Source organism: Kribbella orskensis (assembly GCF_004342085.1).
GTDB lineage: Bacteria > Actinomycetota > Actinomycetes > Propionibacteriales > Kribbellaceae > Kribbella > Kribbella orskensis.
In genome coordinates, this window is sequence record NZ_SLWM01000007.1 from 230,373 (window position 1) to 342,317 (window position 111,945).

109 protein-coding genes, 2 tRNA genes and 1 other RNA gene (1 of these 112 cut by a window edge) are annotated in these 111,945 nt (G+C 67.6%); 49 read left to right on the top strand and 63 right to left on the bottom strand.

Features of this window, described 5'->3' with window-relative positions; genetic code table 11:
- On the top strand, nt 1–241 hold the 3' end of the coding sequence (lon, locus tag EV644_RS21310) for an endopeptidase La (RefSeq protein ID WP_132190432.1). It extends 2,111 nt beyond the left edge of the window; only the last 241 of its 2,352 coding nucleotides appear in the window; its start codon lies off the left edge, out of view; it ends in the stop codon at nt 239–241.
- 164 nt (nt 242–405) lie between these two features.
- Nucleotides 406–2,799, top strand: coding sequence for a penicillin-binding protein (locus EV644_RS21315; protein WP_132190433.1), 2,394 nt, complete (start codon nt 406–408; stop codon nt 2,797–2,799).
- 59 nt (nt 2,800–2,858) lie between these two features.
- Here EV644_RS21315 and EV644_RS21320 read toward each other — a convergent pair whose 3' ends face one another.
- Entirely contained in the window at nt 2,859–3,326 is a 468-nt protein-coding gene (locus EV644_RS21320; RefSeq protein WP_132190434.1) for a GatB/YqeY domain-containing protein, read from the bottom strand.
- Between the two features lie 26 nt (nt 3,327–3,352).
- Between EV644_RS21320 and EV644_RS21325 the strand changes: the two genes are divergently transcribed.
- Both EV644_RS21325 and EV644_RS21330 read left to right on the top strand, forming a co-directional pair.
- The gene (locus tag EV644_RS21325; RefSeq protein ID WP_132190435.1) at nt 3,353–4,291 is read left to right on the top strand and encodes a metallophosphoesterase; all 939 of its coding nucleotides are present in this window, start codon (nt 3,353–3,355) and stop codon (nt 4,289–4,291) included.
- A 46-nt stretch (nt 4,292–4,337) separates the two neighbouring features.
- Nucleotides 4,338–4,414, top strand: a tRNA-Pro gene (locus EV644_RS21330).
- A gap of 50 nt (nt 4,415–4,464) precedes the next feature.
- On the opposite strand, the gene EV644_RS21335 is transcribed toward EV644_RS21330, so the two are convergent.
- Complete coding sequence (locus EV644_RS21335; protein WP_132190436.1) at nt 4,465–5,580, bottom strand: serine hydrolase domain-containing protein; 1,116 nt, start codon at nt 5,578–5,580, stop codon at nt 4,465–4,467.
- Between the two features lie 93 nt (nt 5,581–5,673).
- Here EV644_RS21335 and lipB point away from each other — a divergent pair, with 93 nt between their 5' ends.
- The 7 genes from lipB (at nt 5,674) to EV644_RS21370 (ending at nt 11,304) form a co-directional block, all read left to right on the top strand.
- Entirely contained in the window at nt 5,674–6,303 is a 630-nt protein-coding gene (lipB, locus tag EV644_RS21340) for a lipoyl(octanoyl) transferase LipB (protein WP_241998601.1), read from the top strand.
- A gap of 45 nt (nt 6,304–6,348) precedes the next feature.
- On the top strand, nt 6,349–6,864 hold the full coding sequence (locus EV644_RS21345) for a hypothetical protein (protein ID WP_241998572.1): 516 nt from the start codon (nt 6,349–6,351) through the stop codon (nt 6,862–6,864).
- On the top strand, nt 6,857–7,564 hold the full coding sequence (locus tag EV644_RS21350) for a carbohydrate-binding family 9-like protein (protein ID WP_132190438.1): 708 nt from the start codon (nt 6,857–6,859) through the stop codon (nt 7,562–7,564). Before EV644_RS21345 ends, EV644_RS21350 begins: the two co-directional genes overlap by 8 nt.
- 79 nt (nt 7,565–7,643) lie before the next feature.
- Nucleotides 7,644–8,750 carry a tetratricopeptide repeat protein gene (locus EV644_RS21355; RefSeq protein ID WP_132190439.1) on the top strand — a complete coding sequence of 369 codons (1,107 nt, stop codon included), beginning with the start codon at nt 7,644–7,646 and terminating at the stop codon, nt 8,748–8,750.
- Nucleotides 8,751–8,780: 30 nt separating this feature from the next.
- On the top strand, nt 8,781–9,569 hold the full coding sequence (locus tag EV644_RS21360) for a CoA transferase subunit A (RefSeq protein WP_132190440.1): 789 nt from the start codon (nt 8,781–8,783) through the stop codon (nt 9,567–9,569).
- Between the two features lies 1 nt (nt 9,570).
- Nucleotides 9,571–10,200: a CoA transferase subunit B gene (locus EV644_RS21365; protein ID WP_132190441.1), complete on the top strand. Its 630-nt coding sequence runs from the start codon at nt 9,571–9,573 to the stop codon at nt 10,198–10,200.
- A 219-nt stretch (nt 10,201–10,419) separates the two neighbouring features.
- Nucleotides 10,420–11,304 (top strand): carbohydrate kinase family protein, encoded by an 885-nt coding sequence (locus tag EV644_RS21370; RefSeq protein ID WP_132190442.1) that lies wholly within the window; start codon nt 10,420–10,422, stop codon nt 11,302–11,304.
- Nucleotides 11,305–11,307: 3 nt separating this feature from the next.
- Here the strand turns inward: EV644_RS21370 and EV644_RS21375 are convergent, their stop codons facing one another.
- On the bottom strand, nt 11,308–12,207 hold the full coding sequence (locus tag EV644_RS21375; RefSeq protein ID WP_132190443.1) for a LysR family transcriptional regulator: 900 nt from the start codon (nt 12,205–12,207) through the stop codon (nt 11,308–11,310).
- Nucleotides 12,208–12,293: 86 nt separating this feature from the next.
- On the opposite strand from EV644_RS21375, the gene EV644_RS21380 reads away from it, so the two are divergent.
- Nucleotides 12,294–13,133, top strand: coding sequence for an oxidoreductase (locus EV644_RS21380; protein ID WP_132190444.1), 840 nt, complete (start codon nt 12,294–12,296; stop codon nt 13,131–13,133).
- Nucleotides 13,134–13,140: 7 nt separating this feature from the next.
- Here the strand turns inward: EV644_RS21380 and EV644_RS21385 are convergent, their stop codons facing one another.
- A complete protein-coding gene (locus EV644_RS21385; RefSeq protein WP_132190445.1) occupies nt 13,141–13,824 on the bottom strand; it encodes an NUDIX hydrolase in 684 nt (227 codons plus the stop codon).
- Between the two features lie 120 nt (nt 13,825–13,944).
- Between EV644_RS21385 and EV644_RS21390 the strand changes: the two genes are divergently transcribed.
- Nucleotides 13,945–14,943 (top strand): SPFH domain-containing protein, encoded by a 999-nt coding sequence (locus EV644_RS21390; protein WP_132190446.1) that lies wholly within the window; start codon nt 13,945–13,947, stop codon nt 14,941–14,943.
- Nucleotides 14,940–15,815: an NAD(+)/NADH kinase gene (locus EV644_RS21395; RefSeq protein ID WP_132190447.1), complete on the top strand. Its 876-nt coding sequence runs from the start codon at nt 14,940–14,942 to the stop codon at nt 15,813–15,815. The genes EV644_RS21390 and EV644_RS21395 overlap by 4 nt, the downstream gene beginning before the upstream one ends.
- Before the next feature lie 13 nt (nt 15,816–15,828).
- Here the strand turns inward: EV644_RS21395 and EV644_RS21400 are convergent, their stop codons facing one another.
- From EV644_RS21400 to EV644_RS21470, 15 genes are all read right to left on the bottom strand, one after another.
- Nucleotides 15,829–16,740 (bottom strand): helix-turn-helix domain-containing protein, encoded by a 912-nt coding sequence (locus EV644_RS21400; RefSeq protein WP_132190448.1) that lies wholly within the window; start codon nt 16,738–16,740, stop codon nt 15,829–15,831.
- A gap of 301 nt (nt 16,741–17,041) precedes the next feature.
- On the bottom strand, nt 17,042–18,235 hold the full coding sequence (locus EV644_RS21405) for a glycosyltransferase (protein ID WP_132190449.1): 1,194 nt from the start codon (nt 18,233–18,235) through the stop codon (nt 17,042–17,044).
- Nucleotides 18,236–18,295: 60 nt separating this feature from the next.
- The gene (locus EV644_RS21410) at nt 18,296–20,896 is read right to left on the bottom strand and encodes a glycosyltransferase (RefSeq protein ID WP_132190450.1); all 2,601 of its coding nucleotides are present in this window, start codon (nt 20,894–20,896) and stop codon (nt 18,296–18,298) included.
- On the bottom strand, nt 20,893–22,194 hold the full coding sequence (locus EV644_RS21415; protein ID WP_132190451.1) for a nucleotide sugar dehydrogenase: 1,302 nt from the start codon (nt 22,192–22,194) through the stop codon (nt 20,893–20,895). Before EV644_RS21415 ends, EV644_RS21410 begins: the two co-directional genes overlap by 4 nt.
- Before the next feature lie 28 nt (nt 22,195–22,222).
- Nucleotides 22,223–23,410 carry an acyltransferase family protein gene (locus tag EV644_RS21420; protein ID WP_132190452.1) on the bottom strand — a complete coding sequence of 396 codons (1,188 nt, stop codon included), beginning with the start codon at nt 23,408–23,410 and terminating at the stop codon, nt 22,223–22,225.
- Nucleotides 23,411–23,414: 4 nt separating this feature from the next.
- Entirely contained in the window at nt 23,415–24,473 is a 1,059-nt protein-coding gene (gene wecB, locus EV644_RS21425) for a non-hydrolyzing UDP-N-acetylglucosamine 2-epimerase (RefSeq protein ID WP_132190453.1), read from the bottom strand.
- Nucleotides 24,470–25,507, bottom strand: a complete 1,038-nt coding sequence (locus EV644_RS21430) for a Gfo/Idh/MocA family protein (protein ID WP_132190454.1) — start codon at nt 25,505–25,507, stop codon at nt 24,470–24,472. The genes wecB and EV644_RS21430 overlap by 4 nt, the downstream gene beginning before the upstream one ends.
- Before the next feature lies 1 nt (nt 25,508).
- Nucleotides 25,509–26,600 (bottom strand): DegT/DnrJ/EryC1/StrS family aminotransferase, encoded by a 1,092-nt coding sequence (locus EV644_RS21435; protein ID WP_132190567.1) that lies wholly within the window; start codon nt 26,598–26,600, stop codon nt 25,509–25,511.
- Complete coding sequence (locus EV644_RS21440; RefSeq protein ID WP_132190455.1) at nt 26,597–27,208, bottom strand: acyltransferase; 612 nt, start codon at nt 27,206–27,208, stop codon at nt 26,597–26,599. Before EV644_RS21440 ends, EV644_RS21435 begins: the two co-directional genes overlap by 4 nt.
- Nucleotides 27,205–28,398 (bottom strand): glycosyltransferase, encoded by a 1,194-nt coding sequence (locus tag EV644_RS21445; RefSeq protein ID WP_132190456.1) that lies wholly within the window; start codon nt 28,396–28,398, stop codon nt 27,205–27,207. The genes EV644_RS21440 and EV644_RS21445 overlap by 4 nt, the downstream gene beginning before the upstream one ends.
- 29 nt (nt 28,399–28,427) lie before the next feature.
- Nucleotides 28,428–29,156 carry a hypothetical protein gene (locus EV644_RS21450; protein WP_132190457.1) on the bottom strand — a complete coding sequence of 243 codons (729 nt, stop codon included), beginning with the start codon at nt 29,154–29,156 and terminating at the stop codon, nt 28,428–28,430.
- A 1-nt stretch (nt 29,157) separates the two neighbouring features.
- Nucleotides 29,158–30,480, bottom strand: a complete 1,323-nt coding sequence (locus EV644_RS21455; protein ID WP_241998575.1) for a glycosyltransferase family protein — start codon at nt 30,478–30,480, stop codon at nt 29,158–29,160.
- Nucleotides 30,477–31,580 carry a glycosyltransferase gene (locus EV644_RS21460; protein ID WP_132190458.1) on the bottom strand — a complete coding sequence of 368 codons (1,104 nt, stop codon included), beginning with the start codon at nt 31,578–31,580 and terminating at the stop codon, nt 30,477–30,479. Before EV644_RS21460 ends, EV644_RS21455 begins: the two co-directional genes overlap by 4 nt.
- Before the next feature lie 2 nt (nt 31,581–31,582).
- Complete coding sequence (locus EV644_RS21465; RefSeq protein ID WP_241998577.1) at nt 31,583–32,401, bottom strand: ABC transporter ATP-binding protein; 819 nt, start codon at nt 32,399–32,401, stop codon at nt 31,583–31,585.
- Entirely contained in the window at nt 32,388–33,251 is an 864-nt protein-coding gene (locus EV644_RS21470; RefSeq protein WP_132190459.1) for an ABC transporter permease, read from the bottom strand. The genes EV644_RS21465 and EV644_RS21470 overlap by 14 nt, the downstream gene beginning before the upstream one ends.
- Nucleotides 33,252–34,349: 1,098 nt before the next feature.
- Between EV644_RS21470 and EV644_RS21475 the strand changes: the two genes are divergently transcribed.
- Nucleotides 34,350–35,342: a helix-turn-helix domain-containing protein gene (locus tag EV644_RS21475; RefSeq protein WP_132190460.1), complete on the top strand. Its 993-nt coding sequence runs from the start codon at nt 34,350–34,352 to the stop codon at nt 35,340–35,342.
- Nucleotides 35,343–35,403: 61 nt separating this feature from the next.
- On the opposite strand, the gene EV644_RS21480 is transcribed toward EV644_RS21475, so the two are convergent.
- Nucleotides 35,404–36,444, bottom strand: coding sequence for an aspartate-semialdehyde dehydrogenase (locus EV644_RS21480; RefSeq protein ID WP_369410510.1), 1,041 nt, complete (start codon nt 36,442–36,444; stop codon nt 35,404–35,406).
- 59 nt (nt 36,445–36,503) lie between these two features.
- Nucleotides 36,504–37,772, bottom strand: a complete 1,269-nt coding sequence (locus EV644_RS21485; protein WP_132190462.1) for an aspartate kinase — start codon at nt 37,770–37,772, stop codon at nt 36,504–36,506.
- A gap of 261 nt (nt 37,773–38,033) precedes the next feature.
- Here EV644_RS21485 and EV644_RS21490 point away from each other — a divergent pair, with 261 nt between their 5' ends.
- The 4 genes from EV644_RS21490 to EV644_RS21505 all read left to right on the top strand — a co-directional run bounded on the left by EV644_RS21490 (nt 38,034) and on the right by EV644_RS21505 (nt 39,972).
- Nucleotides 38,034–38,378 carry an ArsR/SmtB family transcription factor gene (locus EV644_RS21490; RefSeq protein ID WP_132190463.1) on the top strand — a complete coding sequence of 115 codons (345 nt, stop codon included), beginning with the start codon at nt 38,034–38,036 and terminating at the stop codon, nt 38,376–38,378.
- Nucleotides 38,371–38,889, top strand: coding sequence for an SRPBCC family protein (locus EV644_RS21495; RefSeq protein WP_158292896.1), 519 nt, complete (start codon nt 38,371–38,373; stop codon nt 38,887–38,889). Before EV644_RS21490 ends, EV644_RS21495 begins: the two co-directional genes overlap by 8 nt.
- A 75-nt stretch (nt 38,890–38,964) precedes the next feature.
- Nucleotides 38,965–39,510, top strand: a complete 546-nt coding sequence (locus EV644_RS21500) for a dihydrofolate reductase family protein (RefSeq protein ID WP_132190465.1) — start codon at nt 38,965–38,967, stop codon at nt 39,508–39,510.
- A 33-nt stretch (nt 39,511–39,543) separates the two neighbouring features.
- Complete coding sequence (locus EV644_RS21505; RefSeq protein ID WP_132190466.1) at nt 39,544–39,972, top strand: MerR family transcriptional regulator; 429 nt, start codon at nt 39,544–39,546, stop codon at nt 39,970–39,972.
- On the opposite strand, the gene EV644_RS21510 is transcribed toward EV644_RS21505, so the two are convergent.
- Nucleotides 39,973–41,193, bottom strand: coding sequence for an MFS transporter (locus EV644_RS21510; protein WP_241998579.1), 1,221 nt, complete (start codon nt 41,191–41,193; stop codon nt 39,973–39,975).
- Nucleotides 41,194–41,273: 80 nt separating this feature from the next.
- Here EV644_RS21510 and dinB point away from each other — a divergent pair, with 80 nt between their 5' ends.
- Nucleotides 41,274–42,473 (top strand): DNA polymerase IV, encoded by a 1,200-nt coding sequence (gene dinB, locus EV644_RS21515; RefSeq protein ID WP_132190468.1) that lies wholly within the window; start codon nt 41,274–41,276, stop codon nt 42,471–42,473.
- Here dinB and EV644_RS21520 read toward each other — a convergent pair.
- Nucleotides 42,448–43,074, bottom strand: a complete 627-nt coding sequence (locus EV644_RS21520) for a TetR/AcrR family transcriptional regulator (protein ID WP_132190469.1) — start codon at nt 43,072–43,074, stop codon at nt 42,448–42,450. The genes dinB and EV644_RS21520 overlap by 26 nt on opposite strands.
- A 74-nt stretch (nt 43,075–43,148) precedes the next feature.
- On the opposite strand from EV644_RS21520, the gene EV644_RS21525 reads away from it, so the two are divergent.
- From EV644_RS21525 to add, 4 genes are read left to right on the top strand one after another with little or no spacing between them, the layout of a single operon-like run.
- Nucleotides 43,149–43,532, top strand: coding sequence for a nuclear transport factor 2 family protein (locus tag EV644_RS21525; protein WP_132190470.1), 384 nt, complete (start codon nt 43,149–43,151; stop codon nt 43,530–43,532).
- A 1-nt stretch (nt 43,533) separates the two neighbouring features.
- Nucleotides 43,534–44,685: an MFS transporter gene (locus EV644_RS21530; protein WP_199239936.1), complete on the top strand. Its 1,152-nt coding sequence runs from the start codon at nt 43,534–43,536 to the stop codon at nt 44,683–44,685.
- Nucleotides 44,682–44,960 carry a hypothetical protein gene (locus EV644_RS45445; RefSeq protein WP_199239937.1) on the top strand — a complete coding sequence of 93 codons (279 nt, stop codon included), beginning with the start codon at nt 44,682–44,684 and terminating at the stop codon, nt 44,958–44,960. Before EV644_RS21530 ends, EV644_RS45445 begins: the two co-directional genes overlap by 4 nt.
- Before the next feature lie 9 nt (nt 44,961–44,969).
- Entirely contained in the window at nt 44,970–45,953 is a 984-nt protein-coding gene (add, locus tag EV644_RS21535) for an adenosine deaminase (RefSeq protein ID WP_132190471.1), read from the top strand.
- Here the strand turns inward: add and EV644_RS21540 are convergent.
- The 7 genes from EV644_RS21540 to rfbA all read right to left on the bottom strand — a co-directional run bounded on the left by EV644_RS21540 (nt 45,938) and on the right by rfbA (nt 53,165).
- Nucleotides 45,938–46,594 (bottom strand): hypothetical protein, encoded by a 657-nt coding sequence (locus tag EV644_RS21540; RefSeq protein WP_132190472.1) that lies wholly within the window; start codon nt 46,592–46,594, stop codon nt 45,938–45,940. The genes add and EV644_RS21540 overlap by 16 nt on opposite strands.
- A gap of 101 nt (nt 46,595–46,695) precedes the next feature.
- The gene (locus EV644_RS21545; protein WP_132190473.1) at nt 46,696–47,352 is read right to left on the bottom strand and encodes a DUF5063 domain-containing protein; all 657 of its coding nucleotides are present in this window, start codon (nt 47,350–47,352) and stop codon (nt 46,696–46,698) included.
- Nucleotides 47,345–47,944, bottom strand: coding sequence for a recombination mediator RecR (recR, locus tag EV644_RS21550; RefSeq protein ID WP_132190474.1), 600 nt, complete (start codon nt 47,942–47,944; stop codon nt 47,345–47,347). Before recR ends, EV644_RS21545 begins: the two co-directional genes overlap by 8 nt.
- A gap of 1 nt (nt 47,945) precedes the next feature.
- Nucleotides 47,946–48,392: a YbaB/EbfC family nucleoid-associated protein gene (locus EV644_RS21555; RefSeq protein ID WP_132190475.1), complete on the bottom strand. Its 447-nt coding sequence runs from the start codon at nt 48,390–48,392 to the stop codon at nt 47,946–47,948.
- 312 nt (nt 48,393–48,704) lie between these two features.
- Nucleotides 48,705–51,182: a DNA polymerase III subunit gamma and tau gene (locus EV644_RS21560; RefSeq protein ID WP_132190476.1), complete on the bottom strand. Its 2,478-nt coding sequence runs from the start codon at nt 51,180–51,182 to the stop codon at nt 48,705–48,707.
- 247 nt (nt 51,183–51,429) lie between these two features.
- Nucleotides 51,430–52,287, bottom strand: a complete 858-nt coding sequence (locus tag EV644_RS21570; protein ID WP_132190478.1) for a fructosamine kinase family protein — start codon at nt 52,285–52,287, stop codon at nt 51,430–51,432.
- A complete protein-coding gene (gene rfbA / locus EV644_RS21575) occupies nt 52,284–53,165 on the bottom strand; it encodes a glucose-1-phosphate thymidylyltransferase RfbA (protein ID WP_132190479.1) in 882 nt (293 codons plus the stop codon). Before rfbA ends, EV644_RS21570 begins: the two co-directional genes overlap by 4 nt.
- Nucleotides 53,166–53,202: 37 nt before the next feature.
- Between rfbA and EV644_RS21580 the strand changes: the two genes are divergently transcribed.
- Nucleotides 53,203–54,024 carry a nucleotidyltransferase domain-containing protein gene (locus EV644_RS21580; protein WP_158292897.1) on the top strand — a complete coding sequence of 274 codons (822 nt, stop codon included), beginning with the start codon at nt 53,203–53,205 and terminating at the stop codon, nt 54,022–54,024.
- On the opposite strand, the gene EV644_RS21585 is transcribed toward EV644_RS21580, so the two are convergent.
- Entirely contained in the window at nt 54,021–55,649 is a 1,629-nt protein-coding gene (locus tag EV644_RS21585) for a long-chain fatty acid--CoA ligase (RefSeq protein WP_241998581.1), read from the bottom strand. The two genes, EV644_RS21580 and EV644_RS21585, sit on opposite strands and share 4 nt — an antisense overlap.
- Before the next feature lie 92 nt (nt 55,650–55,741).
- Nucleotides 55,742–56,842, bottom strand: coding sequence for a Gfo/Idh/MocA family protein (locus tag EV644_RS21590; protein WP_132190481.1), 1,101 nt, complete (start codon nt 56,840–56,842; stop codon nt 55,742–55,744).
- Nucleotides 56,843–56,944: 102 nt separating this feature from the next.
- Here EV644_RS21590 and EV644_RS21595 point away from each other — a divergent pair, with 102 nt between their 5' ends.
- Genes EV644_RS21595 through EV644_RS21605 form a run of 3 tightly spaced genes read left to right on the top strand, consistent with a single transcriptional unit; the run spans nt 56,945 to nt 58,659 of the window.
- On the top strand, nt 56,945–57,808 hold the full coding sequence (locus EV644_RS21595; RefSeq protein WP_132190482.1) for an N-acyl homoserine lactonase family protein: 864 nt from the start codon (nt 56,945–56,947) through the stop codon (nt 57,806–57,808).
- On the top strand, nt 57,805–58,269 hold the full coding sequence (locus EV644_RS21600) for a MarR family winged helix-turn-helix transcriptional regulator (RefSeq protein ID WP_132190483.1): 465 nt from the start codon (nt 57,805–57,807) through the stop codon (nt 58,267–58,269). The genes EV644_RS21595 and EV644_RS21600 overlap by 4 nt, the downstream gene beginning before the upstream one ends.
- Before the next feature lie 6 nt (nt 58,270–58,275).
- The gene (locus tag EV644_RS21605) at nt 58,276–58,659 is read left to right on the top strand and encodes an SRPBCC family protein (protein WP_132190484.1); all 384 of its coding nucleotides are present in this window, start codon (nt 58,276–58,278) and stop codon (nt 58,657–58,659) included.
- On the opposite strand, the gene EV644_RS21610 is transcribed toward EV644_RS21605, so the two are convergent.
- Complete coding sequence (locus EV644_RS21610; protein ID WP_132190485.1) at nt 58,660–59,832, bottom strand: acyl-CoA dehydrogenase family protein; 1,173 nt, start codon at nt 59,830–59,832, stop codon at nt 58,660–58,662.
- A gap of 239 nt (nt 59,833–60,071) precedes the next feature.
- Between EV644_RS21610 and EV644_RS21615 the strand changes: the two genes are divergently transcribed.
- Nucleotides 60,072–60,500, top strand: a complete 429-nt coding sequence (locus EV644_RS21615; protein ID WP_132190486.1) for a hypothetical protein — start codon at nt 60,072–60,074, stop codon at nt 60,498–60,500.
- A 214-nt stretch (nt 60,501–60,714) separates the two neighbouring features.
- Here EV644_RS21615 and nadE read toward each other — a convergent pair whose 3' ends face one another.
- Nucleotides 60,715–61,533, bottom strand: a complete 819-nt coding sequence (nadE, locus tag EV644_RS21620; protein WP_132190487.1) for an NAD(+) synthase — start codon at nt 61,531–61,533, stop codon at nt 60,715–60,717.
- 76 nt (nt 61,534–61,609) lie between these two features.
- Nucleotides 61,610–61,706: signal recognition particle sRNA small type (gene ffs, locus EV644_RS21625), an RNA gene on the bottom strand.
- A gap of 119 nt (nt 61,707–61,825) precedes the next feature.
- Between ffs and EV644_RS21630 the strand changes: the two genes are divergently transcribed.
- The gene (locus tag EV644_RS21630; protein WP_132190488.1) at nt 61,826–62,644 is read left to right on the top strand and encodes a TIGR03620 family F420-dependent LLM class oxidoreductase; all 819 of its coding nucleotides are present in this window, start codon (nt 61,826–61,828) and stop codon (nt 62,642–62,644) included.
- Here EV644_RS21630 and EV644_RS21635 read toward each other — a convergent pair.
- Both EV644_RS21635 and EV644_RS21640 read right to left on the bottom strand, forming a co-directional pair.
- Nucleotides 62,641–63,609, bottom strand: coding sequence for a GNAT family N-acetyltransferase (locus EV644_RS21635; protein ID WP_132190489.1), 969 nt, complete (start codon nt 63,607–63,609; stop codon nt 62,641–62,643). The two genes, EV644_RS21630 and EV644_RS21635, sit on opposite strands and share 4 nt — an antisense overlap.
- Nucleotides 63,606–64,235 carry a CatB-related O-acetyltransferase gene (locus EV644_RS21640; RefSeq protein WP_132190490.1) on the bottom strand — a complete coding sequence of 210 codons (630 nt, stop codon included), beginning with the start codon at nt 64,233–64,235 and terminating at the stop codon, nt 63,606–63,608. The genes EV644_RS21635 and EV644_RS21640 overlap by 4 nt, the downstream gene beginning before the upstream one ends.
- A 122-nt stretch (nt 64,236–64,357) precedes the next feature.
- Between EV644_RS21640 and EV644_RS21645 the strand changes: the two genes are divergently transcribed.
- The 3 genes from EV644_RS21645 (at nt 64,358) to EV644_RS21655 (ending at nt 67,430) form a co-directional block, all read left to right on the top strand.
- Nucleotides 64,358–64,445 (top strand) — tRNA-Ser (locus EV644_RS21645).
- Between the two features lie 766 nt (nt 64,446–65,211).
- Complete coding sequence (locus EV644_RS21650) at nt 65,212–65,883, top strand: hypothetical protein (RefSeq protein ID WP_132190491.1); 672 nt, start codon at nt 65,212–65,214, stop codon at nt 65,881–65,883.
- Nucleotides 65,884–65,933: 50 nt separating this feature from the next.
- Nucleotides 65,934–67,430, top strand: coding sequence for a hypothetical protein (locus EV644_RS21655; protein ID WP_132190492.1), 1,497 nt, complete (start codon nt 65,934–65,936; stop codon nt 67,428–67,430).
- Nucleotides 67,431–67,490: 60 nt separating this feature from the next.
- Here EV644_RS21655 and EV644_RS21660 read toward each other — a convergent pair whose 3' ends face one another.
- Both EV644_RS21660 and EV644_RS45450 read right to left on the bottom strand, forming a co-directional pair.
- Nucleotides 67,491–68,279 (bottom strand): ISL3 family transposase, encoded by a 789-nt coding sequence (locus tag EV644_RS21660; protein WP_241998583.1) that lies wholly within the window; start codon nt 68,277–68,279, stop codon nt 67,491–67,493.
- 19 nt (nt 68,280–68,298) lie between these two features.
- The gene (locus EV644_RS45450; RefSeq protein ID WP_241998585.1) at nt 68,299–68,763 is read right to left on the bottom strand and encodes a helix-turn-helix domain-containing protein; all 465 of its coding nucleotides are present in this window, start codon (nt 68,761–68,763) and stop codon (nt 68,299–68,301) included.
- A 572-nt stretch (nt 68,764–69,335) separates the two neighbouring features.
- Here EV644_RS45450 and EV644_RS21665 point away from each other — a divergent pair.
- Together EV644_RS21665 and EV644_RS21670 are read left to right on the top strand one after the other, a co-directional pair.
- On the top strand, nt 69,336–69,665 hold the full coding sequence (locus tag EV644_RS21665; protein ID WP_132190493.1) for a hypothetical protein: 330 nt from the start codon (nt 69,336–69,338) through the stop codon (nt 69,663–69,665).
- On the top strand, nt 69,658–70,752 hold the full coding sequence (locus tag EV644_RS21670; protein WP_132190494.1) for an ImmA/IrrE family metallo-endopeptidase: 1,095 nt from the start codon (nt 69,658–69,660) through the stop codon (nt 70,750–70,752). Before EV644_RS21665 ends, EV644_RS21670 begins: the two co-directional genes overlap by 8 nt.
- Here EV644_RS21670 and EV644_RS21675 read toward each other — a convergent pair.
- The 4 genes from EV644_RS21675 to EV644_RS21690 all read right to left on the bottom strand — a co-directional run bounded on the left by EV644_RS21675 (nt 70,733) and on the right by EV644_RS21690 (nt 74,402).
- Complete coding sequence (locus EV644_RS21675) at nt 70,733–71,659, bottom strand: alpha-glutamyl/putrescinyl thymine pyrophosphorylase clade 3 protein (protein WP_132190495.1); 927 nt, start codon at nt 71,657–71,659, stop codon at nt 70,733–70,735. The two genes, EV644_RS21670 and EV644_RS21675, sit on opposite strands and share 20 nt — an antisense overlap.
- Nucleotides 71,656–72,444, bottom strand: coding sequence for a hypothetical protein (locus tag EV644_RS21680; RefSeq protein ID WP_132190496.1), 789 nt, complete (start codon nt 72,442–72,444; stop codon nt 71,656–71,658). Before EV644_RS21680 ends, EV644_RS21675 begins: the two co-directional genes overlap by 4 nt.
- 17 nt (nt 72,445–72,461) lie before the next feature.
- Nucleotides 72,462–73,421, bottom strand: a complete 960-nt coding sequence (locus EV644_RS21685; RefSeq protein WP_132190497.1) for a thymidylate synthase — start codon at nt 73,419–73,421, stop codon at nt 72,462–72,464.
- 660 nt (nt 73,422–74,081) lie between these two features.
- Nucleotides 74,082–74,402: a hypothetical protein gene (locus EV644_RS21690; protein ID WP_132190498.1), complete on the bottom strand. Its 321-nt coding sequence runs from the start codon at nt 74,400–74,402 to the stop codon at nt 74,082–74,084.
- 176 nt (nt 74,403–74,578) lie between these two features.
- Between EV644_RS21690 and EV644_RS47835 the strand changes: the two genes are divergently transcribed.
- Entirely contained in the window at nt 74,579–74,827 is a 249-nt protein-coding gene (locus tag EV644_RS47835) for an ATP-binding protein (RefSeq protein WP_132190499.1), read from the top strand.
- Entirely contained in the window at nt 74,803–77,568 is a 2,766-nt protein-coding gene (locus EV644_RS47545; RefSeq protein ID WP_305000081.1) for a helix-turn-helix transcriptional regulator, read from the top strand. The genes EV644_RS47835 and EV644_RS47545 overlap by 25 nt, the downstream gene beginning before the upstream one ends.
- Before the next feature lie 513 nt (nt 77,569–78,081).
- Here the strand turns inward: EV644_RS47545 and EV644_RS21705 are convergent.
- Complete coding sequence (locus tag EV644_RS21705) at nt 78,082–79,041, bottom strand: ArsR/SmtB family transcription factor (RefSeq protein WP_132190500.1); 960 nt, start codon at nt 79,039–79,041, stop codon at nt 78,082–78,084.
- 56 nt (nt 79,042–79,097) lie between these two features.
- On the opposite strand from EV644_RS21705, the gene EV644_RS21710 reads away from it, so the two are divergent.
- Nucleotides 79,098–80,354 carry an MFS transporter gene (locus tag EV644_RS21710; protein WP_132190501.1) on the top strand — a complete coding sequence of 419 codons (1,257 nt, stop codon included), beginning with the start codon at nt 79,098–79,100 and terminating at the stop codon, nt 80,352–80,354.
- Between the two features lie 755 nt (nt 80,355–81,109).
- Entirely contained in the window at nt 81,110–82,132 is a 1,023-nt protein-coding gene (locus EV644_RS21715) for a DUF4331 family protein (RefSeq protein WP_132190502.1), read from the top strand.
- A gap of 435 nt (nt 82,133–82,567) precedes the next feature.
- Here EV644_RS21715 and pspAB read toward each other — a convergent pair whose 3' ends face one another.
- Both pspAB and htpX read right to left on the bottom strand, forming a co-directional pair.
- Nucleotides 82,568–83,131, bottom strand: a complete 564-nt coding sequence (pspAB, locus tag EV644_RS21720; RefSeq protein WP_132190503.1) for a PspA-associated protein PspAB — start codon at nt 83,129–83,131, stop codon at nt 82,568–82,570.
- 2 nt (nt 83,132–83,133) lie between these two features.
- The gene (gene htpX / locus EV644_RS21725) at nt 83,134–84,030 is read right to left on the bottom strand and encodes a zinc metalloprotease HtpX (RefSeq protein WP_132190504.1); all 897 of its coding nucleotides are present in this window, start codon (nt 84,028–84,030) and stop codon (nt 83,134–83,136) included.
- 362 nt (nt 84,031–84,392) lie between these two features.
- Here htpX and EV644_RS21730 point away from each other — a divergent pair, with 362 nt between their 5' ends.
- Nucleotides 84,393–84,665: a GlsB/YeaQ/YmgE family stress response membrane protein gene (locus EV644_RS21730; RefSeq protein ID WP_132190505.1), complete on the top strand. Its 273-nt coding sequence runs from the start codon at nt 84,393–84,395 to the stop codon at nt 84,663–84,665.
- Nucleotides 84,666–84,740: 75 nt separating this feature from the next.
- Here EV644_RS21730 and EV644_RS21735 read toward each other — a convergent pair whose 3' ends face one another.
- Nucleotides 84,741–85,460: a class I SAM-dependent methyltransferase gene (locus tag EV644_RS21735; RefSeq protein ID WP_158293271.1), complete on the bottom strand. Its 720-nt coding sequence runs from the start codon at nt 85,458–85,460 to the stop codon at nt 84,741–84,743.
- Nucleotides 85,461–85,594: 134 nt separating this feature from the next.
- On the opposite strand from EV644_RS21735, the gene EV644_RS21740 reads away from it, so the two are divergent.
- Nucleotides 85,595–88,789, top strand: a complete 3,195-nt coding sequence (locus EV644_RS21740; protein ID WP_132190507.1) for an ATP-binding protein — start codon at nt 85,595–85,597, stop codon at nt 88,787–88,789.
- Nucleotides 88,790–88,896: 107 nt separating this feature from the next.
- A complete protein-coding gene (locus tag EV644_RS21745; RefSeq protein ID WP_132190508.1) occupies nt 88,897–90,315 on the top strand; it encodes an FAD-binding oxidoreductase in 1,419 nt (472 codons plus the stop codon).
- An 86-nt stretch (nt 90,316–90,401) separates the two neighbouring features.
- Here EV644_RS21745 and EV644_RS21750 read toward each other — a convergent pair whose 3' ends face one another.
- Nucleotides 90,402–91,583 carry an ROK family protein gene (locus EV644_RS21750; RefSeq protein WP_158292898.1) on the bottom strand — a complete coding sequence of 394 codons (1,182 nt, stop codon included), beginning with the start codon at nt 91,581–91,583 and terminating at the stop codon, nt 90,402–90,404.
- Between the two features lie 186 nt (nt 91,584–91,769).
- On the opposite strand from EV644_RS21750, the gene EV644_RS21755 reads away from it, so the two are divergent.
- From EV644_RS21755 to EV644_RS21765, 3 genes are read left to right on the top strand one after another with little or no spacing between them, the layout of a single operon-like run.
- Nucleotides 91,770–92,690, top strand: a complete 921-nt coding sequence (locus tag EV644_RS21755) for a carbohydrate ABC transporter permease (RefSeq protein WP_132190510.1) — start codon at nt 91,770–91,772, stop codon at nt 92,688–92,690.
- 10 nt (nt 92,691–92,700) lie between these two features.
- The gene (locus EV644_RS21760) at nt 92,701–93,657 is read left to right on the top strand and encodes a carbohydrate ABC transporter permease (RefSeq protein WP_158292899.1); all 957 of its coding nucleotides are present in this window, start codon (nt 92,701–92,703) and stop codon (nt 93,655–93,657) included.
- Between the two features lie 10 nt (nt 93,658–93,667).
- Nucleotides 93,668–95,050: an ABC transporter substrate-binding protein gene (locus EV644_RS21765; RefSeq protein WP_199239941.1), complete on the top strand. Its 1,383-nt coding sequence runs from the start codon at nt 93,668–93,670 to the stop codon at nt 95,048–95,050.
- A gap of 118 nt (nt 95,051–95,168) precedes the next feature.
- On the opposite strand, the gene EV644_RS21770 is transcribed toward EV644_RS21765, so the two are convergent.
- The 12 genes from EV644_RS21770 to EV644_RS21820 form a co-directional block, all read right to left on the bottom strand.
- Nucleotides 95,169–95,963: an MBL fold metallo-hydrolase gene (locus EV644_RS21770; RefSeq protein ID WP_132190511.1), complete on the bottom strand. Its 795-nt coding sequence runs from the start codon at nt 95,961–95,963 to the stop codon at nt 95,169–95,171.
- Nucleotides 95,964–96,026: 63 nt separating this feature from the next.
- Nucleotides 96,027–96,959, bottom strand: a complete 933-nt coding sequence (locus EV644_RS21775) for a nitroreductase/quinone reductase family protein (RefSeq protein WP_241998587.1) — start codon at nt 96,957–96,959, stop codon at nt 96,027–96,029.
- Between the two features lie 253 nt (nt 96,960–97,212).
- Complete coding sequence (locus EV644_RS21780; RefSeq protein ID WP_199239942.1) at nt 97,213–97,464, bottom strand: lysophospholipid acyltransferase family protein; 252 nt, start codon at nt 97,462–97,464, stop codon at nt 97,213–97,215.
- Nucleotides 97,465–97,583: 119 nt separating this feature from the next.
- Nucleotides 97,584–97,802: a hypothetical protein gene (locus tag EV644_RS21785; RefSeq protein WP_132190512.1), complete on the bottom strand. Its 219-nt coding sequence runs from the start codon at nt 97,800–97,802 to the stop codon at nt 97,584–97,586.
- Between the two features lie 453 nt (nt 97,803–98,255).
- Entirely contained in the window at nt 98,256–99,161 is a 906-nt protein-coding gene (locus EV644_RS21790; protein ID WP_241998590.1) for a carbohydrate ABC transporter permease, read from the bottom strand.
- Nucleotides 99,154–100,098 (bottom strand): carbohydrate ABC transporter permease, encoded by a 945-nt coding sequence (locus tag EV644_RS21795; RefSeq protein ID WP_132190513.1) that lies wholly within the window; start codon nt 100,096–100,098, stop codon nt 99,154–99,156. Before EV644_RS21795 ends, EV644_RS21790 begins: the two co-directional genes overlap by 8 nt.
- Nucleotides 100,095–101,375, bottom strand: coding sequence for an extracellular solute-binding protein (locus tag EV644_RS21800; RefSeq protein WP_132190514.1), 1,281 nt, complete (start codon nt 101,373–101,375; stop codon nt 100,095–100,097). Before EV644_RS21800 ends, EV644_RS21795 begins: the two co-directional genes overlap by 4 nt.
- 195 nt (nt 101,376–101,570) lie before the next feature.
- Nucleotides 101,571–101,819 carry a hypothetical protein gene (locus tag EV644_RS21805; RefSeq protein ID WP_132190515.1) on the bottom strand — a complete coding sequence of 83 codons (249 nt, stop codon included), beginning with the start codon at nt 101,817–101,819 and terminating at the stop codon, nt 101,571–101,573.
- 40 nt (nt 101,820–101,859) lie between these two features.
- Nucleotides 101,860–101,982: a hypothetical protein gene (locus tag EV644_RS47235; protein WP_255511340.1), complete on the bottom strand. Its 123-nt coding sequence runs from the start codon at nt 101,980–101,982 to the stop codon at nt 101,860–101,862.
- Nucleotides 101,983–102,016: 34 nt separating this feature from the next.
- Nucleotides 102,017–103,111, bottom strand: coding sequence for a hypothetical protein (locus EV644_RS21810; protein WP_132190516.1), 1,095 nt, complete (start codon nt 103,109–103,111; stop codon nt 102,017–102,019).
- A gap of 23 nt (nt 103,112–103,134) precedes the next feature.
- Nucleotides 103,135–103,548, bottom strand: coding sequence for a hypothetical protein (locus tag EV644_RS21815; RefSeq protein WP_132190517.1), 414 nt, complete (start codon nt 103,546–103,548; stop codon nt 103,135–103,137).
- 43 nt (nt 103,549–103,591) lie between these two features.
- Nucleotides 103,592–104,668, bottom strand: a complete 1,077-nt coding sequence (locus EV644_RS21820) for a LacI family DNA-binding transcriptional regulator (RefSeq protein ID WP_132190518.1) — start codon at nt 104,666–104,668, stop codon at nt 103,592–103,594.
- Between the two features lie 94 nt (nt 104,669–104,762).
- Here EV644_RS21820 and EV644_RS21825 point away from each other — a divergent pair, with 94 nt between their 5' ends.
- From EV644_RS21825 to EV644_RS21835, 3 genes are all read left to right on the top strand, one after another.
- On the top strand, nt 104,763–105,398 hold the full coding sequence (locus EV644_RS21825; protein ID WP_132190519.1) for a YesL family protein: 636 nt from the start codon (nt 104,763–104,765) through the stop codon (nt 105,396–105,398).
- Nucleotides 105,399–105,455: 57 nt separating this feature from the next.
- On the top strand, nt 105,456–106,952 hold the full coding sequence (locus EV644_RS21830) for a DHA2 family efflux MFS transporter permease subunit (protein ID WP_132190520.1): 1,497 nt from the start codon (nt 105,456–105,458) through the stop codon (nt 106,950–106,952).
- 173 nt (nt 106,953–107,125) lie between these two features.
- The gene (locus EV644_RS21835) at nt 107,126–109,645 is read left to right on the top strand and encodes a Tex family protein (RefSeq protein ID WP_241998605.1); all 2,520 of its coding nucleotides are present in this window, start codon (nt 107,126–107,128) and stop codon (nt 109,643–109,645) included.
- Between the two features lie 51 nt (nt 109,646–109,696).
- Here the strand turns inward: EV644_RS21835 and EV644_RS21840 are convergent, their stop codons facing one another.
- Entirely contained in the window at nt 109,697–109,912 is a 216-nt protein-coding gene (locus tag EV644_RS21840) for a heavy-metal-associated domain-containing protein (protein WP_132190522.1), read from the bottom strand.
- Nucleotides 109,909–110,301 carry a nuclear transport factor 2 family protein gene (locus EV644_RS21845; RefSeq protein ID WP_132190523.1) on the bottom strand — a complete coding sequence of 131 codons (393 nt, stop codon included), beginning with the start codon at nt 110,299–110,301 and terminating at the stop codon, nt 109,909–109,911. Before EV644_RS21845 ends, EV644_RS21840 begins: the two co-directional genes overlap by 4 nt.
- Nucleotides 110,302–110,361: 60 nt before the next feature.
- Here EV644_RS21845 and EV644_RS21850 point away from each other — a divergent pair, with 60 nt between their 5' ends.
- Entirely contained in the window at nt 110,362–110,928 is a 567-nt protein-coding gene (locus tag EV644_RS21850) for a TetR/AcrR family transcriptional regulator (RefSeq protein WP_132190524.1), read from the top strand.
- A 181-nt stretch (nt 110,929–111,109) separates the two neighbouring features.
- Here EV644_RS21850 and EV644_RS21855 read toward each other — a convergent pair whose 3' ends face one another.
- Complete coding sequence (locus tag EV644_RS21855; protein ID WP_132190525.1) at nt 111,110–111,886, bottom strand: GNAT family N-acetyltransferase; 777 nt, start codon at nt 111,884–111,886, stop codon at nt 111,110–111,112.
- Nucleotides 111,887–111,945 lie beyond the last annotated feature (59 nt).

A 111,945-nucleotide genomic window follows, 5' to 3' on the forward strand; every position in this document is an offset into this window, starting at 1 on the left:
CGGTGAGGTGTCGCTGACCGGACGGGTGCTGCCGATCGGTGGGGTGAAGCAGAAGCTGCTCGCCGCCCACCGGGCCGGCCTGACCACCATCCTGATCCCGGCCCGGAACGAGCCGGACCTGGAGGATGTGCCCGAGTCCGTACTGGCGGAGCTGACGGTTCACCCCGTGAGCGACGTCCGGCAGGTGCTCGACCTGGCCCTCGAACCGGCCCAGGTGGACGCCCGGCAGTTCGCCGCCTGAGGCGGTAACACGTAGTACCGGAAACGGCCGGATCACCCTCGTGGTGGTCCGGCCGTTCGGCATTCCGGCCCTGACTAGACGTCCGGAACTACGCTCCGGTTGACGTGACATAAAACACATTCGAGGAGTTGGCGTGGCTCTCTGATCACGTAGGCTCTTGTCCCATGCGCGCAAGGGATAAGGGCGATCGGGGCGTCGTCCAGTCAGTGGTCCTGTTCCTGGGGGTGAGCGTTCTCTCGGGCGCTCTGGCAGCCGGTCTGGCGATTCCGTTCGCCGGCCTGGCGGGCTTCAGCACCGAGAAGACGGCAGAGACGCTGCAGGATCTGCCACAGGAGCTGAAGACCGTCCCACTGGCCCGGAACAGCAAGATCGTCGCCGCCGACGGCTCGCTGGTCGCCAACCTCTACGAGCAGAACCGGGTGCCGGTCAAGCTCTCCCAGATCAACCCGATCATGCGCAAGGCGATCGTCGCGATCGAGGACGACCGGTTCTACGAGCACGGCGCGCTCGACGCCAAGGGCACGCTGCGAGCCCTGCTCCGCAACCAGACCGAGGGCGCGGTCCAGCAGGGCGGCTCCAGCATCACCCAGCAGTACGTGAAGCTGAGCCTGATCGAGAAGGCGAACGCCGCCAACGACCCCGAGGCAATCCAGGCCGCGACGGCGGAGACCTACCAGCGCAAGGTCGCCGAGCTCCGGTACGCAGTCGCGGTCGAGAAGGAGTTCTCCAAGGACGAGATCCTGGAGAAGTACCTGAACCTCGCGAACTTCGGCGACGGCACGTACGGCGTCGAGGCCGCGGCCCGGCACTACTTCTCCACCAGCGCGGCGAAGCTGACCCTGCCGCAGGCCGCGACGCTGGCCGGTCTGGTGAAGAACCCCACCGGCTACGACCCGACGAACAACAAGAAGCGGGCCAAGGACCGGCGCGACGTCGTCCTGCGGCGGATGCAGGAACTGAACGTCATCTCGGCCAAGCAGGCCGGCGACGCGATCAAGACGCCGGTCATCAACCCGGCCAAGATCCAGCCGGTCCCGAACGGCTGCGCCAACTCGAAGTACCCGTTCTACTGCGAGTACATCGTCTCCAAGCTGCTGGAGAACCCGGCCTTCGGCAAGACGACCAAGGCCCGCGACCACTACATCAAGACCGCCGGCATCCTGGTCAAGACCTCCCTCGATCCGAGGATCCAGGCCGCCGCGCAGAAGTCGATCAACGAGCACTCGAAGCCGACCGACCAGGCGATCGCGGCGGTCACGATGATCGAGCCGGGCACGGGTGTCGTCAAGGCGATGGCGCAGAGCCGGCCGTACGGCGCCGGCAAGAACCACACCGCGTACAACTACAACGTCGAGAAGTCCTACGCGGGTGGCTACGGCGGGTTCCAGAACGGTTCGACGATGAAGGCGTTCACCATCGCCGCCGCGATCCAGCAGGGCTTCCCGCTCAACCACCGGATCCAGTCCCCGCCGACGATCGACCTCAGCGGCAAGAAGTTCAGCACCTGCACCGGCACCACGAAGGACGACGACTACCACCCGAGCAACTCGACCGATGCCCATGGCGACCTGACCATGGTCGACGCCGCGCGCGCATCGACCAACACCTACTTCCTGCAGCTCTCGCAGCAGGTGGGTCTGTGCCCGATCGCGACGGTGGCGGCCGCCCTGGGCATGCATGACGCGCAGACCGGGCAGCCGCTCAAGCAGGTCGTGTCCATGACGCTCGGCGTCGACACGGTGACCCCGCTGATGCTCGCCAACGCCTACGCGACGTTCGCTGCTCGCGGCCTGTACTGCACGCCGCTGCTGATCACCTCGGTGACCGGCTACAACGGCAATCCGATCAAGACGCCGCCGCCGAGCTGCAAGCAGGCGATTGATCCCGCGGTCGCGGATGGCGTGAATGCCGTGCTGCACCAGGTGATGGAGCCGGGCGGCACCGGTGGACGGCTGAAGTTCGGCCCCAGCGACCTGGCCGGCAAGACCGGAACGATCAACGCCAACCTGGCCGTCTGGTTCGCGGGTTACTCCTCGAAGATGGCCGCCGCCTCGGTGGTGGCGGACGCGCAGCCGCCGTACAAGAACCTGATCGGTCAGACGCTCGACGGCAAGAAGATGAGCGACGCCTCGGGTTCCGGCACCGCCGGACCGGTCTGGCAGACCGCGATGGAAGGCGCTCTGAAGGGTCTGCCGACGACCCGCTTCACCGCGCCGAGCGACAAGACCATGCGTGGCGACGTGAAGGATCTGCCGTTCGTCAACGGCAAGAGCCCGCAGGAGGCCGTCGGCATCCTGCAGCAGGCGGGCTTCCAGGCGGAGATCGCGCCGGGCCTGGTGGACTCGGAGGAAGCCGCGGGGACGGTCGCCTACACGAGCCCGCGCCAGCGTGACGGAGCTCCCGAGGGATCGAAGGTCCTGATCTACATCTCCAACGGGAGCAAGGGTGGTGGGCAGCCGCCCAACCCGCCGAACACACCTCCGACCATCGGCAACCCGCCGCCACAGTTCCCGAACTGTCCGCCGTGGCATCCGAAGTATCCGAAGTGCGGCAGGTAGCGAACTGAGAAGGGGCCTCGTCCGCGGACGAGGCCCCTCGCATTCAGCAGAGTTGGAGGTCAGGCGCCGAGCTGGCGCTTCACCTCGGCGGAGACGGTGCCGCCGTCGGCCTTGCCCTTGACCTTCGGCTGCAGGGCTCCCATCACCTTGCCGATGCCGCGCGGACCGAGCTCGGCGGCTCCGGTCGCGGCGATGGTCTCGGTGACGAGGGCCGCGATCTCCTCGGCGGTCAGCTGCTCCGGCAGGTACTCGGCGAGGATGTCCGCCTCCGCCTGCTCCTTGTCCGCCAGCTCTTCGCGGCCGGCCTCCCGGTACGCCGTGACGGACTCGCGGCGCTTCTTCGCCTCGGCCGTCAGCACGTCGAGGACCTCCGCGTCGGACAGCTCGCGGGCCTCCTTGCCGGCCACCTCCGCCTTCGTCACGGCCGTGAGCGCCATCCGCAGGGTCGACTTGCGGATCTCGTCGCGCGCCTTCAGGGCCGCGGTCATGTCGTCGTGCAGGCGCTGCTTCATCTCGGAGTTGGACATGCCCACGATTGTGGCAGGCTGGTGAAATGAGTTTCCGGGGGCTTGCCGCCACGACCTTGAAGACCGCTGCCGTCGTCACCGGCGTGGGCGCCGCCTGCGTCGCCTACGCGGCGGGCGTGGAGGTGCGCTGGTTCGCCCTGCGCAAGGTGACGGTGCCGGTGCTGCCGGTGGGCAGCACACCGGTCAAGGTGCTGCACCTGTCCGACCTGCACCTGATGCCCACCCAGGAGAAGAAGATCCGCTGGGTGCAGGAGCTCGCCGGGCTGGAGCCCGACCTGGTCGTGAACACCGGCGACAACCTCGCCCACCCCGACTCGGTGGCCCCGCTGCTGCGCGCGCACGGCGACCTGCTCGACCTGCCGGGCGTGTTCGTCTTCGGCTCCAACGACTACTGGAAGCCGCACTTCAAGAACCCGGGCAAGTACCTGCTGCCGGCCCACAAGCAGCGCCACAAGCCGCACGGCCCGGACCTCCCGTTCGAGGAGCTGCGCGCCGGCTTCACCCGGGCCGGCTGGCTCGACCTGAACAACGCGCGCTCGACCCTCAAGGTGAACGGCCTGCGCCTGGACTTCGCCGGCACCGACGACCCGCACATCAAGAGGGACCGGTACGACGAGATCGCGGGCGAGGCGGACCCGGCGGCGGACCTGTCGGTCGGAGTCACCCACGCGCCGTACCAGCGGGTGCTGAACGGCTTCACCGGCGACGGGTATCCGTTGATCCTTGCCGGGCACACCCATGGCGGACAGCTCGCCGTGCCGATCTACGGGGCGCTGGTGACGAACTGCGACCTGGACGCCTCCCGGGTGAAGGGACTGACCACCTGGGGCTACGAAGGACGCCAGTCCGCGTTGCACGTCTCGGCCGGGCTCGGCACCTCGCCGTACGCGCCGGTGCGGTTCGCGTGCAGGCCGGAAGCGACGTTGCTCACGCTCGTTCCGCGGGTCACCGGGGTCGATGGATAACCCGATTTCGTCCCAGCGGTGGGCGCATGTAAGCTAACGCCGAATTCGGGCTGTGGCGCAGCTTGGTAGCGCGCGTCGTTCGGGACGACGAGGTCGCAGGTTCAAATCCTGTCAGCCCGACCACCGATCAGGGCCGGTCACTTTCGAGTGACCGGCCCTGATTGTTTTCTGTCTCACACCACTGTCGCGAGTGGTCCCCAGAAGTAGCCGAAGTTCTCCGTCGGCCCGGCCATGAACCGCTGGCTCAGCACCACGCCGATCAGGTCGCGCGACGGATCGGTGTAGGCGCTCGTGCCGGCGCCACCGGTCCAGCCGTAGCGACCGACTGCGGTCCACGGTTCGGTCACGGCGGTGTCGACCGCGACGCCAAGCCCCCACGACCAGGTCGGCCCGGCCATCTCGGTCGTCCCGGCCCGCTGCTCGGCCGTCAACTGGTCCCGGGTCAACTCCTCGCGCGACTCCCGCGAGATCAACCGGTCGTCCGCGAGCGCGCTGAGGAAGGTCAGGTAGTCCTCGACCGTCGACACCAGCCCGCCGCCGAAGCTCTCCAACTGCGGCGGCTCGGCGAACCCCTCGTCGTACTCCTTGAACACCTCCACCCCGTCCGCCGTCGGCCGGTACGACGTGGGCAGGTCCGCCCCATCCGCCTGGAAACTCGTGGCCGTCAGCGCGAGTGGATCCGTCACCCGTTCCTGCAGTACTGCGTGCAGCGGGGCTCCGGCGACTCGGCCGATCAGCACGGACAGCACGTCGATCCCCGTGTGGTACATCCAGCGAGTCCCTGGCTGATAGGCGAGCGGTACCGCCGCAAGTCGGGCCATGTACTCGTCGGCGGAGAACGCCTGCGGCATCGGCCCGTTCCCGACGCCAGCGAACTCCTTGGCCACGGGGACCTCGGTGAAGAAGGCGCCCAGGCCGAGTGTCATCGTCAGCAGGTGCCGGACGGTGATCGGCCGGTCCGCCGGCACTGTCTGGTCCACCTCGGCGTCAGGTGACACGAGCACGCGCGGCTCGGCGATCTCCGGCAACCACTCGGCCACCGGGTCATCCAGGCCGAAGAGCCCGTCCTCCATCATCGACAGGGCAACGACGGCCCCGACGGGTTTGCTCAGCGAGGCGATCCGGAACCGCGTCCCGGTCCGCATCGGCTCACTCGAGCCGAAGGCGAGCGTCCCGGTCGCGAAGTACTCGGTCTCGCCCTTGTGCCGGACGCCGGCCACGATCCCGGGCGCCCAGCCAGCCGCGACCTGGTCCTCCAGCGAACTCCAGACCGGAGCGAACTTCGACATGCTTCCCCATCTCTTCGTCGAGTGCTGCCTTCGTCGAGTGCTGCCACCGTAGGACGCCATCAGGGCCGACCTAGGCTGGACGCCGTGAGCGTGATGAGGCGAGTGGATCTCGGCGAGGTGGACTACGAGGTCGCGGGCAAGGACATGAAGACCTGGGTCGAGGAGCGGATCGCGGGTGAGGCCGAGGACAGGTTGTTCCTGCTGAGCCATCCACCGGTGATCACCTACGGCCCCCGGACCTCGCTGGACGACCTGCCGGCCGAGACCGCGGCGATCCCGACGGTGGCCGTCGACCGGGGCGGCTTCGCGACGTACCACGGACCGGGACAACTGGTCGGCTATCTGGTGATCGACCTGAAGCAACGCGGTCCGGTGGACATCGTGCGCTGGGTGGAGAACGGGCTGATCGACGCGCTCGGGTCGCTCGGTTTCCCGCTGATTCGCCGGGACACCCCGAAGGGTGCGAGCAGCCTGGTCGGGGTGTGGACGGAGGACCGCCGCAAGCTCTGCTCGATCGGGATGCGGATCCGCCGCGGCGTCACCAGCCATGGCTTCTCGATCAACCTCGACCCCGACATGAACGTCTTTCACACGTTCACGACGTGTGGGCTGCACGACGTGACGATGGTCTCCCTGGCCGAACTGGCGGCCGAGCTCGACGTACCGGTGCCCACCGATGCCGTACTGCGTGATGCCGTGGCGGGGGCACTGGGCGCTTCCTGACGCACGGTGGCGCGGCGGGCGGTGGTTTGTCGGTAGCCTGCCGCAATGGGTGACGAGCGCATCGAGGCCGAGGAGCCGGAGGGCGAGGTCGGTCCGGGCATGCCCGATGACCTCGAGGAGCTGCTCGAACAGGCCGACGAGGAAGCCGCGGAAGGGGCCGACGAGGGGCGTTTCGACGCTCCGCCCTTGCCGCCGCTGCTGATCCTCGCGGTGGTCGGGCTGCTGGCCGGGTTCGTCACGGTGGCACTGGTCTGGCTGAGCGAGCGGGGCTGCGACCGGGTCCGGGACTCGCCGACCTGCGGCACGATGGGCTTCCCGATCCTGGTGCTGACCGTGGTCGTGACGATCGTGCTGGCCGCGGTCACGCTGACCCGGCTGGCGATGCCGCACCCGAAGCTGGTCGCCTTCCTCGGGGTCGCGTTCATGCTGCTGATCGTGCTGGCCTTCCTGTCGGACGACCTGTTCTCCACCTGGACCCTGCTGGTCGTCCCGGTGCTGACCGCCGTCACCTTCCTCGTCGCACACCTGATCGCCGGACGGTTGGAGCGAGCCGATGCCTGAACTCCCCCGCTACCAGTGCCACCGCGCCGGCACCACGCCGTCGCTCGACGGCACGCTGACGCACCCCGCCTGGGCCGATGCGCCCTGGACGACCGACTTCGTCGACATCCGCGGCGACCAGCCCGCGCCCCGGTACCGGACCCGCGCGAAGCTGCTGTACGACGACGATTACCTGTACGTCGGCGCGCAACTGGAGGAGCCGCACGTCTGGTCCACCATGGCCGAGCACAACACCATGCTGTTCGAGGAGAACAACTTCGAGCTGTTCCTCGACCCGGACGGCGACGGCCTGAACTACTACGAGTTCGAGATCAACCCGCTCGGCACGATCTGGGAACTCACCCTGCCCAAGCCGTACTCCGAGGGCGGCGTGGCGGTGGACCCGACGAACCTGCCGGGCCTGCGGACCGCAGTACAGGTGGACGGGACGCTGAACGACCCGACGGACACCGACAACGGGTGGTCGGTGGAGTTCGCGCTGCCGTGGACCGACCTCGCGACGTACAACCAGGGTCAGACGCCACCGCGCCCCGGTGACGAGTGGCGGATGAACCTGATGCGGATCGAGTGGGACCACGAGGTCGTGGACGGCGGGTACCGCAAGGGGAGCCGGCAGGACTTCTGGGTCTGGTCGCCGCAGTACGTGGTCGACATGCACAAGCCGGCCCAGTGGGGCGTGCTCGAGTTCACCGCGTCCTGATCGGCCGGCTCGAGGCGTTCGGCCGCTCAGAGTGACCCCCGCCCGGGCGGCGATCCGGGGCGAGGTGACAATGAGTCATATGGCCGAGGATCTTCGCGCCCGGCGCGCGGCGCACCTGCTGGACTTCGTGCACCGTGCCGACCGGCGCCTGCGCGGGCCGGACCAGTTGCGCTGGGCAACATTGCTGCGGGCCGAGACCGGCGGCCTGGACTCGGCGATCCGCTGGTCCGCCGAGCACGATCCCCCGCTCGGCCTGCGACTTGTCGCCGGACTGTCGACGTACTGGTGGATGCATGGTCTTCGCGGTGACGCCGCGAGGTCCGCGCGCTGCGTGCTGACTGCGCTCGGGCCGCAGGTGCCGGAGGGGCTCAGCGAGGAGTACCTGCTCGCAGTACTGTTGGCTGCCGGTCAGCAGGACGACTCCGGGTTCGATCTGGCTGAGCATGTCGAGCAGGCCGCGCTGGTCGTGCAGAGCCTGGACGAGCCGTTCACGCACCCGGTGACCTTGCTGCTGTGGTCGATCGTGTTCGGGCCGTTCGTCGCGCCGGGCCAGGTCGCTGACGTGCTCGCGCGGAACACGACCAGCCTCGACCCGTGGGCGCTGGCAGCTATCGAGCTTTGCGCCGGATACCCCCGGCTGACCGGCAGCGACCCTGACATGTCCGAGAAGGCCCTGCAGGAGGCTCTGGCGCAGTTCCGGCTGATTGGAGACCGATGGGGCGTCTCACTGGCCCTGAGCGCCCTTGCGGAGCTCGCGGCCTGGTCGGGGCAGTTGGGGCAGTGCCAGGAGCTCACCGGCCAGGCTCTGGCCGTCACGGAGGAGTTGGGAGCCGACGAGGACTCCTCGCTGCTGCTATGCCGTCGCGCCGACCTACACCTGCGCCTGGGTGAGCTGCTTGCTGCCCGCAGGGACTACCAGCGCGCACTGCAGCTCGGAAACGCGGCGGAGACGTGCGCGGCCGCCCGGATCGGCCTCGCCAGAGCAGCCCGGTACGGCGGGGATCTCCCGGCCGCCCGGGAGTTCGCGCTGGCGGCGCTGGACGGGTGTCCCGGCAGCGGTGAGCTGGCCCGGACCGAGGCCCTCGGCGAACTCGAGGCGATCGCCACGGCCGAAGGTGACCCTGTGGCACCGGCCACACCTGGCGGCTCTCGCCGGATAACCGGGCGCTGGTTAGAGTCGGGCTGACCCAGCCCAGAGGTGCAACGGAGCAGCCTGATGGACAAGACGTACGACTCGCCGCAGGCCGCGGTCGACGACATCGGCGACGGCGCGAGCCTCGCGGTCGGCGGCTTCGGGCTGTGCGGAAACCCGATGCAGCTGATCAGCGCGATCCACGACAAGGGAGTGAGCGGCCTCAGCGTCGTCTCGAACAACTGCGGCGTCGACGACTGGGGTCTCGGCATCCTGCTCGCGGACAAGCGGATCGCCAAGATGACCTCGTCGTACGTCGGGGAGAACAAGGAGTTCGCCCGGCAGTTCCTGACCGGCGAGCTGGAGGTCGAGCTGACCCCGCAGGGCACGCTGGCCGAGAAGCTGCGCGCGGGTGGCTGCGGAATCGCCGCCTTCTTCACGCTGGCGGGCGTCGGCACCCAGGTCGCGGACGGCGGGCTGCCGCAGAAGTACCACGAGGACGGCTCGGTCGCGAAGGCCTCGGAGCCGAAGGAGACCCGGGAGATCAACGGCACGACGTACGTGCTGGAGGAGTCGATCACCACCGACTTCGGCCTGGTGCACGCGCTGAAGGGCGACACCCACGGCAACCTCGTGTTCGACCGCAGCGCGCGGAACTTCAACCCGCTGGCCGCGATGGCCGGCCGGGTCACCATCGCGCAGGTCGAGGAGCTGGTCCAGCCTGGTGAGCTGAACCCCGACGAGATCCACCTGCCCGGCGTCTACGTCCAGCGTGTCGTTGCTGTCGGCAAGGATATCGAGAAGCGGATCGAGAAGCGCACGGTCCAACCCCGCGAAGCCTACGAGGCTGCTCGCGAGAAGCTGGAGGCCTGAGATGCCACTCACCCGTGAGCAGATGGCAGCCCGCGCCGCCGCGGAGCTCGAGGACGGCTCGTACGTGAACCTGGGTATCGGCCTGCCGACCCTGGTGCCGAACTACATCCCGGACGGCGTCACCGTCGTGCTGCAGAGCGAGAACGGCATCCTCGGCGTCGGGCCGTACCCGGTCGAGGGCGACGAGGACCCGGACCTGATCAACGCCGGCAAGGAGACCGTCACGACGTTGCCGGGCGCGTCCTTCTTCGACTCGTCGCTGTCCTTCGGGATGATCCGCGGCGGCGCCATCGACGCGGCCATCCTGGGCGCGATGCAGGTGTCGGCCACCGGCGACCTGTCGAACTGGATGATCCCCGGCAAGATGGTCAAGGGCATGGGCGGCGCGATGGACCTCGTGCACGGCGCGAAGAAGGTGATCGTGCTGATGGAGCACGTCGCCAAGGACGGCTCGCACAAGATCCTGCAGGAATGCGACCTGCCCTACACCGGCCGCGGCGTGGTCAACCGGATCATCACCGACCTCGCGGTCCTCGACGTGACCGACGACGGCCTGCGGCTCGTCGAGCTCGCCGACGGCGTCAGCTTCGACGAGCTCCAGGAGAAGACCGGAGCCCCGATCAAGCAGTGACCCGCGCATCGTCCGGGTGCTTCGGCGGGCTCCGTCGATCACCCGGACGGTCGCCTGACAGGCCACGCTTCCGGCCGCCCTTCCGGTGACGCCGCCGACCGCGAACAGTAGTCACGTCGTGACCATGTGTTGACTCTCCCGCCTGAGCTCTTCCGCGCGGTGCCCTCGAAGGCCACCCTTGACCCCTGTCGGTTGTCGGCCTCGGTGAGGATGGAATGCATGGACCTGGATGTCTTCGTGATCGGCGGCGTGGGAATCGACACCATCGTGCGAGTGCCGGGGCTGCCACTGCCCCCCGAGGAGACGGTCCACGTCCAGCCGGTTCGGTCCTACATCGGCCATACCGGCCACGGCGTCGTACTCGGCTGTCACCAGCTCGGCCTCGCCACTGGACTCGCCGATGTCATCGGTGATGATCCCGAGGGCGCGCGGATCCGCTCGGCGTACGCGGAACTCGGCCTGCCGCTGGCGTTCGCCATCCACCCGAGCGGCACCCGGCGATCGGTCAACCTGGTCGGCCCGGACGGCCGCCGCCTCTCCCTGTACGACGGCCGGCAGCCGTGGGGCCTCCGGGTTGACCCGAACCTCTGGCGCGGCAACGTCGCGCGGGCCCGGCACGTGCATGTGTCGATCATGGACTTCGCGCGCTGGGCTCTTCCGGACGTGCTGGCCGCCAACTGCACGGTGTCCACCGACCTGCACGACTGGGACGGCGAGAACGAGTACCACCGGGACTTCGCGCAGGCGGCGGACCTGGTCTTCGTCTCCACCAGCGCCCTGCGGGACAAGGCGATCGACTGGATCTTCGCGAGCGGCCGGGCCCAGGCGGTGGTCGCGATGGCCGGCTCCGAAGGCAGCTACCTGTACGTACGTGACGAGGAGCCGGTGCACGTTCGCGCAGTACACATCCCGGGCCGTCCGGTCGTCGACACGAACGGTGCCGGCGACGCCTACGTATCGGCCTTCCTCACCACCTGGCTGGACGGCAGGAGCTACCAGGAGGCGGCCGAGGCAGGCTCCATCGCCGGCGCCTGGGCCTGTGGCTCCCCCGGCACCCACACCGACCTGATCACCGCCGAACAGCTGATGCTGCTGCGCTTCTAGCTGTCAAAGGTGGGCCGGGTCGAGCGTATGGCTGACCTCTCGGACGATGACGGCGAATAGTTCCAGCGACTTCGACAGCGGCTCGTCGCGATGGGCGAGCATCACCGCCGCGTAGTCATCGGCCAGCGGTACGAAGACGACGCCCCCGTTGCGTAAACTCCTTGTGGACAAGGGCAATCGCGTGACGCCGAGGCCGGCGGCCACGAGCGCGAGCAGGTTCTGCGGACTGGTTCCTCGCTGGACGACGCGGGGAACGTAACCCGCCAGCGCGAAGGCCCGGTCGTACTCCCGGTGCCACGGCGGCCAGGAACTCCTGGCCGTCAACAACCAGGATTCGTCGGCCAGCTCGGCCAGGGCGATCTCGTCGCGACCGGCCAGCGGATGCCCTTCCGGCAGCACCGCCGCGACCGGCTCGTCCAGCAGATGCTCCGTCGCCAGGTCGTCGACCAGAGGTGGCCGCGTCAGGCCCGCGTCGAACTCGCCGTTCCGCAGACCGGCCACCAGCTTGGCGATCGACACCTCCTGCGCCTGCAGGTCGACAGTCGGATGCCGCTCGCGGAACGCCCGCACGACCGGCGGCATCAAGTAGTTCGCGACGGAGCTGAGGAAACCGACCCGGAGCGGGCCGATCTCACCCGACGCGGCCTGCCGGACCAGTGCGGTGACCCGATCCGCCTCGGCCAGGAGCTTGCGGGCTTCGGGCAGCAACACCCTGCCGACCACCGTCAGCCGGACCCCGCGAGACGTGCGCTCGACCAGCGCCGCGCCGTACTGGGCCTCCAACTGCCGCAACTGCTGGGACAGGGACTGCTGCGCGATGTGCAACCGCCCCGCCGCCCGGGTCAGGCTGCCCTCTTCGACGATCGCGACGAACGACCGCAACAGGCGGAGTTCGGGAGTCACGCCTCGATCCTGCCACAGTCTGTGGCTGTGACCGGCCAGCCGATTACTGTTTCCGCCCGACAGCCGGCCGATCCTACGGTCGAGCCATGTCATCAATCACTGAAGGCCGGGTCTGGCTGATCACCGGCTGCTCCTCCGGCTTCGGCCGCGCCATCGCCGACGCCGCGCTCGCTGCTGGCGACCGCGTGGTGGCCACCGCCCGCAACCCCCGAACCCTGGAAGAACTCGCCCGTACTGCGCCCGACCGCGTGCGCGTGGTCGGCCTGGACGTCACCCGGCAGGCCGACATCGACGCCGCCGTGGCGTCTACCCTCGACCGGTTCGGGCGGATCGACGTACTGGTGAACAACGCCGGCTACGGCTCGGTCGGCGCGGTGGAGGAGATTGTCGAGGCCGACCTGCGCGCCCTGATGGACACGATGTTCTTCGGAGCGGTCGCGCTCACCCAGGCGGTCCTCCCCGTACTGCGATCCCAGGGCAGCGGCACGATCGTCCAGCTCAGCTCGCAGGGTGGCCAGCTGTCACCACCCGGTTTCGGCGCCTACTGCTCGGCCAAGTTCGCGCTGGAAGCGATGACCGAGTCGCTGGCCGCCGAGATCACCCCGCTCGGCCTGCGGGCGTTGATCGTCGAGCCTGGCGCGTTCCGCACCGAGTTCGGCGGGAGTCGACTCCACCACTCGCCCGAGAACCCGGCGTACGCCGAGACGGTCGGACCGACGCGAGCCATGATCGACAGCGCCGACGGCACCCAGCCGGGCGATCCGGCCAAGGCCGCGGCGGCGATCCTCACCGCCCTCGACGCCGACAACCCGCCGCTCAGGCTGGCGCTCGGGAACGATGCCGTCGACAACATCCGCTTGAAGCACGCGCAACTTGCCGACGACCTGACCACCTGGGAGAAGCTCTCCCGCTCGACCGACCTCTGAGCCGGCGTCAGCCGCGGGTCAGAGGTGGATACAGGGTGGTGGCCGGCCCACGACGGAAGAGCTGCGCGGGCCTGCCGACGTCGCGGGTCGTGGTGGCGCCGAGGGGGATGACGAAGCCGTCGGTCTTGGTGGCCTTGCGGTGGAAGTTGCGCGGGTCGAGCGGGACGCCCCAGACGGCCTCGTAGATCCCGCGCAACTCCGAGATGGTGAACTCGTCGGCGCAGAACGCGGTGGCCAGGGAGGAGTACTCCAGCTTCGCCCGGGCTCTTTCGACCGCGTCAGTGAGGATCCGGTGATGGTCGAACGCGAGCCGCTTCGGGTCCTCCAGTGCATCGCCGACCGGCACCCACGAGGCCGACGCCGCATCCGTCCCGGCCACCGGCGCGGGGAGATCCGGGACGAGGGCCAGATAGGCGACGCTGATCACCCGGCCGCGCGGATCCCGGCCGGGTTCGCCGTACGTCGCGACCTGCTCGAGGTGGATCCGGTCGGAGAGCAGGCCGGTCTCCTCGCTCAGTTCGCGCCGGGCGGCGGCCTCCAGGTCCTCCTCGGGGCGGACGAATCCGCCCGGCAGCGCCCAGCGGCCCTTGTATGGGGCGATCCCGCGGCGGATCAGCAACACCTCCAGCGAGCCGTCGCGAACGGTCAGGATGGCCAGGTCGGCAGCCACGCCCAGCGGCACGAAGTCCATGGTAGGCCACTCTAATCGTCACCTTGACGAAAAGCGATGCAGGGTCTTATCGTCAAAGTGACGACAACGAGATCCAGAGCCGGCCGGGCGGATCCGGGCGGCGAGACAGGAGAACGACCGATGGCCGACATCACCCGGTTCCGCTTCATCAGCCACCTGCGGGCCAACCCCACCACCCACGTGCGGCACCTGCGCAACGGCAGGGTCGCGCACGACGGCGCCGGCCAGGCGTTCTGGTTCCGGGCGCTGAACTCGTCTCTGAGCGAGGTCCCGATCGACGACCGTGAGCAGCCGTTGCTGTTCCACGGACGGACGCTGGACTTCCAGGACGTCGTAGTGCAGGCGACCGTGACCTACCGGGTGACCGACCCGGCACTCGCCTCGACCCGGCTCGACTTCGGGATCGACCCGGACACCGGTCTGTGGCGAGCCACTCCGCTGGAGCAGCTCGGCGGTCTGCTGACCGAGCTCGCGCAGCAAACCGCGCTCGACCTGCTGGCCCGGATGAACCTCACCCAGGCACTCTCCGAGGGGATGGCTTCGCTCCGACTGGCGATGAGCACTGGGCTGCGCGAGGACCAGCGGCTCACCGGGCTCGGGATCGGCGTAGAGGACGTCCGCGTGGTCGCAGTACGGGCCGAGAGCGACGTGGAACGCGCACTGCAGACTCCCACCCGGGAGATGGTCCAGCAGGCCGCGGACAAGGCGACGTACGAGCGGCGGGCGATGGCCGTCGAGCGGGAGCGGTCGATCGCCGAGAACGAACTGCAGAACCAGATCGAGCTGGCTCGGCGGGAGGAGCAGCTGGTCACCCAGAAGGGGCAGAACGAGCGTCAGCGCGCGACCGAGGCCGCCGCTGCCGGGCGGATCGAGACCGAGGCTACCGCGGGTCGGCGACGGTCGCTGGCCGAGGCCGACGCCGACGCGAAGCGGGTGATCGGTTCCGCCGAGGCCGCGGCCGAGAAGGCGCTGCTGGAGGCCTACGCGGAACTGGACCAGGGGATGATCCTGGCGATGGCGATCAAGCAGGGCGCGCTGCCGGAGATCGGCACGCTCAACCTGACGCCCGACCTGATCACCCCGCTGCTGACCAAGCTGACGGCCGGGGACCGGGCATGAGCCTGCCACCCCGGGCGGTCGTCGTACACCGGGCGACGGAGCTCACCGAGCTCGTCGCCCGGCACGGCACCCGCCAGCAGGCCGGCTTCTTCCTGTCCAGCCGGGGGCGCGACCTGGCCGAGCTGGACGCGCGTCACCAGGCGCAGCAGGAGGCGCTGGCAACGGTGTCCGCGTCGATCCCGCTGGACTGGCGCCGAGCTGTTGCTGAGCGCAACGACCTCGACCGTTTCGTCTTCGGGCCCGAGGATCTGGTGATCGCGGTCGGGCAGGACGGGCTGGTCGCGAACGTGGCGAAGTACCTCGACGGACAGGCGGTGATCGGAGTCAACCCGGAGCCCGGGCGCAACCCCGGAGTACTGGTGCCGCACGAGCCGGCCGCAGTACCGGATCTGTTGCGGTCGAGCGCCGTCGAGGAGCGGACGATGGTTGCCGCGAGCACTGATGACGGGCAGACGTTGCTTGCTTTGAACGAGGTGTACGTCGGGCATCGGAGCCACCAGTCGGCGCGGTACCGGCTGGCGTCACCCGAAGGGCTCGAGGAGAGGCAGTCGTCGAGCGGTCTGCTGGTCGGCACCGGGACAGGTTCCACGGGGTGGTGCCGGTCGGCGTGGCAGGAGCGCGGGAGCAGACTGCGGTTGCCTTCGGCAACGGAGCAGGCGTTGTGCTGGTTCGTGCGGGAGGCGTGGCCGTCGCCGGCTACCGGCACGAGCTGCACGGAAGGCCTGCTGTCGTCGGAAGATCGGCTGACTGTGACCGCCGAGGCCGACCTGGTGGTCTTCGGCGACGGCATCGAGTCGGACACTCTGACGATCACCTGGGGCCAGGGCCTCGACATCGCCGTCGCAGAGACGCGACTCAGGTTGATGCGTTGAACCGAAGTGTGGGTCAGGGTGATGGGTTGAACCAGGCGAGTGGGTCGTCTTCGACGTCTGCTCCCAGGGCAGCGAGCGCGCCGACGGCGAGGGTGCGGCGGTAGGCGGCGTAGGTGAGGATGTGCGCGATCATGCCGGCGGCGGTGAAGACGTACGGCTCACCGCCGGTGACGTCGACGAACGTCTCGTCGAACCGATCCTCGGCATCGATCCGCCGCACCGTCGCGACGAACGCGGGCCCGACCCGTTCCAACTGCTCGCGCAGCTCCTCGAGGGTCCGCTCGCGCTCCTGGGTGACGTCGTACGGCTCGTTCGCCATCGCGCAGGTCCACATCTCCAACTGCCCGACCAGCCGAGCCAGCAGCGACCTGATCGTCGGATCGACATCGATGCTCAGCACCGACAGCTCGATCGGCTTGTCCAACTGAGCTTCCAGCACCGGGTCCCGCTGGGCCGCAGTGTCAAGCAACCGCCCGACCACGGCCACATGGTGCTCGATCAGACCGGGGACGAAGTTCATAGACCTCACCTGCCTCCGCGCGGGCAGCCGCAAGCCGCCGGGTGGATAGAAATGCACGTCATTAGGAGCCGCCAGCAAGAACCCGGCCGCCGACCCCCGCCACACCGCGGGCGCAGTACCGAACGCCCTCCCGAAAGCCCGCGTGAACGCCTCATGGGACGAGTAACCCGCCTCCACAGCCACATCCAGCACGCCGGCGCCGGTCGTCCTGAGCTTGAACGCGGCCCGCTCCAACAACACCCGCCGCCGAAGCCGATCCGGAGCCTCCCCCGCCGCCGCACCAACCACCCGATCAAACTGAGCCCGCGACAGATGCAACCTGGCGGCCAGTTGGTCCCCCGACACCCCCGGATCATCAAGGCAGCCCGCCAGCACCTCGACAAACCTCCCGAACGCATCCTCCATGCCCTGATAGTGCCCGCTTCACCTCCGCCGCGCTTGATCGATTTCCTCGCGAACCACTCCTCGCCTCGCGCGCCGCCGGCACGACGAACCATCCGTAGCCACCTGACCCCGTGCGCCTGTCAATTGCTGAGGACGAGCGAGCGGCGTACGGAAGGACAGGAAGTACTGTTCGGGAGTCGACTTCTTGTGAGGCTTCGGCCGCCTGGAGCAGTTCGTCCAAGCCTCGCGTTGACCTGCACCACAACGAGAAAGGCCCCGGCTCCCATGAGTTCTGGAGAGCCGGGGCCTGTCCCCTGGACGATCAGTTGGAAGCGTTCGCCGGTGGTTTTGCCAGCGCCACATAAGCGGTCACCAGCTGGTCCGCGTCGCGATCCCAGTTCAGCTCATCACCGGCCGCCCGTACTGCGCTCACGTATCCCGGGTAGTCCGCGATGACAGCACGAACCGCCGCCGCCAAGGACTCCGCGTTGCCCGGCTCGTACAAGGTGCCGAGGTGGTACTTCGTGATCACCGCCCGCAGCTCGGGCAGATCGGCGGCCACCACGGGGACACCCGCCCGGACGGCGTGGAAGAGCTTGTTCGGCAGAGCCAGCCGGTGGTTCTCGCACGTGTTGGTCAGGGTGACCAGGGAGATCCCGGACTCCTGCAGGACCCGGTCCACCTCGTCGATCGAGGTCTCCGGCACCTTCTCGACGCCACCTAGGTCGAGCCGGTAGTTCGGGTCGACAGATCCCATCAACAGAGTGCGGAACGGCGCCAGCAACCGAGCAGCCCCGACAACGGTCGGGAGATCACGCCCGGCCCCGACCCGTCCCGCGTAGAGCAGACCAGCCGGGGTGTCAGGCAGTTCGGCCGGAGCCGCGGCCCGCGGGAAGGTGTTCCGCACGACGCGGACGTCGGACAGCCCTCGCTCCCGCAGCCGCTGCGCGATCCCGTCGCTGACGGTGAAGACGACCACGGCCCGCTGGGCGAGCGCGGTCTCGAAGCGACGACCACGAATCCGCCAGAGCGGAGTCGGGCGACCTGGAAGGGCCCGGTCGAACCAGAGTTCGTGGCTGTCGTAGACGAGCTTCGCCGACCACTTCCCGGCGTACTCCGCGGCCAGCTCGAGGGTGTTGAAGTCGTGCGCGTGCACGACCTCGAACGGCTCGAACGTGGCCAGCTTCGCCGCGGCCGCGGTACGCCATTGCTTCTCGGTGCGCAGCCGGTGCTCGGGCAGCAGGAGCCACCTGACCATCCGCTGGCCGAGCACCTTGATCCCACGTTGTCCGTGTCCGACCACCGGCCCGGTCCCGCTGCCCCGGAGGCCGGCTGAACGCGAGACGGACTCGACGCTCGCGCCGGCTCCCAGCTCACCGTGATCGGCCAGGAAGGCGTCCGGCACATCGCGACCGACCACGTGAACCGTGTGGCCGGCCGCGGTCAGCGCCGCCGCTTCCCGCAGGATGCGCGAGTCCCCGGCGATAGGGGACTGCGCCAGCATCAGGATCCGCATCTCACCGTCCGCCGAGACTCATCGGCCAGCCAGCCTGCTTCATCGGCCACCCAGGCTGCTTCATCGGCCACCCAGGAAGGGCAGCAGCGCCTCGACCGACTTGCGGCCGTCGTGCACTTCCCGGATGTACCGCGGTCCGGCGTCGGCGAGCTTGCGGGCTTCCTCGCGCTCGTCGATCAGCCGCTCGATCACCTCGGCCAGGTCGTCCGGGTTCGCCTCCACGATCGGCAGCTCCGTCGGCAGCAGGTCCCGGACGTGGTCCGCGACGTGGCCGACCGTGACCCGGCCCGCCGCCATCGACTCGCACGCGAAGACGCCGTACGAACCGAGCAGCAGCTGGTCGACCACGATGTCGACGTCCTTGATCAGCTCGACCAGCTCCGAGTGCGGAACACCCTGGACCCGCTCGTACCTGATCACGCCCTTGGCATCCAGCGCGGTCAGCACCGGGTCGACGAACGCCGAACCCTTCAGCGCGCTCGCCGACGGCGCATGCAGTACCACCGGCACCTCCCGGTCCAGCACCGGCGCAGTCGACGCCAGCTGGTCCGGGTTCACCACGACCGGCAGCCACATGCTGTCCTCGACGTACTCGAGCAGGTCCGGCGTGGTGACGAACCGGCTGCCCTCGTAGCCGACCAGGTGCTGGCGGAGCAGATCGTTTGCCGCCTGCAGCCGGATGGTGAGCTCGTCGGTCCGGTCCGCGAACGGCGAGAACTGGTACTTCGCGCGGTGCCGGGCCGGGTCGCGCACCTCGGAGCCGTGGAAGATCAGGCCGTGCTTGATGTTGGACGCGTCGAGCATCGCCACGTCCTGCGCCCAGAGCTGGCCGGGCAACTGACCGAACATCGGCCGGCCTGCCTCGAACAGCACGTGGGTCACGTTCTGCAGCACCCAGGAGGTCGTCTCGAGCTGCCAGCGCAGATCGCTGCGGTACTGCTCGTACGTCCCGGTGCGGTGCACCTTGAAGTCGTACGTGCCGCTACCAGTGGTCAGCGACTCGGCCGCGACCCCCGGCACCTCGCGAGTCAGCGCGGTGGTCCACAGGTAGGCCTGCCCGGCGCTGTTCACCGGCCCGATCAGCAGCCGCCGTCCGACCGTGTCCGGCGTCGTGTCCGGAGTCGGCTCGAGGTCACGGCCCAGCAGGTCGGTGTAGAGCGTGCGCAGCTTGTCGGCCTGTCCACTCCACGCCGCCTCGCGCTGGAACACCGGGTCGGCAAGCCGTTCGCGGTACGTGTCGGGCCGGCTCAGCAGCAGCTTCGCCTGCTTGGCCAGGTCGCCACTGTTCCCGGCCTGGAAGACCTCGCCGATCCCGGTCCGGGTGACGAACTCCTTCATGCTGGCCATGTCGCTGACCAGCACCGGCAGACCGCCCAGGCTGTACTCGAACAGCTTGTTCGGCATCGCCATCTCGTGGTTGGGGGCGCGCAGCATCGGGATGAGGCCGGCGTCCGCCGTGGCGAGGAAGGCGCTCACGTTCTGCGGCGCGACCGGGTTCAGGTAGTGCACCCGGTCCTCGACCCCGAGCTCGGCGGCGAGGGTGCGCAGGGTGTCGACGACCGGCTGGATCGTCGACGGCACGCAGACCACGGCCAGGTGCACGCCCGGCATCTCCGGCAGCGCCCCGATCGCGGTCTCGATCCCCCGGACCGGGGTGATCCCGCCGCTGTAGACCAGCAGCGGCACGTCGGCGGGCAGCCGGACCTTGGCCCGGATGTCCCGCTCGATCTCGACCGACTCGGGGATGTCCGGCGTGTTGAGGATGACCTCGGGCTTGCGTGGCAGCTTGTGCTCGTTCTCCAGCCGGTCCGCGATCGCCGAGCTGACGGTGATCACCCGGTCGGCGGCACCGATGTACTCCCGCTCGTGGTTCGCCCAGGCGGCGATGTACTTGCGGGTGCGAGCGCCGTACCGGGCGATGCCGGGCACGTACTCGTGCGCGTCGTAGATCACCTTCAGGTCCTTGCCACGCAGCTTCGCGCGGCCGGCCGCGCGGGTGGCCACCCCGATCACGTGCATGTCGTGCGCGTGCACGACGTCCGGCTCGAGCCGGTCGACCAGATCGCCGAACGCGATCTCGAGGTCGATCGCCTCCGGGTGCACCCGGCGCCAGCGAGCCGGCCAGGTGATCCGGTGGTTCACGCCGTCGTAGGCGCGCCAGCCGAACCGGAACGGCTTGTCCAGCCCCAGGCCGACGCCCTTGCGGACCTTGATGCCCTGCTGTGCAGTCTGCCAACCGATCCGCCGCAGCAGCCGAGCGAAAACGCCGGCCTTGAACGCCAGGTCGCCGACCGCACCCGGCCGCTTGGCCTTCATCGCGTGACCGGAGTCGGACTTGAGCTCCCGCTGGCCGACCTGCACCCGCTGGCTCCGGGCCATCATGGCCTGGCGCGACGGGTAGCCGACCAGCGGCGGACGCCAGTTCCGCCGCCTGGCGCGGCTGAGGATCCTTTCCTCGCGCAGGGTGAACGGGACTGCCACCCGGACGACCATCGCGCCGTCGAGCATCTCCCGCGACCCCTCACCGGTCGAGAGACCGAGCACAGTCACCTGTACTCCGGCCTCGGTCAGTGCGGCAGCCTCTTTACGAACCCGGCTGTCGTTGGTGACCTCGTTCGCGACGAGCATCACCACCCGCAGATCTCCCGGGGACCTCGTCACAGGCGCACCGACCTTCCGATCACGATTCGGCGGACACCCGCCCAGCGAGCCGGGTCGGTGCTGTCGCGACCGTCGACGAGGACCTTGATGCCGGCCAGCTCGGCCGGGGTCAGCTCCTTGTACTCCGGGTGGTCGGCCTGCAGCACGGCGGCGTCGACCGCCTCACCCAGGTGGAACGGGGCGAAACCGAGGCGGTGCAGCTCCTCGTCGGTGTACATCGGGTCGTGCACGAACACCTCGGCGCCGCGCGCCTCGAGCGCCTCGACGGTCGGGAAGACGCCGGAGAACGCGGTCTCCTTCACGGCTCCACGGTAGGCCGCGCCGAGCACGACAACCCGCACGCCCGCCAGGTCGCCGTACGCGCCCTCGAGCAGACCGATGGTGTAGTCGGGCATCCCGAGGTTCGCCTCACGGGCGGCGCGGACGACGGTCGCCTCCGGGTCGGTCCACAGGTACAGCCGCGGGTAGACCGGGATGCAGTGGCCGCCGACGGCGATGCCGGGCCGGTGGATGTGGCTGTACGGCTGGGAGTTCGACGCCTCGATCACCTGGTGCACGTCGATGCCGTTCGCGCCGGCGAACCGGGCGAACTGGTTCGCCAGGCCGATGTTGACGTCGCGGTAGGTGGTCTCCGCCAGCTTGGCCAGCTCGGCCGCCTCGGCCGAACCCAGGTCCCAGACGCCGTTACCGCGCTCGAGGTCGGCGCGCTCGTCGAAGTCCAGCACGGCCTCGTAGAAGGAGATCGCCCGCTTGGCGCCCTCCTCGGACAGGCCGCCGACCAGCTTCGGGTACTTGCGCAGGTCCGCGAAGACGCGACCGGTGAGGACGCGCTCCGGCGAGAAGACCAGGTGGAAGTCCTGGCCCTCGACCAAGCCGGAGACCTCCTCGATCAGCGGCTTCCAGCGATTCCGGGTGGTGCCGACCGGCAGCGTGGTCTCGTAGCTGACCAGAGTGCCCGGGGTCAGGTTCTCGGCCAGCGAACGGGTGGCGTTCTCCATCCAGCCGAACTCCGGCTCGCCGGTCTGCTCGTCCACGAACAGCGGTACGACGATGACGACGGCGTCACTGCCCGGGATGGCGTCCGCGTAGTCGGTGGTCGCCCGCAGCCGGCCGTCGCCGACCGTCTCGGCCAGCAGCTCGGCCAGGTGGGCCTCACCCGGGAACGGCTCTTGTCCGGCGTTGACCTGGTCGACGGTGGCCTGGTTGATGTCGACGCCGACCACTTGGTGGCCCTTGGCCGCGAACTGGACCGCCAACGGCAGTCCGATCTTGCCTAAGGCAACTACTGCTACTCGCACGGGAACTCCACTAGGTATGAATCAGTCATCATCGGGGACCTCTGAGGCGCCGCTCCAGCGGGTGTTCGACGAACTTGTAGAGCAGCCACGAGGCGAACATCGAGAGCACGAGAACACCGGCGTACCAGGTCAGGTTCGACCAGCCGACCGGACCCGCGAGGCCGTGGAACTCACGGATCGCGTAGAGGATGGTCGCGTGCACGAGGTAGAAGGAGTAGGACCACTGACCGAGCGCGACCAGCGGGCGGCTGCGCAGCAACGACCTGCCGCCGCGCATGTCCCGGGACGCGACCGCGAGGATCATCAGGCCGTACAGGACGGTCAGGATCTCCTTCTGGGTCAGCGCCATGGTGGTGGCGAACGGGAACGTCCGGTGCTCACCGGAGTAGTACAGGGTGTAGATGCCGACGGCAAAGATCGCGAACGCCAGCCAGAACGGGAAGCGCGGCCGCCAGCCTGATCGCAGCGCGATGGCCAGGCCGATGCCGAAGATGAACGCGACCGAGTGCAGCACCGGCTGCGGCAGCACCGGCACGGTGTCCGGCCACTTGTACAGCGCCAGCCGGTAGGCGCCACCGAGCGCCACCACGACGACGCACATGACGAGGCCGCCGGCCGTCTTCAGCCGGACCGTGGCCCGCTGCATGAACGGGAAGTAGGCGTAGAAGAACGCCTCCACCGACAGCGTCCACGACGCCGGGTTGCCGGAGTACAGGATGGTCGGGTCGTTCGACCAGCCGTGCAGCAGCACCACCGAGAGCAGCAGGATGCCGACGTCGAAGGGCTTGATCCAGCTCATCGCCGGGTCCGGGTGGATCCGGTAGAAGACGAACACCGCCGCCAGCAGGGCGACGGCGTGCGCCGGCCAGATCCGGGCGAAGCGGCGCCGGTAGAAGGTCCGTACCTTCGTCCCGGGCTGCGCCGACCAGGTCAGCACGAAGCCGGAGAGGACGAAGAAGAAGGTCACGCCGGAGGTGCCGAACTTGAGGAACTTGTAGATCGGCAGCGGCGCCAGGTTCGTCATGTGGTGGGTGAACACGAAGAACGCCGCCCACCAGCGCAGGCCGGTGAGCGACTCGACCCTCGGCAACCGCTTCCGGGTGGCCGGCGGTGCGGCAGGATCCGCCGGCACCGGCGCCGGCGGCTCGTCATGAGCCAGCGGCGCGGGTGCGGCCCGGACCTGTCCCTCTTCCTGCTCCTCGGCGGCCTTCGTCATGTGGCTACCCCGCGAGGGCGGAGACGACGCGACCCGCCGCCTGGCCGTCGCCGTACGGCGCGGCCTGCTTGCTCGTCGGCACCGGCCGCACAGCCACCTCGGGCAGCTTGGTGAGGTCGGTGGTGAGGATGTTCCACCCGTCCTCGAGCGTCTCGGTCCATTCGGTCTCCGTGCGCAGCGTCGTACACGGGGTGCCGAGCAGGAAGGCCTCCTTCTGCAGGCCGCCCGAGTCCGTCACCACGCCGACCGAGCCGAGCACCGCCGCGACCATCTGCGGGTAGGCCAGCGGCTCGGCGGTGTGCAGCGAACCACCCGGACGCTCGAGCTTGATGCCGAACTCGGCACAACGCGCGACCAGCCGCGGGTGGGCCAGCAGCAGCACCGGGGTGTCGAGCGAGGCCAGCCCGTCGACGATCGCGGCCAACTGCTCCGGGTCGTCGGTGTTGTCGGCCCGGTGGATGGTGGAGACCAGGTACTCGCCACGCTTCAGGCCGTCGGGCAGGTCGAGCGGCTCGTCCTCGACCGCGTCGCGGACCCGGAAGCAGACATCGGTCATGACGTCGCCGACCAGCCGGGCGCGGTCCTTCAGGCCCTCGTTGGCCAGGTGGTCCATCGCGACCTGGGTCGGGGCCAGCAGCAGGTCCGCCGCGTGGTCGGTGAGCACCCGGTTGTGCTCCTCCGGCATCGACCGGTTGAAAGAGCGCAGGCCGGCCTCGAGGTGAGCCACCGGCAGGTGCATCTTCACCGCGGACAGAGTGCCGGCCAGGGTGGAGTTGGTGTCGCCGTAGACGAGCACCCAGTCCGGCCGGTGCTCGTCCAGCACCGCGTCCATCGCGGACAGCATCGCGCCGGTCTGGACACCGTGACTGCCCGATCCGACGCCCAGGTGGACGTCGGGAGCGGGGATCTTCAGATCGGCGAAGAAGACGTCGGACATCTTGGCGTCGTAGTGCTGACCCGTGTGCACGATGACGTGCTGATGCTCGGTGGCGGCGAACGCCTCCGACACCGGGGCGAGCTTCACGAACTGCGGGCGCGCCCCGACGACGCTCAGGACCTTCATGACTGCGCGGCTCCAGCACTCTCGAGCGTGCCGTCCAGAGCGTCGGTCAGCCGGACCGACCGGCCGTCCTCGGCCGCGGACCGGATGACGGCCTCGGCGACGACGACCGTGGCCAGACCCTGCTGCAGGGTGACGATGTCCGTCTCCTTGCCCAGGATCGCGTCGCGGAACGCCTCGTGCTCGGCCCGCAGCGGCTCGGGCTTGGCGATCGCGTAGCGGATCATGTCGCCCTCGCTGACACCACGGAAGTGCGCGACGTCGTCCCAGGCGGTCTGCACGGTGCCGTTGGCGTGGAACGACAGGTCGGCGAGCAGGGTGTCGGCGATGAAGGCGCCGCGCTCACCCGTGACGACGGTGAGGCGCTCCTTCATCGGGGACAGCCAGTTGACCAGGTGGCTGGACACGGTGCCGTCCCGCAGCATGCCGGTGACGGCGATCAGGTCCTCGTACTGCCGGCCGCTCTTGTGCGCGCTCTGCGCGGACACCGAGGCGAACGGCGACTGGGTCACCCAGGCGGTCAGGTCGATGTCGTGGGTGGCCAGGTCGAGCACCACGCCGACGTCGGCGATCCGCGCCGGGAACGGGCCCTGCCGGCGGGTGGTGATCTGGTAGATCTCGCCGAGCTCGCCGGCCTCCAGCCGCACCCGCAGCGCCTGCAGCGCCGGGTTGTAGCGCTCGATGTGGCCGACCGCGCCGATCACGCCGGCGGCCTCGAAGGCCTTGGCGATCTCCGCCGCCTCCGCCGAGGAGCCGGCCAGCGGCTTCTCGATCATCGCGTGCACGCCGGCTGCGGCGAGCGTCTTGGCGATCTCGGTGTGGCATTGCGTCGGCACCGCGACCATGCAGTAGTCGATGCCTGCCTCGATCAACTGCTCGACGTTCTCGTGCACCGGCAGGCCGGTGGCCACGCCGTGCTTGTCGCCACCCGGGTCCGCGACGGCGACCAGGTCGACGCCTTCGAGGGAACCGAGTACGCGGGCGTGGTGCTTGCCCATCATGCCCAGACCGATCAGTCCGGCTCGCAGGTTGGCCATCTCAGGCACCAGCCTTCGCGACGGTCGCGACCGCGGTCACGATGCGGTCGAGGTCTTCCTCGGACAACGAGGGGTGGACGGGCAGCGAGAGCACCTCGGCCGCGGCCTTCTCGGTCTCCGGCAGGTCCAGCTCGCGCTTGAACGAGGGCAGCCGATGGTTCGGGATCGGGTAGTAGACGCCGCAGCCGACGCCGTGCTCGTTGCGGAGCGCGTCGGCGAAGCCGTCGCGGTCCTCGGTCACCGTGATCGTGTACTGGTGGTAGACGTGCGTCGCCTCGGGCGCCACGGTCGGCACGGCCACGCCGCGCAGGTTCGCGTCCAGGAAGGTCGCGTTCTCCTGCCGCTGCTTGGTCCAGCCGGCCACCTTGGTCAGTTGCACCCGGCCGATGGCGGCGTGCAGGTCCGTCATCCGGTTGTTCACGCCGACGAGCTCGTTCTCGTACTGCTTGAGCATGCCCTGGTTGCGCAGCAGGCGCATCCGGCGCTCGATGTCGGCGTTCGCGACCGAGTTCATGCCGCCTTCCCCGGAGGTCATGTTCTTGGTCGGGTAGAGGCTGAACATGGCGAACTCGCCGAAGGTGCCGACCTGCTCGCCGTTCCAGGTCGCGCCGTGCGCCTGCGCGGCGTCCTCGAAGATCATCAGGCCGTGGTTGTCCGCGACGACCTGCAGCTCGGTCAGGTTCGCCGGGTGACCGAACAGGTGCACCGGCATGATCGCCTTGGTCTTCTCGGTCACGGCGGCCTCGACGGCGGCCGGGCTGAGGCAGAAGTAGGTCGGCTCGATGTCGGCGAAGACCGGGGTCGCGCCGGTGAGGGCGACGCTGTTGGCGGTCGCCGCGAAGGTGAAGGACGGGACGATCACCTCGTCACCGGGGCCGATGCCCGCGGCCAGCAGGCCGAGGTGCAGACCCGAGGTGCCCGAGTTGGTCGCGACGCAGGCTCGGCCGGAGACCAGCGCTGCGCCGAACTCCTGCTCGAACGAAGCGACCTCAGGACCCTGGGCGAGCATTCCGCTGCGCATCACACGGTCGACTGCCTCCCGCTCCTCCTGCCCGATGATCGGCTTCGCGGCCGGAATCGGCTGCACCATCAGTTCTCCTCCAGGCTTTCGTCGGCCGGCCGCAGCCGCCCATCGGTTTCGATGTACATCGCACCTGAGCTCGGGCACTTCCACTCGCCGTCCCCCACGTCCAGCAACGGGACACCCGCCTTGCCGACCCACTTGATCCGGCGGGCCGGGACCCCGGCGACGAGCGCGAAGTCTGGCACGTCCCTGGTGACCACCGCACCCGCGGCGACCGTGGCCCAGCGGCCGATGGTGACCGGGGCCACGCAGACCGAGCGGGCGCCGACCGCGCTGCCCTGCCGCAGCGTCACACCGACGGCCTCCCAGTCGGAGGCGCTCTTCAGGCTGCCGTCCGGGTTGATCGCGCGCGGGAACTGGTCGTTGGTCAGTACCACGGCCGGACCGATGAAGACGCCGTCCTCGAGCACGGCCGGCTCGTAGACCAGGGCGTCGTTCTGGATCTTGCAGTTGTTCCCGATCCGCACCCCGGTACCGACGTACGCGCCGCGGCCGACGATGCAGTTGGTCCCGAGCACCGCGTTCTCGCGGATCTGGGAGAGGTTCCAGACAGACGATCCGTCGCCGATGACCGCGGTCTCGTCGACGTCAGCCGAAGCTGCGATCCGGGACGTCACACGATCTCCCTCGAAGTCAGCCAATCAGTGAGTGCCTGGGCGGAGCGCCGCCCGTCGTGCAGTTCCGCCACGTAGCCGGGGCCGGCGGCGGCCAGCCCGGCGGCCGCGGCACGGTCGGAGAGCACGTCGGCGAGGACCGCGCCGAGCGAATCGGGATCCGCCTCGAGGATCGGCACCTCGCGCCCGGTCAGACTCCGCATCCGGTCGCGAACCACCGAACCGACGTACGAGACCACCAGCCGGCCCGCCGCGAGCGCCTCGCAGGCGGCCACGCCGTACAGGCCCATCTGCAGTTGGTCGATGACGATGTCGGCCTCGCCGATCACCGCGGGCATCTGCTCGTGGGCGACGCCGCTGACCCGGCGGTAGTCGACGAGGCCCCGGTCGGCCAGGCCGGTCAGCACCTCGTCGATCCGCGCGGTGCCCTTGAGTTGCGGGTTCGACGGCACGTGAACGACGATCGGGCGGTCGCCCGAGAACAAAGGACGAGCCGCCCGCTGCCATGGCTCCGGATCGATCGCCACCGGTAACCATTGGGCGGTCGGTACGTCGTCCAGCAGGTCGACCGTGGAGACGAACACCGGGACCCCCGCGTCCGCCACGATCGCGGCGAACCGGCTGGCCTGCGCCTCCAGCCGGTCGGTCAGGTCGTCACCGGGCTTGAACGGCGACCAGCGCTCGCGCTTCGCGTGCCTGCTGGGCAGCCGGATGTCGGAGCCGTGGAAGACGAGCCCGGTGTTGATCCCGGATTCCACCAGCCGGTTGACCTCGCCGGACGCGTCCGGGACGCCGCGCGCGCCGAACAGCGGGCGCAGCGACTCGATCAGGACATGCGTGTACGAGCCCAGGACGTGCTGCTCCTGGGTCCGCTGCCACCGCGGCTGCCCGAACCAGGACAGCGGTACGCCGTAGTCGTCGGCGAACTGGAACTGCCCCCGACGGTGCACCGAGAACGACACGGCGTTCACCCCGGGAAGAGTGCGGGCCGACCGGGCCCAGGCGTAACCCTGGCCGGCCGAGTTGGTCGGGCCGACGAACAGCCGGACCGGGTCGTTCGAAACCTGCGGGAAGGCAGGCAGTTGCGCGTAGGAGTAGCGCAGGCCCACCAGCCGTCGCCGGACCGCACCCGCGGTCCGGGCGAGCGGAGCCGGCAGGTGGTCGCGAAGGGAGCGGGGGGCGGTCACAGCCACCGCACCGCCCCGCGCTGACCTGACTTCACTCACCCGTTCCCCGCCCCGACGAGCCGGTCCAGCTCACGACGAGCCGCGGGCAGCCCGAGCACCACCGGGGTGTCGGTCCTGCGCTGGCCGAGCTGCCAGCCGGCCCAGATCGAGCCGGCGTCCAGCGCGATCACGAGATCGGCCTGCTCGACGACCTTCATCACGTCCGGCCGGCCCTGCACCCGGGTCCAGTAGTTCTTGGACAGCTCGTTGCCGCGCCGGTTGGCGGTCAGCTTGCGGATCGGCGCCGCCTTCTTGATCGACTTGGGCAGCACCTTGCCACCGGCCCGGCGCAGCTGGCGGTACCGCCAGTGCGCGGCCTTGACGACGTGCTTGGAACCGGTCGGCCGCGGCTTGGCCGATGCGGGCGCAGGCTTCGGCTCACTGGCCGCCTCGGTGTCGGCGACCGACTCCGCGGCTGCCTCGGTGTCGGTGGCAGCCTCCGGGGCGGGAGCCTTGGCGGCCTCGCTGACGTCGGCGGGAACGGCCTCGGCATCGGCGGCCGGGGTGGACACGCTGTCCGCCGGTACGGCCGGCGGCACGGTCTCGACCGGCATCTCGCCCGGGCCGATCAGCGTGAAGCCCTCGACCAGCCCGTCGACCGGACCGGCCGGCGGGACCCACGCCACCACGTCGAGGCCGACGTCCGGGCGGCCGCCCAGGTCGGCGCGGACGGTGTCGAAGTACGCTGGGGAAAGCTGGCGGGTGCTGAGCAGAACAACCTTCATCTCAGGCCACCGCCCCTACCAGCGCACCGAGCGCCTCGATCCGCGGATCCAGCTGCAGGTCGCGCCGGTAGCCGGCGCCGAACTCCCTGGCCTTCTCCCGGATGCCCTCGTCGGCGGTACGCGCGGAGCGGGCCGCCTCCACCAGTGCTTCGGCGATCGACTCGGGTTCCAGATGTTTCACCGGGAACCAGAGCGGATGCCCGCGCAGTACGTCGGACGCCGCGTTCACCGGGTCGTGCACCGAGACGATCGGCAACCCGGTGGCGAGGTACTCGAAGACCTTGCCGCTGGTGACGTAGCGGCCCTTGCCCAGCATCAGCAGCTGGACGTCGAACTCGTCGTATGCACGGGCGATCTCGGCCTTGCCGACCGGGCCCTCGTAGCTGACCCCGTCGTCGGCGGCGGCCTCGATGATCGCGAGCATGTCCGCGCGCGGCTGGGCGTAGTACCCGAGGTAGCCGTGGATCTTCGCCTTGGCGTCGCGCAGGTCCTCGGACTGCTCCTTGGCCAGCTGCCAGCCCTTGACGAAGTCGGCCAGCGGGACCTTCGGCGAGACGGTGCCGACATACCCGAAGACGAGCGGCTTGTCGGCGACCGGGCCACGGTCCTGGGTGTCCGGGACCAGGTCGGGGTCGAACCCGTTGGCCACCGTGTGCATCTTGGCGGCGTGCTCCGGGTAGAGCTTCTGGTGCCACTCGAGGATCGGGTCGTTGACGAACCAGACCTCCCGGGCGGACTGCACCAGCTTGCGCTCCCACCGGGCCGCGCGGCTGTTCGGCTCGTGCAGCCGGTCGCCGCTGAAGACGTCCAAAAGCCAGGCGTCGCGGTAGTCCATCACGTACTGCACCTTGAACTTCTGGTGCAGGTGATATGCCGCGGTGAAGGCCACGTGCGGGTTGGCCGTGGCGACCGTCAGGTCCACCTTGTCGGCCTGGTGGATCCGCTCGGCGGCCTTCTCGATCGTGCTGCGCCACGGCCCGTATCCCGTTTCCGGGAAGGGGATCTGGTCGCGCATGGTCCGCATCTTGGCCCACAGCTTGGGGTTCTTGGCCCGGGACCGGGACCAGCGGCGCAGGTCGGCTTCGAGGATCGGCCACTCGAACGGCACCCGGACGACATCCAGTTCGGGGTGGATCCGCTCCTCCAGCGTCAGGTCGGCGCCGGTGAAGCGGTGGAACGTCTCGCGGTCGGCGGTCAGCACGGTGACGCGCCAGCCTTGCTCGGCGAACCTGTTCGCGGTCGCCAGCGCGCGGTAGACACCGCCGCCTCGGCAGGGCGGATAACCCCATGCGACGTACAGCATGTGTGGGCGGGCGTCGGTCATGCACTTCCTCGCAGCAGGTCCTGGATTGCGTCGGCCAGTTCGTCGTACGGCGTGATCGTGGGCAGGTTGTCCATGGCCCACTGGAGCGCGCAGTGGCGCAGCTTCTCCGGCTCCCCTGGATCGTCGGACCAGCGGCGCAGCGTCTCGGCCGCCTCGGCGACGTTGTCGATCAGGACACCGCCACCGGACTCCTCGATGATCCTCGTCTGGCGGGGTAACCGGGTGGAGATCACCGGCAGCCCGCTGGCGAGGTACTCGTAGATCTTGGACGGCATCGCCTCGACGAACGCCGGGGTCTCGTGCAACAGCGCCATGCTGGCGCAGGATCCCGCGGCGATCTTCCAGGCGGCGGCCGGTGGCTGCCGTCCGTGCAGCCGGACCCGGCCGGCCAGGTCGGCTCGCTCGATCCGGCGCTCCAGCCGGTCCCGGTCGGCCGAAGCCACCGGGCCGACCAGATCCAGCGACCAGCCCGGGGCGGCCGCGATCGCCTCGACCATGTCGAACAGACCGCGGCTCTCGCGCAGGTCGCCCACGTATACGGCCCTAGGCTCACCGGAGGGGCCGCACTGGCCGGAGAGGGCCAGGAAGGCGCGGACCGGCAGGTTCGTGACCACCAGGCGCTTCTTCGCCTGGTGCGGCGCCAGGTAGGAGTCCGCGACCACGGTCAGGTCGGCACCGGCGGCCAGCCTGGAGCTGGCCAGCACCATCAGGCGGGCCGGCAGCCCGACCGGACCTCTGGCCCAGGCACGGTCGGCCAGCAGCCGGCCGTAGTCCTCGTGCACGTCCGCGACCATCTTGCGGCGGCGCAGCCTGGCGACGAGCCGGGTGATCGGGATCATGTCCGGATCGACGGTCATCACCACCTTGGCCCTCGTCCGCCAGGGCAGCACCGCCGTCTGGGCGAGTCGCCGCACCAGGCTGCCCCGGATCCGGGCGTGCACATCCGCCCCGGCGGGCCCGCCGGCCGGGTCGCCCAGACCCCAGAGCTCGACGTGCAGACCTCGCTGCTGCAGGGCTGCGGTGATCTTGTGCAGCCGGGCGTCAGCGACGTCGTGGCCGGTCGTGATGATGCCCACGTCCGGTGCCGGGGCGGATCGCATCGTCAGAGATCCTCGAGAGTGACCGAGTCCTGTTCCCCGACCTGGAGGAACTTGGTGTACGCCGCGATCACCTCGTTCGGCTCGCCGCGCATCATCACCTTGCCCTTGTGCAGCCAGATGCAGTCGTTGCACAGATCCTTGACGCTGCTCATCGCGTGGCTGACCAGGAACATGGTCCGGCTGTTGGTGACCAGTTCCTTCATCTTCGCGGCGGCCTTCTGCTTGAAGGACGCGTCACCGGCCGACAGGGCCTCGTCGATCAGCAGGATGTCGGGATCCATGTGCACGGCGACCGAGAAGGCGAGCCGGCTGAACATGCCGGACGAGTACGTCCGCATCGGCATGTCGATGAACTCCTCGAGCTCGGCGAAGGCGGCGATCTCCTCGTACCGGGCCTGGATCTCCTTGCGGCTCAGGCCCGCGGCCAGACCACCGAGCACGACGTTCTCGCGGCCGGACAGCGCCGCGTTGAAGCCGACTCCGAGCGACAGCAGGGTGCTGACCCGGCCGTGCACCTCGATCCGGCCCTCGGTCGGCGGCAGGATGCCGGCCAGCGCCCGCATCAGGGTCGACTTGCCGGCGCCGTTGGCGCCGATGATGCCGATGGTGGTGCCGTGGTTCACGTCGAACGAGACGTTCTGGACCGCCTTGACCTCGCGGACGGCGCGTTCACCGCGACCGAACCGGACCAGCGCGCTCTTGAAGGTGGGGACCCGCTCGAACGTGGTCCGGTACGTGATGGACACGTCCTGGACCTTGACCGCCGGGACCGGCCGGCTGTTCTCCATCGCCTTCTTCTCGGCGGCCTCAGAGACGGACAACGAACTCACGCTCCCTCGACATGAAGAACAACGCACCGACCAGGGCCGCGGCGGCCGCCCACAGAACCCCACCGATCCACATCTCGGGGTCCGGGATGGTGCCCCGCACCAGCAGGTCGGTCCAGCCTCCGATCAACGAGTACAACGGGTTGTAGACGATGAAGCGGCGGAACCGCTCCGGCGCGTCCTCGGCGAACCACAGCACCGGCGACAGGTAGAGCCAGATCCGGACGAAGTACGGCAGGAAGCTCGTGGTGTCGCGGAAGTAGACCTGGATGGCCGCGAAGATCATCCCCATCCCGGCCGCGAAGATCGTCAGCAGGACCAGGAAGCTCGGGGCCAGCAGCATCGCCCAGTGCAACGGCTGCCGCATCAGCAGGTGGATGGCCGCGTACACGATCAGAGTCGGCAGGAACCGGAAGAACGCGGTCCGCAGTGCCGACAGCGGCAGCAGCATCCGGGGGAACGACATGTTCATCAGCAACTTGCCGCCGCCCACCACGCTCGAGGCGGCCGTCGTCATCGCACCGGAGAAGTAGTAGAACGCGAAAAGGCCGCCACACATGTGGGCGAACCGGGCGGACCCGTCTCCCTTACCGCCGCCGGAGATGATCTCCACCAGGATGTAGTAGACGCCGGCCAGCATCAGCGGGTTCAGCACCAGCCAGACCTGGCCGAAGAAGGTGTTCGTGTTCGCCGCCCGGATCCCGGTCCGGGACATCTCGGCGGCGAACTCCCGCCGCTCCCACAGCGCCTTGAAGTAGGGGCGCAGGGGCGGCAGTCCCACCTTGTGTGGCTCGTACACATGCACCGACGGGTTGAACTCCTCGTCGACGCTGGTCGCGTTCATTCAGGCGACGCCTCTCTGGGGACGGTCGTAGTCATCGAAGATCGAACTGCAGAAATTCGCGCTTCGCCTGATCGGTCGACCGCCGTTCGATCGAGGATGTCCGGCGGCGGCCGCGGTCTCCGACGACGGGGCCACGCAAACCGGAAGCAGAGTAGCGGATTTGCGTCATTGCCGACGACACAGCGTTCCTCCTGGGTGAGCAGCGACGTACAGACAGCTACCAAACGTCGCGACCCGAGCGAAAGAGTCGCCCCCCTGCCGATCGTTGTCGCGAATATACATTTGACAAGCTTCGCGAGGCGAATCGCCATGCCGTAAGGCCCCGGCGGGTCGGCCGGGCCTCACTGTCGTCGCGCTGGGGGACGACGAGGGCGGTGGATCAGAAGGTGTTCCGGGTCACCCGGTACGTCGGAACGGGTGCTACGTAGCCGGTGGAACCCGTGCGAGGCAAGGCGGTCAGCGGTCGCTGAGAGGAGCCGGTCGTGGCACCACTTCCCGTGGACAGCCTCACCATCCACGGAATCTCACCTGTTCCCGCAGGGGTTCCACCGTCAACCCGGGGGCCCGGCCCACCTTGGGCGCAGGTGGTCCGGACACTCGCCGAGTGGGACGGCACGATGACCAGGGCGGCGGTCATCGCACCCAGGCCGAAGGCCCTGTGCTGGCTGGGCAGAACCCGACGCGCTGGGTGCTGCACGGGGGTCCCCCTCCTCATCGGCCTCACGATGGAGATGCACAGTTTGTACACCCTCCGGCACAGCCGGTGATGGCACGGGAGTGCGAGGGCACCGATGCGCCGGGATCGAGACCCAACCGAAACGGCGTTCGCTGACGGGAAAGCGAACTGGGGCCAGAATTGGAACAGCAGCCCGGCGGCGCTCAGGTGGTCCGTCGCCGGGCTGCTGGACCTCAATTCTCGCTCACAACTGCGCGGAAATGGTGGCCAGATGGTGACACGGCACAAGAATGCTGACAGGACAACAAATATTGCTCGGTGCACCCACCGGGATACGGACAGTGTCATCGGTGTTTCGCTGATGGATCTACGCTGGAGTGGCGGTAGCGCACAGTGACCGCGCGCGGGAGGAGGGGAGAGTCATGAGCTCGACCGACACGGAGCGTGCCGACCATTTGCGGGTGCTCGGTCTGACCGACGACGAGATCAAGGTGTACCAGCACCTGCTCCGGACCGGGCCGTCCTCGGTCACCGAGCTGGACGAGGCGGTGCCCGACCGGGACGCCGGCATCGACGACACGCTCGGCGGGTTGGTCCAGGCGGGTCTAGCGCGCCGCTCCGGTTCCGACCACTCCAGATTCCTGCCGGTGCCGCCCGACACCGGGCTGGAGGCGCTCACGCTGCGCCGCGAGTCCGAGCTGAAGCAGGCCCGGATCGAGGTGCTGAACGCGTACGACGAGTTCCGCCGCACCGTGCACAACGAGTCGACCACGCACCTGATCGAGGTGGTCACCGGCAGCGCGATCGTCGAGCGGATCCACCAGATCAAGGGCAGCGCCCAGCGGGAGATCCTGGCCATCGACTCCCCGCCGTACTACCTCGGCGCGGGCCCGAACCAGGAGGAGATCGAGCAACTCAAGCGCGGCGTCGCCTACCGGGTGGTGTATTCGCCGGAGTCCGTCGAGGTGCCGGGCTACCTGACCGAGAACATCCTTCCCTGTGTGGAGGCCGGCGAGCAGGCGCGGGTGCTGCCCGACGTACCGGCGAAGCTGACCATCATCGACTCCTCGATCGCCTTCGTCTCGATGTCGGTGCGCGACACCGATGTGAACCGCTCGCTGCTGATCATCCGGCCGAGCAGCCTGCTCACCGCCCTGATCGGGATGTTCGAGCTCTGCTGGCGCAACGCCCTGCCGCTGCACGCGTCCGTCGGCGCCGAGGACGACCGGCTGGAGCCGATCGAGCGGCGGCTGCTGGCGCTGCTGGCGACCGGTGCCGCCGACGACACGATCGCTCGCACGCTGGGCATCAGCCGCCGGACCTTCTTCCGCTACCTCGAGCGTCTGATGAACCGCACGGGCGCGAGCACCCGGTTCCAGCTGGCCCTGCACGCCGCCCGCGAGAGCTGGCTGTAGCTGTTGCAGACAGCAACAAGGGCTCCGGGCGAATCGCCCGGAGCCCTTGTTCTGTTGAGGTTCACTGCGCCGGGGTGAACTCCTTGGCGACGACCTCGGCGATCTGCGCGGTGTTCAGCGCCGCGCCCTTGCGCAGGTTGTCGCCGCAGACGAACAGCTCGAGCGCCTGCGGGTCGTCCAGCGACTTGCGGATCCGGCCGACCCAGGTCGGGTCGGTGCCGACGACGTCCGCCGGGGTCGGGAACTCCGCCTCGGCCGGGTTGTCGAAGACGAGCACGCCGGGCGCGTCCCGCAGTACCTCGCGGGCCTCGTCGACGTCGACCTCGCGGCCGAAGCGGGCGTGCACCGAGAGCGAGTGGGTGGTGATCACCGGGACGCGGACGCAGGTCGCGGAGACCTTCAGGTCCGGCAGGTTGAGGATCTTGCGGGACTCGTTGCGGACCTTCAGCTCCTCCGACGACCAGCCGTCGTCCTTGAGCGAACCGGCCCAGGGCACCACGTTCATCGCCAGCGGCGCCGGGAACGGGCCGAGCGCGTTGCCGATCACCCGGCGGACGTCGCCCGGCGTGGTGCCGAGCTCGCGGTTGCCGGCCACCTTCATCAGCTGGTCGTAGAGCGCGTCGATACCTTCCTGACCGGCCCCGGAGGCTGCCTGGTACGACGCGACCACGAGCTGCTCGAGCTCGTAGCGGTGGTGCAGCGCGCCCATCGCCACGATCATCGACAGCGTCGTGCAGTTGGGGTTCGAGATGATCCCCTTCGGCCGGTTGCGGGCGGCCTCGGCGTTCACCTCGGGCACCACCAGCGGCACGTCCGGGTCCATCCGGAAGGCGCCGGAGTTGTCCACCACGACGGCGCCCTTGGAGGCGGCGATCGGGGCCCAGTGCGCGGACACCTCGTCCGGCACGTCGAACATCGCCACGTCGATGCCGTCGAAGGCCTCCGCGCTGATCGCGACCACCTCGACCTCTTCGCCGCGAAGCTTGAGCCGCTTGCCTGCGGAGCGCTCGGACGCGATCAGCCGGATCTCTCCCCAGACGTTCTGCCGGGTGGACAGCAGGGTGAGCATCACCGTGCCGACGGCGCCTGTCGCGCCGACCACCGCCAGAGAGGGAAGGCCAGTCCGATCTTCGGTCTGATCAAGCGAAGCGCTCACAGGTGTCACCGTCCAGTTCCTCCGTACACGACAGCTTGGGTGTGCTCGTCGTCCAGGTCGAATGCAGTGTGCGCCGCGGTGACCGCCGCGTCCACCAGGTTCTCGTCGACGACCACCGAGATCCGGATCTCCGAGGTGGAGATCATCTCGATGTTCACGCCGGCATCGGCGAGCGCGGAGAAGAACTTCGCGGAAACGCCCGGGTGCGAGCGCATTCCGACACCCACCACCGACACCTTGCCGATCTGGTCGTCGTAGAGCAACTGCTCGTAGCCCACTTCGTCCTTCATCCGGGCCAGCGCGGACATCGCCCGGGCGCCGTCGGCGCGGGGCAGCGTGAAGGAGATGTCGGTGCGGTTGGTGGCGACCGCCGACACGTTCTGCACGATCATGTCGATGTTGGTCTCGGCACCGGCGACCGTCGTGAAGATCCGGGCGGCCTCACCGGGCTTGTCGGGTACGCCGACCACGGTGATCTTGGCCTCGTTGCGGTCTTGGACCACGCCGGAGATGATCGCCTGTTCCATCTGATTCAGTTCCTTCGCATCGACGACCCAGGTGCCTTCCTTCTGCGAGAAGGAGGAGCGCACATGGACGGGGACGTTGTAGCGCCGCGCGTACTCGACGCAGCGCAGGTGCAGCACCTTGGCACCGCAGGCGGCCATCTCGAGCATCTCCTCGTAGGAGATCTTCGGGATGTGCTTCGCGGCCGGCACGATCCGCGGGTCCGCGGTGAAGATGCCGTCCACGTCGGTATAGATCTCGCAGTAGTCCGCCTCCAGCGCGGCGGCCAGCGCGACCGCGGTGGTGTCGGAGGCGCCGCGGCCCATCGTGGTGATGTCCTTGGTGTCCTGGGCGACGCCCTGGAAACCGGCCACGATCGCGATGTGGCCCTCGCCCAGCGCCCCCTCGATCCGGCCCGGCGTGATGTCGATGATGCGCGCGTTCCCGTGCGCCGACGTGGTGATCACCCCGGCCTGCGAGCCGGTGAAGGAGCGGGCCTCGTAGCCCAGGTTCGCGATCGCCATCGCCAGCAGCGCGGCCGAGATCCGCTCACCCGAGGTGAGCAGCATGTCCAGCTCTCGCGGTGGTGGCAACGGGGAGACCTGCTGGGCCAGGTCCATCAGTTCGTCGGTGGTGTCGCCCATGGCGGAGATGACCACCACCACGTCGTTCCCGGCCTTCTTCGTCGCGACGATCCGTTGCGCCACCCGCTTGATGCCGTTGGCGTCAGCGACCGAAGAACCGCCGTACTTGTGCACGACGCGTCCCACAGCTGTGTCTCCTATAGCTTGAATCCCCAGCGGCAAACACTGGTTGCGGTACGCCGTGCGGCGTTGCACCAGGCGTGTTCGATCGCGGCCATTCTAGCTGTGAAAGCCAGCTTGTCTGCGGGCCGACCACCACCTGGTCGATCCGTTCGGCCCCGACCGGCGACGCCTGCAGGTTCCTTCGCCCGGGCTCGATCCGGCCGGAGACCTTCCGGCCGGGCAGACCACTTGCTTATATAAGTCATCACTGAAATACTCGGAGGCATGCACGCCTTCGACATTCTCGGCGACCCGGTCCGGCGCCGGATCCTGGAATTGCTCACCGACGGGGAGCTGCCGGCCGGCAGCATCGCGACCACCATCGGCGCCGAGTTCGGCATCAGCCAGCCGGCCGTCTCGCAGCACCTGCGGGTGCTCCGCGACAACGGCTTCGCCACCGTCACCGTCGACGGCACCCGCCGCCTCTACGCGGTCGACACCGGCCCGCTGCAGGAGATCGACGCCTGGCTGGACAAGTACCGCAAGTTCTGGACGAACCGCCTGGATGCCCTCGAGACCGAGATCCGCCGGGGCCGCCGCACCGCGAGGAAGGACACCCCCGATGCCTGACCTGCTCACCTTCTTCGGACCGACCGAGCGGACGATCACGCGCTCCGGCGAGCGACGTACGGTGACGATGCGACGCTCGTACGACGCGACGCCGGCGGAGCTCTGGTCCGCCTGGACAGAGCCCGAGCGGCTGGCCCGCTGGATCGGCGAGCTCGCCGGCGACCGGGTGGTCGGTGCGGAAGTCCGGCTCACGATGGGCCCCGAGGACACCGCGGTACTGCGGATCGAAACGTGCGAGGAACCCCATCGGCTGGCCGTGAGCTGGTCGTTCCCGGGCGAGGAGGATTCGCGCGTCGAGGTACTGCTCGACGCGCAGGGGGACGCGACAGCGCTCACCTTGCGGCACTCCCTGGTGACCGAGAAGACGGCGGTCGACTACGGGTGCGGGTGGGAGGACTTCCTCAACCGGCTGCACGAGTTCCTCGCGGGACGCGACCCGGCGGGCGTCGCATGGTCCGACGCCGAGGAGCAGCTCAAACCCCACTGGGAAGCGGCCGCGAAAAATCTTTGACGAAATGTCGATCGGGCCGCGGACCGGTCGACGCGTCGGTGAAAGCAACCAGCTGACACCGATGGGAGTACCACCATGAGGAAGATCACCGCAGGCCTGTTCATCTCGCTCGACGGCGTCATCGAGGCGCCGGAGACCTGGCACTTCCCGTACTTCAACGAAGAGATGGGAGGCGTCGTCGGCTCGCTGGCCGCCGCCGCGGACACCATGCTGCTGGGCCGGAACACCTGGCAGATGTTCTCCGGCTACTGGCCGAACGCGACCGACGACGTCGAGCTGGCGGGCCACATGAACGACACCCGCAAGCTGGTCATCTCCACCACGCTGACCGATGTCAGCGGGTGGCAGAACTCCGAGATCCTGGCGGGCGACCCGGCCGAGACGCTGGCCGCGATCAAGGAGACGGACGGCAAGGACCTCAGCGTGGTCGGCAGCGTGACGCTGGTCCGGTCCCTGCTCCGGGCGAAGCTGCTCGACGAGCTGCACCTGCTGGTCCACCCGATCGCGGTCGGGCACGGCGCCAAGCTGTTCGTCGAGGACGAGGAGCCGCTGCCGCTCGAGCTGATCTCCAGCACCGCCTTCAGCACCGGCGTACTGCACTCGGTGTACCGCGCGGCTTGACCTGGAGCCCACTCCAGGTTGCATGCTGCGGTGATGAGGCTTGTTGAGGATCTTGGTCAGGTTCAAGGTGTCACCATCGGCGAGGCCTCGCGGGTGTCGGGCCTGCCGGTGGAGACACTGCGGTACTACGACCGCGAGGGGTTCTTCGGGGACCTGCCGCGGGACACCGGCGGCCGGCGGCGGTTCACCGCTGACGCGCTCGGCCTGCTCGACGTCCTGCTGCGGCTCCGCCGGACCGGGATGCCCGTCGAGCAGGTGAAGGAGTTCGCCGAGCAGATCCGCGCCGGGGACAAGCAGCGCGCCGGCCGGCTCGCTCTGCTGCGGGCACACCGTGAACGGGTGGCGATGGACCTCGCGCAGCTCGAGGCCGATCTCGAGCTGATCGACTGGAAGATCGCCGCATACCAGGCCGCGGAGGACGGAAACGATCCGCCACCGCGGGATGCGGCGGTCAGGAACTGATCAGGTGGTGACAGCGAGGCTGGGGACTTCCTCCTCGGCCTCGTTCACTTCCGGCCGGTGCGGCGGCACGTGCAGGACCGCTAGCGTCGCGAGCAGGGCCAGGATCGAGGCCATCAGCCAGACGTAGCGGACACCGAAGGTCTCCACCACGAGCCCGGCCACGCTCGATCCGACCGCGCCGCCGATCATCGCGCCGCTGCCCATCCAGCCGAACACCTCGGTCCGCACCGAGTCAGGCGTCATAGCACCCAGCCGCTCGTAGAGCGCACCGACCGTCGGCGCCAGCGCACAGCCCGACAGCAGCAGGGCGATCGCCAGCGAAACGGGCGACCAGGTCGCGAACACGCAGACCAGCATGCCGATCGAGACCAGCAGGGCCCGCCGCCAGACGTACGAGTTGCGCCGCCCGGGCAGTGCGCCGACGACCACACCACCGATCAGGCTGCCGACGGCCCAGACAGTCTCGAGCACCCCCGCGATCAGCCGGTTGCCGTGGTCGTCCGCGAAGGCGACGATGCCGAGCGAGATGGACGCGAAGGCCGTCACGAAGAGGCCGAACGCGAGGATCAGCGGCAACCGGTACCGGTGCCAGAGCAACTGCGGCGCGGTCAGCCGGGCCCCGGCCGACTCGTCGTGCGGCAGCGCCGGCGGCTGGCGGAGTCCGAACCACCAGATCGAGACCGCAGCGGACGCCGCCGCTACCAGTACGCCGGCCCGCGGGCTGGCGAAGCTGACGATCACCGCGCCGAGCAACGGCCCGATCGAGAACAACACCTCCTGTGCCGTCGCATCCAGCGCATAGACCGCGCGCAGGCGGGATCCCTGCACCAGTCGCGGCCAGGAGGCCCGCAGTGTCGCCGTGACGGGCGAGACGACCGCTCCCGCCAGCGCGGACACCAGAGGCATCAAGCGGTACCAGTCGTCGGGCAGCAAGGCGAGCACGGCCATCGCCACGCCCCACGCCATTCCGGTGCCGATCACCACACGCCGGCCGCCGCGGCGGTCGGCCAGCCGCGACCAGATCGGTCCGCCCACGGCCATGCCGACCGAGTAGGCGCCGGCGACTACACCGGCCCAGCCGAAGTTGCCGGCCGCATCTTTCGCCAGGAAGGCGACCGGCACCAGGGCCGCCATCACCGGGAGCCGGGCGAGCAGCGCCGACGCCAGCAAGGCGAAGACCCCTCGGGTTTGCCAGAGCGCACGGTAAGCCGACAGGTCCATAAGCCGCATTCTGTCCTGTCGGACGACGGTCGCGCCTCGGGATTTCTCCCTATCCCTGCGACCCGAGAGTATGCGAACATATGTTCGTGTCGGGCGGCGAGGCGAACATCCTGCATGCCGATCTGGACGCGTTCTACGCGTCGGTCGAGCAGCGGGACGACCCACGCCTGCGCGGCCGGCCGGTGATCGTCGGCGCCGGGGTGGTGCTCGCCTGCAGCTACGAGGCGAAGGCCTACGGCGTCCGTACCGCGATGAACGGCGGCCAGGCGTTCCGGCGCTGCCCGCAGGCGATCGTCGTGCAACCCCGGATGTCGGCGTACTCCGAGGCCAGCAAGGCGGTCTTCAAGGTCTTCGAGAACACCACCCCGCTGGTGGAGGGGTTGTCGATCGACGAGGCGTTCCTCGACGTCGGCGGCCTGCGCAAGATCGCCGGTACGCCGGTCGAGATCGCCCGGCGCCTTCGTGCCGACGTACTGGCCCAGGTGGGTCTGCCGATCACGGTCGGGGTGGCCCGGACGAAGTTCCTCGCCAAGGTGGCCAGTGGAGTGGCCAAGCCGGACGGCCTGCTGGTGGTGCCGCCGGACAAGGAACTGGAGTTCCTGCACCCGTTGGCGGTCGAGCGGCTCTGGGGTGTCGGCGAGGTGACCGCTGAGAAGTTGCGCAACCGCGGGCTGACCAAGGTCGGGGATGTCGCGATCCTGCCGGAGGCCGCGCTGGTCGCGATGCTCGGCCGAGCCTCCGGGCGGCAGCTGCACGCGCTCGCGCACAACCGGGACCCACGGCCGATCGAGGTCGGCCGCCGGCGGGGCTCGATCGGCTCACAACGCGCGCTCGGGCGATCCCCCAAGTCGGCCGAGACCCTGGACGCGGTACTGGCGGGGTTGGTGGATCGGGTGACGCGACGGATGCGGTCGGCGGGGCGGGCCGGGCGGACGGTGACGCTTCGGCTGCGGTTCGACGACTTCAGCCGGGCGACCCGGTCCCATACGTTGCCTCAGGCAACTGGCCAGACCCGGGCGATCCTGATCACGGCCCGCGCACTGATGGCGGCGGCGCGCCCCTTGATCGAGAAACAGGGCATCACCATGGTCGGCATCTCGGTCGCCAACCTGGAGAACGAGGGCTCCGTCCAACTGGCCCTCCCGTTCGACAAGGCCGCGAACGACGAGCTCGACTCGGCCCTCGACCACGTCCGCGACAAGTTCGGCAGCAAGGCGGTCACCCGCGCCAACCTCCTCGGCCGGGACCAGGGCCTCACCGTTCCGATGCTCCCAGACTGACCCCGACGAGCTTCACCAGATACCGATCGACCTGCTCCTCCAGCGGCGGCCAGGGCAGGTCGGGCTGGTTGACCCTCATCGACACGGCGCCATGGACGGCCATCCGCAGGTCGAGCGAGACCGCCGCGGCATCGTCGGCCGGAGCAAGGCCGGCGTCCATACAACGCTGGACCGCTTCAGTCAGCTGCTTGCCGAGGGCGAGCTTGAACGACACGTCCGCCCGCTGATTGATCGTGCTCTCGTGCAGCACCTTGTAGAGGCCCGGGTGCCGGTGGGCCCAATTGCCGAGCACCAGCACGCGGGCACGCAGTACGGCCACTGGGTCGGATGCGGCATCCGCAGCCTGCTGGACCGACTCCATCAGGTCCCGATGCGAGGTCTCCAGCGCAGCGAGCACGAGGGCGTCACGGTCCGCGAAGTGGATGTAGACGGAAGTCGCCGCGATGCCGATCTCGCGGGCCACGGCTCGTAGCGACAGCGCCTGGTCGTCGGCCAGCTCGTCGAGCATGCGCACGGCGGCGGTGACGATCTCCTCCCGGAGCCGCTCCCCCTGGCCGCGCGGGTTGCGCCCGCGCGCGCCGTCCTTCGCCGTGGCCTCCATACCGGTGATTGTAGTCGGACAACCGTCGCGCTACAGTCGTAGCACTACAGGTGTTCAGTTAAGGAAAATCCGCCATGCCCCCGTCTCTGGAAGACAACAAAGCGACCGTCCTGGACTTTTATGAGGTCGGCCTCAACCAGCGGGACTTCGAGGCCGCCTCGAAGCTGATCGGTCCGCGCTACGTGCAGCACAATCCGTTGATCGCCGACGGCATCGAGGGTTTCCGGGACTTCCTCGGCTACCTGGCCACGGAGTTCCCGCAACTGCGGGCTGAGGTGAAGAGCGTCTTCGCCGACGGCGACTACGTCATCGGTCACGTGCACGGGATCCGGGTCCCCGGCCAGCGCGGTACCGCGATCGTCGACATCTTCCGCCTCGAGGACGGCAAGATCGTCGAGCACTGGGACGTGATGCAGCCGATCCCGGAGGACGCCGCGAACCAGAACGGGATGTTCTGAGGTGACTACGGTCAACCCCGCGCAGCGAACGTTGGTCGCTGATCCGCGCCGGTGGTGGGCGCTGGGCGCGGTGTCGACGGCGCAACTGATGATCGGCCTCGACCTGACGGTGATGAACATCGCGCTGCCGTCCGTGCAGACCTCCCTCGACCTGTCCGATCCAGGGCGCCAATGGGTTATCACCGCGTTCGCTCTGGGGTACGGCAGCTTGTTGCTCCTGGGTGGACGGCTGTCGAATCTGCTCGGCCGTCGGCGCAGCCTGCTGGTCGGGCTGACCGGGTTCGCGCTCGCTTCGGCGCTCGGTGGCGCTGCGACCGGACCGGCAATGCTGATCGGATCACGTGCACTGCAAGGGGTGTTCGCCGCCCTGCTGACTCCGTCGGTGCTGGCGACGCTCGCCGCCACCTTCCCGACTCCAACCGAACGCGGCAAGGCCTTCGGGATCTACGGGACGGCCATGGGGAGCTCCTCCGGCTTGGGCGTGGTGCTCGGCGGCATCCTCACGGCCTACCTCGACTGGCGCTGGTGCATGTACGTGAACCTGCCGATCGCGGTCGCCGCCGGATTCGGAGTGCTGTACGCGGTGCGGCCCGCGCCGCCCGCGAGCGGCGTACGGATCGACCTCGTCGGAGTACTGCTTGCCACGGGCGGACTGATGGCCTTGGTCTACGGCTTCGCCCAGGCCCAGACCGAGGGCTGGGGTGCGGCGATCACTGTCGGGTCGCTGGCAGTCGGTGTGCTCGCGTTGGGCGCCTTCGTCTGGGCACAGAGCCGGGTCTCGGCACCATTGCTGCCACTCCGAGTGGTACTCAGCCGCCGCCGGGCGGCGTCCTACCTCGCCGTACTCACGTTGGCTGTCGGTATGTTCGCGGCGTTGTTCTTCCTCACCTTCTACCTGCAGAACGTGCTCGGGTATTCGCCGATCCAAGCCGGGCTGGCGTTCCTCCCGCTCACCGCGGGCCTGATGATCGGCGTACGGATGGTGAGTCCGCTCCTCGCCGCGCGTCGGTGCGTTGGCTGCTCAGCCCGGGACTCCTCACGATCGCGGCCGGGCTGGGACTGCTCAGTCTGGTCAGGGTCGACAGCGGCTATTGGCTGCACGTCTCTCCGGTGTTCCTGTTGGTGGGTCTCGGCACCGGGTGGGTGCTGGTGACGGCCAACAGCACCGCCACGCTGGACGCCGGAGCCGACACCGCGGTGGCCGGCGCGATGGTGATGACCTCGCAGCAGATCGGCGCCTGCCTCGGCACCGCGTTGCTCAGCACGATCGCCGGTACTGCGGCCGCCGGCTTCCTCCGGGCGCACCCTGGATCGGGGGCTACGGCCACCGTTCATGGGTTCACGACAGCGAGTGCCGGAGCGGCCGGATTCCTTTGTATTGCAGCGCTTGCGGCCTTCCTGACGGTTGGGAGGCGGTCCGCCGGGTAGGGTGCTCGAGTGAGGGATCTGAGGTTGTTGCCGAAGGCCGAATTGCATGTTCATCTACCGGGCGCGATGCGGCAGTCGACGATGGCGGAGCTCGCCGTCCAGGAAGGGATCGACGCACCTGATCCGCGCGTTTTCGCGAGCTTCGACGACTTCCAGAAGTGCTTCCAGGCATCCTTCCAGTTGTGCACCGCGCGGCCGGAGAACATGCGCCGGTTGGTTCGTGAAGTGGTGGCGGACGCAGCCGCCGACGGTGTCGTCTGGGTGCAGCCGCACTTCGATCCGCATGTCTTCACGCCGCTCGGAACGCCTGATGAGGTGATGGAGCTCGTGCTGGACGAGGGATTCGCCGCCGGCCTCGAATACGGCGTGGGCTTCGGGTTGACGATGGCGGCCCAGCGGCATGCCGACGCGGAGGTCGCCGAGGATCTTGCGCGGTACGCGGCACGCTATGTCGGTCGTGGTGTTCACGCGCTCGGGTTGACCGGCAACGACACGGTCGCACCGGCCGACGTGTTCGCCAAGGCCTTTGCGATCGCGCGGGATGCGGGGTTGACCTGTGCACCTCACGCGGGCGAGTTGGCCGGTCCGGAGAGTGTGCGTGCTGCTGTGGAAGAGCTTGGCGCCACTCGCGTCGCGCACGGGGTTCGCGCGGCCGAAGATCCTTTGGTACTGGAGTTCTTGGCCTCGCGCGGAGTCTCGCTCGACGTGTGTTTGACCTCGAATTTGCTGCTCGGGGTGGTGCCTTCGATCGCCGAGCACCCGTTGCCGCGGTTGCTCGCGGCCGGCGTACGGTGCTCACTCGGGGCCGACGACCCGCTGATGTTCAGCGTCGGCCTGTACGACGAGTACGAGCTCGCGCGATCCGCTCTCGGGCTGTCCGACGAGGGATTGGCCGAGATCGCCCGCACCTCACTCGCCACCAGCGATGCGCCGGCTTCGTTGGTCGAGACGGGCCTCGCCGGGGTCGACGAGTGGATTCAGAGCCGCGGGTAGCCGATCTCGGCGATGTCGTCCTTCAGGTCCTTGAGCCGGACCTCCGGGTTCAGCGCGGTGACGATCTCCTCGGTGAGCGGCATCTGCGCGTAGACGTGATGGACGGCGTCGAGCTCCAGCGGGACCTCGTAGTAGTCCTCGGCAAACGACAGATAGGCCTCGGGCCGACCGTCGGCCAGCAGGCTGAACAGCCAGTCGGCGCCGTCCTCCTCAGCACCTTCGACCGGTCCGCACAGCCACCGATCGTCGGCCGGGGTCCGCCAGAAACACACGGTCACCGAACGGCGGCCGCGGGGATCCTGGAAGGCAGGTTCGTCCAGCGCCGGCGCCAGTTCATCCGGCACTCCGATGAAGAGGCCGGGCCAGCAGTCCCCGGCCGGCCGCACCCACGGTGACATCGGCGACTCGTGGTCGAAACCTTGCGCGATGGCACCGGCGGGCGAGAAGACGATCGAGTACTCGTCACCCGACCCGTTGCGCATCAGCGCGGTTTCCTCGGTCTCCGACCAGCGCGAATCGAAGCTGTAGAACCGGTACTCCGGCTCCGGGCTCAGCACCGCGTCGAGCATCGCGAGAGCCCGGCTGGTCCTGCGCACCTTGTCGATGTCAGGCAGCCGGCTGATCAGCTTGTAAACGGACACCCGGACATTCAAGCGCTTCCGGGGAATATCCGCGCAGTCGCCTGTGGATAATCGCGGCTCGCCGCGGTCCAGCGGGCCGCGGTTCGCTCGAAACGCGCTGGTCAGCGGCGCTGGACGGCTTCTTCGGCTACCTCGACGAGTTCGCGGTCGGTTGCCTCGGTCTCCGGGTCGTGGGCCGGCTCCAGCCGGTCGTGCGCGATCAGCGACTGAATCGCCCGCAGTACTGCGCTCGCGGCCGCGCCCCAGGTGGAGACGTAGGAGAACTGCCACCACCACAACGCCTCGACGACCCGGCCCTCCTCGTAGTGGGCGAGGCCGTGCACCAGATCGGTGGCGATCGCGGTGAGGTCGTCGGAGAGCCGGTTGACGGTGATCTCCGGCGGCGCGGCGTACGGGTCGAAGACCTCGGCGTACTCGTCGAGGCCCTCGAAGAGGATCGCGAGGCGGTCGCGCATCGCGTCGAGGTCCGGGTCCGGGCCCGCGTCGCTCTCGAACCGCTCCTCCGGGACGAAGTCCTCGAACGCGCCGAGCCGGCCGCCGGCGAGCAGCAACTGGCTCACCTCGAGCAGCAGGTACGGCAGCGAGGCGAGACCCTCGTCGATGCCGTCCTCGTCGGGCTGCGCGGCGATGTCGCGCACGGAGATCAGGAAGCTCTGGACCTGGTCGGCGATCTGCGCGGCGAAATCGAGCAGGTCCTCGCTGTCCGTCGCGAGCGCCCGGTCCGCGATGTCCACCGGACTATCGGTTGATTCAGTCATCGATCGATCGTCGCCCTTCAAACGCCCGTCCGAGTGTGACCTCGTCGGCGTACTCGAGATCACCGCCTACTGGAAGTCCACTAGCCAAACGGGTGACGCGCAACCCCATGGGCCGGAGCAACCGGCTCAGGTAGGTGGCTGTCGCCTCACCCTCCAGGTTCGGATCGGTGGCCAGAATGATCTCGGTCACCTCTCCGCTGGCGAGCCGCTGCATCAGTTCCCTGATCCGCAGCTCGTCCGGTCCGATCCCCTCGATCGGCGAGATCGCGCCGCCGAGGACGTGGTAGCGGCCGCGAAACTCGCGGGTCCGCTCGATCGCCACGACGTCCTTGGCCTCCTCGACCACGCAGATCAGCGCGAGGTCGCGACGCGGGTCGCGGCAGATCCGGCACTGCGTCTCCTCCGAGACGTTGCCGCAGATCTCACAGAACTTGACCCTCTCCTTCACCTGCACGAGCACGTGCGCGAGACGCCGTACGTCGGTCTCGTCGGCGGAGAGCAGGTGGAACGCGATGCGCTGTGCGGACTTCGGACCGACGCCGGGGAGCCGGCCGAGCTCGTCGATGAGGTCCTGGACGGCCCCTTCGTACACGTCAGCCTGGGTTCTGACCGGGCAGACCGGTCGTGCCACCGGGGTTCGTGAACCCGATCCCCGGACGGCCGCCGTCGGCCGCGTCGTCGTCAGCCGGGTCACCGAGGCCGGGCAGCCCGCCACCAAGACCGCCGGCCAGCGGGCCCATCGCCCGGGCCGCGACCTCCTTGGCGTTCTCCGAGGCGTCCCGGACCGCGGCGACGATCAGGTCGGCCAGAGTCTCGGTGTCGTCGGGGTCGATCGCCTGCGGGTGGATCGTCAGGCTGAGCAGCTCGCCCGTGCCGGACACCAGCGCGGTCACCATCCCACCACCCGCGGAGCCCTCGATCTCCTGGCTCTCCAGGTTGGCCTGGGCCTCCATCAACTGGTTCTGCATCTGCTGCGCCTGAGCCAGCAGGTCGGACATGTCGAAGCCACCAGCGCCCTGCGAACCGCCACCGTCGAACACCGCGATCTCCCGTCCGAACTGCTTCCCAGTTCCACTTGCTCCCCGAGCCTAGCCGGTCGCCCGGACAACCCCACTCGCCGGTCACCCAGACCGGGAAACCGATAAGTCTCCCAAGCCTGCTCCACAGGTTGTGGACACCTTTATCCACAGCCTGGGGATGACAGGTAGCGCGCCGTCGCCGCTCCCGCCTGCCGACTTTCCCCCGCTCGCCTCCACGCTGTGGATGAACACGGAGACCCTGTGAATTCAGCAGAAGTTCACACCGCGGCTCTCCCCAGGCGGCGTGGCACGACTCCACGGTGGCCCGAAGGGTCAGTTCGGCTCTTCGGTGATGATCTGGGCGCCGAGGGTTTCGCGGAGGAGGTCGGTGTGGCTGCGGGAGTCCTCTTCGAGGATCACGTCGTCCTCCCCGATGGCCTCGGCTTCCTCCTCGGGGGTGAGGGGAGCCTCCTCGACCTGGACCTGAGCGGCGCGCCGAGTCTGCTCGGCCGCAACGGCCGCCTCAGCTGCGCGACGCTTGCTGGCGGCTTGTTCCCGGCGGTCCGCAGAGAGCTGTTCCGGATTGGCCGCCGGCGCTTGCGGTCCCCCGGCCTGCTGATCCGACTGGAGTCCGGCCTGATCACCAACCGCCGGAGCATCCTGTACTGCGGCCGCCTGGGCGCCCGCCGCCGGCGACTGCACCGCGGTGGCAACCGCGCCACCATCGGCAACTCCCGCGGCGGGAGCGTCCGCAGTACCGGCTTGCGGATGGTTGCCAGCGGGACCTGCAGTTGACCCGTTGCTCGTGGGCGCATCCGTCCCGCCGGTGGGGGCCGTGCCGCCGGATCCACCGGCAGGCGGAGCGGCTGGGGACGCCGCATCCCAGGACGACGAAGGCGGAGAACTCGGCGGTGGCGGCGCCGCAGGCGGAGCCGCACCGGGATCACTGGACGGGTCGACAACAGCCTCGACCCGGCGGTTCAGGCCGATGGTGTCGATCATCGCCTGCCGGAGGATCTCGTCGCTGCCCGACCGCGCGAAGCTCTCGCGAGCTCCGGCGTTCACCAGGCCGAGCGTGAGGGTCTGCTCGTCGATCGCGATGACCTGCGCGTTCTGGCTCAGCATGATCCAGGCGAACCGCCGCTTGGCCTTGACCGCCTCGAGAATCTCGGGCCACAACCGCCGCACATCAGCCAACCCAACCGACCCCGAGGACGCAGGCGCAGCGCTGGGAGCAGACGGAGCGGGAGCGCTGGCGCCGGGTGCGCTCGGAGCTGGAGCGGTCGACCGCCCGGACGACTGTGCTGAGCTGGGTGCGGGTTCGTCTCCCCACGCCCCGGAGCGCGATCCTGAGTTGTCGACCGGCGCCTGGGCAGCGGGAGGCGCAGCCTGCGAGGCCGCCGCGCCCTGGGACCGACCCGCCGGCGCCTGCTGCCGGCCCGGGCCCTGAGTCTGGCTCGGTGCCTGCGGCTGGCTCTGTGACTGTGACTGGTCCGGCGTTTGTGCCCGCGCCGCCGGAGCCAGTGGCTGAGAAGGCGGGGACGTCTGCGCCTGGGGAGTTGCTTGCGGCTGAGGTGAAGGAACCGCCGGCGCAGTACCGGCTGGGGCACCGGTGATGGTCAAGCGGCGCTCCATCCGGTCCAGGCGGGCTTGGATGCCGTTGGTGGAGTCGTCAGCGCCTGGGAGAAGGACTTTGGCGCAGATCAGTTCCAGTTGGAGGCGTGGGGCGGTGGCTCCGCGCATCTCCAGGAGGCCGGCAGCGACGATGTCGGCGGCTCGGGTCAGTTCAGCGGGGCCGATACCGGCGGCCTGGGTCTGGAGGCGTTCGCCCTGGTCCTCGGCGGCCTCGATCAGCCCCGAGGCGACTGCGTTCGGCACGGCCGACAGGATCACCAGGTCGCGCAGCCGGCGGAGCAGGTCCTCGGCGAAGCGCTTCGGGTCCTGCCCGGTCTCGATGACCTTCTCGATCGTCTCGAAGACGGCCTTGCTGTCATGCGCGGCGAATCCGTCGACACAGGCGTCGAGCAGCGAGTCCGGCGTGAACCCGAGCAACTGCACGGCCAGCTGATACGTGACGCCGTCCGCGTCGGCGCCACCGATCAATTGGTCCAGCACACTCAGCGAGTCACGCACCGAACCGGCACCAGCGCGCACCACCAGCGGCAGCGCGGCCGGCGCGATCGTGACGCCCTCGGCCTCGCACAGGGTCGCCATGTAGTCGGCGAGCAGCTTCGGCGGCAACAGGCGGAACGGGTAGTGGTGGGTCCGGGACCGGATCGTCCCGATCACCTTGTCCGGCTCGGTCGTCGCGAAGATGAACTTCAGGTGCGGCGGCGGCTCCTCGACCAGCTTCAGCAGGGCGTTGAAGCCCTGCGTGGTGACCATGTGGGCCTCGTCGATGATGTAGATCTTGTAGCGGCTCTCGACCGGCGCGAAGAAGGCCCGCTCGCGCAGGTCGCGCGCGTCGTCGACACCACCGTGCGAGGCGGCGTCGATCTCGATCACGTCGATGGAGCCGGGGCCGCCGCGGGCCAGGTCGGTACAGGACTTGCAGACCCCGCACGGCTCGGCGATCGGGCCCTTCTCGCAGTTGATCGCGCGGGCCAGGATCCGGGCGCTGGTGGTCTTGCCGCAGCCGCGCGGGCCGGAGAACAGGTAGGCGTGGTTCACCCGGTTGTTGCTCAGCGCGTTCCGCAGCGGAACGGTGACATGGTCCTGCCCGATCACCTCGGAGAAGTTCTCCGGGCGATACCGGCGGTACAACGCTAGGGGTGCTTCCACGACGGCAACCCTAGCGCCGCCGCCCGACATTTCCTCCCGACGCCCTGATCCCCCGTACGGCGCCCCTGAACTTCGGACCGCTTCCGGGCATCGGCTCGGTGAAGGCGATGACGCTGCTGAGCCGGACACTGGCGCGGGCTACCTCTACGCTGTCGGCCACGTCAACGGCACAGCCACAGTGATCCAGAGCCTCGGCAAGACCCCCGGCACCTTCGCCGACCCCGACAACTTCCGCTGGACCAACCACAACGAGCCGCCCTTGTACGGCGAGTGATCCTCAGCTGAACCGCTTGACGACGTCACGGACCCGTACTGCGTAGTCCCCGGTCGGGCCGAAGTGGGCCAGGACACTGAGGAGTTCGCGAAGGTTCAGTAACTGGAGGCGGTGGCGCCAGCCGGGCTCCGGGGGCCGGATCTCGTGGTAGGCGGCGAAGAACGGTTCGGGGACGCCGCCGGTGCAGTAGGCCATGCTCAGATCGACCTCGGCCCAGGTCCAGCTCACGGCTGGGTCGATGAAGACCGGCTCACCCGTGGTGGTGCTGATGATGTTCGACTTCCACAGGTCACCATGGGTGAGCACGGCCGGCGCGGCGGGGACCAACTCGCCCAGCCGGCCGCAGATGCGTTCGAGTCCGACGAGGTCCTCGAGATCCAGCGTCTGCCGGACCTTCGGCTCGCGCAGATAGCGCAGGATGCGGTGGGTCGCGAAGAAGTGATGCCCGTCCTCGTGCCAAGGGTTCTCCTGGGGAAGCAGGCCCAGCCAGCCGTCGCGGTCCCAGCCGTGCAGCGGGGAGGTCTTACCGTGCAGCTCTGCCACCGCCCGCCCGGCCGCTTCCCAGAACTCAGTTGTGTCGGGCGTGCCGGAGGTGAGTGCCTCCAGCGTCAACGATTCGGCGCCGACCGCGACGACGGCCGGAGTACGCAGGCCGCCCAGGTCTCGCAGTACTCGCAGACCTGCGGCTTCGATGGCGTAAAGGTCGTCCGGCGCGCCGCGGGAAGACTTCACCACCACGGTCTGGCTGTCAGCCAGTGTCACCCGCCAAGCGGTGTTCGCGAACCCGCCTGTCAGCTGCTCCACCGAGCGAACCTCGACCCCGGCCGGCGCGAGGTCGTCACTCCAGCGCTCGTCCGTCATGGGGCTGAGCGGCGGCCTTCCTCCAGGACTGAGAGGAGGTAGTCGCCGTAGCCGGACTTGGTGTGGTTGTCGGCGCAGCGCTGGAGGCCGGCGTCGTCGATGAACCCCCGGCGCCAGGCGATCTCCTCAGGGCAGCTGATCTTCTGACCCTGTCGCGTCTCCACCGCGCGGACGAACTCGCCGGCCGCCATCAACGCGTCGAACGTCCCGGTGTCGAGCCACGCAGTACCGCGCGGCAGTACTTCGACCTGCAGCCTCTTCTGCTCCAGGTAACTCGCGTTGATCGCCGTGATCTCCAGCTCGCCCCGATCCGACGGCTTGATCTCCTTGGCGATCTCGACGACATCGCTGGAGTAGAAGTACAGCCCCGGTACTGCGTACCTGCTCTTCGGCCGTTCGGGTTTCTCCTCGATGCTCAGCGCCCGGCCGTCCTCGTCGAACTCGACCACGCCGTACGCCGACGGGTCCGCCACCCGGTACGCGAAGATCACCCCGCCGTCCACCTCGTTGAACCGCTGCAGGTGCAACCCCAGGCCGGGCCCGTAGAAGATGTTGTCGCCGAGCGCGAGCGCGACCGGCTCGGACCCGATGAACGACTCCCCGATCAGGAACGCCTGGGCGAGTCCCTCGGGCGCCGGCTGTTCGGCGTACGAGAGTTCCATCCCGAACTGCGAGCCGTCGCCGAGCAACCGCTGGAACTGCGCGGTGTCCTCCGGCCGGGTGATCACCAGCACCTCGCGGATGTTCGCCAGAATCAGCGTCGACAACGGGTAGTAGATCATCGGCTTGTCGTACACCGGCAGCAACTGCTTACTGAGCCCGATCGTCAACGGGTGCAGCCGCGTCCCGTCACCGCCGGCCAGGATGATCCCTCGCATTCCGGCCACACTACCGCCGCGTCCTACGCTGTCGCGGGTGACCATCCACCCGACCGGAGACGCCAGGCAGCGACTCGTCATCGAACGGGCTCGCACTGTATTACCTGAGGACGACCGCATCCTCGCCGTCTACCTGGCCGGCAGCTACGGCACCGGCGAGGCCGACGAGTTCAGCGACGTCGACGTGCACTGCGTCATCACCGACGACAGCGTGCCGTGGTTCGAGGAGCACTGGACCGAGGCGATGACCGCGATCGCCGGGCCGACCGTCCTCACCGACCGGATCCCCGGGCTGCTGGGTGGTCTCGGCATCACGCCGGACTGGCTGCACGTCGACCTTGTCCTGCACCCGAGCGCGGGTTTCGACCGATACCAGTACGACGGGATCCGGGTGCTCTTCGACCGCGACGGATCTCATTTCCCCGACGGCGACCAGCCGCGCGCAGGGGGTCGCCCGGGTACGCCGTACTGGCCGGAGCGGGAAGTCAGGTTGTTCTTCTACTTCCTGGGCAACCTGGTCACGGTGCTCGGCCGGGAAGAGCGGATCGTCGGGCACCAGGGAATCGGCGCTGTCCGCGACCAGCTCATCGCGCTGATGCTGGCCGAGCGCGGCGTACGCCGTACCGGTGGGGCCAAACGCCTGAACGCCCATCTCTGCGCCGAACAGCGCACCTGCCTGGAGGGGATCCCGTCAGCAGGCTGCGACCCGGCGGACATCATCGCGGCGAACCGATACCTCTGCCGCGAGTTCATCCGCCGGGGCAAAGCCCTCGCCGAGGTCACCGGCGAGCCGTGGCCGCAAGCCTTCGTCGACGCGACCCTCGCCCACCTCCACCGGCACTTCGGCGTCGCCTTCTAGCTCTCCAGGTGGTAGTCCGCGAAGCGGGTTCGGAGGTCTTTCTTCGAGAACTTGCCGACGCTTGTCTTCGGGACCTCGTCGATGAACTCGACCGCGTCCGGCAGCCACCACTTCGCCACCAGCGGCTCGAGGTAAGCCAGGATCTCCGCCGAGGTCGCGGTTTCGCCCTCCTGCAGTACTACGCACGCCAGCGGCCGCTCGTCCCACTTCGGATGCGGTACGCCGATGACGGCCGCCTCCTTGATCGCCGGGTGCGCCATCAGCAGGTTCTCCAGCTCCACCGAGCTGATCCACTCGCCACCGGACTTCACCAGGTCCTTCGTCCGGTCGACCAGCCGCACCGAGCCGAACGGGTCGATCGCCGCGACGTCGCCCGTCTTCATCCAGCCGTCCTCGGTGTTCAGCTCGACACCTTCGTCGGGCCGGTAGTACTCGGCCGCGATCCACGGACCTCGCACCTGCAGCTCACCCGTCGCCTCGTCATCCCACGGCAGCTGCGTGATCGACCCAGGCTCGACGATCCGTACTTCGACTCCCGGCAGCGGCTGTCCTTGCCGGGCACGGAACCGGGCCTTCTTGTCCTCTGACAGGTCGTCGTAGCGAGCCGGAACGTGCGCCGCGGTCGCGACCGGGCTCGTCTCGGTCATCCCCCACGCCTGCAGAATCGGCTTCCCGAGCTTCTCCCGGAACGCCTCCGACAGCGCCTGCGGTACTGCGGAACCGCCGCACGGGACTCGCCGCAGCTTCGGCAGCTCCACCCCGTCGAGCAGCGGCAGCAAGCCCTGCCAGATGGTCGGTACTCCCGCGGCCAGGGTCACCTCCTGCTCCTGCAGCAGCTTGAGGATTGCCTGCGGAGTCATGTCCGGCCCGGGGAACACCAGGTTGGCGCCGGCCATCGGAGCCGCGTGGGCGAGGCCCCAGGCGTTCGCGTGGAACATCGGCACCACCGGCATCACCGTGTCGGTCTCGGTCAGCCCGAGGCCGGCATTGGTGAGGACGCCGATCGAATGCAGCCAGGTCGACCGGTGCGAGTACACGACACCCTTGGGGTGGCCCGTCGTACCGCTCGTGTAGCACATCGCGGCGGCCTGGTTCTCGTCGTCGACGTGGAACTCGACCGGCTCGGCCGCCGCCAGCAGCTCCTCGTAGTCGTGGAACCGCGGGTCGTCCGGCACCTCCACGCCCGGCGCTCCGGCCGGCAGGTCGTCCATCACCACGACGTGGCGGACCAGGGGCAACTGGTCGAGCAGGGGGAGGAACAACCCGAGCAGCGACCGGTCGACGAAGACGACCTCGTCCTCGGCGTGGTTCGCGATGTAGACGACCTGGTCGGGGAACAGCCTGATGTTCAGCGTGTGCAGGACGCGCCCGGTGCACGGCGCCGCGAAGTACAGCTCGAGGTGCCGGCCGGAGTTCCAGGCGAACGTCCCGACACGCCCGTCCGCACTGATGCCGAGCGTGTCGAGCACTCCGCCCAGCCGCCTGGTCCGCGCCGCCCATTCGGCGTACGTCGTCGTAGTGGGCGCGGGTCCGCCGGTATGCACGGTCTTGTCCGGGAAGTGCTGCTCAGCCCGCCGGAAGATCGTGTCCAGCGACAACGGGAAGTCCTGCATCAGACCTTTCATGACAACACTCTGCCAGTCCTGGTGTCAGCTTGGCCATGACCGCTCCGGGACCCGACAACGCACTGTCGAGGAATTCCTCAGTCGGCCTGGAGTCAGTTCGACCAGGGCTCGGCGGCCGTGGTGACGGGCTGGCCGGTGCGGGCGGACTCCTCGATGGCCAGGGCGAGGAGATGGTCTTGGGAGGCCTCGGCGAGGGGGTACGGCGGCGGTCCGTCGCCGCGAGCGAAGGTTGTCATGCGGTCGAGCAGGGTCGCGATCGAAATGTCCTCGTCGGCCAGTCTCACGTCCGGGAAGGGGTTGCGGTAGAGCACCTGGCCGTCGAGCGACAGGTGGTCCAGGGCGAAGCCTTCGAGGTTGAGGTCGATGCCGGTCTGGCGGCGGACCAGCCGTGACTCCACCGCCGTGGTGGCGTCGACCAGGCGAATGAGGCGGTCGTCGACGAGTTCACCCCGGCTGCCGCGGATCACGATGCGGTTCTGGCGGAGCGGGTTGTGCCACTGGTTGTCGGTGAAGTCGTAGAGCGCCGTCCGGCCGTCGCCGAAGTCGATCGTCGCCAGCGTGGTGGTGGCGTCCTTCGGCTCGTCGTTGCCCGACCAGCCGTCGCGAACCATCGGGTCGGCCAGCGGCGCGACGAACTTGCGGGCGTTGACCGTCGCCGGCCCGCGCCCCCCGTCGAGCAGCCGGCGGACCACCGCCAGCGCGTGGTAAAGGTGCGTGGACGATATCTGGACCGAAGTGACCTGACCGAGCGCTCCCGAGTCGATCAGAGCCGCCTGCGCCGCATGTGACGGCAGGAACGGATTCTGCTCGGCCACCTGGACGAGCCCGGTCGCGCCGACGTCCGACCAGAGCCGGCGCAACCCGTCGAGATCCGGCGCGGGCGGAGTCTCGCTCAGCACCGGGATGCCGAGGGCAACGAGTTCCCTGGTCACGCGCGGAGCGACCTCCCACGGTACAGAGACGATTACGAAGTCCGGCTTGTCCACCGCCAACTCGCCGACGGAGCGGTAGGTGGGGACGCGCCACTCGCGTTCCACCTCTTGGCCGCGTTCCGCAGTACGGGTGACGACACCGCTGACCGTGAACCGGTCGGGCATCGCTTCGGCCAGGCGGTGGAAGAAGCCGGTGCGCCAGCCGCTCCCGACGATCCCGTACCGCCCCGGCCTGGCGTTGTCCTGTGGAAGTGTCGCCATGTCACCCCTTCATCGGTCCGGTCCCCGCCGGAGCATTCTCCCCCAGCAACCTCCGCTCAAAGATTAGTTGACACGACATACGTGTCGTGTAATCTATTACTCATGGACATCAGCAGAGTGAGTGCGCTCAGCACCGGCACCGTCCGGATCCGGCCCGAACATGTCGGCCCCACGGACAAGCATCTGTACGTCTGGCTCGCCACCTCGCGCAGCTGGACCCCGCCGCGACCGATCAACGTCTACGTCGTCGAGCACCGGGAGGGTCTGGTGCTGTTCGACACCGGCCAGGACCGCGCCTCGGTGACCGAGCCCGACTACTTCCCCGGTGGGCTGAACGGCCTGATCTACGACCGGCTCGCCACCTTCGAGATCGGACCCGAGCAGACGTTGACCCGCCTGCTAGCCGCCAACGGGTACGACTTCCGCGACGTGCACACCGCCGTCCTCTCGCACCTGCACCAGGACCACATCGGCGGTCTCCCCGAGCTCAGTCACGCCCGCATCGTGATCGCGGACGACGAGTGGAAGTCGATGCGCCGCCCACTCGCGGCCGCGCGCGGGTACCTGCGGCAGCACATCGATCGGCCTGATCTGCGCTGGGAGCGGATTCACCTCGAGCCGCTGGAAACCGGTCCGTTCACCACCGGCCACGACCTCTTCGGCGACGGCAGCCTGGTGCTGCTGCCGACTCCCGGACACACGCCGGGCTCGCTGTCGATGCTCGTACGCCGCCCCGGCGAACCGCCGCTGCTCATGGTCGGGGATCTCACGTACGACGCCGATCTCCTCGCGGCCGGGGAGGTCCCTGGAGTCGGTAAGAAATCGGACCTCCGGCTGTCCGTTGCCAAGGTCAACGAGTTGCGCGAGCAGCACCCCGGCCTGGTGGTCCTGGCTGCCCACGATCCCGCCGCAGCCGGGCGCCTCGAAGTACCGGCTGGTGGTTCGGCGCTGGGAGTGGGCTGGTGAAGGTCGCCGAGGAACTGCGCTACCTGATCCTGGCGATACAGCGCGAGGGGAACCGGCTACTGGCGGCGGAGCTCCGGCCGCTGGGCGTGACGCCGTCGCAGGCGGAGGTCCTGCGCGTACTGCGCGACCACGGGCCGCTCACGTTGAACGCCCTGGGCGGGCTGCTCGTCTGCGAGACGGGGAACAGCCCGAGCCGGCTGGTCGATCGTCTCGTCGCGCAGGGCCTCGTCCAGCGCGACACGGATCCGGACGACCGCCGCTACCTCGCGCTCAGCCTGACCACGGAAGGGAAGGCCCTCAGCAAGCGCATCGTCGCGGCTGAGGAGGTGCTGCACGACAGCATCGAACAACTCGTCGCCGGACAACCGGTGGACGAAACCATTACCACGCTGCGCGCGCTGGCCGGGGCCTTCCCTGCCGGAGAAGCCCTGGCCCGCCGCCGCGCCGCCGAGGAGGCCTGAAACCCCATGGAACAAGCAACTCTCACCATCTCCGGATCACCCGCCGACGTTCTGCTCGATCCCCTCGCGCTTCCCTTGTGGAATGAGGCCTTCCTGCACATCGACGGCCCGGCCGTCCCTGCCGTCGGCACCCGCTACACGCTCCGGGTCCGCCCCGGGCTCAGCGGCTGGCTCGAGTACACGGCGATCACCAGCGACCGCGTGGAGATAACCTGGCAGGTCCCGGGTTTCCACGAGCACGGTGTTTGGTTGATCGAGGACGGCCGAGTCACCCATTCGTTCGAGCACACCGGCCCGCTGGCCGCAGTACTGCGTTCTGCCTATCGCGGGATCGCCGCAGTACGACTGGAGCGGTTGCGTGAGCGGGTGCTCGGCCTCTCCACGCTGTAGTCACTGGAAATGGGCGCCGGGTTTGCGGTAGCCGCGGAGAAGGTCCCGGGAGATGATCAGGCGCTGCATCTCGTCGGTGCCCTCGAAGATGCGCCAGAGGCGGACCTCGCGGAACCAGCGTTCGATCGGGAGTTCCTTGGTGTAGCCCATGCCGCCGTGGATCTGCAGCACCCGGTCGGCGACGCGGTTCACCGCGTTCGTGCCGTAGAGCTTGGCGATCGCGCTGTCGTGCTGGGGATGCCGGCCCTGGTCGACGGTCCAGGCGGCGTACAGGACCAGCCAGCGGGCCGCCTCCAGCTCGACCTCGGAGTCGGCGATCATCCACTGGATCGCCTGGTTGTCGGCGATCGGGCTGCCGAAGGTCTGGCGGGTGTTGGCGTGCTCGATCGCCAACTGCAGAAGGCGTTCGCAGACGCCGATCCCGCGGGCCGGGATGATGAAGCGGCCCTTCATGATCCAGCGCATCGCCAGCTCGTACCCTTGGCCGATCTCGCCGAGCACATGATCCTGGGGGACCCGGACGTCGTCGAAGTTCAGCGTCGCCGGGACCGCCTGGCCCATCGTGACGATCTCGTCCGAGGTCCAGCCGCGGTCCCGGTCGACCAGGAACGCGGTGAAGCCGCCCTTCGAGCCCTTCTCCGCATCCGTCACCGCGATCACGATGGCGAAGTCGGCTTCGTTACCTCCCGTGATGAAGGTCTTCTCACCGCGGATCACCCAGTCGTCGCCGTCACGGCGCGCGGTGGTGCGGATCGCGCGGGTGTCGGAGCCGGCGCCGGGCTCGGTGATCGCGAAGCAGGACCGCCGCTCACCGGAGATGGTCGGCAGCAGGTACTCCTTGCGCTGCTCCTCGTTACTCTCGAAAAGGATGTTGTCGGCCTCGCCGCCGAACGAGAACGGCACGAAGCTCCGGGCCAGCTCGCTGGTGATCAGCGCCTGGTCGACCGACGACAGGCCCATCCCGCCGTACTCCTCGGGCGTGCTCAGCCCCCAGAAGCCGAACGACTTCGCCTTCTGCCGGAGCTCGTTCACGACGCCCGGCTCCAGCCCGGGCAACCCCTCCCGCTCCCGCCTGAGCACCTCGTTCTCCAGCGGCATCAGCTCCCTGCGCACGAACTCGCGCGTCGTCTCGCGAATCGCCCGCTGTTCCTCACTGAGCGAGAAGTCGACCATCAGCCCTCCATCGATCCGGTGTTCAACCACCGTAGGCCGATCTAGGCCGCAGCACATGCTGATGGAGATTTGCCGCACCCGCCCGCACATCGACCAACCCGGCGCGTAGGGGATCTACCTGGGCCCGAACCCGCAGGACCTGGTGCTGCTGACCGGCGAGCCGAGGCTCACCTTCGTGCCCGGCTGGATCAGCCGTTCCAGAAGTCCTGGAATACGCAGGTTCCGACTAACCTGACTGAATGGCCAACACCTCAGCCCTCCAGGAAGCATTCCACTGGGTACGGGGCGAGCTGACACGCATCCATGGGCAATCGTTCGACAAGCGAGAGGTCCGCCTCCGGACAGGCGCGAGTCACTCCTTCAACGCTGTGGCCGCCGACGGAAGCTTCGTCGCGACGGTGACGAACAGCACCGGACTGACATCCGGCGGCAAGCGACCCGTCGGCAAGATCCGAGGAGCGATTGCAGAGCTCTACTTCCTATCGCTCGTCGATGCCTCCGCTAGAGTTCTCATCGCGACCGATCCGAACTTCTTCGCCATCCTTCAAGCCGAGTTGGCGGGCGCGCTCGTCGAAGGAGTGCAGATTTCTCACCTTGCGCTGCCGGCCGATCTGGTCACCAGAGTCTCCGAAGTGACCGCGGCAGCGAGTACTGAGATGGGCAGGTAAGCGATATCGCTCGCGGCCCCGACCGCTCGACTGGTGCGAACGCACTTGGTCGCGGTGCTCTTCGTAACGTCGAAGTTGGCGCGGGTGATAGCCAAACGAGGGCGTTGACCCGGCCGCCACCACTCACCAAGGACGTGTGATGTCCGCCTGCGGGCTCGGCCGGAGCCTGCAGCCTTCGGCCACCGAGGGTTCGGTGAGTGGTGGAAGCCGCACCTCAGGGAGCGATGGGGACGGCGCGCTTGTGGATGGTGCGGCGGTGGAACGCGATGATCGTGTCGGCGGCCGTATCGTCGACAGGCTTGCCTTCGAGGAAGTCGTCGATCTGGTCGTAGGTGACGCCCAGCGCGACCTCGTCGGGGAGACCCGGGTTGTTGCTCTCCAGATCCGCCGTCGGGATCTTGCCGGTGATCTCGTCGACCGCGCCCAGGCGTGATCCGATCGCCCGGACCCGCCGCTTGGTCAGCCCGGCCAGCGGAGTCAGGTCGCACGCGCCGTCGCCGTACTTGGTGAAGAACCCCATCACCGCCTCCGCCGCGTGATCGGTGCCGACCACGAGCCCGCCACGCGCGCCGGCCACGACGTACTGCGCGATCATCCGCTGGCGCGCCTTGATGTTGCCGGTGTGGTAGTCCGCCCGGTCGCCGAGATCCGAGTGCTTGACCGACTCCACCATCGCGTCCGTGGCGGGTTTCACGTCGACCGTGAGCGTCTCGTCCGGGCGGATGAACTCGAGCGCCCGCTGGGCGTCCACCTCGTCGGCCTGGATGCCGTATGGGAGGCGCATCGCGACGAAGGTGGCATTCCCGCCGCTCGCGCGGACCCGCTCGACCGCGAGCTGGCAGAGGCGCCCCGCAGTACTGGAGTCGACGCCGCCGCTGATGCCCAGCACGTACGTCGAGGCGCCGGACAGGCGGAGCTGGTCCGTCAGGAAGTTGATGCGGCGCTCGATCTCGAGGTCCGGGTCGAACGACGGGGTCACGCCGAGCTCGGCGACTATCAGCTCCTGCAGGTACTGGCGGTCGAGCTCGCTCATCGGACTCCCTCGTCGGTGCGGACAGACGAGGCCAGCCTATTTCTCCGGATCCAGGAGCCGTCCGGGGGTCGCCGGACATAAGGATTCCCCGCGCACCCGGAAGAGCTCACTTACCCTTGCTGCCTTCCGGCCCTGGGGGAGTTGGGCGAGATACCGCCACGCGGGGAACCATCGAAGAGTGTACGGGATCGAGGGCCCCATCCAGCAAACCGGGTCAACCGGCCACGGCGAACCCCCGCCAGGCACCCCGCAGTGCCGGAATAGAGCAGCTCCACCGAGAGTTGGCGGTTGTATGGGAAACCTCGACTTCGGCCGGTTCGGGATCACCACCGGGTTGGACAGCAGCCCCGAGTCACTGGCGGCAGCGGCTGCCGCGGAGGAGCTCGGCTATCCAGCGATCTGGCTGTCCGGCGGCCCGTTGCCCGGACTGCAGACCATCGTCGACCTGATCCATGCGACCGAGACCATCAGGTTCGTCAGCGGCATCCTCGCCGTCGACAGATACAGTGCGACCGACGTCAGCACGACGTACCAGCAGCTAGAGGCTCAGGCGCCCGGACTCTTTACCGTCGGCCTCGGCGGCGCGCACGGCCCGCGACCACTCGGCATCCTGAACAACTATCTCGACCAGCTGACCGCAGTACCGATCGACCACCGTCTGCTGGCTGCGCTCGGCCCGCGGATGCTCGAGCTGGCACGCGACCGCACGGCCGGCGCATATCCCTTCCTCATCCGGTCCGAGTACACGACCGAGGCCCGCAAGACGCTCGGCCCGGACAAGCTGCTCGCGGTCTCCCACCTCGCGGTCGTAGAGACCGACGCCGACCGCGCCCGGGCGATCGCGAGGGGAACGATCAGTTTCTTCCCGCGGATCCCCAGCTACCTCGCCTCGCTGAAGCGGCAGGGATTCACCGACGAGGAGATCGCCGAACTGCCCGATCACGTGGTCGATTCGCTTGCCGCCTGGGGTACGCCGGCCGACATCGCCGCGAAGCTGACCGAACACCTCGACGCCGGCGCGAACCACGTCGCCATCAACGTGATCACCGGCGTCACCGGCCCCCAGCCGATCGACCAGTGGCGCGCGCTGGCGGACGCCGTACTCTCCTAGCCCCTGATCCTGTTGAGCAGCGCGGGGATCCAGTGATCGCCGTACCGCGCCCGCAGCTCCTCACGCTGCCAGTCCTCGCCCGTGATCTTCCCCCGGCACAGCGATGAACCGCAGTTGCACGCCATCTCGAAGTCGGTGCCGGTGCTCGTGCCGTAGTCGCTGGTGATCTCCTCGCCCGGTGCGATGTCCCGGCAAGCCTCGAGGGTGACGGCGTCGATCCACCAGAGGTTCGGATCACAGCTGTGGTTGCCATAGGCAATAGTCGGCCGCGGATCATTGGGAAGAACCAGATGCTCGTCGTCGGCCAGGGTGATCGTGTCCACCGGCGGATTCTCCAGCAGTTCCCGGAGTTCGGCCGTGCTCACCTTCCGCCCAGCCAGCCGGGAGACCACCTCGCCCTTGCTGATCGCCTTGGTGGCGAACAACCCCTGCCCGGCGATACCGGACCGCCGTACCTCGAGACCCGGATGCGACCAGGTGAGCTGCTTCTCGTACAGCCGCACCGTGCTCTCGAGCTTGTCGTAGGTGTACGGCTTCGCCTCGCCGGTCGGCTCGAACCCCTGCCTGCTCCAGAACCCCGCGGCCTGCTCGGCATTGGTATCCACCACCGCCAGCCTGAGCCTCCACCAGTCGCTCCCGAGGTACTCCTCGAGCAACCTGTACGCCGCCGCGCCCACTCCGCGGCCCTGGTGGTTCTTGTGGACCTCCAGCAGCCCGATGTACGCCGTACGGTCGTCCGGGTATCCGTTGAGCAGGTCGATCACCGCGACGAGTTGATCCCCTTCCCAAGCGCCGAGCACCACCTTCGCGTCCTCGGGCAGTCCCTCGGGCCGCATCATCAGGAGGCTCTGCGCATCTGCCGGGCCTGGCGGATAGCCCGTGATGCGTTCGGTGTAGCCCGGATCGGACTCGATCAACTCCTGGAGTTCGGCGACCTCTTCCGGCGTGATCTCCCGCAGCCTCACTCTGCCTCCTCCAATTCGGTGACACTGCCGGCCATGATTTTGCGGACGTTCCTGGTCACCTTCTCGGGCGCCCAGTCCCACCAGGCGACCGCGAGCAGCCGGGCGATCTCCTCGTCGCTGAAGCGTTTGCGGATCACCTTGGCGGGGTTGCCCCCGACGATCGCGTAGTCCGGTACCTCGTCGACCACCACCGCACCCGACGCCACGATCGCCCCGTGCCCGATCCGCACTCCCGGCATCACCATCGCGCCGTACCCGAACCAGACGTCGTTCCCCACCACGGTGTCCCCGCGCCCAGGCAGCCCGGTGATCAGGTCGAAGTGCTCCGCCCACGCACCACCCATGATCGGGAACGGGAACGTCGACGGCCCGTCCATCCGATGGTTGGCCCCGTTCATGATGAACGTCGTCCCCGTGCCCAGCGCGCAGTACTTCCCGATCCGAAGCTTCTCGGGCCCGTAGTGGTACAGCACGTTCTCCACGAACGCCTCCGGCGCCACGGGATCGTCGTAGTACGTGAACTCCCCCACCTCGACCAGCTCCGACTCGACCAGCGGCTTGAGCAACACCACCCGCTCAACCCCAGCCATCGGATACGTCTGCCCAGGATCCGGCCCACTCTCCATGCCCCGACCCTAAAACCCCGCCCGGCCCCTCTTCCTCCCCTTTACCACCCACCTCAGGCTCCGCGGCCCCTCCCAACCCCCGATTTCACCCCCCACCCCTGTCTCGCGTATCCTCTCGCCTTGGAGGATTCGCCTAGAGGCCTAGGGCGCACGCTTGGAAAGCGTGTTGGGGGCAACCCCTCACGAGTTCGAATCTCGTATCCTCCGCCACTCTCCGAGCGGCCGATCGACCGGTGTTTCCGCTGGTCAGAGCGCAGTATCGGCACTCAGAGGGAACGAAGTGGAACCGGCCCGGCCGCATCAGCGACCGGGCCGGTTCTGTCTGTGGTCTCAGTTCTGGTCTCATTCAAGGTTCGCCTGACTTCCATTCGCCCAACGGGGCTCAATCAGTGATCCTCCTGGAGCTGTTCGAACAGACACTCGGATGCACCGCCGACACTTGTCGCAGGTGATCGAGATTCCGTGGATGCGCTCTCCTCCCAATTCCGTCATCTCACTACGGCCATGGAGTTGACACGGTCGCAGGCTCGCACTCATCAGGGTGCCAGGCACACGAGGCACCTTGCGATGGACCGATGCTCCACACCAGGTGTCCCTATGGCGACTGCGACTCTCGCCGCTGAAAAATCTTCAACTCGCCAAGCGCCCCCGCTGTTCGGCAGATGGCGAGAGCGTTCGAATCGTCAGAGCCTCTAGCCAATTCACGATAGGGCGGTTCGTGATGACTTCGTCGCAGTCCTGAGCCAGCGGGCCGGCCAAAGCTTCACCGCGGTGCACTCACGTCGCTAGCCAACTGAACTCCACAACGACGACATCCAACATCGCAAGCCCCGCCTCCGGATCCGCGATTGGTCAAGCTCGCACATTGACAAGCTGCGCCAGCTCCCGCAAACTCGCCGAAGTAAGCACTGCTCATGGCCGGGGAAGCGCCGTGGCTAATCACAAAATTGCGTCAGGGTAGGTGGGGGCACCTCGAATGAATCTTGACGACACAATCAAATCCAGTGCTCGCGCCTCGGCGACAAGAAATCCGCCTGTCACAGCTGAATATATCGAAGATAATCTCTACGCGATTATCGCCATTTTCGGCACGCGAATTCGCGATTTCCAACCCGGCGGTCATGCGCGAGCGATCTCACTCGTTGCAGAACATCTAGCTGTAAGATACCGGCGCAGCTATGCGGCCACGAGGCCGCGTCGCGCCAATCAATCTGAAGACACTGACGCCTATTTCTATTTCCCTGCGGAAGTGGCTTTCTTGCTGCACATGATAGCGGAAGGCCACACTACCTCCATCGCACATCGCACGGCGGCACAATACCTCGACTGGGATCTAGAGCCGTTGGCCAGCGATACAGCGATCGCAACTGCACCACCGCAGTACATGACATCGAGGGCGGCCTTCGATCTAGTAATAGGGATGGCCGACGTAGAGCAGGCGATGCGGTTCCTCCTCCCCAGTGAAAAAGTACTACTGGAGGCCGCCTTGTATCACAGCATTTCTTCGGATCGGCCACCACCGCGACACCTTGTCGACGCTTTCAAGTCGGCATCAGTAAAGATCTGCTCAAGGCTTAATGGAAATTCGACGACAGAAAATGGCTCCGGCAACACAATACGTGCTCGGCGAGAGGTAGCATCATGGTAGATAATCGGAGTATCAACAGACTCCTCATGAGGATATCCCCCAGAGCGGAAATGGAATCATGGGACGACGCCGAGAAATCATTCGCCGAGCTAGAGAATTTCAGCGACGCACTTGAAATACCCAGTCATCAAATTATTCTGGGCAGGCGCGGCACAGGCAAAACTCATGCTTTGATGAATATGGCCAGCAAATTGAAGAGGGCTGGTGATCTGGTAATCTTCATTGACATGCGGCAACTAGGGTCGACCGGAGGCATATACGGCGACCCTCGACTGCCGATCTCCCGGCGAGGCACTCAGTTATTGGCGGACATCTTTGAACGCGTCAACGAAGTGCTGTGGCACGCGGCGGTCGAAGATCCTGATGATCGATTTGGCGGATTGCTCAACCTCCTGGATCCGCTGACAGACGCCGCAGCGTCAGTGGAAGTAATAGGAGATGTCGAACGCGAGGTCTCCAAAACGGTGGCCGATTCGGAAGACTCGACAAGCAACTTCGGAATCGAATTGCCGCGCCCAGCGGTAAAATTGCAGAAAACATCCACAAAGAAGCGGAGTCAAAGCGGAAGTTCAAAATCTATAGTTCGCGGCTCCGCCCGCCCACACATTGTATTTGGGTCTCTGGCGTCGGCGTGGGGCGCATTGGCCGCCGAGCTAGGGCCCCGCCGGGCCTGGATCATCATAGATGAATGGGCGACGGTTCCAGTCGATCTGCAGCCGATCTTGGCAGATCTACTTCGCCGCGCGATCTTCCCTCTGCGCAATGTCGTCGTGAAGATCGCTGCAACAGAGGCTGCGTCTGTTTTTGAGGAACGCTTCGAACAGGGAGGCTACCTCGGAATCGACTTAAGCGCCGATGTTTCCTCAGTACTCAACTTAGATGATCACCTGGCCTCCATGTTAAAAGGACAGGGTCGAACTGAAGGATTTATCGCAGAGATGATTCTGCGCCATATCGGCATTAGCGATCGAGCAGCCATTGATCAGAACTTTAACATGGCCGATGCAGCTAACCGTCTAAGAAATATTGCTTTCGCCGGCCAGGATTCGTTCGATGAATTCACGATATCTTTTGAGGGAGTGCCGCGGGATGCTCTGAATATTCTGTCGTCCGCCGCACTGCGCGCGGGCAGCTCTCCATTAGGAGTCAGGCACCTTCGCGGCGCCGCGCGCGACTACTACCTCACGAGCAAGACAGGCAAAAACTTGCCTTCGCCAAGCCGAAAGGTGCTTACCACAATACTCAACGAAGTGCTTGGCATGCGTCGTTCCCGGTTCTTTTACCTTCGACAAGACGGCGACGCCACCGATCCACGCATCATGGAGCTCTACGAACACCGGGTGCTGCATCGATTGGTTAAGGGCATTTCTGAATCGGAAAATCCAGGCATTCTATACGATGGGTTCGCCATCGACCACGGCTGCTATATCGCGGCCGTGGGCGACGAATTCATACACCTTCTTCGAGATCCCCTAGCAGGGGTGCCAAAAACAGCTGTAGATCTAACGGGGGACCTGAAGGTCCAGATTTTCCGCCTTCCGCGCTGACGTTAGAGGCTGGGACACCGTGACGGCAAAGGAACCGATGGGATATACGGCTCTTCGGAATCAGGCGAGGTTTGGGGTTCGCCGGTAGGGACGGGTTCCGTCTGCGGCGAGCAGGACGCGTAGTCGGTAGTTGGTGAAGTTGCGGAAGCCGTGGGCGAGTCGTCGGGTCTTCTCGATGACTCCGTTGATCGCCTCGGTGCCGCCGTTGTTGACCCCGCCGGTGTCGAAGTAGGCCAGGATCTGCTTGCGCCACTGGCGCAGAGTCCGTCCGAGCCGGGCCAGTTCGGGAATGGGGCAGGTGTGGAGGGTGTCGATGATCTGCTCGGCGAGCCGGCGTCCGGCCTCTGGGGTGCTGGCGTGGTAGATCGCTCGGAGCCGCTGGTAGACCTGCCATCCGAGGTGGACCTCGCCGTTCGGGTCACCGACCCGAAGGTGCCGATCGAGCCTAGCCTTCTGCTGGCCGGTGAGATGCTCGATTCCGGTCATCAGGGTCCGCCGGATCCGATACAGCGGGTCGTCCTTCAAGCCTCGTCGGCCCAGGGTCTCCTGTTGCACCCGGCGGCGGACATCATCGATCGCGGTCGAGCCGAGCTTCACAACATGGAACGCATCGAGCACGGCGACGGCGTCGGGCAGCTCGTCGCGGATCGCGTTGGCATAGCCGCGGAACGGGTCCAGGGCGGCGTGCTCGACGCTCACGGTGACCTCGAGCCCTTCGTTCTTGAGCCAGTCGGCGTAGACCGTGCCGGAGCGGCCCTCGACCGCGTCCAGCAGGCGGGCATGCAGGCAGCCGTTCTCGTCGCGGGTCAGGTCGACCATGATCGTGACCGCCTTGTTGCTGGCGCGCATCGAGGGACGCCAGATGTGCTCATCGACCCCCAGCGTCTTCACCCCCCTTCAGCCGTTCGGGTCTGCTGACCCGCCGGGTGGCCTCGGTCTTGATCGCCGCCCAGGCGGTGTGCCAGTCCACGCCTAGGTGCCGGGCGATCGCCGAGACGGTGGTGTCGTCGTGCCGCAACGCGTCCGTGGCCCACGCGATCGCCCGCGCCGTGAGCTTGGACCGCCTGGCGGCATAGGCGTGGTCTTCGGACCAGGTCGAGACCGGACAGGCCTGCTCGGCGCACCGCCAGATGCGCTTGCGCCACCGCACCAGCACCGGCCGCCCGAAACACGGCGCATCATGCAGCCGCACCACACGGCGGCCGTGCCCGACCGCCACCACCCCGCACGAGACGCAGCCCGCCAGCACCTGGTCGGTCTCCACCTCGAGCACCAGCGTGCCGTCGTCGCGGCGAGTCGCGGCGAGGACATGCACGCCCTCGACACCGAACACTTCATCGGTCCGGGCGCACCACAACGCACCGGACTCACACGTACAGTGAGACACGTCAGGGTCTTCTCTTGTCAGCTGCTTGGTCGCTGCTGATCGTGAAGGCCCTGACCCCTTCCCCGGCAACGCCACGCCGACAGTGACGAGCGACTCACCCACGCTCAACTCCGAAGAGCCCCAAATGTCGACCCGCAGATACCGCCAATTCGAACAGCAGAAGCTGAGATCCACGACATGAGCAACCAGAGGCAATACCAAGTACACGTGATCCGCGACGGCTTTGTCATCGACACCCACACAGCGCCGGCCGCGTTGGCTCAGCAGTACGCCAATGTCATGAGACTGCTCTACCCGAACGACCAGATCCGCTGCGACCGCGTCCCCGAGATGCAAACGCCCGCTGCTGCGATAGCCAGACCCCGCAATGACCCAGGGGCAATTGTGGCCCCAGACGGGCGGTCCTAGGACCAAATCGGTACGCTGACTCGCAGCCAGCTGGTGATCCCTGGAAAGGACGGGTGCGGACGGATGATCCGGGTGCGGTGGACAGATCCCCCTAAGCACATCGCCTAGCGATGGAGCTTGCATTCGAGACCCGTGCGCTCAGGACCCTCTGCGAAGAGGACGACGTCGCCGCAAAGAAGCTGCCAGGAGAGGTTGTCGATGCACTCAAACGGCGTCTGGCAGACCTCCATGCAGCAGACTCAGTGCTTGATCTGGTTGTTGGCCGACCTGATTTCGACCCCACGGCGCCCCTCGTACGGATGACGCTCGCAGCGAACTATGTGCTCACCTGTGCGGCGAATCACCGAATATGCCCCCTACAGGCCACCGGCGCAGTAGATTGGCAGCGAGTTCGCCGCCTGAAGATCCTCACGATCGAGAGGAGCGAGAGCGATGCCTAGCAACGCGACGTTCGCCCCGCGTTGGGCTTCCCCCCCAGGCGACACAATCCGAGAGGCTCTGGACGAGCGCGGCCTATCCCTGACCCAGTTTGCAGACATGATGGCGTGCTCACCGGAGCGTGCCTCCGGACTCCTGGACGGTGCTGAGCCGATCTCGCTCGAACTTGGCCGACGGCTTGCCGACACTATCGGGGCTACTACTCAGTTCTGGATGTCTCGTGATGCGCAGTACAGAGACGATCTGGATCGTGTCAACGCCGACCGCTGGGCGGAATCTTTGCCTACAGCAGAGATGCGAAAACTTGGCTGGCTGCCGAAGACCTCTGACTGGCATGAGCGCCTCGATGCTTGCTTGCAGTTCTTCGGTGTCCCCGATCTCCGCACCTGGGACGACACCTATGGGTCCCTGCTCGCAACCGCCAAATTCCGAACCTCACCAAAGATCCGAACGGACGAAGCAGCAGTTGCGGTTTGGCTTCGCCAAGGCGAGGTCGAAGCCCAGCACCTCAATGTTGGGCGGTGGAACCCAGCTAGGTTCCGAGACGTGCTGGCTGACGCCAAGAGTCTGACCAGAGAGAAGGATCCGGCCATCTTCCTGCCGGCACTCACGACGCTCTGCGCGAGCGCGGGCGTCGCGATTGTCGTCGTCCGCAGCCCTCAAGGTTGTCCAGCGAGTGGGGTGGCACGCCGCCTGGGGTCCGGCAACCCACTCCTCGTCCTAAGCGGTCGACACCGATCGGACGATCACCTCTGGTTCACCTTCTTCCACGAGGCAGCACACGCCCTCCTGCACGATCCTGGTCTGGTATTCGTCGATGAATTGGCGCCAGGGAGTCCGGCCGCTTCAGATGTTGAGCGCGAGGCTGACAAGTTCGCGGAAGATATTCTCTGCCCGCGATCTTTGCTTGAAATGCTGCCAAGTGGGCGTATAACCACAAGAGATGTTATCCGAGCAAGCAGAGCAGCTGGCGTAGCGCCGGGGATTGTAGTCGGGCAACTTCAGCACAATGGAATGCTTGGATACGATCAGCTTAACAGCCTAAAGCGACGATATCGGTGGAATGGGTCTAACCTCGAAATCGCCTAAACGTCGCCGGGCTCTTCTGCCAATTACATAGCGAGTCCTCCAGGACATCCGGGCCGACGTTGAGGTATTTCTCTAACTCCTCAATACCGTCCTGGCACTCTCGGCTACTTAGACGCTTCGAACGCCCGAGTAGCAACTGCGCCCCGTAAAGCGGGCCAGTAGCTCCTATGAGATAGGTGTGTGCTGGCACGATGTTGGCGAGTTCTAGCTTGCTGACCAAGGACAGATAGTCAAAGCGTGCGACACGTCCAAAGCGACTAACCTTCGCCATCGATTTGTAGAGAACATCGAATCCCGTTGTCGGATCCAACGCCTCCACAGCTCCGAAGAGGTCCGCATGGGAACCCGCGGCCACTACCCATTGAACATATGTAGACACCACCTCCCCAGTTCCAGAACGTGTCGAGCCGGTCAGACTCTCATACTTTCTATGGTTTCCGAATCCACGGGGAACTCCCGGCCGCTGTAGCTCCGCCTTATTGTCATCTAACCACCGCCGAAACTCGCCCGTATCGGCCACCACGCTCACCCAATCCCACCGCCCACCTTGACCGAGCTTTCCATACACTTCGCGGGCGTACCTCCACTCTGCCCGCAGATGCTTACCAAAGTGCACATACAAGAAGACCATCCAGCAGGCCTCCTCGAAATTGCCGCCGCGATCGTTCAGGATTGCCGCCTTGAGCGGGTCGAACGCATCACTGGCTGGATCCGCCCCGGCAGGTGAAAGCTCCAGCTGACGAACACGTTGAATGTATCTATTGCGTCGCTCGCTATCGATTATCTGCTCGACCAGAGCATCCCGAGTCGCGGGTGACTTTATCCCCGGAAGTGGATATCTCTCGTCCTCAAAGCGATCGAGGCACGCAAGGAGCCTATCCGCCTCCGCACGATCGGCGGGTCTCATAGTGTATCCAACTGTGCAGACTTGCCAGCCCATGCACCAATTCGGGATATGACATCTGATGTAACCCCAAAACTGCTCTGCAGGTTGTGGTTGTACCCAAGTACCCGCATTGGCTCCAGCAATCGGACACCACCGATGACCTCAACCGAGCCCATATAGGCGTACCCCGAGACGGCAGCCCCCCGACCACGCGGCAATGACCAGTCGTCCCTCCACTCAACCTCAAGGTTGCAACCAGTCATCAATTCGAAGTGTTTGATAACAGATCGGCCATTTAAGACAAGAACTTCGATATCTGAATTGCGCAGGAGTAGTCCCAGTGCGTCATGCGTTTCACTCAACAACAGTCGTTGCTCAGCAGGTGGAAGACTTCCCCATTTGTTGGATGTGGCATACGGAACGAGGTCAAGATGGCAGGCCGTCGGATGCGCGCCATAGAAAGTGGCGCCGCTCGGCTTCAGCACCTCTTCCAAGATTCTAAACCATCGATCATAGGGGTTGGTGCGGAAATAGCGACGGCATGCATTGACGATGTCACGGAGATGCATGCCGTTGACCTCCGCCCATCGCTCGCAGTCGAGCGATTTCAAGGTCGGCAGCCTTCTATCTGAATCGTTAAGCTCAAAGCCTCGCGAATCAACGAACTCTCGATTGCTGGGATTGATTCCTACGGTAGCAATTCTAGCCGTCTCAAGATCACCAAAGAAAGGAACCGGACAGCTCCATGGAATGACGCTTGTCCCGCCGACGCGCCCCGAATCCAAGCGATCGATAAACGTCGACATAGCCGAATACATCTTCTCTACCTCATTATGTTTCCAAGCTTATCTTGAACAAAGACATCGTAGATCGAGTTATCCATAGTCTCCCCGATAGCAGCAACATCACCAACTTTGCGCTGCTTAATTAAGGCATATATTGCTAGAAGTCGCGCCAAGTCAGCCCAGTACGTGGGTCCATCTAGCATCTCAGCAACCAGCCCATCGCCAGATCTGAGAAGTTCCTCTGTATGGATCAGCTTCTCGACGGCCGGCCATTGGTCCCCTTGAGGCATCTCAGGCATTTGCGACTGGGTCGACTGCCACCCCTCGGCAAGAAATGCTTTGGCGGCAGAGACATCCTTTTGATACAGATGGAGACTGCCCGTGAAATGCGTATAGGAGCCAACAGGCAACGATAACGACCGCGCAATGAGCTCTTGAAGCATCGTAAAACAGAACACATCGTGCGGAAGCCCGAGCCATGTGTCACTTGAACGCATATAAGTGATCAACTGCAATTTATTGCCCCTGATGAGAAATTGCATCGTGCAAGTGCACGGCACATCCTCATGATGCTCTGCGACATCCGAGTGATCGAACAACTGAATCACAGCGCGCCGGCTAGACGGCTTTTCTCGCAGGGTGTTCACGACATATTCGACCTGATTGACCCCATCGAAGGCGAATAGACGGGGGCCGTACCCTCCATGGATTACACCTTCTTCAGCAAACTTGGAGTAGGCGGAAATATAGTAGGCGATGTGATCTAGATCATTATGCCCGGACAGATACCAACATAATTCCCCAAGGGAACTAAATAGACGTCCCCGACCTTCGCTCCGACTAAGCCGGGCCAACGGATTATCGAGCGTTAGCGCAGCGCCACATACATCCAGCGCAGGACCTTTTGTGGGGTTCGTCAGTTCGCCATCGTTCAAGATTGTTTGAATTGCCTCGCGCAGAAGGTCGTCGAGAGTCCCAGCTCGAAGTACGAGAACCATGTCCTTCCTCCCATTCGGGTAGCGCGGATAATTGGCTTTGCTTATTTCCTTGAAGTCATGATATGCCTACTTACTCAGAAATGGGAGGAGCAACACAATCTGATATCGGCGTGTCGTGACTCCGGCGCCTCTCAGGGGCATTAGGTCATCTTTAGATGCTCAAGCCACCAGGAGGACGCTCGCATTGATGCACCGATGTTTCTTCGGCCTGTCGGACGGAACGGCCGGCCATATTTCATTTGTCAGAGGCGACTCGGCGAGGCACCAGTCGGCCAAGTGGTGGCTGAGCCTAGAAGGCTCGCCGCGCAGCGCGCGGCCCAACGACGCACCTGAGGCTGCCGAGGGCTGATGGCGAGCGGCGGTCTCAGTTGCGGTCTCATTCGTTGGCGTTCGCTGGCGTTCGCGAACCAGTTCGAGTCCCGCTGTACGGCTGGCGAAGCCTGTTGACCTACGGCGAACACCGCCGGGCGGAGTTGGAAAGCGTGTTGGGGGCAACCCCTCACGAGTTCGAATCTCGTATCCTCCGCCACTCCCCGGAGCAGAGAAGCCGCAGGTCAGAGCGTGTTTCGGCCCTCCGAGGGACGAACAGAAGGTGGGCCGGTCGCCAGCGCGACCGGCCTGACTTCGTCGAGGCCCACAGCAGGCCGCCGATGCAGGTGGCTAGGTGGCTGGCACCTGGCGACGCCGGTATAGCCACATCGCACCGAATGCGATGGCCGCGCCGCCGACCGCGGACGCGCCGGCCTGCAGAACCTCAACACCGTTGTCGTCTGGTGCGCTGCTGACCGTCGCAGCCTGGACCGGAGGCACCTCGTACCTCGGGTCGTAGTTCGGGTAGTTCGGCGGTTTCGGCTCGTGCGGCATGACCGTGGTGTTCCGAGGTACGTCGTTGGAAACCCGGGCCGGTGCTTCGGTCGCGGTCAGCCCGATGGTGCCAAGCGCGAGTGCCGATACGGCCAGAGTTGTGAGCGTTCGGTTCATGACTCCCCCTATGGGTCGTAGCGGCGGGATTGCCGCTCTGGCTTCAGATTCGCTCTGTGCCGCAACGGCCAAATCGGGCGCGAGTCCTTAGAAGCGGCGGGCGAACCCTTAGATTCGCGGCACGGCCGGCCCGCGGTGGTGCAGACATCTGATTCGTTTCGGCGGAGACTGCTGAAATGGGTGGGGTTGGAGGCTCGCCGCTGCCGGGTATCGCAGGCCGCGTCGAGGAGGGGAAGGTCCTCGCGGGGGCGATCAGCGCTGCCGTCGTGCGACGACCGTGTGCGGTGTTCGTGCACGGGGAGGCGGGCGTGGGTAAGACGCGGCTGGTACGCGCTGTGTGTGACAACGCGGCGGCAGGTGGCGCAGCGGTCCTGTGGGTTGTGGTATTCGATTTGGTGCGGTGGACGCGCCGTACGTCGCGCTGATCGCTGCGTTGGAGGGCTGGTTGGAGTCGGCGGAGCCATCGGAACGGGCCAGTGCGCTGGCGGCAGTTCCGGCCGCCGCCGAGCTTTTGCCCTCATTGGGCGGGCAGCCGATGCGAAGCACGGTCCGGCTGCTTCCAGTGATCGACGGACTGCTGCAGGCGCTGGTTTCGCAGCGGCCGGCCGTGCTGGTCGTGGATGACGTCCAGTGGGCCGACCTGGCCTCGCGGGACGCGATCACCTATCTGGTGGCCGGGTTCCGCAGCCAGAGGCTGGCCGTGCTGACGACGTACCGCGACGAGGAAATTGCGGCCGGGGATCCGCTGAATGTCTGGCTGGCCGACCTGAACCGGCTGCCCTCGGTGTCGTCGTTGCGTCTGGCCAGAATGGGCCGCGACGAGACCGAGCAGCAGTTGTCGCTGTTGCTCGGCGGTCAGGCCGATCCGGACCTCGTGTCCGCGGTGGTACAGCGCTCGGCCGGCAACCCCTATTTCACGGAACTGCTGGTCCATGGGCTGACGGCCGCGGACCAGAACCTGCCTGCCGATCTGCCCGCGGAGCTGACCGGCGCGCTGCTGGCCGCTTGGCACCGACTGGATGACCCGTCCCGCGAGGTGGTGAGACTGCTGGCGGTCTGCGGTCGCCCGGCCTCGGTGGACGATCTGCTCGAGGTGGCCGCGGCACGCGGCATCGACGCCGAGAAGGTGACCGTTGCGCTGGTCGAAGCAACGAAGAACGGGATCTGCGTGGCACAGGGTGCTGAGCTGTGCTGGTTCCGCCACCCGCTGCTCGCCGAGGTCCTGAACGCCACGTTCGTGCCGGGCGAGGCGGTGCCCATCCATGCCGCATGGGCCGCGGCGCTGGAGAGCCGAACCGGCACAGCCATCGATGAACTGCGCCGGGTCGGCGAGCTCGCGGGTCACTACGAGGGTGCCCACGAGCGAGCAGCGAGCCTGGAGGCGTCGCTGCGCGCTGCGGACCTCGCCAGACAGCTGAAAGCCCTGCCCGAGGAGGCGGTTCACCTGCGCCGAGCGGCGCACCTGTGGCCAACCGTCCATGCAGCCGATGGGCAACCGCCGGATGGTGAGCTCGATCTGCTCGAGCGCCTAGCCTCCGTGTCGGATCTGGTCGGAGACGGCGAGGAGACGCTCGCTGCCTGGAGCCGCTCGCTGCAGCTCGTCGACGAACGCCGAGATCCGCTTCGGGCCAGCCGGATCGTGCGAGAAGCGGCCTTCTCGGAGTTCTGGACGGGCCGGCGCAGCAGCCACCCGTTCGAGGCCCTCGAACATGCCGTCAGACTTTCCGCGCCATTCCCAGACAGCGCAGAGTATGCCGCCGCACTTGCTGAGCTCAGCGTTGCCCACAACTGGACTGCTGCGTCGTTCGAGTCTGCGCAGCCGTACGCCGACGAAGCCGCCCGCGCGGCCCATCGCTCAGGATCGCATGAGGCGTTGACACTGGCCTACCGCGCTCTGGCCGAGGCGTACGGCCAGGACGAGCGCGCTGATGCCGACTCCGCTGAAGCCCTTCGCCACGCACGGCTCACGGGCCACCCAGGCCGCATGCTGAACGCCCGGTGGGCCAGAACGGCCTACCTCGCCCCGCGACTCCGCGTTGCCGACATCGTGCAAGTGGATGTCGACGGGCTGCGCGAGACGCTCGACGAAGGGGCCACCAACGTGGCCGGCTTCCACGCCGGCAATCTCGCCCGGTTTCTCCTCATCCTCGGACGCCATACGGAGGCCGACCAAGCCGTCCGTACGGGACTGACTCTCGCCAGGGTCGCGACCATGCGTGCTGTCGTCCGGCTGGCCGCAGCCCTGCTGGCCGCACGCCGAGGTGACCTCGACCAGGCCCGCTTGCACGTACGGCGTCTCCATGAGCTGATACCGGACCTCGAGCACCGCTCGGGGTTGTGGGCGCCGCCGACCCTCGCGGAACACCTGCTCGCCGAGGACCGGCCGGATCAAGCCCTCGAGCTGCTCGCGGACACGATGGTCGTCCAGATCGTGCGCCCACGAGTTGCCGACGAGATGCTCATGTTGAGCGCACGCGCGGCCGCCGACCTCGCCGACCACGCGCGAGACCGCCGAGACCGTGACGGCGTCACTCGCGCCCGACGATCGCTCGACGACATCGTCGAGCGGCGCCGGCAGCTCCAACCGCCCCCGTTCGCACGTATCACGAACGATGATCTGATCACTCCGGCCGTCGAAGCGCTCCACGCGGCGGAGACCGCACGATGCCTGGCCCAGTCAGAGACCTCGACTCTCTGGGCGGAGGCGGCACATCGCTGTGCCGCTGCCGAGCTGCGCTGGGACGAGGCGATCGCCTCCCGCCGTTGGGCACAGGCCCTGCTCACTGAGGGCGCGAGCAAAGCCGCCGTCGCGGTGCCACTGCGATCGGCGTACCGCCTCGCCGACGAGATGTCTGCCGGCCCGCTCCGACACGAGGTGGAGAAACTGGCGACGGTTGCCAGGATCCCCCTCGCCGAGCCGCGCCCCTCGTCGGCCGACACGCTCGACGATGCCCCGGAAGCCTTCAGGTCCCTGACTCGACGGGAGCGCGAGGTCCTCGCCCATCTGGTCGCCGGCCGGTCGTACGCCGAGATCGCAGCTGCCTTGTTCATCAGCGAGAAGACCGTCAGCGCGCACATCTCGAACCTGCTTCGCAAGACCGGTACGTCGTCCAGACGCGATGTGGCCGCACTGGCCAGCAGACTCGGCTACCCGTCACCTCTCTGAGGCTGTCAGGACCCGAACGACCAACTGGCCGTCCTCGACGGTGTAGACGATCCGGTCAGCGGGTTAGGTCTTTCGCCCCTGAGTCCTGGGTTGCTGGCTCGGCTGGAGCAAGCGACGAGTCAGAACGCCGTACGCCGTCTCAGTTTCCGTCTCAGGGTCATCGTTCACGGCCGTCCAGTGAGTAAAACGGTGAGCTCGTGATGGAAGCCACGGTCAGGCGTGATTGCTCTTGGCGCATGTCGGCCGCTGAGTTCCGGAAGGAGAGTCAGTGACTCTGCGAGCGGCACCTGGCACTGTCACGGCGCATCTGGGTCGCCGAGAAGCGAACGGAGGACGGACTCCCCGCGAGTCCCGGTCTGGGTGGGAGAACAAGCAGACTCCTGTCCCCAGGCGCAGGTGGATCCAGGAGGCTTCAGCTGACCCGTCGTGCCGCTCAGCCGCGTCGGTCCGGCGGGCTCTCGCGGCGCGGGGTTCGAGTTGACGTCAGAACCCCAGGCGTGCCGAAAACATGATCTACGCCCCGCGGAGGACCCGGTCGCCGAGGTCCGAGCGGCGGTAGAGGATTGAGCGGCCGTGCCGAGCCGAGATGAGCAGGCCGGCCGCGCGCAGTGCGCGCAGGTGCTGGTTGACCGCGCTCGGCGTGACGTCGAGGCGCACGGCGAGCTCGGTCGACGACGTCGGCGTCTCGAGCAGCCTCAGCAGCTGGGCACGGACACGGCCGATCAGGCCCACCAGGGCGGTCGGCGGCGTAGTCGTCTTGGTCTCCCACAGCGTTCCCAGACCGCGTGCCGGGTACATGATGTGCGGCGGCTCCTCGGGAGAGATCGGCACCGATCCGCGCCGGCTGAAGAGCGAGGGAGTGAGCGTCAGGCCGCGACCGGCGGTCGAGGTGCGGTAGGAGTAGTCGCTGCGCAGACGTATCCGGAGGACGGTGTCGTCGAGGCGTACATGTGGGTCGATTCCTGCGAACATCGCCGCGAGACCGGCTTGCGCCGTGACCCGGCCGCGGTAGACGACGTCGGCCTCGAGCACTGTCCGCATACGCGCCCAGTACGGCTCGAAACAGGCCTCCCAGTAGTCCCGCAGCGCTGCCAGCACACGGTCGAGCACCTTGTCCGGCCGACCCCGAAGTACCGGCGGGAGCATGGCCGGATGGATCTCCGCCAGGTCCGCGCCTACGACGCCGGCCGGTGTGCCCGTGAGCGCCGCCAACTCGTCGTCGATCCTGCCGAGCGGTGTGTAAGGCCGCGGAGTGAGGAAGTCCGGCGTCCACAGCGACTCGTTCGTCAACGCGCCGAGCAGTTCCAGGTCGAGCCCGGCACGCGTCGGCCCGGTGGCCCGCAGCCAGGGCAGTTGAAGCGGGAATCGGCCGGGGTCGCGCAGGGTCCGCAGGGAGAGGACCAACTCGTTCAGCGGCGAGATCGCGAAACGCACTTCGCCGAGGTCGTTGCCCGCGAGCTCGTACTCGATCATGAAGCAATACGCTACATCGCTGGTACCGGAGGACCGCCGGATGCAACAACTGTCAGGTGCCTGAACTCCTCCGCGATCCCCTTGAGCGCGCACTCGCTTCCGCCGTAACGGCGATGTCGCTGTCCCGTGGAATGTTCTTCGCCGTCAGCGCCCTGTACTTCACCCGCGGAGTCGGCCTGTCTCCCGCCGTCGTCGGGATCGGTCTCACCCTCGCCGGAGGGGTCGGCGTCCTGGCGTCGTACGCCGGTGGGCGACTGAGCGACCGATGCGGTGCCGATCGGCTCCAGCAGTGGGCGCTGGCCGCGCACGGAGCCTCGCTGCTGGCGTACGCCCTCGCCGGCAACGTCGTCAGCTTCGTCCTGGTCGCGGCCTGCGTCTCCGCCTCCCGCGGCCTGCTGAGCACCGCCCAGATGACGATGCTCGCCCGTTGGTATGTCGGCCCGGAGCGGGTCGCTGTCCGGGCCCGGCTGCGGGTGGTGATGAACGTCCTCATCGGCGTCGGCACCCTGCTCGCGGGACTGGCTCTGATGGCCGACACCACCATGGCATACCGCCTGACGGTGGTACTCGTCGGCGCGATCACGATCCTCGGCACCGTCCCACTGATTGGCCTGCGCCGCAGGGTCGCCGGGCTGGCTGTACGGATGGACGCCTCCGGTAGCGCCGAGGCGTCACGCGGACGCTCCCCCCTACGGGATCGCACGTATGTCGCCTCGACAGTCCTCAACGCCGTACTCGCGATCCATTTCGGGCTGACAACGGTCGGGATACCGCTATGGGTTGCAGACCACACCGACGCCCCGACCATCGTTGTATCCGCGCTCCTGCTCGTCAACACCGCCTACGTAGCGCTCTTCCAGGTCCGTGCCTCCCGCGGCACACAGAACCTGCGCACCGCTGGGCGGTCAGTACGCCGAGCGGGCCTGCTCCTGCTGATCGCCTGCCTGCTCTTCGCCGTAGCAGGCCATCTCGGCGCCGCGGCAGCAGTCGCCGTCCTGTTCCTCGCCGCTCTCGCCTCCTCTGCAGCCGAGACGCAGGGCGAAGCAGGAGGCTGGGGCATGGCCTTCGAACTCGCCGACCCCACTCGCGCCGGCGCCTACCAAGGCCTCAGCCAAACCGGCAACGCACTCGCCCTGATGCTCGCCCCCGCCGTCGTCACCACAACCGCGATCGACCACGGCACACCAGGTTGGATCGCGCTCGGCACACTCTTCGCAGCCACCGGCACCGCAACGGCGGTCGTCGCGAACCACGCCGCCACACGCAGGGATCAGCGCAACACGCCCGTCGGCACCACTCCCGCCTCCACTTGATGCCAGTGACCCGATGATCAGCTGTGCCTGCGACGTACGGCGATCGAGCTCAGGACCACACCGACAGAACCCGGACAATCGCGGTCTTGGAAAGCGTGTTGGGGCAACCCCTCACGAGTTCGAATCTCGTATCCTCCGCCACTCCCGAGAGGCACGAAACCGCAGGTCGGAGCGTGGTCTCGACTCTCTGAGAGAAGTGACAAAGCCGGGGCGGCTCCCAGTCTGGGAGCCGCCCCGGAGTCGTTCCGTCTCCGTTGTTCCTACGCGGGACTAATGCGCCGCTGGGCCGTCGTCAGGGTCTCGGTCCTGTTGTCCGGGCTCATCGCTTCCGGGGACCGCCCACAGCAGGCCGCCAACTCGCTTTGCGATGTTCTGGCGAATCAGGATCGGTCATGTGCTGATAGCGAGCCGCCATCGACGACCAGCCCATGATCCCCAGCCGCACACTCCGGCACCCCGAGAGCCAGGCCCGCCCAGCGCACGCCGGGCCACACAACCGCGGGGCACACGGATCGAGGCGGCTCACACGGTCGCGCAGATCGGTAAGGCGCGCTGCCATCTCCTCGGCCGCCGATTGTCCAGCTCGCAGCCGCGCGTCTAGAGCGCTCGTGCGGTCGCGTCGCATGCAATCGGCTACGCCGACCCCAGGCCCGGCACCCGCTCGCACCGATCTGGCGGCTGCGATAAGGACGGAGCAGAGTAGGACTACCGGCGCTCAGCGGCGCACCTATGGTCCAAGTTAGGAGGAACTTAGCATGTCCCATCACCTCGACACCCCGCTCGCAAGCCAGACCGGCCAGCTCTACATCGATGACCTGTACGTCTTCCACGGCGAGGGCAACACGGTGTTCATCATGGACGTCAACTCCAACGTCAACGGCCTGCATTCCGAGCCTGGGTTCCATCCGGAGGCGCGCTATGAGTTCAAGGTGCACTTCGACGGAGCGGACTTCGAAGCCCTCACCTACCGGGTCTCGTTCGGTGAAGCCGACTCCGGCGGGCGGCAGGCCCTGCAGCTGCACGCGCTCACCGGCGACCAGGCGCGCGAGGACTCCGCAGACGGCGAACTCGTGCTGGAGGGCCGGACCGGCGAGGCGGCCAGCGGGGGCGGCACCCGGATCTGGGCCGGACGCATCGGCGACTCGTTCTACATCGACCTGTCGCTGCTCACCATTGTCAACGGGGCGGTTGCAAACGGGACCGCACCGGACCTGTCGGAATGGCGACCGGAGAACGCGAAGAACAGCTTCGCCGACACCCACGTCGACTCCATCGTCCTCGAAGTCTCCCACCAGCACCCGCAGCTGCGACCCGGCGCCCGCACCAGCGTGTGGTGCGCCACCAAACTTGCCACCGACGCGGGCGGCTGGCGGCAGATCAACCGCTTTGGGCATCCCATGATGTGGCCGATCTTCTGGCCCAACGACACCGACTTCTCCGACCCCGCCAACACCCGGCACCCGTCCGAAGACTTCAACGCCACGGGCCAGTACATCGGCGAGCAGGTCGCCGCCGTCGTGGCGGCCAGCGGGACCTCCGATGACCCCCAGGGCTACGGCCAGACCGTGGCCCGGCGGCTGTTCCCCGACGTCATGCCCTACCTGGTAGGCACGCCCGCGACCTACGGGTTCGCCGCCTTCAACGGCAGGACGCTGGCCGACAACGCGCCCGAGGCAATGCTGTCCCTCGTCACCAACACCGCCGTACCGTCGGGGCTGAAGCCGTCCGTATCCGAGCATCTACGGGGCAGCAACTTCCCTTACGTTCTTCCAGCGTGACCCACCGCGGATCTCGGACCCATAACGCCATCGCGCCCCTGTCGATGGCGATCGAGTACGGGAGCCCGAAGTCACACCTGCGGGTGGAGAACTGAGACAGATCTCTCACAGCCACCTCACAGACTGGAAGGACAGCGCCGGACTTAGGCGCACGGGATGGACATCCGGTGGACCCTGACCTGCGGCTGCGGACTCTACCTCGACAACGCGCCCAGCGATCACCGACCGCACGACGTCGATCAAGCACACGAGGTCATCCTCATCTCGGCCAAGTTCCCGCCAGTCCGCGCAGGCGGCCGGCCGCACTTCCAAACTGGCTATGAGTCCGATTGCGCCTGCGTGTTCGAGCAATCCACCATGCTGGAACACCACCGCACCAAGCGCCGTCTCCGTCTCAGTTGTTCCTACGTGGTGGCCGGAACCCGCGCGCGCCGGTCACAGGCCGGGCGCGCCGTACAGCGGGAACCAGCGGGTGAGGTCGGTCTCGATCCGCAGGTCACTTTCGAGGGCCGACCTGATCTGAAGTTCGATGGTGTTGTCGCGGCGGTTCGGGCCGGTGGGGGCGAAGGGGTACCAGGTGCCTTGCTTGTAGAGGTAGACGAGCCCGAGTGGGTGGGTGCCGTCGGTGAAGGCGACTAGCGTGCAGAGCAGCGCGGCCCCGAAGCCGGCGTCGACGAGGGCGCTGTTCACCCCGTGCAGATCGGTGGCCAGGCCTGCGAGGTCGTCGTCCGCGACCTGGCGGATCAGCCATGTGTAGCCATAGGCGTCGGTCTGGCTCGTGTACTTGCCGTCATCCAGGGCGAGCAGTCTGTCGACCTCCTCGCGCAGGGCGGCGAATCCGCCGCCCTCGGCGGCCTTGAAACACACCGAGCCGGTACCGGTCGGCCGGTACCCGGTGGAGGTCTGCAGGGTGATCGCGGCGGCCGGCAGTCCGAAGAGCTGGTCGAGATTCGGGGGGACGGGCTTGGTCCGGCCGAACAGGATGTCCAGGAGGCCCATCTCTACCCCTGCTCCCCGAGCTCCCGGGCGATGCCGGCCAGCTGGTCGAGACGCCGCTCCAGCGGCGGGTGCGTGGCGAACAGCGAGGAGAGGCTGAGGCCCGGCGCGAGCGCGGGGGCGAAGAAGAACGCGTTGAACGCCTCGGCCTGCCGCAGGTCGCGGGACGGGATACGGGCGATCTCGCCACTGACCTTGGTCAGCGCCGAGGCCAGCGCGGAGGGGTGGCCGGTCAGGATGGCCGCGGCGCGGTCCGCGGACAGTTCCCGGTAACGGGACAGCGCTCGGGTCAGGAAGAAGGAGAGCGCATAGACGACCGCGGACACGAGCACAACGGTCAGCGCCACCACCGTGGCGTTCTGGTCGCGGCTCCGACCGAAGCCGCCCCAGAGGCCGATGCGAGTGGTCAGCCCGGCGAGTACGCCGAGGAAGGAGGCGATGGTCATCACGGCAACATCGCGATGCGCGATATGGGACAGCTCATGCGCGAGCACGCCTTCGAGCTCGTTGGCGTCCAGCCGACGCAAGATCCCGGTGGTCACACACAACACCGCCTTGTTGGGGCTGCGCCCGGTGGCGAAGGCGTTGGGCATGTCGGCGTCGGCGATGGCCACCGTGGGTTTGGGCATGTCGGCCAGGGCGCACAGCCGGTCGATCACGCCGTGCAGCTCGGGGGCCTGCTCCGGGGTGACGATGTGGCCGTGCATCGCGTAAAGCGCGATCCGGTCGGAGAACCAGTACTGCGAGAACAGCAGCGCGCCGGCGATGACGACAGCCACCAACGCGCTCTTCGTCAGGACAATGAGCAAGGCGACGAAGACGACATAGAGCAGCCCGAGCAGGAAGGTAGTGGCCAGCATCCGGCCGGTCAGGCCACGGTCGGGCTTGAAGCGGGTTCTCATCGGCACACCCCGGGATCTACAGCTGCTTTCTGGTAGGCGTAGTCCAGCCTTCCACGCGGATCCAAGGCAATGTCGAGAACGTGCTCGCCTCTGCCTTGGCGGCGCGGTCTGCAGGTCAGCTCCGAGCTGCAGAGTGGCCAGAGCACCGGACTGCGGACGGTCCGCGCGTCCGGGACAACGGACAGCTTGTCCACGCGCCCGTCCACGAGCCCAGCCATTCAGTTCAGGGCTTCAACAGATCTCCCTGACAGCGACCGAGTAACCCGCGGACTACGGACCCGTTTGTCGGTTTCTCGGCTTGGGTACCTCGCTGTGCTGTGAGGCACAGCGCCGCACAGCTGAGGTACAAGGAAGACAGGCACATGGAGATCATCGGTGTAATCGTCGCGGGCATCATCATCGGACTGCTCGGCAAGTTCGTCGCTCCGGGCAACAAGGACAACATCCCGATCTGGCTCACGATCCTGTGCGGCATCGGCGGTGTGATCATCGGATGGTTCATCTACACCGCGTTCGGGGGCAACGGCAGCGCCGGTATCGACTGGGTGCGCTGGCTCGTCGCCATCCTGGTCGCGGCCGTTCTCGTCGTCGCCGCATCCACTCTGACCGGCAGGAACGCGTCCAGGCGGGTCTGAACACACGACGCGAAACACAAGCTGGGCCGGTCGCACAGGCGACCGGCCCAGCTTTCGTGCGGGGTCTCGCGAGACTCAGGCCTCGGCGTTGCGGGCCGCCAGGACGCGCATGGATCCGCTGGTGACCCGGATGCGACGCTCGCGGAGAAGCGAAAGGCGTTCGACCGGGGGCACCAAGCGGGACACGGGGTGGAGGAGTTCGCGGACTCGGGAGGTGACGAACGGGACGGCGTAGTACTGGTACGCCGGGTCGACGGCGCTGACCGTGAAGCCGGTGCGGGACAGCAGGTCGGTGATGGTTCGAGGGCCGTAGTAGCTGACGTGTTCGGGGATTTTGTAGGAGACCCAGCGGCGGCCGGAGACGCGCGCGAGGAGGCTCTTGATGTTCGGTGTGACCATCACGACAAGGCCGCCTGGGCGGAGGAATCGGGCCGCGGTGCGAAGGAAGGCGGCCGGGTCGGTGATGTGCTCGATCAAGTGCGAGGTGAAGATGACGTCGAAGGTCTGACCCTCGATCTCGGGCACTTCCTCGAGCAGCCCGTGGAACACGCGGCCGGGGTACAACTCGGCGGCTCGTTCGACGGCGGCGGGTGAGAGGTCGATCCCGTAGGCGTCGTAGCCGGCGTCGAGCGCGCACTTCAGGAAGTACCCGTACCCGCAGCCGACCTCGAGGATCCTGCCCTGCGGCACGAACTCGGCGATCCGCCGCACGTCCTCGCGGAACGTGGCCAGGTACTCGGTCTCCTGACTCTCGTACTGCGAGTAGCCGGAGCCCTCTCCGCTCTCTCGTCTCACCCCCGACGAGGGCGAAACCGCGACTGTAGTGCGCGCCATTATGCCCACCCCGGCGCCCCGCTCCGGACCACCTCTCGCCGAAAAGGTCCGCCCGAGGAGGGCGCGATGTGTCACCCTTCGACAGGGGGAGGTCGATGGTGCAGATTCTGCTACTCGGCGGGTTCGGCGTCGATCACGACGGCCGGCTCGTCGATGCCCGCGCGTGGCGACTGCGGAAGGCGCGCACGCTCGTCAAACTACTGGCACTGCAGCGTGACCAGCGGTTGCACCGCGACGTCCTCCTCGACGCGCTGTGGCCGGACCGTACTCCGATGTCGGCCGTCAACAATCTCCATCAGGCACTGCATGTCGCCCGCCGGGTGCTCGCCGACGACGGACCGACCAACGGGCTGCTGGAGCTGCGTGACGACGTCGTGGCGTTGTGCGCCGACGGTCCGGTCGATGTCGACGTACGGCACTTCGAGCAGTTGGCGGCGCAAGGCCGAGTCAGCGGTGACCTCGCCGATCTCCGTGCCGCGGTGGCTGCGTACACCGGCGACCTACTCCCCGAGGACCGCTTCGAGGACTGGGCCACCCAGCCGCGCGAGGAACTCCGCCACGCCTTCTGCGACCTCCTCGTCGACCTCGCCGACACAGCCACAACGGCCGATCCCAACGCCGGCAGCGAGATCGAAGCACTCGACGCACTGCAGCGCGCACTAACAATCGACCCACTACACGAACGCGCAGTCAGAAGCCTGATGCGCCGCCACGCCGCGATGGGCCGGCGATCGGAAGCCCTGGCCCTGTACGAACGGCTGCGCGGCGATCTGGCCGCGGCGTACGGCACAGACCCAGATCCAGAGACCCAACGCAGGTACCGCGACCTGCTTACCGACAGCATCGAGGTCGAGGAGTCCACACAACCACCCCGGCACAACCTCATCCCCGCGCTGACCAGCTTCGTCGGCCGCGAGCGGGAGATCAGCGACGTCCACCGCCTCCTGGAACGAGGCCGGCTGGTCACCCTGACCGGCGTGGGCGGTGCAGGTAAGACACGGCTCGCAGAGGAGGCGGCTCGTAGGTTGCTTCCCGCCTACCCCGACGGAGTCTGGATCGCGGACCTGGTGCCCGTGGCCGACCCGCACCTCGTCGCCGATACCGTCGCGGCCGCACTCGGGCTCGACCCAGGCGCGGGCTCCGACCCGTTGCGCACGCTGGTCGCCCGGTTGGCAACACGCAAACTCCTGCTCGTGCTCGACAGCTGCGAGCATCTCCTCGCCGCCTGTGCCGCACTCGCCAACGCCGTACGGCGCAACTGCCCCGGCGTCACGGTGCTCGCGACGAGTCGGGAGCCTCTGCATGTTCCGGGTGAGGTGACCTTCCGGGTGCCGTCGCTCGAGCTGCCGGAGCCAGAGGAAGCCGGGGACCCGGACCGGCTCGTGACTCACTCCTCCGTACGGCTCTTCGTCGACCGCGCGCAGGACGTGCGGCCCGGCTTCGTCCTCGACCTGGACAATGCGGCTTCCGTAGTGGAGATCTGCCGTCGTCTCGACGGCATTCCGCTCGCGCTGGAACTGGCTGCTGCCCGGATGTCGCACCTCGAGTCGGCGGAGATCGCCGAGCGACTGAGCGAGGCGCTTCCCCTGCTCGGTCGGCGCGGCGAGATCACCCGGCACGCGACGCTGCGGGCCGCGCTCGAGTGGAGTCACGCCTTGCTGTCGGACGACGAGCAGGTGCTGTTGCGCCGGCTCGCGGTCTTCTCCGGCAGCTTCTCGCTTCCTTCAGCAGAGCAGGTCTGCGCGGACGAACGGATTCCCGGCCCGGACGTGCTGGACTGCCTTGGCCGGCTGGTCGACAAGTCCCTGCTACTGGTCGACCACGATGGTCCCCGCTCGCGCTATCGCCTGCTGGAGACCATCCGGCAGTTCGCCCGAGAGCGACTCGTCGCGGCAGGTGAAGCCGAGTCACTGGAGGCCGCACACTGCGCGCATTTCCTGGAGCTCGCGCTCGGCCAGGACCCCGAGCGGGTCAGCGTCGTCGTCGAACGCCCGCAACTGCTCGACGTCGACCACGACAACCTCCGCGCCGCGCTCGGCTGGGCGCTGCGGAACGACCCCGACCAAGCGTTGGTGCTCGGAGTGAGCCTTTCGCAGTACTGGCTGGCGCGCGGGCACTTCGTCGAGGGAGCGGACTGGCTCGAACGCATTCTCGAGGTGGCCGTCAAGCCGTCACGGTCGCGGGCTCGTGCGGTGTTCGCGCTCGCGATCCTCGACGCCCGGAGTGGTTTGAGCGAGAGACTCCCGGGCCTCGGTGATGAGGGCGTAGCTCTCGCCGAGCAGTCCGATGACCCGTCCGACGTCGTGGCCGCCCGGGTACTCCGCGGCACCCTGCTGCTGAGCAGCGCAGACCTCGACGAGGTCGAGCGGACCGCCACGGCAGCGATTGCCGATGCGGACTCGCTCGGAGCGGCGCCGGTGGCCGCTGCCGCCCAGGGGCTTGCCGCCATGGTCTCGTTGTTCCGCGAAGACGTGGAGCCGGCACAGCAACGGTTCGACGAATGTCTTCGCCGGTTGAGTCTGATCGACCCGACCGCTGTCCCCTTCTTCCCAGCCGTGACGATCTGCCTGCCGCTCGTGCCGGTCGGCGGAACATTGGTTCCGGTGTTCGAGGAGACCTTTCTGCTCGGCCGGCGGGTCAGCGCCGTGCAGGCGTATGGCTACGCCTTGTCGGCATCCGCTGACGTATATCGGCTCACGGGAGACCTCGACAGTGCCCTCGCGGCGGTACGCCGCTCGGTCGACGGGTTCGCCGACATCGACGACACGGTAGGGCTCGGCCACGCTCTCAACCATCTGGGGTGCATCGAGCGCGACCGGGGCCTGTTCGAGCCGGCCGAGAAGCATCTGCGCGAGGCTCTGCGGATCCGCAAGCAACTGGGAGATCGTCGCGGCGAGAACCTGACCCTCGCCAACCTCGGGCTGCTGTCCGCGGCCGCCGGCGATCCCGGCGAAGGACGCCGGTTCACCCGCATGGCCCTCGACCGCGGCGAGGCGGTCGACGATGTGCCCGCGGTGGCGGGAGCTCTGCTGGATCTCGTCATCGTCGAGCTGTTCGCCGGTCAACGGCAGGCCGCCCGGGCACTCGCCGAACAAGCGGTGGAGGCCTTCCACCCGCAGGGATATCTGCGACTCGAAGCCTGGGCGCGGCTCCTGGCCGCCGAACTCGCCCGCGACGACGGCGACTCCGAAGTACTGGCCAGGCACGGCCGTATGGCGGCCGAGATCTTCGCCCGGCTGGGCTGCCGCATCGGTACGGCGCGGGCAGCCGCCCTGCAGCTCCAGCCTTGAAGCCGCTCACGACCGGCTAAGTCGCGCTAAGTCGCTGCGAAGGACGCCTTCCTAGCGTCGTGCTGGTCAAGGAAACACCTTGGGGGCACGACGAGAAGGAGTAGGCAATGACAACGACGGAAACGCGGCAGGACACTCTGGGGGAAGCCACGCTCGGCGAGTTCGCCGAAGGACTGCGTGGTGAGCTGGTCCGCCCGACCGACCCTTCGTACGACGAAGCCCGGTCGATCTGGAACGCCGCCCACGACAAGAAGCCGGCTCTCGTGGTGCGATGCCACGGAGTTGCCGACGTAGTCCGGGCGGTCGAATTCGCCCGCAGCGAAGGCCTTTCGCTGGCCGTCCGGGGCGGCGGCCACAGCATCCCCGGCTTCTCGACGGTCGACGGCGGCCTGGTGATCGACCTGTCGCCGATGAACGCGGTCCGGGTCGACCCGAACCGTCAGCGCATCGTGGCGCAAGGCGGCTGTGTCTGGGGAGACGTCGACGCCGAGGCCCAGGCGTTCGGGCTGGCTGTCACCGGTGGCCTGGTGTCGACGACGGGTGTCGCCGGCTTCACCCTCGGTGGCGGGATCGGCTGGCTCGTCCGTCGATGCGGGCTCGCCTGCGACAACCTGGTCGGAGCCGACATCGTCACCGCCGACGGCCAGTACCTGCACGCCAGCGAGGACGAGAACCCTGAGCTTCTCTGGGCTCTGCGCGGCGGCGGCGGCAACTTCGGAGTCGTCACGTCGTTCGAGTTCCAGGCGCACGAGGTCGGGCCCACCGTCTTCGCCGGCCTGGTCTTCTACCCCGGCGACCAGGCGGCTCGCGTACTGCGTGGCTTCGGCGAGGCGGCAGCCAACGCACCCGACGAGCTGTCGCTGGCGGTCAACCTGACCACCGCGCCACCCTTGCCGTTCCTCCCGGAAGACGTGCACGGGAAGCCGATCGTCGCAGTACTGGGCATGTGGTCGGGGCAGACCGAGGACGGCGACGAGGCGACGCGGCCGTTCCGCACGTTGGCGCCGGTGGTCGCCGATCTGTTCGGCCCGATGCCGTACAACGCGATGCAGACACTGCTCGATCCGCTCTTCCCGCGGGGCATGTGGAACTACTTCCGGTCGGCGTTCTTCACCGAGCTCGGTGGAAAGACCGTCGACGCGCTCGTCTCGTCACACAGCCAGGTGCCGAACGGCGTGTCCGAGCTTCACATCCACCACCTCGGCGGCGCGATGGGCCGCGTACCGGCCGACGCCACGGCCTTCGGTACGCGCGACCACGAGTTCATTCTCAACGCGGTGGCGCGGACACCCGACGGGAACGGCTTCGACGAGGTTGCCCAGTGGGCCCGCTCGGCATCCGCCGGACTCGGACCGGACGCGGCGTCGTACGTGAACTTCACCGGAGAAGGGAGCGAGGAAAGCGTGCGCGCGTCCTACCCGTCGTCCACGTACGACCGGCTGGTGGCGGTGAAGGACCGCTACGACCCGACCAACCTGTTCCGGCTCAACCAGAACATCACCCCATCGGCCGCACCTGGTCGCTGACCCGGACGGTCCAGCAAGCGTAGGCACTACGACGCCGGGACGGCTCCCGCTCGGGGGGAGCCGCCCCGGCGTCCTACGTCCCGGGATCAGTGCGCGCCGAGGGCGTTCTGGATGCCGGTGACGGCGGCGCCACGGGCCCAGTCGGTGAAGGTCAGCGGGGTGGTGACGATGTCCAGCGTGCAGCGCTGGGATTCGGCGGGGCCCGGGCGGAGGCGGTCGTCGATGACTTCGTTGAGGGGGGCTGAGTCGGTGAAGGCGGCCAGGTCCTCGCCGGCCAGGACGATGCACGTCGTCTGCAGGGCGCCGGCGAAGGTGACGATCAGGTGGCCCAGGGCCCGGGCCGCGCCGTTCAGCCGCTCAGTAGCCGCTGGGTCGCCCGAGGCGCGAGCGCGGACCAGGTCGTCGAAGGTGACTGGGTGGCCGGCAGCGGCCGAGGCTTGGGCCTCGACGTCCTCGCGGTTCAAGTAGGCGGCGACGCAACCGGGGTGGCCAAGGCTGCAGCGAGGGCCGCGGGTGTCGATGGGGGCATGCGCCAGCAGGTGGCCGTTGTCGATGAGTTGCTCGACGGCGACACCTTCACGCACGACGCCGAAGCCCAGCCCGGCGCCGACGGTGATGATCCCGAAGGTCGAGTGGGTCCGCCCCGCGCCGAACCACAGTTGCTCGCGAGCCAACGCGGCCACGTCGTTCGCGACGATCACCGGCAGCCCGGTCCGCTCGCGCAACGGCGTACCGAGGTCGACGTCGCTCCAGCCGAGGAATGTCCCCTCCTGCACCACGGTCCGGTCGACCACCACTCCGCCGACGGTCACCCCGATCCCGTCCAGTGAGGGAACCTTCCGGCCGAGCCTGGTGGCCAGTTGCGCGACGATCTTCGCCGTCGCCTCGACCGGTACGACGCCGTCCACCGCCGCGGGTAGCGCCGCCCGCGCGGTGGCGCTCACCTCACCGAACATGTCGCACACGACGGCGTACGCCGTGTCCGAGGTGAGCTTGCACCCCACGACATGGCGAGCACCGGGTACGGCGGTCAGGATCTGCCGCGGCCGGCCGACGGCGGACGGGGGCTCCAGATCCTCCGAGGCGATCCCCCCGCCGATCAGCGAGCGAGCCAGCCGGGACATCGACGCGTAGGACAGGTTGAGCCGGTCTCCCAGGTCGCCGCGGGTGGCCGGTCCGTGGATCAGCAGCTGCCGGGTCACGGCGAGCTCGCCGGCGGACAGTTCTCCCCCGGTTCCCGACCTCGCGGACGTGCTCGTCGCTACCACCTGCCAAAGGATACGGGCGTGACCCTTGTCACACTCGCCAGCATGCATTATTTTCAATCTGACTGCAAATACCTGAGGTTCGGAGCAACCCACGTTCGGACCATCCGCCGGCCCACTCCGACCTGGACCCCGTCGTGAGCGACCGGCACCTGCTGGCAGGCAGCCCTCCCCGGTGAAGGAGCCACGATGGCCACCACGATCCCCGCCCGGCCGGCGAGAGCCCGCCGCGCCCGCAACGGTCCACACGACGACACCCGACTCGCCCTGCTGTTCATCCTTCCGGCCACCATCGGCTTCCTGGTCTTCCTGGTCTGGCCGACCCTGCGCGGGATCTACCTCAGCTTCACCAAGTTCAACCTGCTGACCCCGCCGGAGTTCAACGGCCTGGACAACTACGTCCGGATGGTCCAGGACCCGGTGTTCTGGAACGCGATGAAGGTGACGCTGTACTACGTCATCCTCAACATCGGCTTCCAGACCGTCCTGGCCCTGGTGATCGCCGTGATGATGCAGCGGCTGACCCAGCGGACCTGGCTGCGCGGCATCGTGCTCACGCCGTTCCTCGTCTCGAACGTGGTGGCCGCGATGGTCTTCCTCTGGATCCTCGACTACCAGCTGGGCATCGCGAACAACATCATCGCGGGACTCGGCCTGGAACGGATCCCGTTCCTGTCCTCCGAGGCCTGGGTGATCCCGACGATCGCGTTCATCAACGTCTGGCGGCACGTGGGCTACACCGCGCTGCTGATCTTCGCGGGTCTCCAAATGATCCCGGAGACCGTCTATGAGGCCGGGCGGATCGACGGGGCGAGCGAAGTACGCATGTTCCGCAGCATCACTGTCCCGCTGCTGCGGCCGATCATCTCGCTCGTCCTCATCATCACCGTGGTCGGCTCGTTCCAGGTCTTCGACACCGTCGCGATCGCGACCCGCGGTGGACCCGTCGACTCCTCGCGCGTGCTGCAGTACTACATCTACGACGTCGCGTTCAGCCGCTTCCAGTTCGGCTACGCGTCGGCCATGTCGGTGGCGCTGCTCGTCGTCCTGGTGATCATCACCTTCGTCCAGTACCGGCTCAGCCGGGCCGAGTCGTCCGACCTGGCCTGAGGAGGCGACCATGACCACCGACACCACCCCGACGGTAGCCACCGCCGCGCCCGACGTCGCAGTACGGCGGGATGCGCCGCCGCCCGAGCGCCGGAGCTTCAACTTCGGCCGCGCGCTGGCGTGGACCTTCATGATCCTGGTGATCCTCGTCAGCCTGTTCCCCTTCTACTGGATGCTCCGTACCGCGCTCTCCAGCAACAACGCCCTGTACGCCGGGTCCGACAGCCTGCTGCCGGTCCAACCCTCGGCCGGCGGGTTCGAGCGGGTCTTCGGCCTGCAGACCGGGCAGGAGGCCATCGATGCCGGTGGCGCCGGACAGGCGATCAACTTCTGGCGCTACCTGTTCAACTCGGTCGTCGTCGCCACCCTCATCACCGTCGGCCAGGTGTTCTTCTCAGCGATGGCGGCGTACGCGTTCGCGAGGCTGCAGTGGCGGCACCGTGAGAAGGTCTTCGCCTTCTTCCTCGGCGGTCTGATGATTCCGGCGATCTTCACGCTGCTGCCGAACTTCGTGCTGATCAAGCAGCTCGGCCTGGTGGACACGCTGCTCGGGATCTCGCTGCCGACGATGTTCATGACGCCGTTCGCGGTGTTCTTCCTGCGCCAGTTCTTCCTCGGCATCTCCCGCGAGGTGGAGGAGGCCGCACTGATGGACGGCGCCTCCAAGGTCCGGGTGTTCTTCCGGCTGATCCTGCCGATGTCGGTGGCGCCGATCACGACGCTGGCGATCCTCACCTACATCGCCGCCTGGAACGAGTACTTCTGGGCGCTGATGGTCAGCTACACCGACAGGTCGCGCGTCCTCACCGTCGCGCTCGGGGTGTTCAAGTCGCAGACCCCGCAGACCGGCCCGGACTGGGCCGGCCTGATGGCGGCCACCCTGGTCGCCGCTATTCCGATGCTGCTGCTTTTCATGCTCTTCGCGAAGCGCATCGTCAACTCCATCGGCTTCAGCGGGATCAAGTGAGGAGGCACCGATGATCACCTTCCGGCAGAGGATCCGTACCGCGGCCGTCGCCCTGGTGACCGTCACCGCCCTGGCCGCCTGTGGCGGTACGAGTGGTGGCAGCGCGAACGGGACGATCGAGTACTGGCTGTGGGACTCCGCGCAGCAGCCGGGGTACCAGAAGTGCGCGGACGCCTTCGAGAAGCAGAACCCCGACCTGAAGATCCACATCTCGCAGTACGGGTGGGACGCCTACTGGAGCAAGCTCACGGCCGGGTTCATCGCGGACACGGCACCAGACGTCTTCACCGACCACCTGTCGAAGTTCGCGCAGTACGTCGATCTCAAGGTGCTCCGGCCCCTCGACGACCTCGCGCCGACCAGCGACATCAAGGACGGCGATTACCAGGAGGGCCTGGCCGAGCTCTGGAAAGGCCAGGACGGCAAGCGGTACGGCGCTCCGAAGGACTGGGACACGATCGCCATGTTCTACGACGTTGCCGCCCTGAAGGCAGCGGGCGTGGATCCCGCCGACCTGCAGAGCCTGACCTGGAACGCCCAGGACGGCGGCACCTTCGAGAAGCTCGTCGCGCACCTCACCATCGACACGAAGGGTGTTCGCGGTGACGAGCCGGGCTTCGACAAGACCAGCGTCAAGACGCACGGGCTGGCGTCCGAAGGCTCGGGCGGCGGCGGTTGGGGTCAGACCCAGTGGTCGGCGTTCACCGGCAGCGCGGGCTGGCAGGCGACCGACAAGAACCCCTGGGGCACCCGGTTCAACCTGGACCAGCCCGAACTGCAGGACACGCTGGGCTGGTACTTCGGGCTGGTGCAGAAGGGGTACATGGCCAGCTACGAGGAGATCGGCGGCGCCAACGCGATCGGCACGGACAAGCAGATCCAGTCCGGCACGGCCGCAATGGGGCTCAGCGGCTCGTGGATGATCTCGACCTTCACCAAGCTCACCGATGCCGCCGGCAAGAAACTCGAGATCGGGCTCGCGCCGACCCCGATCGGGCCGTCCGGCAAGCGGGCGTCGATGTTCAACGGTCTCGCCGACTCCGTCACCACCTTGTCGAAGCAGCCCGAGAGTGCGGCGAAATGGGTGAAGTTCCTGTCCGGTGCGGAGTGCCAGAACATCATCGGCCAGTCCGGCGTGGTCTTCCCGGCCCGGCCGGCCGGTACGGACCTGGCCATCGCCTTCAACAAGAACGAACGCAAGCTCGACGTCACGCCGTTCACCCAGCAGGTGAAGGACAAGACGACGTTCCTCTTCCCGGTGACGACGAACGCCGCCGACATCGCGGCCCTGATGGCCCCCCGCTTCGACGCGATCTACATCGGCAGCGAGCCGGTCGACTCACTCACCAAACTCAACACCCAGCTGAACGACCTCTTCAAAGTCGCCCAGTAGTACACCCGTGACGCCCGGGCGGCTTGTTGGAGGGAGAGCCGCCCGGGCAAGGGTTTCGATCAGACTCCCGGTGGCGGTTGGGCAACCGCCACCGGGATCATCGTCAGCCGACGCTCTCCTAGCCGGTTGTCCAGTGAGGGCTGGGGGTGGGGGTTACCTGGCCTGGGGTGAGGGTGGGGAAGTGGGCGCCCAGGCCGGGGGTGTTCTGGAGGGTGGACCAGAGGCGGTGCCGGGTTTGGTGGGCGAGGGTGGGGTTGACGTCGCCGATGGAGTGCCAGGTGGGTTCGGCCAGTTGGATGGGGCAGGTGATGGCGTCGCCGAGCAGGAGAAGGCGGGCGGGGCCGGAGGCGAGGGAGACGCTGAGGTGCCCTGGGGTGTGGCCCGGCGTGAGGATGGCGGTGATGCCGGGGGCGACGGTGGTGTCGTGGGTCAGGGGGCGTTGGCGCGGGGCGTTGGTGAGGAACCCGTCGCGGATGTGCGGGCGGATGTCGCCCGGCCCGTTGACGAAGTAGTCCCAGTCGGCGGCGCCGTACCAGATCATCGCGTTCGGGAAGACCGGCTCCGCGGCCAGGTCGAACAGCCAGCCGACGTGGTCGGTGTGGAAGTGCGTGATGACGACGTCCGTGATGTCGCCGGCCCCCACTCCGAGCGCACCCAGTCCGACGAAGAGCTGCCCGCCGACCAGCCGCATGCCGTGCGGCAGATCGTCCTGGTCCGGACCGAGGCCCGCGTCGACCAGGATCACCCGGTCGTCCGACCGGATCAGGAAGCACCCGATCGGCAGCCAGGCCTTGTCGTCCCGCGCGAAGAACTCCGGCCGCGCGTCATCCGGCACCTCCGCGCCGAAGTACTTCGGATGCACGCTGAACGTACCGTCGCTGATCGCGTGCACCTGCATCGCACCGAGTTGCATCGAAACTCCTCGAGCTGATCGTCAGACCTCCTTCCTACCTGACGATCAGCCCGAGGTGGTGAATCAGTCGAGCAGCGGGATCAGCTGCTCCTCCTCGTAGTCGAGGTGCTGCGTCAATTCCGTGATGAGCTCGTCCACCGCGGCCAGTAACGAGGTGGTGCTGGGCGTGGAGACGAGGGCCTGCAGTTCCTCGAGCAGCCCGGCGATCTTGGCGTGCTCGGCTTCGAGGGTGGTGATGGTGGGTGCCAGTTCAGGGTGGCGTTCCAGCATCGACGGGAAGAGGCCTCCGGATTCGAAGGTGTGGTGGATGTGCAGACACTGGCAGAGCGTCAGGCAGTTGATCCTCAGCTGCGCGCCGATGCCTGGGCCGGACGACGCGACCTCTCGCCGGACCAGGGCCAACTCGCGCCGGAACGCGCCGTGGATCAGGCGCAGCGCTTCACCGAACGAGCCTGCATTCGGCGGACCACCGGCGACCTGGGTAAGCGCGACTACCGGGATGATCCTGGTGGTCTTGGACTGGTACTCCGCCCAGCCGGTATCCGTCTCCGCCAACCGGGCGAAGGTCTCGTCGCGCTCGGCGTCCCGCAGTACAAGGGCTTCGGCTTCGTAGGTGAAGACGCCGGTCTCGACGGTGGCACGGGGGTTGGCGAGGAGATTGCGGTACCAGTCGGGGTGCTTGGGTCCGCCACCGGCCGACCCGACCACGAGAACCCGATCCGCGGTATCCGGGTAGTAGCCCAGGACGGTCGTGTGCGGCTTGCCGGAGCGCGCCCCGGTCGTGGTGAGCAGGAGCAGCCGGGCCTCGTCGAAGGGACCACCGACCTGCCCCGCATTGGCACGGAATTCCTCGATGATCTGCTGGGTGAAATTGTTCAGGACGCTCTTCTTTCTCGATGGATTCCGGGCACGACGAAATGCCCGTAGGGAAGTACGGGATGGGAAGCCGCCGACAGCGCGGCAGGCTGGATGTTCACGACAGCACGGCAGAAACACGTGCGGTACAAGGAGAGGCGGGCCTCTAGCGGCCCTGCCGGGGCTCAGAGCGCAGCCGGGTACCCAAACTCTTCTTGGCCCAAGGCCGACCCGGCAGTCACCCGAAGAGCATAAACGCCAACCAGGTCAGAAAGAACCCGCTACTCCGGAACTTCGGCGTAGGAGTCGACGTACTCCTGGGTGGAGTGTTGCTGGAGGGTGTGGATGAGGTGGTCGGTGGCGGCTCGGACCACTTGCTGGTGGATCGGGCGGTTCAGGTAGGGGTGAGGTCCAGGGGCTCGCCGATGATCAGGTGGACGTGGCCGAAACGCCAGCGGCGGGAGCCGACCGGGTTGACCTGGTCGGTGCCTTTGACAACGACCGGTACGACGGGCGCGCCGGTGGCCAGGGCGACGCGCATCGTGCCGGTCTTGCCGCGGTAGAGGCGGCCGTCCCGTGAGCGGGTGCCTTCCGGGTAGATCCCCCAGACGCCGCCCCTCGAGGATCGCGGTCGCGGGCGGACCATCGCTCTGTGGACCAACCTGCACGGCCTGGCCACGCTGCGCGCCGCGCACACCCTGGACCTGATCTACCCGGATGGCGGCGTCGAGCACTGGTTCCGAAGATGGTCCGCGCGCACTTGTCCTAGATCTCAGCCAGTACGCCGCAGTGGTCGCTGAGCCAGACGCCATCGACCGGGCGATCGCCGACCAGTTGGACCGACGAGACGCGCGCCCGGGTCAGGATGTAGTCGATCCGGCGTCGGTGAGTGGGATCACCCCACCCCCGCGCTTCTTCATGGTCCAACCGCCACGGCGTCGTCGGTACTACGAACAACTGGTCGCCGCGGCCGGGAATCTCCACACCAGCAGCCAAGTCCACCAATGCGGCTCACCACGGTGATCAGACCGGTACGCCGGGGTCGCCAGCGTCGTTCTGCACATTGAGCGTGAGGACTCGCATCGCCCATCGAGCGCCCAGACGGCCTGTCGCACAATCCGGCACGCCGACTTCCCCTAATTCCGCTACGGATAGTCAACACCCGCACTCGACGGGTAGCAGAAATGCGGTGGATTAGCTGATTCGGCAGAAATCGTCCCGATAGTCAGCAAAAAGCCGGACGAAAGCTGTAACGCCCTTCAGGTTGTGACGATAAATGGTTGAGCGGCCTGGTCTTGAGGGGGGCAAGTGGACGCTCCGGTGTTTCTTCGGGACCACCGGTGATTGTGGAGGGGGCCCCAGCAGGTGCTCGCCCGGGGCGGGGCGAGCACCTGCGAAGGGGAAACCTCCCCGGCCGTGAGTCCGACCGGCCCTCGTTCAGCCCTTGATCCCGACGTTCGCCATGCCCTCGACGAAGCGCTTCTGTGCGAAGACGAACATCACGATCATCGGCAGCGTCGCCAGCGCCGTACCGGCCATCAGGTAGGGCCACTGGATCTCCGCCGGGTTCTGCGCGAAGATCGCCAGCCCGAGCTGCAGTGGTCGCATCGAGTCCGACGTGGTGATCATCAACGGCCAGAGGAATCCGTTCCAGGCCGCCTCGATCTGGAACACGCAGATGGTGATCAGGGCCGGCTTGATCAGCGGCGTCATGATCCGCCAGAAGATGCCGAACTCACCCAGCCCGTCGACCCGGGCCGCCTGCGCCAGCTCGTTCGGGATCGAGACGTAGAACTGCCGGGCCAGGAAGGTGAACAGCGGCGCGGCGCCGAGCGGGATGATCAGGCCCCACCAGGAGTTCAGCCAGCCGATGCCGCCCTGACCGAGGATGTTGTTGCCGCCGAACAGCGGGATCGACTTCACGATCAGGAACAGCGGCACCAGGATGATCTGGAAGGGCACCAGCAGGAGCAGGATGAAGTAGCTCAGCAGCGCCTTGGAGCCCCGGATCGGCAGCTTCGCCAGCGCGTACCCGGCCGTCGTACAGACCGCCAGGGTGAACGCGGTCTCGCCGACGGCGATGAACAGGCTGTTGCGGAAGTACCGCAGGAACGGCGCGCTCTGCATCGCCTCGACGAAGTTCCGCCACCGCAGCTCAGTCGGCAGCCAGGAGAACGTGGCGATCTCCAGGTCGTTCTTGAACGCGGTCAGCACCATCCACAGGAACGGCGTGATCATCAGCACCGCGCCGAGGCTGAGCACGACGTACAGGAGGATCCGGCCGACCCGGAGCCCGGACGGCTTCCGGCTCACGATGGGGCCGGTGATCGTTGCGCTAGTCATTGACATCCGCCTTCTGGAGCAGGCGTCCGGCGCCGATGAAGAGCGCGATCACGATCATCATGATCACGGTCTCGGCGGACGCGTAGCCGAGTTTCAGGTCCTGGAACGCGTTCTGGTAGATGTCCAGCACCAGCACCCGGGTTTCGGTGCCAGGCCCACCTCTGGTCATCACGTACACCAGGTCGAAGACCTGGAAGGTCCCGACGATCGAGGTGATCAGGACGAAGAACTGCACCGGGCTGAGGGCCGGCAGGGTGACGTTGACGAACTTCTGCCAGCGGCTCGCGCCGTCCAGGTCGGCCGACTCCAGCAGGTCACGCGAGACCCCCTGCAGGGCGGCCAGGTAGATGATGATCTTGGTGCCAAGACCCTGCCAGATACCGACCACCATCAGCGACGGCAACGCGGTGGCGGGGTCGGCCAGCCAGCGGTTCGGCGCGAAGCCGAACAGGCTGAGGAAGCCGTTCGCCAGACCTGAGCCCGGGTTGTAGATCCACAGCCAGATGGTGGCGATCGCGACGGTCGCGGTCACCGTCGGGATGTAGAACGCGGTTCGGAAGAAGCCGAGGCCCTTGATCTTCTGGTTCAGCCCGACCGCGACCGCCAGCGCGATCGCCATCGAGATCGGGATCACCACGACGGCGTACAGGACGGTGTTGACCAGGGATGCCTGGAAGTCGACGTCGCGGAAGAGGTCGGCGTAGTTGCCCAGGCCGACCCAGGACCAGGAATCACCGAAGCTGTAGTCGGTGAGGCTGAGCACGAGCACGGCCAGCACCGGGATCACGATGAAGATCGCGGAGTGCAGCAGAGCCGGGCTGAGCAGAATCCAGCCGGCGCGAACCTGGCTGCGGATCAGCTCGCGGCTTTCCTTGGCCGGCGCGGTCCCGCTTGGCGCGGGGACGGTTTTCGTGGGGTGTTCGAGTGTGGCGCTCATCGGGACTGTCCTGCCAGGTTGGCCAGCACCTTGGCGGGATCCTTCTGACCGAGGACCGCCTGGGTGAGCTGGATGTCGAAGTTGCCGCGCATCTCGAGCCAGTTGGTCGGCGGGCTGTTCTCGTTCACCGCGTACACCAGTCCGTCGGCGACGAACTTGCTCAGCGGGTTGGACTTCGCCTGCGGTGAGTTGCCGGCGTCCTTGTAGGCCGGCAGCTTCTTGTTCAGCTTGGCGATCGCGTCCAGCGTCGTCGGCACCGTGAGCGACTGGATGAAGGCCCACGCCGCGTCCTTGTGCCGGCTGCGCGACCCGATCGACGCCAGGTCGCCACCGACGTACTCGATCTCCTGGCCGCTGTCGAACCGGAAGAACTTCAGGTCGTCGCAGTTCTTCTGGCCGATGCCCTTGTCCGAGCAGTCGACCGCGCCGCCGACGATGCCCATCGCGGCCTCACCAGTGAGCACGAGGGGTTGCTGGGCCGCGTTCTGCTGGCCGTACGGCTGGACGTTGTTGATCATCGACTTGATCCACTCCAGCGTCTCCAGGCCCTGCTGGTTGCTGAAGTTCGGCTCGCCGTTCACGTAGAGCGGCGTACCGGTCGAGGCCAGGAAGGTGGTGAACGACTGCCGGAAGCCGGTCGCCGAGGCGAGGTCGAACCCGCTGCGGGTGATCGACCCGCCTTCGTCCCGCTTGGTCAGCTTCTCGGCCGCGGCCTTGATCTCGGCCAGCGAGGTCGGCGGCTTGTCCGGGTCAAGGCCGGCCTCGCGGAACGCGCTCTTGCGCAGCGCGACGGCGCGGGCGTCGGCAACCAGCGGGTACCCGTACAGCTTGCCGTCGTACGTCGCCGGCTCGATCAGCGCGGCAACACTCTTCTCCTTGATCACCTCCGGAGTCACGCCGTACGCCGCCAGGTCGGCGAAGATCCGCTTCGACGCGAACGGCTGGATCCAGCCGACGCCGGTGACCATCACGTCGTACGGGATGCCGGCCGCGATCGAGGTGGACATCTTCTCGTTCAGGTTGTTGTACGTCGCGAAGTCCGGCTCGACCTTCATCTTGGGATAGGTCTTCTGGAAGTCCGCGACGACCTTGTCGAACTCCTCCCGGCCCTTGGTACTGGGCGGGAAGGACGGGAGCAGCACGCGCAATGTCCCGGTCGCCTCAGCCGGCGGGACGCCGTCCGTGCTCTTGTCGATCACCCCGTTGCCACAACTGCTGGCGGCCAGGCCGAGTATCGCGGCCAGCACCACCAGTCCACTCCGGGCGCCACGTCTCACAGGGGAACTCCTTCGCTGCCGAGCGGTTCGGCGCCCAGATCGTGACGACCGGACCACCGAGTGCAGCGAAAGTATGGGAAAGGGCTTTCCTCGTCAATACCCCAGCGCTCGAATGATCAAATTCGATCACAAACGGAACTCCCCCGATCAAAGTTCCATTTACCGAACCCACCGCACACCTCACCGTGCGTAGTTTCAGCCACTCCCCTTGAGCGCCCCGACCAACAAGTGAAGCGACTCGTTCAACTGCCGAATGTCGCTCTGCTCGTCCGGATAAGCCGTCATCGCGATCCGCCCGATCTGCTCGATCCCAGCCTCGGCCCGAGCGATCCGCTCAGCCGCCGTGCCATCGCTCGCGGTTGCGCGCCAATAGGCCTCATCCGCAGCAAGCACGGCCGCGGATGGCCCGGGCCCGGGCTCAAGGGCCAGGACGCTCTCGAGCATCGCAACGACATGCCCCGCCTCCTCGCGGTCGGCAAGATCATCAACCCCGGTCGACCAACTGACGAAGGCGCCCGATCTCCATGGTCAGAGCATCCAGACTCAGCCCCGCCATCACAGCCTCGGAAACGTTCGTGTACTCCGCGTAGAACTGCTCGTACTCCATCCGCGACTCCCCAGTCCGTGTTCAGCGGCGGTTCTCAACTCTCGCGCTCAGGCCCCTGCCGCTGCTGCCCGGCCTGCGAACCGGAGCGACGAGAACCTTGCTCACCCGCCCCCAACGGCTTCGCCGACGACATCGGCGCAGTCCCGCTCAACCCCGCGCGCATTGCGTGATCCAACTCCTGGGGCCGTTGAGCCTGACCGGGATCGCCGCCGCTCTGAGGCGAGCCGCGGCCGGTCGACGCCTGCTCCTGGGCCCGGTCGTTCGTGGTTGATTGTTGTGCGCCTTGCTGGACGCCACGGTCGGTCTGACGTTCGACCCGCTGGCTGTGTTGGGGCGCGGTCCACTGGGTGCGGATTGCTTCAACCTGATCAACGGCCGCGTCGTAGGCGAGGCCGCCCGCCTTGGCCGACGCGCGACGAAGCTGCTGATCGTCGGACTTGTCCAGATCCTTCAGCGGTTCGAACGGGCCGCGCATGGACGTCTCGATCTGCTGTAGGGCCGCTTCCCGCTCCTGATCGGGGACAATCCCCGGAAGATCGCTGTTGTCGTACAGGGTCTCCGCAGCGACGCGGAATTTCTGCTCCGCGTTCACCACCGCCATCCGCCGTACCACCTCTTGACCACCGAGCCCGGTATCGCGGCCGATCCCATTGGTGAATGCCTGCGCGGCGGGGGCGTACTCCTTGTATGACCGGTTCGCCTCCGCCGAACTGATTCCCGGTGCGATCTCCTCCAGGCCGAGGTCGTCGATGTAGGAATTCAGGTTGTTGTAGCTGTAGACCTCGGTGACGCCTTCTTCCAGCGCCTGCACACTTGGATTCTGGAATGCGTCCTTGGCGTCGCTGTGCGACGTACCCTCCGCTGCGAGCACATGGGTGTTCTCATGCAGGACCGTCTTCACGGCCTCGCGGTACGACTGCAGGGTCTCGGGATCCTGGTTGTGCACGCGGGCGTTGTCGAACATCTCCTTCAACGGCACCGTGACCTTGGCGTCGTTGTACTCGATCGTGTTATTCCACGTCACCGCGCCACGTACCTTGCGGTCCGGGGCGGTGACGCCTAGGTGGCCGTTCCACGAGGAGTGGTCCGCCCCAGAGATCCGGACGGCGGCATCAGCCTGTTCAGCCATCAGTTCCTGGTGGCTGCGGACCCTCACTCGGACTCAGGCTCCAACGCGAGAACCAGCATGTAGAGCGACTCGTTCATGTTCATGATCGACGCTTCCTCGCCCGGGCCGGCCGCCTCCGCGATCCGGCCGATCTCGGCCATCCCGGCCTCCGCCCGGGCGATCCGCTCCTGCGGGGTGCCGCCGGCCGCGCTGGCTGCGGCGTGGACCCGGATGGCCTGGGCCATCGCGGGCGACAGCGGTGGTCCATCGCCGTAGGAGAGGACATCCTCGATCGTCGCGATCCGGTTCTCCGCGGACCGGCGGTTGGCCGGGTCCTCAATGGTGGCGGCGAGGGCTTTGAGGCGCGCGACGTCCGGGGCGAAGTCTGCGGACGGCCGGTCGCCGTCGATGGCGTCGAAGACCTGCTTGTACTCCGCTTTGAACTGTTCGTAGTCCATCGGACCCTCCCCGTGATCGTCGGTGTCCAAATCTAACCCGTGACTAGGGCCTGGCTGTGGTGGTGAGGGCGCCGCAGGAGATCCGGGTTTTGAGGGTGGGGAGGAGGGAGAGGTGTTGGGTGGCCGGGGTGCGGCCGGGGGCGGCTTGGAGTTTTCGGAGCAGGAGTTCGCAGGCGGTTTCGCCGATCATCAGCTTGGGTGGGCAGACGGCGGTCAGGGGGACGGCGGCCAGGGCGGCGGTTTCGTCGTTGTAGGCGATCACCGAGAGGTCCTCGGGGATCCGCAGGCCTCGCTCCATCGCGCGTTCGACCAGGCGGGCCGCGTGCTCGTCGGAGTGCACCAGCATCGCGCGGGCGCCGTACGACTCGCACTCGTCGAGGAACGCGTCCAGCTGCGCGATCGTGTCCGGGTCCTCGCCGCGGGCCGGGAGCACCACCGGGGAGATCAGCAGGTCGATCCCGAGCGTTTCCGCCGCCTGCGCGATCCCCTGCCGCAGCCAGTACGCCGTGACGCTGGCGTTGAGGTTGATGCCGATCCGGGTGTGACCGAGCGAGCGGAAGTGCCGCAGCGCGAGCATCGCTCCGTAGGCGTGATCCGTGCGGACGTGGTCGTACTCGCGCTCCGCGTGCGGGAAGCCGAACGCGCGTTCCATCAGCACCACCGGTACGTCGATGCCGTCCAGTCTCGACCCGACCTCGGCGGCGCGCTCGTCCCCGAGGGCCGTGCTGAGCAGCAACCCGGCGACCCCGATGCCGAGCACCTTCTCGAGCCGCTCCTGCTCCACCGCCACGTCGTATCCGGAGACCCCGAGCACCAGGCGAGCGCCGTACCGGTCGGCCATCGCCTCGGCGCCGCGGATCACGTCGGTGTAGTAGAAGGTGGAGCTCGGTACGACGATGCCGACGGTGAGCTGGCTGCCCTGGCTCGGGCCGGCGGCGGGACTCGTGCCGATGGCGCCGCCGTGCACCCGGCGCAGCAGTCCGGCAGAATCCAGCTCCGCGAGGTCCCGGCGTACTGTGATCGCGGAAACGCCGAGCTCCGCGGACAGCTCGGCCACCCGGAGCCGGCCGTGGCGGCGCAGGCTGCGCAGGATCAGCTCGTGGCGCTCCGGTGCAAGCATGCGAGACCTCCGGGGACTGTTATCCGGATGTGATTGTTTGTGATCATACGATCATGACTGCCGAAGCAAGGACTGCCGACGTGAGGGATGGCCTGTGAGCGACACCACCGGAGGCGGCCGGACCAACGCGGTGCTGTCGAAGCTCTCGCTGATCGGCGACCTGCTGATGCTGCAACTGGTGTTCCTGGTCTGCAGTGTCGGCGTGGTCACGCTCTACCCGGCCGCCTTCGCGCTGCAGCGGGTGCTGCCGTACGCGATCGGCCAGGAGCACCCGTCTCTGATGAGGCGTTTCTGGAGCGAGTTCAAGTGGGCCTTCCGCCGCTTCTGGGCGGCCGGCCTCGTCCTGTACGTCGGCAGTATCGCCTTGGCGTTCGGGTTGCTCTTCTGGGCCTCCACCGACGGCCCGGTCCGGATCTTCGCGCTGGCGGTGCTCGTCCCGCTGACCGGGATGATCGTGGGCCTCTACCTCAGCGCGCTCGCCGTCCTCCCCGACGAGCCGGCGGACACTACTCCGAAGAGCCTGTTCCGCGCGGCCAACCTCTTCCTGCTCAGGCGGTCACTCGCTGTCGCGGGCGGCGTGATCGGCCTGGCCACCTGGTTCCTGCTGCTGGCCAGACTGCCGACACTGTTCGTGATCGGCTCGGGCCTGATCCCGGCGCTGATCGCGTACTGGATCTCCCGCACCACGACCACTCGGCCGAAAAAAGATTCAGGGGACGTGTCAATCTGAGCCCATCTGGTCCGACGTGTCAGTGAAAGGCCCACCGGACCAGAAGGAGAAACCCCGATGTACGCGACGACCGAAACCCTGGCGACGACGCCGGCCGCGCAGGGCGGCCGCTCGCGCTGGCTGGCCCTCTACGTTCTCTGCGCCGGCATGTTGATGATCGTGCTCGACGTGACCGTGGTGAACGTGGCGCTGCCGGCCATCCAGGACGACCTCGGCTTCACCAGTTCCAGCCTCGCGTGGGTGGTGAACGCGTACCTGATCGCGTTCGGCGGGCTGCTCCTGCTGGCCGGCCGGCTCGGCGACCTGCTCGGGCGGCGGACCATCTTCGTCAGTGGCTTGACCGTCTTCACCATCGCCTCCGTGTGGTGCGGCCTGGCCGGCTCCCAGGAGATGCTGGTCGCCGCCCGCTTCGTCCAGGGCGTCGGCGGCGCGCTGACCTCCGCGGTGATCCTCGGCATGATCGTGACGCTGTTCCCGGAGCCGCGGGAGCAGGCCAAGGCGATCGGCGTCTACGCGTTCGTCGCGTCCGCCGGCGGTTCGATCGGTCTGCTCGCCGGTGGCGCGCTGACCCAGGCGATCAACTGGCACTGGATCTTCTTCGTGAACCTGCCGATCGGCCTGGTCACCGGCGTCCTGGCAGTCAAGCTGATCCAGAAGGACAAGGGCCTCGGGATGGGCCGCGGCACCGACGTACCGGGTGCCGTGCTGATCACCGCCGCGCTGATGGTCGGCGTGTTCACCATCGTCAAGCCGGCCGCCGAGCTCGGCTGGACCGCGCCGCGGACGATCGCCCTGGCCCTGCTCACGCTGACCCTGCTGGCCTGCTTCATCGTCCGTGAGGCGACCGCGGCCAACCCGCTGGTCCCGCTGCGGATCTTCAAGTCCCGCAACCTGACCGGCGCGAACCTGATCCAGGCGCTGTCCGCCTCCGGCATGTTCGGCATCTTCTTCCTCGGCTCGCTCTACCTGCAGCGGGTGCTCGGGTACGACGCGCTCGAGATCGGGCTGGCGTTCCTGCCGACCACGGTGCTGATGGGCCTGCTGTCGGTCCGCTACTCCGAGAAGCTGGTGATGCGGTTCGGCGCACGCCGCCCGCTGATCGCCGGTCTGGCGCTGATCGTGGTCGGTCTGGCGCTGTTCACCCAGGCTCCGGTCGGTGGCAACTACTTCGTCCACGTGCTGCCGGTGCTGATCCTGCTGGGGCTGGGCGGCGGCATCTGCTTCCCTGCGCTGATGGGCCTGTCGATGGCCGACGTGGAGCCCGAGGACGCCGGACTCGCCTCCGGTCTGGTCGGCACCACCGCCGAGGTCGGCGCCGCACTCGGACTGGCCGTGCTGGCCACGCTGTCCGCGACCCGCACCGAGAGCCTCGCGGCCGCCGGAAAGCCCGCGCTGGAGGCCCTGACCAGTGGCTTCCACCTCTCGTTCGCGGTCGCCGCCGTGATCGTCGCGACCGCCGTGGTGATCGCCTGCACCGTGATGCGCCCGGCGCCCGAGACCTCGGCCGCCGAGGCCGCGGAGTCCGGCGACGAGCTCGCCCTCGACGCCGCCTGACGAACACCCAGTACTGCGGAACGCCCCGGGCGCGGGGAGTTCCGCAGTACTGGCGTGTCGGGGTGGTTGTCCACAGGGTGGGGGCGGAGGTCGTCTTCTGTCCGGGGGATAGGGAAGGATGTGTGATGCGGCGAGCGGGGCAGAATGCTCGTCTGTCATCGGACGTAGAGGGGATGCGGGACGTGGTGTTGCAGTCGGTCGAGCAGAGGATCGCCGAGGAGCTGGCAGTCGGCGTGGGACAGGTCCGGGCCGCCGTGGGCCTGCTGGACGAGGGCTCGACGGTTCCGTTCATCGCGCGGTACCGCAAAGAGGTCACCGGGGAGCTCGACGACGCGCAACTGCGCACCCTCGAGGAACGCCTGCGGTATCTGCGGGAGCTGGAGGAACGCCGCCAGACCGTGCTCGAGTCGATCGAGAGCCAGGGCAAGCTGGACGACGCGCTGAAGGCCTCGATCCTCGCCGCGGAGACCAAGTCGCGGCTGGAGGACATCTACCTGCCGTTCAAGCCGAAGCGTCGGACCAAGGCGATGATCGCCCGCGAGGCCGGGCTGGAGCCGCTGGCGGACGGGCTGCTGTCCGACCCGTCGGTGCCACCGCTGGCCGCCGCGACGGTGTTCGTGAACGACGAGGTGACCGACCCGCAGGCCGCGCTGGACGGCGCCCGGTCGATCCTGGTCGAGCGGTTCGCCGAGGACGCCGACCTGATCGGCGAGCTGCGCGAGCGCCTGTGGACCCGCGGCCGGCTGGCCTCGAAGGTTCGCGACGGCAAGGAGACCGACGGCGCGAAGTTCTCGGACTACTTCGACTTCGACGAGCCGTTCACGAAGATGCCGTCGCACCGGATCCTGGCGATGTTCCGCGGCGAGAAGGAAGAGGTGCTCTCGCTGACCGTGGAGCCCGCTCCGGCCGGCGAGGAGCAGGTCGACGGACCGACGGAGTACGAGGCGACCATCGCGCGCCGGGTCGGCGTGGAGAACCGGGGCCGCCCGGCCGACCAGTGGCTGGTCGAGACGGTCCGCTGGGCCTGGCGGACGAAGATCCTCGTGCACCTCGGCGTCGACCTGCGGACCCGGCTGCGGCAGACCGCCGAGGACGAGGCCGTCCGGGTGTTCGCGGCCAACCTGCGCGATCTGCTGCTCGCCGCTCCGGCCGGGACGCGCGCCACGATGGGGCTCGACCCGGGCTTCCGCACCGGCGTCAAGGTGGCCGTCGTGGACGCCACCGGCAAGGTCACCGCGACCGGTGTGATCTACCCGCACGTCCCGCAGAACCAGTGGGACAAGTCGATCGCCCAGCTGGCCGCGCTGGCCGCCGCGCACAAGGTCGACTTGATTGCCATCGGCAACGGGACGGCGTCGCGCGAGACGGACAAGCTCGCCGCCGAGCTGATCGCGAAGCACCCGGAGCTGAAGCTGACGAAGGCGGTCGTGTCCGAGGCGGGCGCTTCGGTCTACTCGGCGTCGGCCTTCGCCTCGCAGGAGCTTCCCGGCATGGACGTGTCGCTGCGCGGCGCCGTGTCGATCGCGCGGCGGCTGCAGGATCCGCTGGCCGAGCTGGTGAAGATCGACCCGAAGTCGATCGGCGTCGGGCAGTACCAGCACGACCTCCCGGAGAACTCGCTGTCCCGGTCCCTCGACGCGGTGGTCGAGGACTGTGTGAACGCGGTCGGCGTCGATCTGAACACCGCGTCCGCGCCGCTGCTCACCCGGGTCTCCGGCATCACCCCGGGCCTGGCGGAGAACATCGTCGTCCACCGCGACCAGAACGGCCCGTTCAAGTCGCGGACCGCGCTGAAACAGGTGCCAAGGCTCGGCCCGAAGGCGTTCGAGCAGGCGGCTGGGTTCCTCCGGATCCCCGGCGGTGCCGACCCGCTGGACTCGTCCAGCGTGCACCCCGAGGCGTATCCGGTGGTCCGGCGCATCCTCGACTCCACCGGTCAGGAACTGAAGTCGCTGATCGGGTCGTCCGCGCTGAAGTCGTTGAAGGCGGCCGACTTCGTGGACGACATGTTCGGTCTGCCGACCGTCACGGACATCCTGGCCGAGCTGGAGAAGCCCGGACGTGACCCGCGACCCGCCTTCAAGACCGCGACGTTCGCCGAGGGCGTCGACAAGATCGCCGACCTGAAGCCGGGCATGCGGCTCGAGGGCCAGGTCACCAACGTGGCGGCCTTCGGCGCGTTCATCGACATCGGCGTCCACCAGGACGGCCTGGCGCACGTCTCCGCGCTGTCCAAGAACTACGTCAAGGACCCGCGCGAGGTGGTCAAGCCCGGCGACATCGTCAAGGTCAAGGTCCTCGAGGTCGACATCCCCCGCCAGCGCATCTCCCTCACCCTCCGCCTCGACGACGAGCCCGGCGCCCCCACCTCAGGCGGCCGAGGCGGCGAAGGCCGCTCCGCCCGCTCCGGCGGCGGCCGCGGCCCCGGCGGCGGCGGTCGTGGTCCCGGCGGTGGCGGTCGTGGTCCCGGCGGTGGCGGTGGTCGTGGTCCCGGCGGTGAGGGCGGAGGCCAGGGCCGTGGTCCCAGCGGCGGCCAGGGTCGCGGCCCCGGCGGTGGTGGCGGCGGGCGTGGTTCCGGCGGCAACCGCGGCGGCCAGAACACCGGCGGCCAAGGCGGCAAGCAGGCGGAAACCCCCATGGACGAAGGCTCCCTCGCCGACGCCTTCCGCAAAGCAGGCTTCACCGTCCGCTGACACCACGCCCCATTCAGGCCGGCAACCCCCAGGTTGCCGGCCTGCCTGCGTCTAGTCGGTTGGGGCGGGCAGGTCGTAGCCGGCTTCTTCGACTGCGCTGCGGATCTGGGTGGCGGTCAGGTGGTGGGTACTGGTCAGGGTCACCGAACCGGCAGGCAAGTCGACCTCGACCGAGGTGATTCCTGGGAGGCGTTCGAGCTCGGCGCTGACGAAGTCCACGCAATGTACGCACGTCATACCCAGCACGCGGAATGTCTGCGTGTTCATACGTGACCACCCGATGAGGGCGACGAGCTCGCGCGGGTCAGCTGGGTACTGCGACGCATGCGGCCGTCGGGATCCAGTTCACCGAAGAGATAGACGTCGGTGGTGATCGGATCTCCTTTGCGCAACTGGGCGTGGATGGTGAAGCGGGCAGCGAGATTGTCGCCGGTTCGGAGCGCCTCATGGACCTCGTAGCGCCACCGGACGAGGTTCTTGCGGATCGGGCGGAGATGAGCTATCAGCTGCTCTCGGTCGAGCTCGACGCCGTCTGCGATCTGCACGATGCCGGGTACGTAGTACTGGTCGATGACGGCGGCGGGGTCCTCCTCGCTCATCACGGCTTGGGTGAATGAATCGTAGAAGTTCTCCACGAAGGTCGCGGCCTCACTCATCTGCGTCTCCTTATCTCAGACATACTGTCAAAGGTAAGGAATGAAGCTATCCTTGACAAGGTGTCTGAGGTAGCGGCAGGACCAACGGGACCACGCAAGCGCGCGAGGCGATCAGATGCCGATCGGAGCCGGAGCGCGATCCTCGCGGCTGCGATCGCGCGGCTGGGTGAGGATCCCGACAGCACAATCGAGGTGATCGCTTCGACCGCCGGGGTCACCCGGCAGACGGTCTACGCGCACTTTCCGTCGCGCGACGCACTGTGGGGCGCGATCGCCGATCAACTGACGGCCGAGGCTGTGGCGGCGTTCTCGAAGCTCGACCTGGAGACGGGACCGGCGGTGGATGCGCTGTTCCGATTGATCGAGACGAGCAGCCAGGTCTTCGAACAGCACCCGATCCGGCTCTACCCGGCCGCGGGCGACCAGGAGCGCCACGAGCCCGTCGTCGACCTGCTGACCAAGATCATCCGCCGCGGCCAGACGGCCGGTGAATTCACCCGCGACTTCCCCGTCCCCTGGCTGGTGAAGTCGACCACCGCGCTCTGCCACGCCGCGGCCGAACTACCGCCCCGCAAGGCGAGCAACACCCTGCAGGCCACTCTCCGCCGACTACTCGCCGTGGGCTGACTCGAACACCTGACCCGGAGGCTGGGTAAATCAGGCGGATGGATGAGCGGCAGTGTTCCACGCGCCGCCCCAACAGGTAGTGAGTTCGTACGCTTAGCGGGCAGTGGGCCGTACTGGGCGGGATGACGCCGACGCGTTTCTTCGAGATCAGGTGGTAGTCGGTCTCACCGACAACGAGGCTCTAGCGCAGGTCTTCCAGGTGACCGCCGGGGTCGCCGAGGTGGATGGCTGTTGCCTTGGGCTTGTAGCCGATGCGGCGGTAGATGCGGTCTGCGCCGTCGTCGCCTGGAGTCAGCCAGGCCAAGGTTGCGCCGCCGACCTCGAACGCTTGCTGGGTGGCGTAGGCGGTTGCCAGTGCGCCGAAGCCTCGCCGCTGGTGCGAGTGGAGCGTGCCGACGCCGGCGATCTCCGTCACGCCATCCGCGACGGCCGTCCAGGACGCGGTTGCCACCGGTACGTCGTCCAGTCGGATGAGTACGGCGGCTCCGTTGGCGGGCTCGGGTTGGAACGGGGCAGCAGTGTCCGTGGTCTCGTAGGCGTCTGCGGCTACTGCGTTCGCGGCGTCCTGCTCCTCGGCCGTGGTCACCACCGAGGCGGTCGCGCCTTCGGGGTATTCGGGCAACTGCAGGTCGCCGGGCTCGACGACCAGCAGCGGTGGACGCGACACGATGGTCATGCCTTCAGCTGCCAGAGCCTCTGCCAGGCCCGGGCTGGCCTCGTCGACCAGCTCAGCGTGCAGCCAGCGTCCTTCCGCGGCGAAGGCCTTGCGGATCGTCTCCACCGCCCACGGCACCTCGGTCGGGTCGAAGGGCGTGCCGGGATCGGCAGCCACCGCGCCGGAGAGGAACCAGACATCCTCGTCGTGCAGCAACCCGACCAGCGGACCGGCCACGATCTGCCGCCGCGAAAGAGCCAACCCTTGCAATTGAGCGGACGCGATCCGCGCAGCAATCTCCACCCCAAGACACTAACCGTGCCCCCAACCAACCGCGCTCCCTTTCCGGCAGTGATCACTAG

What these genes read in the sequence shown, in the direction of transcription:
- EV644_RS21315 (WP_132190433.1), top strand. Translation starts at nt 406, where the DNA reads ATGCGCGCAAGGGATAAGGGCGATCGGGGCGTCGTCCAGTCAGTGGTC.
- EV644_RS21320 (WP_132190434.1), bottom strand. Translation starts at nt 3,326, where the DNA reads ATGTCCAACTCCGAGATGAAGCAGCGCCTGCACGACGACATGACCGCG.
- EV644_RS21325 (WP_132190435.1), top strand. Translation starts at nt 3,353, where the DNA reads ATGAGTTTCCGGGGGCTTGCCGCCACGACCTTGAAGACCGCTGCCGTC.
- EV644_RS21335 (WP_132190436.1), bottom strand. Translation starts at nt 5,580, where the DNA reads ATGTCGAAGTTCGCTCCGGTCTGGAGTTCGCTGGAGGACCAGGTCGCG.
- lipB (WP_241998601.1), top strand. Translation starts at nt 5,674, where the DNA reads ATGAGGCGAGTGGATCTCGGCGAGGTGGACTACGAGGTCGCGGGCAAG.
- EV644_RS21345 (WP_241998572.1), top strand. Translation starts at nt 6,349, where the DNA reads ATGGGTGACGAGCGCATCGAGGCCGAGGAGCCGGAGGGCGAGGTCGGT.
- EV644_RS21350 (WP_132190438.1), top strand. Translation starts at nt 6,857, where the DNA reads ATGCCTGAACTCCCCCGCTACCAGTGCCACCGCGCCGGCACCACGCCG.
- EV644_RS21355 (WP_132190439.1), top strand. Translation starts at nt 7,644, where the DNA reads ATGGCCGAGGATCTTCGCGCCCGGCGCGCGGCGCACCTGCTGGACTTC.
- EV644_RS21360 (WP_132190440.1), top strand. Translation starts at nt 8,781, where the DNA reads ATGGACAAGACGTACGACTCGCCGCAGGCCGCGGTCGACGACATCGGC.
- EV644_RS21365 (WP_132190441.1), top strand. Translation starts at nt 9,571, where the DNA reads ATGCCACTCACCCGTGAGCAGATGGCAGCCCGCGCCGCCGCGGAGCTC.
- EV644_RS21370 (WP_132190442.1), top strand. Translation starts at nt 10,420, where the DNA reads ATGGACCTGGATGTCTTCGTGATCGGCGGCGTGGGAATCGACACCATC.
- EV644_RS21380 (WP_132190444.1), top strand. Translation starts at nt 12,294, where the DNA reads ATGTCATCAATCACTGAAGGCCGGGTCTGGCTGATCACCGGCTGCTCC.
- EV644_RS21385 (WP_132190445.1), bottom strand. Translation starts at nt 13,824, where the DNA reads ATGGACTTCGTGCCGCTGGGCGTGGCTGCCGACCTGGCCATCCTGACC.
- EV644_RS21390 (WP_132190446.1), top strand. Translation starts at nt 13,945, where the DNA reads ATGGCCGACATCACCCGGTTCCGCTTCATCAGCCACCTGCGGGCCAAC.
- EV644_RS21395 (WP_132190447.1), top strand. Translation starts at nt 14,940, where the DNA reads ATGAGCCTGCCACCCCGGGCGGTCGTCGTACACCGGGCGACGGAGCTC.
- EV644_RS21400 (WP_132190448.1), bottom strand. Translation starts at nt 16,740, where the DNA reads ATGGAGGATGCGTTCGGGAGGTTTGTCGAGGTGCTGGCGGGCTGCCTT.
- EV644_RS21405 (WP_132190449.1), bottom strand. Translation starts at nt 18,235, where the DNA reads ATGCGGATCCTGATGCTGGCGCAGTCCCCTATCGCCGGGGACTCGCGC.
- EV644_RS21420 (WP_132190452.1), bottom strand. Translation starts at nt 23,410, where the DNA reads ATGACGAAGGCCGCCGAGGAGCAGGAAGAGGGACAGGTCCGGGCCGCA.
- wecB (WP_132190453.1), bottom strand. Translation starts at nt 24,473, where the DNA reads ATGAAGGTCCTGAGCGTCGTCGGGGCGCGCCCGCAGTTCGTGAAGCTC.
- EV644_RS21430 (WP_132190454.1), bottom strand. Translation starts at nt 25,507, where the DNA reads ATGGCCAACCTGCGAGCCGGACTGATCGGTCTGGGCATGATGGGCAAG.
- EV644_RS21450 (WP_132190457.1), bottom strand. Translation starts at nt 29,156, where the DNA reads ATGAAGGTTGTTCTGCTCAGCACCCGCCAGCTTTCCCCAGCGTACTTC.
- EV644_RS21455 (WP_241998575.1), bottom strand. Translation starts at nt 30,480, where the DNA reads ATGACCGACGCCCGCCCACACATGCTGTACGTCGCATGGGGTTATCCG.
- EV644_RS21460 (WP_132190458.1), bottom strand. Translation starts at nt 31,580, where the DNA reads ATGCGATCCGCCCCGGCACCGGACGTGGGCATCATCACGACCGGCCAC.
- EV644_RS21470 (WP_132190459.1), bottom strand. Translation starts at nt 33,251, where the DNA reads ATGAACGCGACCAGCGTCGACGAGGAGTTCAACCCGTCGGTGCATGTG.
- EV644_RS21475 (WP_132190460.1), top strand. Translation starts at nt 34,350, where the DNA reads ATGAGCTCGACCGACACGGAGCGTGCCGACCATTTGCGGGTGCTCGGT.
- EV644_RS21490 (WP_132190463.1), top strand. Translation starts at nt 38,034, where the DNA reads ATGCACGCCTTCGACATTCTCGGCGACCCGGTCCGGCGCCGGATCCTG.
- EV644_RS21495 (WP_158292896.1), top strand. Translation starts at nt 38,371, where the DNA reads ATGCCTGACCTGCTCACCTTCTTCGGACCGACCGAGCGGACGATCACG.
- EV644_RS21500 (WP_132190465.1), top strand. Translation starts at nt 38,965, where the DNA reads ATGAGGAAGATCACCGCAGGCCTGTTCATCTCGCTCGACGGCGTCATC.
- EV644_RS21505 (WP_132190466.1), top strand. Translation starts at nt 39,544, where the DNA reads ATGAGGCTTGTTGAGGATCTTGGTCAGGTTCAAGGTGTCACCATCGGC.
- EV644_RS21510 (WP_241998579.1), bottom strand. Translation starts at nt 41,193, where the DNA reads ATGGACCTGTCGGCTTACCGTGCGCTCTGGCAAACCCGAGGGGTCTTC.
- dinB (WP_132190468.1), top strand. Translation starts at nt 41,274, where the DNA reads ATGTTCGTGTCGGGCGGCGAGGCGAACATCCTGCATGCCGATCTGGAC.
- EV644_RS21520 (WP_132190469.1), bottom strand. Translation starts at nt 43,074, where the DNA reads ATGGAGGCCACGGCGAAGGACGGCGCGCGCGGGCGCAACCCGCGCGGC.
- EV644_RS21525 (WP_132190470.1), top strand. Translation starts at nt 43,149, where the DNA reads ATGCCCCCGTCTCTGGAAGACAACAAAGCGACCGTCCTGGACTTTTAT.
- EV644_RS21545 (WP_132190473.1), bottom strand. Translation starts at nt 47,352, where the DNA reads ATGACTGAATCAACCGATAGTCCGGTGGACATCGCGGACCGGGCGCTC.
- EV644_RS21560 (WP_132190476.1), bottom strand. Translation starts at nt 51,182, where the DNA reads ATGTCGGGCGGCGGCGCTAGGGTTGCCGTCGTGGAAGCACCCCTAGCG.
- EV644_RS21570 (WP_132190478.1), bottom strand. Translation starts at nt 52,287, where the DNA reads ATGACGGACGAGCGCTGGAGTGACGACCTCGCGCCGGCCGGGGTCGAG.
- rfbA (WP_132190479.1), bottom strand. Translation starts at nt 53,165, where the DNA reads ATGCGAGGGATCATCCTGGCCGGCGGTGACGGGACGCGGCTGCACCCG.
- EV644_RS21585 (WP_241998581.1), bottom strand. Translation starts at nt 55,649, where the DNA reads ATGAAAGGTCTGATGCAGGACTTCCCGTTGTCGCTGGACACGATCTTC.
- EV644_RS21590 (WP_132190481.1), bottom strand. Translation starts at nt 56,842, where the DNA reads ATGGCGACACTTCCACAGGACAACGCCAGGCCGGGGCGGTACGGGATC.
- EV644_RS21595 (WP_132190482.1), top strand. Translation starts at nt 56,945, where the DNA reads ATGGACATCAGCAGAGTGAGTGCGCTCAGCACCGGCACCGTCCGGATC.
- EV644_RS21605 (WP_132190484.1), top strand. Translation starts at nt 58,276, where the DNA reads ATGGAACAAGCAACTCTCACCATCTCCGGATCACCCGCCGACGTTCTG.
- EV644_RS21610 (WP_132190485.1), bottom strand. Translation starts at nt 59,832, where the DNA reads ATGGTCGACTTCTCGCTCAGTGAGGAACAGCGGGCGATTCGCGAGACG.
- EV644_RS21615 (WP_132190486.1), top strand. Translation starts at nt 60,072, where the DNA reads ATGGCCAACACCTCAGCCCTCCAGGAAGCATTCCACTGGGTACGGGGC.
- nadE (WP_132190487.1), bottom strand. Translation starts at nt 61,533, where the DNA reads ATGAGCGAGCTCGACCGCCAGTACCTGCAGGAGCTGATAGTCGCCGAG.
- EV644_RS21630 (WP_132190488.1), top strand. Translation starts at nt 61,826, where the DNA reads ATGGGAAACCTCGACTTCGGCCGGTTCGGGATCACCACCGGGTTGGAC.
- EV644_RS21640 (WP_132190490.1), bottom strand. Translation starts at nt 64,235, where the DNA reads ATGGAGAGTGGGCCGGATCCTGGGCAGACGTATCCGATGGCTGGGGTT.
- EV644_RS21650 (WP_132190491.1), top strand. Translation starts at nt 65,212, where the DNA reads ATGAATCTTGACGACACAATCAAATCCAGTGCTCGCGCCTCGGCGACA.
- EV644_RS21655 (WP_132190492.1), top strand. Translation starts at nt 65,934, where the DNA reads ATGGAATCATGGGACGACGCCGAGAAATCATTCGCCGAGCTAGAGAAT.
- EV644_RS21660 (WP_241998583.1), bottom strand. Translation starts at nt 68,279, where the DNA reads ATGCGCGCCAGCAACAAGGCGGTCACGATCATGGTCGACCTGACCCGC.
- EV644_RS21665 (WP_132190493.1), top strand. Translation starts at nt 69,336, where the DNA reads ATGGAGCTTGCATTCGAGACCCGTGCGCTCAGGACCCTCTGCGAAGAG.
- EV644_RS21670 (WP_132190494.1), top strand. Translation starts at nt 69,658, where the DNA reads ATGCCTAGCAACGCGACGTTCGCCCCGCGTTGGGCTTCCCCCCCAGGC.
- EV644_RS21675 (WP_132190495.1), bottom strand. Translation starts at nt 71,659, where the DNA reads ATGAGACCCGCCGATCGTGCGGAGGCGGATAGGCTCCTTGCGTGCCTC.
- EV644_RS21680 (WP_132190496.1), bottom strand. Translation starts at nt 72,444, where the DNA reads ATGTCGACGTTTATCGATCGCTTGGATTCGGGGCGCGTCGGCGGGACA.
- EV644_RS21685 (WP_132190497.1), bottom strand. Translation starts at nt 73,421, where the DNA reads ATGGTTCTCGTACTTCGAGCTGGGACTCTCGACGACCTTCTGCGCGAG.
- EV644_RS21690 (WP_132190498.1), bottom strand. Translation starts at nt 74,402, where the DNA reads ATGAACCGAACGCTCACAACTCTGGCCGTATCGGCACTCGCGCTTGGC.
- EV644_RS47835 (WP_132190499.1), top strand. Translation starts at nt 74,579, where the DNA reads ATGGGTGGGGTTGGAGGCTCGCCGCTGCCGGGTATCGCAGGCCGCGTC.
- EV644_RS21705 (WP_132190500.1), bottom strand. Translation starts at nt 79,041, where the DNA reads ATGATCGAGTACGAGCTCGCGGGCAACGACCTCGGCGAAGTGCGTTTC.
- EV644_RS21715 (WP_132190502.1), top strand. Translation starts at nt 81,110, where the DNA reads ATGTCCCATCACCTCGACACCCCGCTCGCAAGCCAGACCGGCCAGCTC.
- pspAB (WP_132190503.1), bottom strand. Translation starts at nt 83,131, where the DNA reads ATGGGCCTCCTGGACATCCTGTTCGGCCGGACCAAGCCCGTCCCCCCG.
- htpX (WP_132190504.1), bottom strand. Translation starts at nt 84,030, where the DNA reads ATGAGAACCCGCTTCAAGCCCGACCGTGGCCTGACCGGCCGGATGCTG.
- EV644_RS21730 (WP_132190505.1), top strand. Translation starts at nt 84,393, where the DNA reads ATGGAGATCATCGGTGTAATCGTCGCGGGCATCATCATCGGACTGCTC.
- EV644_RS21740 (WP_132190507.1), top strand. Translation starts at nt 85,595, where the DNA reads ATGGTGCAGATTCTGCTACTCGGCGGGTTCGGCGTCGATCACGACGGC.
- EV644_RS21745 (WP_132190508.1), top strand. Translation starts at nt 88,897, where the DNA reads ATGACAACGACGGAAACGCGGCAGGACACTCTGGGGGAAGCCACGCTC.
- EV644_RS21755 (WP_132190510.1), top strand. Translation starts at nt 91,770, where the DNA reads ATGGCCACCACGATCCCCGCCCGGCCGGCGAGAGCCCGCCGCGCCCGC.
- EV644_RS21760 (WP_158292899.1), top strand. Translation starts at nt 92,701, where the DNA reads ATGACCACCGACACCACCCCGACGGTAGCCACCGCCGCGCCCGACGTC.
- EV644_RS21765 (WP_199239941.1), top strand. Translation starts at nt 93,668, where the DNA reads ATGATCACCTTCCGGCAGAGGATCCGTACCGCGGCCGTCGCCCTGGTG.
- EV644_RS21770 (WP_132190511.1), bottom strand. Translation starts at nt 95,963, where the DNA reads ATGCAACTCGGTGCGATGCAGGTGCACGCGATCAGCGACGGTACGTTC.
- EV644_RS21780 (WP_199239942.1), bottom strand. Translation starts at nt 97,464, where the DNA reads ATGGTCCGCCCGCGACCGCGATCCTCGAGGGGCGGCGTCTGGGGGATC.
- EV644_RS21790 (WP_241998590.1), bottom strand. Translation starts at nt 99,161, where the DNA reads ATGACTAGCGCAACGATCACCGGCCCCATCGTGAGCCGGAAGCCGTCC.
- EV644_RS21795 (WP_132190513.1), bottom strand. Translation starts at nt 100,098, where the DNA reads ATGAGCGCCACACTCGAACACCCCACGAAAACCGTCCCCGCGCCAAGC.
- EV644_RS21805 (WP_132190515.1), bottom strand. Translation starts at nt 101,819, where the DNA reads ATGCTCGAGAGCGTCCTGGCCCTTGAGCCCGGGCCCGGGCCATCCGCG.
- EV644_RS47235 (WP_255511340.1), bottom strand. Translation starts at nt 101,982, where the DNA reads ATGGAGTACGAGCAGTTCTACGCGGAGTACACGAACGTTTCCGAGGCT.
- EV644_RS21810 (WP_132190516.1), bottom strand. Translation starts at nt 103,111, where the DNA reads ATGGCTGAACAGGCTGATGCCGCCGTCCGGATCTCTGGGGCGGACCAC.
- EV644_RS21815 (WP_132190517.1), bottom strand. Translation starts at nt 103,548, where the DNA reads ATGGACTACGAACAGTTCAAAGCGGAGTACAAGCAGGTCTTCGACGCC.
- EV644_RS21820 (WP_132190518.1), bottom strand. Translation starts at nt 104,668, where the DNA reads ATGCTTGCACCGGAGCGCCACGAGCTGATCCTGCGCAGCCTGCGCCGC.
- EV644_RS21830 (WP_132190520.1), top strand. Translation starts at nt 105,456, where the DNA reads ATGTACGCGACGACCGAAACCCTGGCGACGACGCCGGCCGCGCAGGGC.
- EV644_RS21835 (WP_241998605.1), top strand. Translation starts at nt 107,126, where the DNA reads ATGCGGGACGTGGTGTTGCAGTCGGTCGAGCAGAGGATCGCCGAGGAG.
- EV644_RS21840 (WP_132190522.1), bottom strand. Translation starts at nt 109,912, where the DNA reads ATGAACACGCAGACATTCCGCGTGCTGGGTATGACGTGCGTACATTGC.
- EV644_RS21845 (WP_132190523.1), bottom strand. Translation starts at nt 110,301, where the DNA reads ATGAGTGAGGCCGCGACCTTCGTGGAGAACTTCTACGATTCATTCACC.